The sequence below is a fragment of the Thermomonospora sp. CIF 1 genome, assembly GCF_001896795.1.
GTDB classification, from domain to species: domain Bacteria; phylum Actinomycetota; class Actinomycetes; order Streptosporangiales; family Streptosporangiaceae; genus Thermomonospora; species Thermomonospora curvata.
On the sequence record NZ_MOYN02000022.1, the window covers coordinates 426441 to 534022 of the forward strand.

Below are 107582 nucleotides of genomic sequence, written 5' to 3' on the forward strand. Positions count from 1 at the left end.
CCGTCGGCGGAGGGGATCGCCCAGCCGTTCTGGCCGTCGTACCACTCGTCCCACCAGCCGTCCCGGATGGACAAATTGAGCCCGCCGTTGAGGGCGGCCTTCATCCCGGAGGTGCCGCAGGCCTCCAGCGGGCGCAGCGGGTTGTTCATCCACACGTCGCAACCGGCCACCATGACCTGGGCCAGCGCCATGTCGTAGTCGGGCAGGAAGACGATGCGGTGCCGCACGTCCTCGGAGTCGGCGAAGCGGACGATGTCCTGAATCAGCCGTTTGCCGCCCTCGTCGGCCGGGTGCGCCTTGCCGGCGATGACGATCTGCACCGGGCGTTCGGGGTCCAGCAGCAGCGCGCGCAGCCGGTCGGGGTCGCGCAGCATCAGCGTCAGGCGCTTGTAGGAGGGCACCCGGCGGGCGAACCCGATGGTCAGCACGTCCGGGTCGAGGGCCTCGTCGATCCAGGCCAGCTCGGCCTCGGAGGCGCCGCGCTGCTTCCAGGAGGCGCGCAGCCGGCGGCGGGCGTCCAGCACCAGCCGCTCGCGCAGGATGCGGCGCACCCGCCAGATCTCGCTTTCGGGGACGTCCAGTACACCGTTCCAACCGTGGCCCTCCATGATCGAGGGCACTTCGCGGGCGGCCAGGTCCATGATCTCGCGGGCCACCCAGGTCTCGGCGTGCACCCCGTTGGTGATCGAGCCGATGGGCACCTCGTCGGTGTCGAAGCCGCCCCACAGGCCGCCGAACATCTCCCGGCTGACCTCGCCGTGCAGCCGGGAGACGCCGTTGACCCGCTGGCCCAGCCGCATGCCCATGACGGCCATGTTGAACACGGTGCGGTCGCCGTCGGGGTAGGTCTCCTCGCCCAGGCTCAGCACCCGGTCCACCGGCACCTCGCCGAGCGCGGCCGACCCGCCGAAGTACTTGCCGATCAGCTCCCGGGGGAAACGGTCGATGCCGGCCGGGACGGGGGTGTGGGTGGTGAACACGGTCCCGGCGCGGACCGCCTCCAGCGCCTCGTCGAACGACAGGCCGTGGTCGGCGATCATCTCGCGGATGCGTTCCAGGCCCAGGAACCCGGCGTGGCCCTCGTTGGTGTGGAACACCTCCGGGGCCGGGTGCCCGCTGATGCGGCAGTAGGCGCGGATGGCCCGCACCCCGCCGATGCCCAGCAGCATCTCCTGCAGCAGCCGGTGTTCGGTGCCGCCGCCGTACAGCCGGTCGGTGACGTCGCGGGCGGCCGGGTCGTTGTCCTCCACGTCGGAGTCCAGCAGCAGCAGCGGCACCCGCCCGACCCGGGCCAGCCAGACCTGGGCGTTGAGGACGCGGCCCTCGGGCAGGGCGATGGAGACCCGCACCGGGGCGCCGTCGTCCTCGCGCACCAGCGTCAGCGGCAGCCCGTTGGGGTCGATGGCCGGGTAGTGCTCCAGCTGCCAGCCGTCCGGGGACAGCGACTGGGAGAAGTAGCCGTGCCGGTACAGCAGGCCCACCCCGATGATGGGCACGCCCAGGTCGCTGGCGGTCTTGAGGTGGTCGCCGGCCAGGATGCCCAGCCCGCCGGAGTACTGCGGCAGCGCCGCGGTGATGCCGTACTCGGGCGAGAAGTAGGCGATGGCGGCGGGTCCGTCCGCGCCGGCGCTCTGGTACCAGCGCGGCGAGGTCAGATAGTCGTGCAGATCGTCCAGGGCGGCGTCCAGCCGGCGCAGGAAGCGGCGGTCCTCGGCCAGCGCCGCCAGGCGGGCCGGGTCCACCTCGCCGAGCAGCCGGACCGGGTCCTGCTGGACGGACTCCCACAGTCCGGGGTCCACCGAACGGAACAGGTCCAGCGTCTCGTGGTGCCATGACCAGCGCAGGTTGAGGACGAGTTCCTCCAGGCCGCGCAGCGGTTCCGGCAGGACGGTGCGGACGGTGAGTCGTCGGATTGCCTTCACGTCTGCTCACGCTATGCGTTGGAGGGCTCACCTGGCGACCCCCACCCGGCCGGTTCCGGGCAAGGGTTACCGAATACTGCCGTTGTCGATCGTTCCCGGGCCGTCCGGCCCCATGGGACGGGAAGATCGGCCGTCCTGCGCCCGCCCGCGCGGGCCGCGGGCTTCACCGCCGCGATACCGGCCCCTGACGTGCCCGCCCGCCGGGCAAAGGGGACTGAGCGCAAGACGTTGCCGAAAGTTAACGTGAGCGGCTGCGCGATCCGGCCTCGAGGGCGGGCATGTCATCTCTGGATGACCGATGGCCGGGCGATTGTTCCCGTTTTGGCGGCAAGGATCAGGCAAGGGGTGAGGTATGCGGGTTGACCAGGAGATCGAAAGGGATCAGAATTTGCCCAAAAACCGCCCCTCACGGAAAGCGACGGTGTCTGCCAAAACTGTGATCGGACGGATCCCGATCCTGGACGTGCAGCCGGTGGTCAACTGCGGCCGCTGGCCCGCCAAGGCGGTGGTCGGCGAGACCTTCGAGGTCAGCGCCACGGTGTTCCGCGAAGGACACGAGAAGCTGGGCGCCGGGGTGGTGCTGCGCGACCCGGCGGGCGTGATCTCCCCGCCGCTGCCCATGCGCGAGATCGCCCCGGGGCTGGACCGGCTGGCCACCGAGGTCACCCCGACCGAGCCGGGCATGTGGCATTTCCGGGTGGAGGCCTGGGGCGACCCGATCGCGCACTGGCGGCACGACGCGCAGATCAAGATCCCGCGCGGCCAGGACGTGGAGCTGATGTTCATCGAGGGCGCCCGGCTGTTCGAGCGGGCCGCCGAGCAGATGCCCGCGCACGAGCGCCCGCCCGTCTCCCGCCTGGCCCGCGACCTGGCCGACCCGACCATCCCCCGCCGCGAACGCCTGGAGGCGGCGCTCGCCCCCGACATCAGCGACCTGCTGCTGCGCTACCCGCTGCGCGAACTGGTCACCACCACCGAGTGGTTCCCGCTGGCGGTGCACCGCGAGCGGGCGCTGTACGGCTCCTGGTATGAGTTCTTCCCCCGCTCGGAAGGGGCCTCCTTCGACCCGATGGGACGCCGCGGCCCCATGTCGGGAACGTTCCGAACAGCGATGAAACGGCTGCCGGCCATCGCCGCCATGGGCTTTGACGTGGTGTACCTGCCGCCGATCCACCCCATCGGGCGGACCTTCCGCAAAGGCCCCAACAACAGCCTCACCGCCGGCCCCTACGACCCCGGCTCCCCGTGGGCGATCGGCTCGCCCGAGGGCGGGCACGACGCCGTCCACCCCGACCTGGGCACCATCGAGGACTTCGACGCGTTCGTCGCCTACGCCGGCGAGCTGGGATTGGAGGTGGCGCTGGACCTGGCGCTGCAGTGCTCCCCCGACCACCCCTGGGTCACCGAGCACCCCGAATGGTTCACCCGCCGCGCCGACGGCACCATCGCCTACGCCGAGAACCCGCCCAAGAAGTACCAGGACATCTACCCGCTGAACTTCGACAACGACCCGGAGGGCATCTACCAGGAGGTCAAGCGGATCGTCCGGTTCTGGATGTCCCACGGGGTGCGGATCTTCCGGGTGGACAACCCGCACACCAAACCGGTGCACTTTTGGGAGCGGCTGCTGGCCGACATCGCCTCCACCGACCCGGACGTGCTGTTCCTGGCCGAGGCGTTCACCCGGCCGGCCATGATGCACACCCTGGCCAAGATCGGCTTCCACCAGTCCTACACCTACTTCACCTGGAAGAACTCCCGCCAGGAGCTGGAGGAGTACTTCCGGGAGCTGGCGGGGGACGCGGCGGTCTACATGCGGCCGAACGTGTTCGTCAACACCCCCGACATCCTCAACGAGTACCTGGTGCACGGCGGGCGGCCGGCCTTTGAGATCCGCGCCATCCTGGCCGCCACGCTCTCACCCACCTGGGGCATGTACGCCGGGTACGAGCTGATCGAGAACACCCCGCTGCGTCCCGGCAGCGAGGAGTACCGGGACTCGGAGAAGTACCAGTACCGGCCCCGGGACTGGGAGGCGGCCGAACGCGAGGGCCGCACCATCACCCCGCTGATCACCAAGCTCAACGCCTTCCGGCGTGAGCACCCCGCACTGCACAGGCTGCGGAACCTGCGTTTCCACCACGTCGACCAGCCGGAGCTGATCTGCTACTCCAAGCGCCTGGAGGGCGATGTGGTGCTGGTCGTCGTCAACCTCAACCCCCACCAGGTCCGCGAGGCCACCGTCCACCTGGACATGCCCGCGCTCGGGCTGGACTGGCCGGACCGGTTCGCGGTGACCGACGAGCTGTCCGGCGAGACCTACGAGTGGGGCCAGTCCAACTATGTGCGGCTCGACCCGCACGTTCACCCTGCCCACATCCTCACGCTTCGGAGCAGCAAGAGTTGACCGAGACGCCGTCCGGCCTGATGCCGGAGGAACACAGCGGCCCCGACCTGCGAGGCCACACCCACGCCGAGCACGTGGCCGAGTCGTTCGGCGACGTGCCCTCCGACGCGGTGCAGATGACCGGGGACCCCATCCCCGACACCTTCACCCACGAAAAGCCGCGCGACCCCTACTGGTACAAGCACGCGGTCTTCTACGAGGTGCTGGTGCGCGGGTTCAGCGACTCCAACGACGACGGCACCGGAGACCTGCGCGGCCTCATCAACCGGCTGGACTATCTGCAGTGGCTGGGCATCGACTGCATCTGGCTGCTGCCGATCTACCAGTCGCCGCTGCGGGACGGCGGCTACGACATCAGCGACTACACCAAGATCCTGCCGGAGTTCGGCGATCTGGGCGACTTCGTGGAGCTGGTCGATGAGGCGCACCGGCGGGGCATCCGCGTCATCGCCGACCTGGTGATGAACCACACCAGCGACCAGCACCCCTGGTTCCAGGCGTCCCGCACGGACCCCGACGGGCCGTACGGCGACTTCTACATGTGGTCCGACACCGACGACAAGTACCCGGACGCGCGGATCATCTTCGTCGACACCGAGGTGTCCAACTGGACCTACGACCCGGTGCGCGGCCAGTACTACTGGCACCGCTTCTTCTCCCACCAGCCGGACCTCAACTACGACAACCCGGCGGTGCAAGAGGCGATGCTGGAGGTGCTGCGGTTCTGGCTGGACCTGGGCATCGACGGGTTCCGGTTGGACGCGGTGCCCTACCTGTACGCCCGCGAGGGCACCAACTGCGAGAACCTGCCGGAGACCCACGCCTATCTGAAGCGGGTGCGCGCCGAAGTGGACCGGCTGTACCCGGACCGGGTGCTGCTGGCCGAGGCCAACCAGTGGCCGGCCGACGTGGTGGAGTACTTCGGCGACCCGGCCACCGGCGGGGACGAGTGCCACATGGCCTTCCACTTCCCGGTGATGCCGCGGATCTTCATGGCGGTGCGGCGCGAGCAGCGCTACCCCATCTCCGAGATCATGGCGCAGACCCCCAAGATCCCCGAGAACTGCCAGTGGGGCATCTTCCTGCGCAACCACGATGAGCTGACGCTGGAGATGGTCACCGACGAAGAGCGGGACTACATGTACGCCGAGTACGCCAAGGACCCGCGGATGAAGGCCAACATCGGGATCCGGCGCCGGCTGGCCCCGCTGCTGGACAACGACCGCAACCAGCTGGAGCTGTTCACCGCGCTGCTGCTGTCGCTGCCGGGATCGCCGGTGCTGTACTACGGCGACGAGATCGGCATGGGCGACAACATCTGGCTGGGCGACCGCGACAGCGTGCGCACCCCGATGCAGTGGACGCCCGACCGCAACGCCGGCTTCTCCCGCTGCGACCCGGCCCGGCTCTACCTGCCGGTGATCATGGACCCGATCTACGGGTACCAGGCGGTCAACGTGGAGGCCCAGCAGCGCAACCCCGGCTCGCTGCTGAACTGGACCCGCAAGATGATCGAGATCCGCAAGCGGCACCCGGTGTTCGGGCTGGGCTCGTATGTGGAGCTGCCGGCCTCCAACCCCAGCGTGCTGGCCTTCGTGCGCGAGTACGGCGACGACCGGGTGCTGTGCGTCAACAACCTCTCGCGCTTCCCGCAGCCGGTGGAGCTGGACCTGCGCCGCTTCGAAGGCTGCACCCCGGTGGAGTGCATGGGCGGGGTGCAGTTCCCGGCGATCGGCGAGCTGCCCTACCTGCTCACCCTGCCCGGTCACGGCTTCTACTGGTTCGTGCTGCCGCCGCCGCCCGGCGGCTGGCCCGACGGCTCCGGCGCCGCCGAGCAGTCACTGCGGGAACAGTCCGACCGGGGTGCGGACTTCCCCGCGGATCCCTCGCAGGAGACCCGGCAGACGGCGAAGTGAGGTGATCTGTGCGGCCGCCCGACCGCTCGATCGAACAGGCCCTGATCGGCTGGCTTCCGCGGCAGCGCTGGTTCGCGGGAAAGGGCAGGCCGATCACCGGGGTCCGGATCGTCACCGGCACGGAACTGACCGCACCGGCCGCCGGGTCCGCCGCCGGCGGCCCCGGGCTGCGGCACACCCTCGTCGAGGTGAGTCAGGACGGCGACCGCGACATCTACCAGCTGCTGCTGGGTTTCCGCGACCACCTGCCGGACCGACTGCGCTATGCCGAGATCCTGGCATCGGACGGGACGCACGTCTATGACGCCGTGCACGACCCGGAGCTGACCGCCGTCCTGCTGCGCAACATCGCCGCGCAGGCCGAGGTGCACCCGCTGAGCTTCCACCGGGTGCCGGGCGCGACGATCGAGACCGAGCTGACCTCGCTGGTCTCCTCCGCCGAGCAGAGCAACACCTCACTGGTGTTCGGCGAGACCTATATCTACAAGATGTTCCGCCGGATCACCCCCGGCGTGAACCCGGACCTGGAGCTGAACCTGGCGCTGACGCGGGCCGGCTCCGTGCACATCCCCCGGCTGCACGGCTGGGCGGAGATGCGCCTGGGCGATGACGTCGCCACGGTCGGCATGCTGTCGGAGTTCCTGCGCACCGCCACCGACGGCTGGCAGCTGGCCACCACCAGCGTGCGCGACCTGTACGCCAGCGACCCGCTGGTGCCCGCCGAGCAGGCCGGCGGCGACTTCGCCGGCGAGGCCGAGCGGCTGGGCACCGCCACCGCGCAGGTGCACCGGGATCTGGCCGAGGCGTTCGGAGTGCGCCGGGTGCCGCCGCAGGCGCTGCGGGAGACCGCCGCCCGCATGGTCGAGCATCTGGACGCCGCCTGCGCGGACGTGCCGGAGCTGGCGGAGTACGCCGAGGCGATCAAAGCGGCCTACCGGGAGCTGGCGGAGCTGCAGCGGCCGGTCTCGGTGCAGCGGATCCACGGGGACTACCACCTGGGGCAGGTGCTGCGCACCGAGCGGGGCTGGGTGCTGCTGGACTTCGAGGGGGAGCCGGCGCGGACCCCGGCCGAGCGTCAGGCCCCCGCCCACCCGCTGCGGGATGTGGCGGGGATGCTGCGTTCCTTCGAATACGCGGCGCGGTTCCTGCTCGCCGGCCACCGGGAGCCGGTGTCCGGCCCGCGTGAGGACTCCGGGCAGGCCATGCTGCTGGAGGGCCGGGCCCGCGAGTGGGCCGACCGCAACCGCACCGCCTTCTGCCGGGGGTATGCGCTGGGCGGCGGCCCCGACCCGGACGCCCACCGGGTGCTGCTGCGCGCCTTCGAGCTGGACAAGGCGGTCTACGAGGTGCGTTATGAGGCCCGCAACCGGCCGTCGTGGCTGCACGTCCCGCTGGGGACGCTGCCGCATCTGACCCGCTGACCTCCGCGGCCGGACCGCCGACCGCAAAGGCCGGTATGGCCGCCGTCGGGCGAAATGCGGCGGAAAATGCGGCGGTAATGCGCGCAGACCACCGCCGAGCGTCGCAGCCCGCCGACCGGCATAGCCGGTTCAACCGGAAAGATCACGGGCATTCCCAGCCGACTGGGCAATGGCCGATATCAGCGACCTTGCCCGGAAATATCACCTCGATTTTTTTCAGAGTCCTCTGAACCCTCCTTTGCAGTGCCCAGCCCCCATTCGGTGGAAGTGATGCAGGTAGGCACTAGTCCTGCGTCACCTCAGGGAGTGTTCCGTGCGAATCGCCAGAACTTCAGAAATCGCCCCTCCTTCCGCTGGGACTGCGCACCGACCGGCTCCGGGGAATGCCGTGCACTCCCGAAGTCCCGCAATGGTGGAAACGGCCGACGGCCCGCATAGAGTTCCCGTATTGCACCCGCGCAGACGGCCGGAGCCGGGCGGCCGCCGGGTTCAGTGGCCCACGGTCACCGCGGTGATCCCGACCCTCAACGAGGCCGACAACCTGCGCTGGCTCATGCCGCGGCTGACCGCGGTGGACGAGGTCATCATCGTCGACGGCCAGTCCACCGACGGCACCGTCGAGGTGGCGCTGGCCATCCGCCCCGACGCCAAGATCATCGTGGAGCCGCCGGCCGGCAAGGGCGCGGCGATGCGCACCGGGATGGCCGCGGCCACCGGCGACCTGCTGATCATGCTGGACGCCGACGGCAGCATGGACCCGGCCGAGTTCGACTCCTTCCTGGCCCTGCTGTGCCGGGGCTTCGACTTCGTCAAGGGCACCCGCTACGGCTGCGGCGGCGGCTCCGACGACCTGACCGGGCTGCGCAGCCTCGGCAACCGGATGCTCACCCGCCTGGCCAACCTGCTGTACGGCCAGAACTGGTCGGACCTGTGCTACGGCTATGTGGCCCTGCGCCGCTCGGCGGTGGAGAGGCTGTGCCTGGAGTCCACCGGTTTCGAGATCGAGACCGAGATGTGCGTCAACGCCGTCCGCGCCGGGCTGAAGATCGCCGAAGTGCCCAGCCATGAGACCGAGCGCCGGCACGGGCAGTCCAACCTCAACACCTTCCGGGACGGCTGGCGGGTGCTCAAGACCATGATCCGGCTGCGTTTCAAGGGGCCGCTGCGGCAGGAGCCGCAGGTCGCCGAGCCCGAGCCGCTGCCCTCGCTGAGCGCCGCCGCGGAGTGAGGACCGGCACATGAAGATCACCGTGCTCCGTCCCGGTGAGCTCGGCGAGGCCGAGCTGACCCGATGGCGCGAACTGCAGCAGACCGATCCCGAGCTGGGCAATCCGTTCCTGGCCCCGGAGTTCACCTTGGGCGTGGCGCGGCTGCGGCCTCGGGTGCGGGTCGCGGTCGTCGAGGACGGCGACAAGGTGGTCGCCTTCTTCCCCTTCGAACGGGGCCGGGCGGGCATCGGGCACCCGGTGGGGTTCGGGCTGACCGACCTGCAGGCCCTCATCGCCCCGCCCGAGCTGTGCCTGGACGCCCGGCGGCTGCTCAAGGCCTGCGGACTGGGGGTGTGGGACTTCGACCACCTGCTGGCCCACCAGCCCACCTTCGCGCCGTACCACACCGTGCGCCGCCTGGAGCCGGTCATGGACCTGTCCGAAGGCTTCGAGGCGTTCGCCGAGCAGGTCCGCCGGGCGGCGCCCAAGACCCACCGCACCATCCGCTACAAGGAGCGCAAGCTCGGCCGCGAGGTCGGAGAGGTGCGTTACGTCTTCGACTGCCGAGAGGAGGCCGAACTGACCCGGCTGATGGCCTGGAAGTCCGACCAGTACAACCGCACCGGCCGCACCGACCGGTTCGCCCGGCCGTGGATCGTGGCGCTGCTGCGGCACTTCCACCGCACCGGCTTCGGCGTGCTCAGCGTCCTGTACGCCGGGGACCAGCCGGTGTCGGCGCACTTCGGGCTGCGCTGCGGGCAGGTGATGGCCGGATGGTTCCCCGCCTACGACCCCCGTTTCGCCAAGTACTCGCCCGGCATGATCGGCCACCTGCACCTGGCGCGCAGCTGCGCCGCGGCCGGCATCACCGAGATCGCCATGGGACGCGGCGGCAAGGAGTTCAAGGAAGGGTTCACCAGCCGGCAGATCCCCATCGCCGAAGGACGCATCGCCCGCCCGCTGTCGCGCCACTGCGGGGGCGTGGCGCTGCACTGGGCGCGCACCGCGCCGCTGAACAAGGCGCGCGACATCGTGCTGCGCGACCGGAGGATGTACCAGCGCGCAGACCGCGTGCTGAAGGCCTATGCCCGGCTTCGTTCGGCCACGGTGAGGCGCAAGTGAACATCTCGGTGGTCATCTGCGTCTACACCGAGCGGCGCTGGAACGACATCCACGCCGCGGTGGCATCGGTCCGGGCCCAGCGGCACCAGCCGCACGAGATCATCTGCGTGGTCGACCACAACCCGGTCCTGCACGCCCGGCTGAAGCGGTCGCTGCCCGATGTGACCGTGGTGGCCAACGCCCAGCAGCGCGGGCTGTCGGGCGGCAAGAACACCGGCGTGTCGGTGGCGCGCGGGGACGTGGTGGCGTTCCTGGACGACGATGCGGTGGCCGCGCCGGACTGGCTGGCGGCCTTCGCCAAGCACTACGACGACCCGGACGTGGCCGGGGTCGGCGGGCGCACCCTGGCGCTGTGGCCGGGTTCGCCGTCCGCCGCCGAGCTGCGCCGCCGGGCCGGCCGGGGCCTGCTGGAGGGCGAGCACGTCGAGGCCGGGCGGCGGCCGGGCTGGTTCCCCGCCGAGTTCGACTGGACGGTCGGCTGCACCTACCGGGGCATGCGCCCGGGCCCCATCCGCAACCTGATGGGCGGCAACGCCTCCTTCCGCAAGGAGGCGTTCGAGGTGGCCGGCGGGTTCGCCGGCGGCATCGGCCGCAGCCACCACAAAAGGCCGCTGGGCTGCGAGGAGACCGAGTTCTGCATCAGGCTGCGGCAGCGCCGGCCGGACTGGGAGCTGGTGTATGAGGACGCGGCGGTGATCTGGCACCGGGTCCCGCCGGAGCGGGCGCGTTTTTCCTATTTCCGGCAGCGCTGCTATGCCGAGGGGCTGTCGAAGGCGCTGGTCACCCGCAGCGTCGGCACCCGGGACGGGCTGGCCAGCGAACGCGCCCACGCGCTGCGGACCCTGCCGCGCGGGGCCGCCGCCGGGCTGGGCGCGGCGCTGCGCGGCGATGCGGCCGGGCTCGGCCGGGCCGGCGCCATCGCGGTCGGGCTGGTCTGGACCGCCTGGGGGTATGCGGTCGGGACGGCCGGTGCGCTCCGCCCGCGGCGTGCGAGGGAGGCGGGCCGGTGAACCGTCCCCCGGTGCCGGTGCTGATGTACCACTCGGTCAGCGCGCGCCCGGCGCGGGCCACCCGGCGGCTGTCGGTGGACCCGGGCGCGTTCGCCGAGCAGATGGCGCTGCTGGTCGAGCGCGGTTTTGTCGCCGTGCCCGTCTCGGCGCTGGCCGGCGATCCGGCCCGCCTGCCCGCCAAAGCGGTGGCGATCACCTTTGACGACGGGTACGCCGACTTCCACGAGCAGGCGCTGCCGGTGCTGCAGCGCCTGGGGCTGACCGCGACCGTCTTCGTCACCACCGGCTGGCTGGCCGACGCCGGCGCGGAGGCGGCCGGCCGGCCGCTGGACCGGACGCTGTCGTGGTCGCAGGTCCGGGAGGCGGCCGAGTGCGGGATCGAGATCGGCGGGCACAGCCACAGCCACCCCCAGCTCGACCAGCTCCCGGACGCGGCGTTGGCCCACGAGCTGACCTGCAGCAAGGCTCTGCTGGAGGACCGGCTGGGCCGCCCGGTCACCACGATGGCCTACCCCTACGGCTACTCCAGCGCCCGGGTGCGGCGCGCGGTGGCCCGGGCCGGTTACGCCTCCGCCTGCGCGGTCGCCAACCGGCTGCCCCGCAGGGAGGACGTGTTCGCCACACCCCGGCTCACCGTGAGCCGCGGCATGGGCATCGACGCCTTCGCCAAGGTGGTCGAAGGCGGCGCCCTGCTGCGCACATACGCCTTCGACCGCATGCTGACCAAGGGTTATGCGGTCGTCCGCAGGCTGCGGTACGCGGCCCGGCAAGTGGGGGCGGCACGGGCATGACGCGCACCAGGACACGGCTCGAGCCGCCCGCCGCAGCGCCGGGGAGGATCGGGCGCAACCCGGTCCGGACGGTGATCAGCGGGCTCCGCGGCGACATGGCCAACCCGCTGTTCCGCAACGCCTATGCGCTGGTGGCCAACGGGGCGTTCACCGGGCTGTTAGGCCTGGTCTACTGGGCGCTGGCGGCGCTGCTGTACGACCACGATCCCGGGGTGGTGGGCCGCAACTGGGCGGTCATCCAGGCGATCATGTTCGTCGGCGGCGCGACCATGCTCAACTTCCTGCTGATCAGGTTCGTCCCGCAAAGCGCCCACCACACCGGAAAGCTGGTGCTCGGCTGCTACGGGGCCGGGGCGGCGGCGGCGCTGGCGCTGGCGCTGGGCTTTTTGCTGGTGGTGCCGCCGCGGGCGCCGGTGTACGCGCACCTGGACGGCTGGCTGCCGGGGGCGTGGTTCCTGCTGCTGGCGGTGTCGTGGAACCTGTTCAACCAGCAGGAGGCGGTGTTCACCGGGCTGCGGCACGCCACCTGGGTCCCGGTGATCAACTTAGTGTTCGGGGTGGCCAAGCTGGCGTTGCTGGCGGTGCTGGCGCTGACGCTGCACCCCGGCGACGGCATCGTGCTGTCGTGGTTCGTGCCGGTGCTGGTGGCGCTGGTGCCGGTCAACGCCGTCATCTTCGGCCGGCTGATCCCCCGGCACGTCCAGCAGACCCGCGCCCGCGCCGTCCCGCCCACCCGGGCGGAGATCCTGCGCTACTTCGGCGGCGGCTACCTCGGCGGCATCTTCCAGTACGCCTCCATCAGCCTGATCCCGGTGGTGGTGACCGCCCACCTGCACAACGCGGAGGTCAACGCCTACTTTCAGATGGCTTGGGCGCTGGGGATGATGCTGGAGTTGCTGGCGCTGACGCTGTCACTGTCGCTGACCGTGGAGGGCTCTTTCGACGCGTCGGTGCTGGCCGCCTCCACCCGGGCGGCGCTGCGGCGCACGTTCATGCTGATGACGCCCACGGTGGCGGTGGTGGTGGCGCTGTGCCCGGTGGCGCTGGAGCTGTTCGGGCACGGGTACGCCGCGCAGGGCGCGCCGCTGCTGCAGCTGCTGGCGCTGGCCGTGCTGCCCAAAGCGGTGATCGAACTCTATGTGGGCGTGCTGCGGGTGCGCTCGCGGACTCAGGCGATCGCGGCACTGCAGGGCGCCCGTTTCCTCGGGGTGCTGGCGCTGGTGCCGCTGCTGTTCGACGGAACTCATCTGGCGACGATCGGGATGGTCGTGCTCGGTATCAACGTGGTGATCGCAGCCGCGGTCCTGCCGTCGCTGCGGCGGGCCTGCTCGGCCACGGCGCCCGCGGCGGGGGGCGGTGCGTGATGGTGCTCTTGCACACCGGGAAGACGGCCGACGACACCCAGGTGCTGTCGGCCGCCGCGCCGCCGAAGCGGCGGCCGCCCTCCGGGAACCGGGCCGTCCTCGCCTTGACCGCCTGCTTCGTGGCCGGCCTGGCCCTGTACTGGGTGCCGCTGCGCTGGGTGCGCCTGGATGCCATGAACGGCTACGGGCTGATCTCGGTGCTGCCGGTGGCCACCCTGATCGGCGCGGCCGTCTTGGTGCTGACCTTCTTCGGGACGCTGGCGCTGAACAGGCAGCGGCCGCTGCTGCTGGGCGTCCAGCTGGTGGCGCTGGTGGTGGCGCTGCACGGGCTGGCCCCGGCGCTGGAGGAGCTGGCCCGTCCGCCCACGGCCTGGCAGCACCTGGGCTTCGTGGAGTACATCACCCGCACCGGCGAACCCCACGTCACGCTGGACGCCCGCTACAGCTGGCCGGCCTTCTTCGCCCTGATCGGGTTCATCACCCGGGCCGCCGGGATCGAGAACATCGAGCCGCTCATGCACTGGGCGCCGGTGGGGCTGGAACTGCTCTACCTGGCCGGCTACTACCTGATCCTGCGGGCGATGTGGGCCAACTGGCGGGCCAAGTGGACGGCCGCCTGGCTGCTGGTGACCACCAACTGGGTGGGCCAGGACTACTTCGCCCCGCAGGGTTTCGCGTACGCGCTGTACCTGCTGCTGCTGGGGCTGCTGCTCAACTGGTTCCTGCCCGACCCGCGGCGCAGGCCCGGCGGTTTCCGCCGGGGCCGGCTGCCGCGGTGGCCGGTGCGTCCGCTGACGCCGGGCGAGCGGCCGGTGGGACGGCCCGGCGCGGGTGAGCGCACGGCGGTGTTCGCCATCGCGCTGGGCCTGGTGCTGGTCACGGTGGCGGCCCACCAGCTCACCCCGTTCCTGATGCTGTTCGCCGTGACCGCGCTGGTGCTGGCGGGGCGCTGCACGCTGCGCGGGCTGCCGATCCTCATCGGCGTCATAGCCGCCGCCTGGGTCAGTTACATGACCAGGGCGTACTGGGAGGGGCAAAAGGACAGCCTGTTCTCCGGCATCGGCAACCTGCTCGCCACGCTGCGCGAAAGCGTCAGCGGGCGGATCGCCGAAAGCGGCACCGAGCTGGCGAAAGTCCAGCAGACCCGCATCCTGATCGCCGTGGCGGTGGTCCTGCTGGCCCTGGCGGGCCTGTACCGCAGGCGGCGCTGGCGGTTCGACGACCGGGTGGCGATGGCGCTGCTGGCGACGCCGTTCCTGGCCATCGCGCTGCAGAACTACGGCGGCGAGATCACCTTGCGGGTGTACTTCTTCATCCTGCCGGGCGCCTGCCTGCTGATTGCCTACCTGTTCTTCCCGACCGCCTTCACCGTCGCCCGCCCGATCCGGGCGGTGAGCGCGGCGGCGGTGTGCGGGCTGCTGATCGCCGCGTCGTTCCTGTTCGTCCGGTTCGGCAACGAGAATTTCGAACGGATCCGTCCCGGCGAGGTGCAGGCCTTCCACGCGATGCTGCGCCATGCCCCGTCCGGCCGCATCAACGTGGTCTGGCAGACCGGGCGCAAGGGGCCGATGGGCGCCTTCCCGCAGGCGCCCTGGGGGCTGACCGCCCAGGAGCGCTGGGACTACACCGAACTGCAGGCCCCGCCCAAGCCCGAGGACATCAGCGCGATCGTGGCCGCCCTCAAAAAGCAGCCGGGCAGTTTCTTCCTCACCACGCGCAGCAACGAGGCCTACAACCGCTACTCCTTCGGCCAGTCCCCCGACTACGGGGCGCGCCTGGTCAAGGCGCTGGCCTCCTCACCGGAGCTGAAGCCGATCCTGCGGCACCGGGACGCCGACGTGTTCGCCCTGCGCACCCCGCCGGCCGGCTCACCGCCGCCGGTGCCCAAACCGGTCCCGTTCGATATCGGCACGACGACCTGGACGCGGGTGGGCCTGCTGTCCACCCTCCTGCTGGTGCTGCTGCTGTCCGTCCGCGAGATCGCCCGGATACACGGCCGCCTGCCCAAGTACGGCCAAAACCCGGTGCTGCGGGGTTTCGGCTATGCGACCTGGCCGCTGCTCGCCTTGAGCATCTTCGTCATCTTCGAGCGCTTCCACACCCTGGGGTCGTAGATGCCCGTCGTCCGCATCGCCCTGACCGCCCTGACGATCGCCGGCCTGACCGGCGCCGCCCTCACCACCGTGGGCGTCTCCGCGCCCTACGCCGGCTGGCTGACGCTGCTGTTCCTGCTCACCGCCCCGGCGCTGGCGGCCTGGCCGCTGCTGCCCAGCCTGGCCGCGCCGACCCGGGCGATCGTCTCCCTGTCGATGACGTTCATCGTCAACACCACCGTCGCCCAGCTCATGCTGTCCCTGGGCCTGTGGTCACCCCGCCGCGGCGTCACCGCGGTCCTGATCATCTGCCTGCTGGTGGCCTCGATCGGCCTCCTCTTCGCCCGCCGCACCGCCCGCAGGGCCGCTCCCGCCCGCAGTGCCGCTCCCGCCCGCTCAGACAGGGAGGACTGGCTATTTGAACGCTGACCGCAGATCCCTCTGAGGAACGAACGCTCTCGCGCGGCTCGCAGGAACAGGGCAATGGACGATGCTCGGCAGTCCTTCAGCACAAGGCCTCTACCGCATCGGCGTCATCGTCCAAGCCTCTCCGCTCCTCAATAGCATTCGGCTGCGGCTCTCCTTGAGAAAACCTCATGGAACCACGCCGTTTCCGCAGGTCAGAGCGGGCATGTCGCAGTCAAGGGCGACGCTGTGACCTGCAATGGCACGAAACCGGTCCGCAGCAGGCCCTGTCTCCCCATGCCTGAGACCACATGCGCCTTGGCGACGGCATTGCCCTTGCCGCTGGAAGTGCCGCCCTTCCCACTGTCGCCGTCGGCGCCCTTGAGCTTGGAAGCGAGGCGCGGTGCCGCCCGCTGAATCAAGGGTGCGGCCATTCTGCCGGCCAGGCCCATGAGGCCGTGGGTCACGAGGCCTTCTATAGCGCCCACGGCACCCTCTCTGAGGAACCCGGCGCCCGTCCATTGGTCACGCGGAGAGGACATGCCTTGGTGAACGGTGCCGAAGACCCAGCCCGCCCCGCCGGCGCAGACGTTCACTGGCCTGTCCGGCGCCGCCCTCACCTCCGCAGGCGTCACCGCACCCTACGTCGCCTGGCTGACCCTGCTGTTCCTGCTCACCGGCCCGGCCTCGGCCACCTGGCCGCCGCTGCCCAGCCTGGCCCCACCCACCCGAGCGATCGTCTGCAGCGCAACGACGTCCATCGTCAACACCGCCGTCGCCCAGCTCATGTTCTCCCTGGACCGCTGGTCCCCCCGCCACGGCGTCACCGCGGTCTTACCGACCTCCCTGACACTGGCCCTGATCAGCCTGCTGTTCGCCTACCGCACCACCCGCCGCACTACCTCCATCCGCACAGAGGAGCACTCCGAACGACCCCGGAGGAGGACTGGCTGTTCGAGCACTGACCCTTCCCGCATCTTCACCACCGCCGTCTCGGATCACCGCCGGCGCACCGATGACACCGCGCTCCAGCTCACAGCGGTGCCACCGCCCGCCAACCCTGGCTTTCAACACCGGTCAGCAGTCGCCGAACCATTCCGGGACGGTCACCCCTTGAGAGGTCAGCTCGATCCCGTATTCGATGGTCTCAGGGAAGGATGAGACGTCGATCCCCTTCGCAAAATCACAGGACAGCAGCACGCCCAGCGACCGGCCGATTTCGACTCCGCCGACGTCCACCAGCTCCTCATCCTGGGCCGCCCGCCACAGCACGTCCAGTGTCCGCGGCTCCCGCCAGTTCGCGAGATCAACGATGACCCCACACCGACGCTCCAGGTCCTCCGTCTCATCCAGCAGCACCTCAGACAACCGCTCCGCACGCCAGTCCCACTCCAGCGGACCGGCCTTCCGCAGGCGTTCCAGAAAATCCTCAGGCGGCCGATACCCGTGCTCTTCAACGTAATGAAGAATCATCATCGGAGCGGAATAGGTGCTCCCGTCTTGGAAGTAATAGTGATACTCACCGTTCCCTTCGAACCCCTCCTCCCCGTCGCAAAACTCACAGTCGTGCCAGCCGAGCGTGAGGGTGGAAGGAATCCAGGACGCGGACTTGAGCCGGCTCAGGTCCGCGCTCCCCAACGAAGCCATGCCGGCTCCCGGTATCCCATGCTCACGCCCCAACCAGCCGATGGATCGCATGGGAATCAGAAATTCCCGGTACACATAGAGAGAAAGATCAGTGCATTCCATGCAGTCCCTGAGATCGACACACGAAAACACACCGCAGTGCCCCACGACACTACGCACAATAGCGAGATTCTCTCAGCACAATGAAGCAGGAGAGTGCATCACACCGCCCTTCACCAGGGCGTAGACACGCCCAGCCGCCGCTGCGGACGCTCCTCGTCCGCAGCGGCGGCGGTGCGGACTTTCACAGATCGCCGCTATCCCACCCTTCCCCGCCTGCACCGGCGCTTGTCCACCGACCTTCGGGTTGATTCACCCCTCGGCGACGCCAGTCGCCAAAAACCTCCCTGGGACTGGCCTGCCTCATCCGCCCCGGTCATGGGTCAAGGTTGGGGAATCGCAATGGGCAAGTCACGGAAATACTCACCGTAGGATCGAATGAATCCCCATGACTGGGTTGACATAGGCGGCACCTGATCCCGCGCCTCGGCGGCATATTCCTCAAAAGCCGCCGCAGCATCGTCATAAAGCCCGTGCAAGGCACAGGCTATGGCCAGCTTCCCGGACATCTCCTGCCCTCTCGGGATCCGCTTCAAGTAACGGATGATGTCCTCCAGCGTGCCCAGGGACTGCAGGAAGGGAAGGCCGTAAAGTTCAAAATCCTCCACCACCCTCCCGATCACCTGCTCGACATCGTCTCGAGAGCGAATCACCCACCTGTCGTCCAGCGTCCGCCCTTCTCGCCACCACAGGTCCAGCAGGCCGCGCCCCACCGTACCGACCAAAGGGCCAGGCGTTGGCGGCAGCCCCAAAAATCTCTCCTCCAGCCTGCTGGTCTCACAGTGCGTGACCCCCACGACCGGGAGCAGAAACAGCGGACCGGACTCGGAATCATCGGGGGCGTTCATGGAGAAATAGAACTCAATCTCCGCGCTCTTCTGCTTGAAATACATGCCAAACCGATGCTCTACCTCGGACCAGCCGAGCTCCTGCATGCGCGAAGACAGACAGTCCTTCGCAAGAACCGCTAGTTGCATAGTGGACACTCCCACATCTGAATCACCACACCCATCCTCACATAGGCTCCTTTCTTGAACCCTAGACTATCCAGTCTATTCGTGCCCAACTCGACACCAGTTTGCCGCAATTCAAGATACCCAGTTCACTGAGCACCACTAATCTCTGAACCAGGCCCCGTCTTGGCGTCAAATGCAAACCATTTCCCGTTAGAACCTTTGGCCACAAAGTCCACACGGAGGATCCCCTCCGACCCGTTCACAAATTGAACTTCTTTACAAAGATCTGTATATCCCGATTTCTTCAGCCACTCATAGGTTTCCGCCTCCCCTAGTCTGCCATGGGAAATCCCTGTTGCAGGACATTTATCATTGCGCACCAGAACCGGCACCGAACCCGCCGACGCCCAGTACGTTGCGGGGCCATCGATGGTGAGGTTGTGGACCCGCTGGCAGGCGGTCCAGGTCTTGATCGCGGTGACCTGGACGTGGGTGCCGGCGCCAGTGCGCAGCCACATTCCGGGCTTGAGCTCGGCGGCCAGAGTCCACTGCCCGGTGACGGGAGTTCTGAACTGCGGAAATGACATGCCGGAAAGGGTCCGGCGCACAGTGGTCCCCGACGGCGGGACGGGACGAGGCCGTCACAGGTCGATGGCGTAGTCGAGGATGACGCGGTCGGCGGGGATGACGATGTCGCGGCAGACCTCGCAGGGGCGGCCGCCGGACAGCATGCGGCGGGTGACGGCGAGGACGGGGACGCCGGCGGCCATGCGCAGCGTCTCCACCTCCTCGGGGGTGGGCATGCGGGCCCGCACGGACTCCTCCACGCGGGTGACGGGGCGGCCCAGGTAGGCCAGCTGGGCGGGGGTGCCGCCGGGCCAGGGCTCGCGGGCGGGGTCGGCGACCGGGGTGCCCCTGACCAGTGACCAGGGCAGGTAGCTGACCGACAGCTGCTGGGGCTCGTCGCGGGCGTAGAACACGAAGCGGCGGCGCAGCAGCCAGGTGCCGGCGGCGACCTCCAGCAGCGAGGCCAGGTGGGGGTCGGCGCGCACCCGGGCGAAGGCCCTGTCGAGGCGGTAGGCGTCCCAGCCGATGCGCTGATCGCGGGTGAAGGAGGTGGCCGGAGCGGTCGCCGCGGGATCGTTGCGGTAGCGGGACATGGCGATGCGGCGGGCGGCCGGGCGGGCCCGCACCACCGTGCCGCCGCCGCGGCGGGTCTCCACCAGTCCCTCGCCGCGCAGCAGGGCGATGGCCTGGCGGGCCACGATCTCCGAGACGCCGTGCATGCGGCACAGCCGGGCCAGCGTGGGCAGCCGCGAACCGGGCGGGTAGTCGCCCCGGGTGATCTGCTCGCGCAGCTCCGCGGCGATCCGGAGGTATGCCGGGCGTTCCTGCACCGGGCTCCACCTCCGATCCGGCGCTATCCGACGGGGCACGGTCCTCTTACGGACGTCTTGACGACTGTATGCCCGCCCCTCACATTTGTATACAGAAATGCTTCTCCATGAAAGGAAACCCTGAATGGGGGACTTCGACACCCTCAAGGCTGCGATTGAGGAGGAGTTCCCCGGATGGAAGGTGTGGCGCAGCGACGCCGGCCGCTGGTATGCGACCCGCAGCGGTGACCTCACCGACGCCCAGCTCCAGGCCGGCTGCGCGACGACGGTGGCGGCCGACGACTCGGCCGGGCTGCGGGCGCTGCTGGCCGAGCAGACCCGGCAGGGGCGGGAGGAGAGCTGACCGCCCGCCCCCTGCGGCCGCGGCGGCGGGGCCGCGCGGCCGGCGGCGGAGCCCGTCCGGCCCGGTCCGCGCGCGGGGGCGGACCGGGCCGCAGGCACCGGCCATGACATAACGGACCGAACCCACGACGTTCCGGCGTTTCCCTCTTTTTCAGGAAGCCGCTTCTCACCCCTTTCCCGGAACCGTCCCGCGCGGTCCCAATACACCGTCCGGCAAGGTATTTCCAACGCCGCGGTCACGGCATTCAAAACAGACCGAACCTCGTTTCCATGGGTGGGTTCCAACTGGTATAGCCGGACGTGGATGACTCGTGAGCGGGAAGAACGCAGGTTAGCGTGGCCGGCAGGCCCAGATTGCATCCCGTAACCTGCGACCGACTGGAGAAGACGTGGTCCAGAACCCCGCCATCGCCGATATCGACCTGGTGAGCATGGATTTCTGGGACCGCCCAGAAAAAGAACGACTGGCCGATTTCGCCCGGCTCCGGGAAGTGGGAGCCCCGGTGTTCTTCCCCGAACCCCGCATCCCGTTCGTCCGCCGCGGTCAGGGCTTCTACGCGCTGGTCCGGCACGCCGACGTGGTGGCCGCCAGCCGGGACGCCAAGACCTTCAGCAGCGAACCGGCCGCCACCTCGCCCGAGCCGCCGGCCTGGCTGTCGATGCTGCTGGGCACCCCGATGGTCAACATGGACGACCCGCGGCACGCCCGGCTGCGCCGGATCGTCTCCCGGGCCTTCAGCCCGAAGATGCTCAGCAAGATCGAATCCGACATCCAGGCCACCGCCACCCGCATCGTCGACGACGTGATCGCCGAGGGGCCGCGCGACTTCGTCGAGCAGGTGGCCGCGCGGCTGCCCATCAACGTCATCTGCTCGATGATGGGCATCCCCGAGCGCATCCGCCCCTATGTGCTCAAGCGGATCGACGTCATGACCGAATACTCGGGGGTGCGCGGTGCGCTGACCAGCCGCCGGGCGCTGCGGCTGCTGGGCGGCAACCTGCGGGCGATCATGGACCTGCACCGGCTGCTGGCCCGCCTGGCCCGGGAGCGGCGCGAGCGGCCCACCGACGACCTGGTGTCGGCGCTGGTGAACGCCAACGTCGACGGGGAGCGCCTGACCACCCGGGAGCTGGGGTCCTTCTTCGACCTGCTGCTGGTGGCCGGCAACGAGACCACCCGCAACGCCCTGGCGCACGGGCTGCGGCTGCTGACGGAGAACCCCGCCCAGCGGGAGCTGCTGCTGGAGGACTTCGAGGGCCGCATCGGCGGGGCGATCGAGGAGATCGTCCGCTACTCCTCACCGATCATCCAGTTCCGCCGCACGGTGACCCGGGACTGCGAGCTGAACGGCCACCCGCTGCGGGCCGGCGACAAGGTGGTGCTGTTCTACCTGGCGGCCAACCACGACCCGGAGGTCTTCCCCGACCCCGAGTCCTTCGACATCACCCGCAAGCCGAACCCGCACGTGGGGTTCGGCGGGCCGGGGCCCCACCTGTGCCTGGGCGCCAACCTGGCCCGGATGGAGCTGCGGATCATGTTCCGGGAGCTGTTCTCCCGGCTGCCCGAGCTGCGCACCGTCGGTGAGCCCGTGCCGCTGCTGTCCAGTTTCGACAACGGCGTCAAGAGCCAGCCCTTCACCTTCTCGCGCCCGAGCTGAGGACCCTCATGGAACTCACCGAGCAGGACACCCACGCCCAGTCCCCGCCGCCCGGGCCGCCGCGGCGCCGCAGATGGCCGACCGCGGTCGCGGTCATCGCACCGGTCGTGCTCATCGCCGCCGCGGCGTTCTTCGTGCTGCGCGACGACGCGCGCCACGACGATAGCTCGGCGCCCACCCAGGCCGGGCAGCTCGGCAGAATCGGCGTCCCCTATGACTCGTCCTGGCCGGTGTGGGGCTTCACCCATACCCAAAGCAGCGCCGACGTCGGCCCGGCCAGCGAGGTGGCGGCCGCGGCGCTGGACGACCAGCCGCTGATCCAGAACCAGCACATCATGGGCTGGGGGGCCGACAATCCCGAGCCCAGCCCGGGCCAGTACAACTTCGCCGCCCTGGACCGCCGGATGAACTACATCCGCAAGACCGGCGGCATCCCGGTGATCACGCTGTGCTGCGCGCCGGACTGGATGAAGGGCGGCCGGGAGGGTGACACCGACTGGAGCAAGCTGGAGTTCGCCCCGGAACCGGAGTACTACGACGACTTCGCCCGTCTGGCCGCCACCGTGGCGCGCCGCTACCCGTACGTGCGGCATTTCATGGTCTGGAACGAGCTCAAGGGCTTTTTCGACGAAAGGCTCGGGCGCTGGGACCACGAGGGCTACACCCGGCTGTACAACCAGGTCTACGACGCCATCAAGGCGGTCGATCCCGACATCAAGGTCGGCGGTCCCTACGTCCCCATGTACAGCCACGCGCACGACCGGGGGTCCCATGTGCGCGGCCCCTGGGGCAGCGTGGACCGGATCGCGCTGGAGGCGGTGGAGTACTGGCTGGCCCACAAGCGCGGCGCGGACTTCCTCGTCATCGACGGCCCGACCGCCAGCGACGACAAGGACGTCCACCCCGACGAGGTCACCGCGCTGGACAAGTTCGTGGCGATCAACCAGTGGCTGCGGTCCAAGACCGACCTGCCGATCTGGTGGAGCGAGTACTACATCGAGCCCAGCACCGACCCCTGGAGCGAGGACAAGCGGGTCGCCATGCACGTGGCCACGCTGATCGACCAGGCCAAGACGGGCGCGGCCACGGTGCTGTACTGGAACCGCATCCCGGTCCGGGAGGGCGACCGCGAGTGCAAGGGCTGCCTGTGGATCACCACGTCGGTGCCGGACGGCGGCACCCCGGGCCGGATGCTGGGCGTGCTGCAGTCGTTCGCGCGGTGGTTCCCGGCCGGGACGCCCATGGTGGACGTCCCGTCCTCCTCCGGCAAGGTCCGGGTGCTGGCCCAGCCGCGCAAGATCGTGGCGGTCAACCTCTCCACCGAGCGGGTCGAGGCCCGCATCGACGGCAAGAAGTTCACCTTCGCTCCGTATCAGGTCCGCTGGCTGGACCGTGACTCCCGCTGAGGGCAGTTAGGCGATATCCATGCGTATAACCGTCATCCGTCCCCGCGAGCTGGGAAGCGCCGAGCTGGCGGCCTGGCGTGCGATGCAGGCGGCCGGCCCGCGGCTGGCCAACCCGTTCATGTCCCCCGAGTACGCCCAGGCGGTGGACCGGGTGCTGAAGGGACGAGCCCGGGTCGCGGTCTTAGAGGACGGCCCCGACCTGGTGGGCTTCTTCCCCTTCGAGCTGAACGGCCCGGGGGTCGGCTCCGCCATCGGCGGCTGGCTGTCGCTGTGCCAGGGGCTGATCCACGTTCCCGGCCTGATGCGGCTGGACGCCCGGGAGCTGCTGCGCGGCTGCGGGCTGGGGGTGTGGGAGTACGGGACGCTGGCGGCCGGGCAGCCGTGGTTCGAGCCCTACACCACCAAGACCCTCGGCTCGGTGATCATGGATCTGAGCGGCGGGTTCGAGGGCTACCTCAAAGGGCTGCGGGAGAGGGGCTCGAAGGTCGTCAAGCAGACCCGCTACAAGGAGCGCCGGATGGGGCGCGAGGTCGGCGAGGTGCGCTTTGAGTTCGACGTGCGCGACGCCGGCGCGCTGCGCCTGGTGCGGCAGTGGAAGTCCGCCCAATACCGGGCGATGGGCCGCGTCGACCGTTTCTCCCGCCGCTGGGTGGTGGAGCTGGTCGAGCTGCTGCACGGGATGCACGGGGAGGACTTCGCCGGGTCGCTGTCCATGCTGTACGCCGGCGACCGCCCGGTGGCCGGGCACTTCGGGCTGCGCAGCAGGCACACGCTGATCACCTGGTTCCCGGTCTACGACCCGGCCTATGCCAAGTACTCCCCCGGCCTGGCGCTGCACCTGCACATGGCCGAGGAGGCGGCCAAGCTGGGCATCCGGGAGATGGATCTGGGGCCGGGCGTCGGCTGGCGCTACAAGGAGGAGCTGAAAAGCCACGAGACCCCGGTCGGCGAAGGGGTGGTGCGCCGCCCCTGCCTGAGCGCCGCCGCCCACTGGGTCCGGCGCGCGCCGCTGGCCCGGGCGCGCCGGATGATCCTGGACAACGAGCGCCTGTACGGCATGGCCGACCGCGCCATGCGCCGGTACGGGGCGTGGCGCACCCGGTCCCGGTGACCGCCGGACGGGCCGGGCGAAAAAGGGCCGGCGACCAGCGTTCCCGGCCGGCTCTCCGGGGAGGTTTCCCAGATCATTGAGCCTTTTTCAACCCGCCGTTTCCGCCGCCGGCGCCCGGGAGCGCGCTCGTCCGAAACAATGCCGGGACCGGGGACGGCACGGGGCCGCACGCCACGCCGGCCTCCGCCCCGAAGCCGCCGAAAGCACCGGCCGGAACCGGCCGAAGAAATCGGCTGAAAAGGTTCATCGCCTCCGGGGTGAAACACCGCCGTCACCGGGCAGGCATAGGTTCTGGAGCAGGCCAGGCGGACCACAGGGAGGCCCAGATCGCCATGACAGGGGTGACGCGCGAGGACCTCGACCGGCTCGTCGGCGGGCACCACCACGATCCGCACTCGATCCTGGGAGCCCATCCCGGTCCCGACGGGGTCGTCATCCGGGCGCTGCGGCCGCTGGCCGAGCAGGTGGAGGCGATCTTGCCGGACGGCACCCGTCACCGGCTGCACCACGTCCACGAAGGGGTGTTCGAGGTCGTCCTCGAGGCGCACCGGGCCGTTCCCGACTACCGGCTGGCGGTGCGTTATGCCGGCGGGCCCGAGCTGATCCAGGACGACCCTTACCGGCACCTGCCCACCGTGGGGGAACTGGACCTGCACCTGTTCGGCGAGGGGCGCCATGAGGAGCTGTGGCGGGCGCTGGGCGCCCGGGTGCGTTCCTTCCCCTCGCAGTTCGGCGAGACCCGCGGGGTGTCCTTCACGGTGTGGGCGCCCAACGCCCGCGGGGTGCGGGTGATCGGCGATTTCAACCACTGGGACGGGCGGGCCCACCCGATGCGGTCGCTGGGCGCCAGCGGCGTGTGGGAGCTGTTCGTTCCCGGCCTGGGCAACGGCACCACCTATAAGTTCGAGGTGCTCGGCGCGGACGGCCAATGGCGCGGCAAGGCCGACCCGATGGCCCGGTGGACCGAGCAGCCGCCGGCCACCGCGTCCCGGGTGTTCGAGTCCTCCTATGAGTGGGGCGACGGCGCGTGGATGGAGCAGCGCGCCTCCCGCGACTGGCTGCACGAGCCGATGAGCATCTACGAAGTCCACCTGGGGTCCTGGCGCAAAGGGCTCGGCTACCGGGAGCTGGCCGAGGAGCTCACCGCCTACGTGCAGGAGATGGGCTTCACCCACGTGGAGTTCCTGCCGGTCGCCGAGCACCCCTACGGCCCGTCCTGGGGCTACCAGGTGACCTCCTACTACGCTCCCACGTCCCGGTTCGGCACCCCCGACGACTTCCGTCACCTGGTCGACCGGCTGCACCAGGCCGGCATCGGCGTGCTGATCGACTGGGTGCCCGCGCACTTCCCCAGGGACGAGTGGGCGCTGGCCCGCTTCGACGGCACCGCCCTGTACGAGCACGACGACCCGCGCAAGGGCGAGCATCCCGACTGGGGCACGCTGGTGTTCAACTACGGCCGCGCCGAGGTGCGCAACTTCCTGGTCGCCAACGCCTGCTACTGGCTGGAGGAGTTCCACATCGACGGGCTGCGCGTGGACGCCGTCGCCTCCATGCTGTACCTGGACTACTCCCGCAAGGACGGGGAGTGGACCCCCAACGTCTACGGCGGCCGGGAGAACCTGGAGGCCATCTCCTTCCTGCAGGAGACCAACGCCACCGTCTACCGGCGCTACCCGGGCATCATCACCGTCGCCGAGGAGTCCACCGCCTGGCCCGGAGTCACCCGCCCCACCCATCTGGGCGGGCTGGGCTTCGGCTTCAAGTGGAACATGGGCTGGATGCACGACACCCTGACCTACCTGCAGCACGACCCGGTGTTCCGGCACTACCACCACAACGAGATCACCTTCTCGCTGATCTACGCCTTCTCCGAGAACTACGTGCTGCCGCTGTCCCACGATGAGGTCGTGCACCTGAAGGGCTCGCTGCTGGCCAAGATGCCCGGCGACACCTGGAAGAAGTTCGCCGGCCTGCGCGCCTTGTTCGCCTACATGTGGGCGCACCCGGGCAAGCAGCTGCTGTTCATGGGCGGGGAGTTCGCCCAGGGCGGCGAGTGGGCCGAAGAACGCCCCCTGGACTGGTGGCTGCTGGACAACGCCGCCGAGGGCGCCGCGCACCTGGGCGTCCAAAAGCTCGTGCGCGACCTCAACCGCGTCTACCGCTCCTGCCCGGCCCTGTACACCATCGACAACGAGCCCGGCGGCTTCCACTGGATCGACGCCGGCGACGCCGGCCGCAACACCCTGTCGTTCCTGCGCTACGGCTCCGACGGCTCGGTGCTGGCCTGCGTGGTCAACTTCTCCGGCAGCCCCCATGAGAACTACCGCATCGGCCTGCCCCAGGCCGGCGGCTGGCGCGAGATCGTCAACACCGACGCCTACGAGTACGGCGGCAGCGGCGTGGGCAACATGGGCCATGTGACCGCCGTCGACGAGCCCTCCCACGCCCAGCCGGCCTCCGCCGTCATCCGCGTCCCCCCGCTGGGCGCCCTCTGGCTCGTCCCCGAAGAGTCCGCCCGCCCCCGCCCGACCGCGCGCTAGCCCGCCGCCGTCCGGGGGAGCTTGGACAGCAGCCAGGTGGGGCCGGTGCAGTGGGCGCCGGCGGCGGTGACGCGGTCCCGCAGGGCGCGGTCGGCGGTGACGACCAGGTAGGTGGCGTCGGGGGCGGGGGCGGTGACGATGTCGACGATGGCGTCGTCGCCGCTGCCGGGGGCGGCCACCACCCGCACGCCGGGGACCTGGGTGTCGGCCACGACGCGGGCGGCGCCCTCCACCACCAGGACGATCTCCGGGAACGAGGTGTCGTGGCCCAGCACCCCGTCGGGCAGGCCGCTGACGCCGGTGGCGGCCAGCACGGCCAGCTCGTCGCGGAGCCGGGCGGTGGCCCCGGCACGGTCGTGCCACCAGCCGTCGGCGCGCGAGCCGACCACGTTGGCGGCGTCCACCACCAGCACCAGCCTGGACATCATGGTGGCGAGCCTAGGCCACGACAGCGCGAACGGCTCGAACAGGCGCAGCGCGGAGACCTTCTCCAGCGGCACCCACATGGCCCGGCGGGTCTCGGCGGAGGCCGGGTGCACGGGGGGCATCCGGTCGGCGGAGGCGATCACCGCGGTGTAGCTCCAGCCGCCGTGGTCGTCGGCGCTGGTACCGTGCAGGCGCAGCGTGCCGGTGTCGAGCGTGCACTCTTCGGCGGTCTCGCGCAGCGCGGCGCTGATGGCGTCCTCGCCGGCCTTCCGGCCGCCGCCGAACAGGCACCAGGTCAGCGCGCCGTTGCACCACCAGGACCGCTGCTGGAGCAGCACGTGGGGGCCCCGCTCGGGGTGGTGGTGGAAGATCAGCATTCCGGCGGCGCCGTGCCGGCCCCAGTGCTGGTGTCCCCGGGCGCAGCGCGCCCAGCCGTCGCCGTCTGCCATGAAGGAGACCTTAAACGCTCGGGCCGATCGATACCGTAGGCGAATCGGGCGCAAAGCTCACGATCGTCCCTTGGAGGAGGGAGCCCATGCCGAGCCTGCCGCTGGAGGCCGACGACCCGCCCCGCATCGGCCGGTACCGGCTGACCGGCCGGCTGGGCGAGGGCGGGCAGGGCGTGGTCTACCTGGCCGAGGCGCCCGATGGCCGCAAGGTCGCGATCAAGGTGCTCAAGACCGTCTCGCAGGCGGCGCTCAAACGGTTCGCCCGGGAGATGGAGGCGGCCAAGCGCGTGGCCCCGTTCTGCACGGCGGCGGTGCTGGAGTCGTCCACGCAGGGCCGCCACCCCTATGTGGTCAGCGAGTACGTCGAGGGGCCGTCCCTGCAGCAGCGGGTGCGCGAGCGGGGGCCGCTGAGCGGGGGCGAGCTGGACCGGCTGATGATCAACACCGCCAGCGCGCTGACCGCCATCCACGGCGCCGGGGTCGTGCACCGCGACCTCAAGCCCTCCAACGTGCTGCTGGGCCCGGACGGCCCCCGGGTGGTGGACTTCGGCATCGCCCGCGCGGTGGACGCCGAGACCCACACCCAGATGGTCGGCACACCCGCCTATTTCGCCCCCGAGTGGCTGCGCGGCGAGCCGCCCACCCCCGCCTCGGACGTGTTCGCCTGGGCCGGGACGATGGTGTTCGCCGCCACCGGCCGCCCTCCCTTCGGCGCGGGCGGCGACCTGCCCGCCCTGCTGTACCGGATCGCCAACGAGCCGCCGGACCTGTCGGGGGTGCCCGAGCGGGTGCGGGGCCTGCTGGCCGAGTGCCTGGACAAGGACCCGGCGCGGCGCCCGACGGCGCGGAACCTGCTGATCCGGCTGGCCGACCCGTCGGCGGACGCCGAGTCCGCGGACGGCCGCCCGCAGGTTCCCCAGCCGCCGCCGGTCCCGCAATTCACGCAGCCCGACGGGGGCGCCGCGGCGGGACGGTCCGGCAAGGGCGCGGGACGGACCCTGGCGCTGGCCGGCGGCGCCGTGGCCGTGCTCGCGGTGCTCGTGCCGGCCGTCGCGTTCTCGCTGCTCAAGGGGGATCCGCCCGGCCCGGACCCCACGCCCACCGCCTCCGTCACCTCCGCCGGCACCACCGCGCCCACCGCTCCCGCCTCCGACGGGGGGACCTCCACGGCGACGTCTCCGGCCGGGCAGGGCGGCGTCACGATCCCGGCGGCCTTCGCCGGCACCTGGAAGGGGCGGGTCTCCCAGCCCTCGGTGCTGGGCGGCGAGCTCGCCTCGGACGTGACGATCGTGCTGCGGGAGGGCGCTTCGGAAGGGGACGCCGACTACCCGGGCTGGGGTTGCACCAATCGGCTCCACCTGTCCCGCAGTGACGGCTCGGTGCTGGAGTTCGACGAGACCGTGATCCGCAACACGGGCGGCTGCCGGGGCGGCGTGGTCAGGCTCACCCTGCAAGGCGACCGGCTCGATTATGAGTCCCCCGGCGACGGGCTCTTCAGCCAGACCTCGCGCGGGACACTGCGCAGGGGCTAGCAGTACGGTGAGAAAAGTCGTCATCGAGGGCGGCCATCGGCGGTTTTTCACCGTCAAAGGCTGTGACGGCACTGGACCCCGCCGATGCGGCCGGGCATCGGCCGGGGGTCGCTGACCGACGTGCGAGGAGATCGCCATGCCCACGCCCCTTGACGCAGGCCGAGACCCCCTCCAGATCGGCCCCTATCTGCTGCTGGAGCGGCTCGGCGAGGGCGGGCAGGGCGTGGTCTACCTGGCCGAGGCGGCAGACGGCCGCAAGGTCGCGGTCAAGACCCTCAAGCTCGAGGGCCTGTCGCCGGCCGACGACCGGGCGGCCCGCCGCCGGCTGGCCCGGGAGGTGGAGGCGGCCATGCGGGTCGACCCGTTCTGCACCGCCCAAGTGCTGGACTTCTCGGTGGAAGGGCCGCTCCCGTACGTGGTCAGCGAGTACGTCCCGGGGCCGTCGTTGCAGCAGCGGGTGGAGGAGGAGGGGCCGCTGAGCGAGGGCGGGCTCGTCCGGCTGATCATCCAGAGCGTGACCGGGCTGACCGCCATCCACAACGCCGGGATCGTGCACCGCGACCTCAAGCCGTCCAATCTGCTGCTGGGGCCGGACGGGGCGCGCGTGGTGGACTTCGGCATCGCCCGGCCGGCCGAGTCGCACACCCACACCAGGCGGCTGATCGGCACTCCCTCCTATTTCTCCCCCGAGCAGCTGCAGGGCCGTCCCGCCACCATGGCCTCGGACGTGTTCGCCTGGGCCGGGACGATGGTGTTCGCGGCGACCGGGCGGGCGCCGTTCGGGCACGCCGACTATGAGAGCCGGCTGCCGGCGCTGTTCCGGCGGATCGTGGAGGAGGAGCCCGATCTGCGCGGCGTGCCGGAGCGGGTGCTGCCGCTGCTGCGGCTGTGCCTGGACAAAGACCCCGAGCGGCGCCCGGCGGCCTGGAGCATTCTGGGGTGGCTGCTGGGTCGCAGCCCGGCCGGTTCCGACGCCCGGCCGCCGGATACGGCCCCGGCCGACAAGTTCACCCAGGAGGCCGCCAAGATTCTCGGCCGGGCGCCGCAGGATGAGCGGCCGCTGCAGCTCCCCCCGCCCGGCCCGCCGCCGGCCGGGCTGCAGGCGCCCCCGCAGGCCGAGCCCTTCCCGTTCCCCTTCGCCGGGCACGCGCAGGCTTCGCCGGAATACCGGCCCGTCCCGGCGAGCGGACACCGGGCCTCTTCGCCCCGCCGGCGGCGAGGGCGCCGCTCCCGGGGGCGGGCAGAGCCCGCCGGCCGGACACGAGCCCGCACCCGACCGCGAACCGGCGTCATCGGCCGAACGCAAGCCCGCCTCCACCACGCGCATGCCGACCCCGCAGGCCGAACGCCAGCCTGCGTCCGGCGGTGAACCGGTGTCATCCGCCGAACGCGAGCCCGCCTCGCCCACCGGGAGCAACGGCGCTCCCACCGCGCGCAAGCAGACCCCGCAGGCGGGAGGCGAGCCCGCCCCGTCCGGGGGCGGGAAGGCCTCATCGCGCGCTCAGGGCTCCGGCCCGTCCGGCACGCGCGGGTCCGCCTCGCCTGCGGGGGAAGAGACGGTCCCGCCCGCCGATGAGCGGACGATCCCGCCCGATGAGGATCCCGTTCCATCTCCCGAACGCCGGGAGGCGCCCAAGCCGCGGCGCAGGACGCTCGCGCTGCCGGCGGTGGCGCTCGCCGTGGCCGTGGTGGCGGGGGGCGGCTGGCTGGTGCTGCGTCCGGGAGGGGATTCCACGCCGCGCATTCCCGATCGGCTCGCCGGGACCTGGCGGGGGCCGGTCTCTGAGGGCGACGGTTTCACCAGCGCCACGAACGAGGTGACGCTGTCGCTGCCGGCCGGGCAGGAGACCGGGACGCTGAGCGGCAGCCGCTGCTCGGGGATGCTGCGGGTGGACCGGGTCGACGGGGACCGGCTGTTTTTGAAGTTCACCAGCGGTCCCTGCGAGCACGGGGAGGTGCGGGTGTACCCGAGCGGCGGCGGGCTGTATTACATGCTGCACGGCGGCGGGCACGACACCGGCGACGGCACGCTCCACAGATCAGGGCCCTGAGCTGCGCTTTCATCCGCAGGCCACGGAGCGCGCGTGACCAACGACACGATGCAGCGAAATTGAATGTCGTTCTAGTATTCGGCTCGGGTTTCCGTGTGGTGGGGGTGCTCGATGAGCGTGGAGTCGGAGCTGGAGCTGTGGAACACCCTGTCGGGGGCCGAGCTGATCAAAGCGATAGGCGAGGGCAGGTTCCCGCAGCTCACTCCGATCAACGACCACATCGGGCAGCGGGTCGTCGACGCCGAGCACGGCCGGGTGGAGCTGGCCTGGAGCCCGGAGGAGAAGCTGTGCAACCCCGGCGGCACCGTGCACGGCGGCTACATCGCGATGATCCTCGACAACGCCGTCTGCCTGGCCGCCTCCAGCACCTGCGAGTACTTCCTGCCGATGCTCACGCTCAGCCTGAGCGTGGACTACGTCCGTCCGGTCCAGGCCGGGCGGACCTACCGCGTCGAGGGCCGGTGCGTGCACCCGGGCCGCACCCGGATGCTGTCCACCGCCGCCGTCACCGACGCCGACGGCAAGCTGCTGGCCCAGGCCACCGCGAGCGTCGTCCCCAACCAGGCGTTCGTCCGCTGAGGTCCCGGCCGCTGCCGGCCGGAGGAGACTGCGGCCCCGGCGGGGAGAACGCATAGGCTGGGCCCATGGTGGAACCCGGCAAAATCGTCAGCATCGTCAAGCAGGCGCGCGACCGGCGCACGGCCCCGCTGGTCCTGGAGCTCGATCTGGCCGACGGGATCGTGGAGGCCGCCCCGGCCGACCCGCTGTCGGCCCTGCTGTCGATGCGCCGCACCCACCTGCGGGACGTGCTGGACGGGCTGCGCAAGGCCCGCGGCGACGCCCGGGTCCGCGCCCTGATCGTCAGGGTCGGCGGGACGATCGGGCTGGCCATGGCCCAGGAGCTGCGCGATGCGGTGACCGCGCTGCGGCAGGCCGGCAAGCTCACCGTGGCCTGGAGCGAGACCTTCGGCGAGGGCCGCCAGGGCAACGTCCCCTACTACCTGGCGTCCGCCTTCGACCGGGTCTACCTGCAGCCGACCGGCGAGGTCGGGCTGACCGGCGTGGCGCTGGAGGAGCCGTTCCTGCGGGGCGCCCTGGAGAAGGCCGGCATCGAGCCGCGCTTCGCCGCCCGCCACGAATACAAGACCGTGGCCAACATGTTCATGGAACGGGCCTACACCCCCGAGCACCGGGAATCCTCCCAGCGCCTGGTGGACTCGGCGGGCCGGCAGCTGGCCGAGGGCATCGCCCAAGGACGCGGGCTGACCGTGGAGCGGGTCCGGGAGCTGATCGACCGCGGGCCGCTGCTGGCCGCCGAGGCCCTGGAGGCCGGGCTGGTGGACCGGCTGGCCTACCGCGACGAGGTGTACGCCGAGGTGCGCGAGAAGGTCGGCGGCCCGGACGGCCGGGTGCAGCTGCGCTACGTCTCCCGCTACAACCGCACCCACGGGCTGGCCGAGCACCTGCCCCAGCCGGGCCGCCAGGACGCGGTCGCGCTGATCAACGGGCTGGGCCCGATCCGGCTGGGCCGCAGCGGCCGGGGCGGGCCGCTGCCGTCGCAGGGCCCGGCGATGGGCTCGGACACCATCGGGGCGGCCTTCCGCGCCGCGGTCCGCGACGAGCGGATCAAGGCCATCGTGTTCCGCGTCAACAGCCCCGGCGGCTCGGCGGTGGCCTCCGACGCCATCTGGCGGGAGGTCGTGCTGGCCCGGCGGGCGGGCAAGCCGGTGATCGTGTCGATGGGCGACGTGGCCGCCTCCGGCGGCTACTACGTGGCGATGGCGGCCGATGTGATCGTGGCCCAGCCCGGCACCATCACCGGCTCGATCGGCGTGGTGACCGGCAAGGCGGTCCTCAGCGGGCTGCTGGAGCGCATCGGCGTGGGCATGGGCAGCGTGACCGACGGGGAGCACGCCCTGATGTACAGCGCCATCAAGGACTTCAGCCCGTCCGAATGGGAGCGGATCAACGCCTCCCTGGATCACATCTACGAGAACTTCACCGCCAAGGTCGCCGAGGGCCGCGGCCTGAGCCGCCGGCGGGTGGAGGAGCTGGCCCGGGGCCGGGTGTGGACCGGCGCCGACGCCAAGGAGCACGGCCTGGTCGACGAGCTGGGCGGCCTGGAGCTGGCGCTGGAGCTGGCCCGCAAGAAGGCCGGGCTGCCCGCCGACGCCCCGGTCCGCACCTTCCCGCACCTCGGCCCGCTGGAGCGGCTGCGCCCGGCCGAATCCAGCGAGGACCGCGCCGCGGCGAGCGCGCGCTTTGACGGCTGGGGCTCGCTGGCCTCGCTGGCCGCGCGGCTGGGCCTGCCGGCCGCCGGGCCGCTGACCCTGCCGGGCAACTGGGAGATCCGCTGACCGGGCAGGCCCCTCCCGGGCCGGCGCCCGGGGAGTTCACCGACGCGCTCGCCGGGTTCGCCACCGGCGTGGCGGTGCTGACCGTCCGCGACGGACGCGACGACCTGGGCGCCACCATCACCTCGTTCATGTCGGTGTCGCTGGAGCCGCCGCTGGTGGCGGCGAGCGTGATGGCGAGCTCTTACCTGGCCGAGGTGCTCGGTCGGCGGGACCGGTGGGCCGTCACCGTGCTCAGCGCCGGGCAGCGGGCGCTGGCCGGGCGTTTCGCGGCGGCGGGCCGCCCCAGCGCCCGGCTGCTGCTGGCCGGCGAAGCGCACCACCGCGGCCCGCTGAGCGGCGCCCTGATCGCCGAGGAGGGGATGGCCGCGCTGGAGTGCCGGACCGTCGAGCGCGTCCCGGCCGGCGACCACCTGCTGGTGGTGGCCGAGGTGCCGGCGGTCGACTACGTGCGCTCCGATCTTTCCCCGCTGATCAGGGTCCGCCGCCGCTATCTGTGACCGGTTTTCTGCACGCTGCGTGACGCCGGCCGCCATGAAAGATCACGACATATCACGCCAAGACGCCGCCGGCCGCCCGTAAAAATCACCGAGCGCGAACTCCTCTCACAGGCCGGCCATTAATCATTCACAGCATATTCGTTACATCGGGTACTAGCAGGCGACCGCCCGATCTGCCAATCTCTTTCACGGAACACCTCAGCCCCCCGAAAGAGGATTCACGGTGGATCAGCGGTACGAACTCTTTTGCCTCGCGGATCGTTTTTTCTATGACGCTCCGAAGGTCACCGAGGCGGCCGAGTTCGACATCGCCCGCCGGCCTCTCCCCGAGGGCTGGACCCAGCTCCGCGACGGGGAATGGACGAACTACGAGCCGCCGGTGAACCGGATTCCCCTGCAGGGCTGGAAAATCCACGTCTCCGGCTGCACGGAAAGCGCCGAGACCATCCTGGACCGGGTCTGGGATTACTGCGTGCCGCGCGGAATTCCGTTCAAGCACCTGCGCGGCCCGGCCACTTTGCACCTGCGGAACGCCAAATACGCGCCGCGGGGCTCCAGCGGCAAGCTGGTCACCGTCTACCCGGCCGATGAAGAGGAGCTGGAGCAGATCCTCAGCGAGCTGGGCCCGCGGCTGGCCGGGCTGCCCGGCCCCTACATCCTCAGCGACCTGCGCATCGGCGACGGGCCCCTGTATGTGCGCTACGGCGGCTTCGCCCGCCGCCAGTGCGTGGACGAACGCGGCGAGCTGGTGCCGGCGATGGAGAACGACAAGGGCGAGCTGGTGCCCGACCGGCGCGGCCCGGTCTTCACCGTCCCCGACTGGGTGACCGTGCCCGCCTGCCTGCGGCCGCACCTGGCCGCCCGGGCCGCCACGACCACCGCCGGCCTGCCCTACCGGATCGAGGCGGCGCTGCACTTCTCCAACGGCGGAGGCGTGTACGCGGGCATCGACACCCGCACCGGCGCGCAAGTCGTCCTCAAGGAGGCCCGCCCGCATGCGGGGCTGGCCGCCGACGGCGCCGACGCGGTGACCCGGCTCCGGCACGAGCGGGACATGCTGCAGCGGCTGGCCGGCATCGACGGCGTGCCCGCCGTGCTGGACCACTTCACCCTCGGCGAGCACCACTTCCTGGTGCTGGAGCGCATCGAAGGACGCGCCCTCAACACCTTCTTCGCCGAGCGCCACCCGCTGCTGGACCCCGAACCCGACCCCGGCAAGATCGCCGACTACACCGCCTGGGCGCTGCGCGTCCACGCCGGCGTCGAGCGGCTGATCGACGCCATCCACGCCCGCGGCATCGTCTACAACGACCTGCACATGTTCAACATCATGGTGCGGCCGGACGAGACGGTGGCGCTGATCGACTTCGAGGCGGCCGCGCCGCTGGCCGAACGTTCCCGGCAGACCCTGGCCAACCCCGCCTTCCAGGCCCCGCCGGGCCGCTACGGCGCCGACGTGGACCGCTACAGCCTGGCCTGCCTGCGCCTTGCCCTGTTCCTGCCGCTGACCACGCTGCTGGTGCAGGACCGGCACAAGGCCTGGGAGCTGGCCGAGGCGATCGCCGAGCACTTCCCGGTGCCGCGCGGTTTCCTGCGCGAGGCCGCCCGGGAGATCACCCGGGACCTGCCGCCCCGTCCCGCCTCCGCCGCGCCGCGCTTCACCCCCGACGAGCCCGGCTGGCTGCAGGCCCGCGCCGCGCTGGGCCGCGCCATCTGCGCCGCCGCCACGCCCGAGCGCGACGACCGGCTCTTCCCCGGCGACATCGCCCAGTTCTCCGGGGCCGCGCTGGGCATGGCGCACGGCGCCGCCGGCGTGCTGTACGCGCTGGAGGCGACCGGGCTCGGCTGCGACCCCCGCCATGTGCAGTGGCTGGCCGACCACGCCGCCGACCCGCCCCGGGGCAGCGGGCTGGGCTTTTACGACGGACTGCTGGGCGCCGCCTACATGCTGGCCCGGCTCGGCCGCACCGACGCCGCCCTGCAGGCGGCCTCGCGCAGCCTGGGAGAACGGTGGGAACGCCTCGGTCTGGACCTGTACGGCGGGCTGCCGGGGTATGCGCTGGTGCTGCGCCACCTGGCGGACGTCACCGGCGAAGAGGCGCTGCGCCGGGCCGCATGGCGGGCCGCCGAGCTGGTGATGTCGCGGATGGAGGAGCTGAAGCGCAACAGGCCGGGGCTGCTGTACGGCGGCGCCGGGGTGGCGCTGATGTTCCTGCGGCTGCACGAGTGCACCGGCGAGAGCGAGCTGCTGGCGCACGCCGCCGCCGCGCTCCGCCACGACCTGTCGGCCTGCCGCACCACCCGCAACGGCTCCCTGCAGCTCGATGACGGCTCCCGGCTGCTGCCCTACCTCGACCACGGCAGCGTCGGCATCGGCCTGGTCATCGACGAGTACCTGGCCGTCAGCCCCGACGATGCGGCCGCCGCCGAGTTCGCCAAGGCGCGCGAGGGCATCCGCCTGGCGGCCAAGTCCCGCTACTACGCCCAGCCGAGCCTGCTGCGGGGCCGCGCCGGGATGCTGCTCTACCTCAGCCGGCAGGACCCCGCCGACCCGGCGGTGGCCCACCACGTCCGCAGCCTCGCCTGGCACGCCATCCCGTACGCCGACGGGCTGGCCTTCCCCGGCGAGCAGCTCTACCGGCTGTCTTGCGACCTGTCCACCGGCACCGCCGGCGTCCTGCTGGCGCTCGGCGCCGCACTGGCCGACACCCCGGTGGACCTGCCGTTCCTGCGGGCCCGCACGCACCGCCCGGCGGGAGCGGCCGACAGACCCCCCGTGCGAACCCCCACGGGGTCCACTTCGACCCGGTCTGAAAGGAGGTGACGGAGACAATGGCGATGCTCGACCTTCAGGGAATGACCCCCGAGTACGGCGGCGGTGACCTCAGCAGCGCGAGCCTGCTGCTGTGCGACAAGTTCAGCGCCTTCAGCACCCTGCTGTGCCTCTGATCGCTGATATTGCGGTGGCCGCGGGAGCCTTGCCCTCGCCTGTGGGCGGTGGCCGGCCCCGCGGCCATCGCGCCTTTTAAGCCCGGTGAGCGGGCCGACGCGCATCCCGCCCGTTCCGGGAAGCGCGGCCGGTCCCCGTGAACCACCGCCCCGCTTCACCCAGGCGGCGGGATGAAGCCGCCATCCCTGGAGGAGTCCATGTCCCCGATCGACGCCGCAGCCGACCGGCTGCTGCTGCGCACCGCCCGGCGCGGCGGCGGCTGGACCGCGGTGCTGGCGTCGGCCGCGCTGGCGGACGCGGCCGGCGCCGTGCTGCTGCCCGCCGCGCTCGGCCGGGCCGTGGACGAGGTGCTGGCCCCGGGACCGTCCGGCGGCGCCGTCTGGGCGTGCACCGCGCTGATCGCGCTCTCGGCCGTCGCCGCAGTGGCGGCGGAACCGGCCCGGGGCGGCGCCACCGCGCGTGCGACGGCCTGGCTGCGGCATGCGCTCGTGCGCCGCGTGCTGGCGGTGGGCCCCGCCGGCCGGTTCGACCCCGGGGACCTGACCAGCCGGATCGTGGGGGGCGCCGCCGAGGCCGGGACCGCCCCGGCGGCCGCGGTGCAGGCCGTGGCGGCGGCGCTGCCGCCGGTGGGGGCGGTGGTGGCGCTGACGCTGATCGACTGGCGGATCGCGGCGGCGCTGGCGCTGGCGATGCCGCTGCCGGTGCTGGTGCTGCGCGCGTTCATGCGGGACGTCAGCGGCGGCGTGCGGCGGTATCTGGACGTCCAGGGCGTGATAGCGGCCCGGCTGGCGGAGGCGCTGCGGGGGTTCCGCACGATCGCCGCCGCGGGCACCGCCGACCGGGAGCTGCACCGCATCCTGCAGCCGCTGGGCCGGCTGCGGCGCGAGGGAGAGACGATCTGGCGGGTGCACGGCCTGATCGGGGCGCGCGGGCTGCTGTCGGTGCTGCTGCTGCAGCTGGCGGTGCTGACGGCGGCCGGGCTGGAGCTGGCCGCGGGCCGGATCAGCGTGGGCGAGCTGGTGGCCGCCGCGCAGTACGCCACGCTGGCCGGCGGGCTGGGCCCGCTCACCGCGCAGGTGGGGCGGATCGCCCGGGCGCGGGGGGCCGCCGCGCGGGCCGCCGAGATCATGGCGCGTCCCGCCGTCGGCTACGGCGAGCGGGAGCTGCCGCCGGGGCCGGGCACCTTGGAGCTGCGCGGGGTGAGCGCGGCCGGGGTGCTCAAGGAGATCGACCTGGTGGTGCCGGGCGGGACGGCGGTGGCGGTGGTCGGACGGTCCGGGTCGGGCAAGTCGCTGCTGGCGGCGCTGGCCGGGCGGCTGACCGACCCCGATAGCGGCCAGGTGCTGCTGGACGGCGTCCCGCTGCCGGAGCTGAGCCGCACGGCGCTGCGCGACGCGGTCGCCTACGCCTTCGCCCGCCCCCACCTGTTCGGCGAAACGGTGCTGGAGGCGGTGGGCTTCGGGCTGCGCCGGCCCCATGCGGCGGCCCTGCAGCGGGCGGCGGTCACCGCCTGCGCCGACCCGTTCATCCGGCGCCTGCCGTCCGGATACGCCACTCCCCTGGCCGACACCCCCCTGTCGGGCGGCCAGGCCCAGCGGCTGGGGCTGGCCCGCGCGTTCGCCCGCGGCGGGCGGCTGCTGATCCTCGACGACGCCACCTCCAGCCTGGACACCGTCACCGAGCAGCAGATCGGCCGCGCCCTGTTCGGCGCGGCGGCCGGGTGCACCCGCCTGATCACCGCCCATCGCGCCGCCACCGCGGCCCGCGCCGACTCGGTGGTGTGGCTGGAGGGCGGCGCCATCCGCGCCCAGGGCTCCCATGCCGAGCTGTGGCGCGACCCCGACTACCGGGCCGTCTTCGGAGAACGCGCATGAACGCAGCCGACCGCAGGACCCGGCGGATGTCGCGGGTCCTGACGCGCACCCTCGTCTCCATCCTCCGGCGGCGGCCCCGGGCGGTGCTGCGCCTGGCGGCCTGGTCGCTGGCCGAGGTGGCGCCCACTCTGCTGATGGGGCTGGCCGTCGCCCACGCGGTGGACGCCTTTCAGGCCGGCCGCACCGGGCGGGCGCTGGCCTGGCTGGGGACGCTGGCGCTGGCCGGGCCGCTGGGGGCGTTCGGCTGTCACCGGCTGTATGCGGCGCTGGCGGCGCTCGTCGAGCCGCTGCGGGACGAGCTGGTGCGCACCGTGGTGGCGGGGGCGCTGCGCGCACCGGACGGGCGGCACGGCACGGGCGCGGTGGCCCGGCTGACCCACCAGGTGGAGATCGTCCGGGACACCTTCGCCGGGCTGCTGATGGTGGTGCGCGGGTTCGTCTTCAGCGTGGTGGCGGCGTCGGCGGGGCTGCTGGCCCTGGCCCCGGTCATGCTGGCGCTGGTGGTGCCGCCGCTGCTGGCCGGCCTGGCGTTGTTCTGCCTGGCCGTGCCGGCGGCGGCGGCGCGGCAGCGGGAGCTGATCGTCGGCGAGGAGCGCCTGGCGGAGGCGACCGCCGCGCTGGCCGAGGGCCTGCGCGATGTGACGGCCTGCGGCGCCGAGGAGCAGATCGCCGCCCGGGCCGGCGAGCGGATCGACGCCCAGGCGGCGGCGACGCGGGCGCTGGCCCGCCTGGCCGGGGTGCGCGAGGCCGCGCTGGCGCTGGGCGGCTGGCTGCCGGTGCTGCTGATCTTGGCTTTCGCTCCCTGGCTGAGCCGGCAGGGCGTCACCGCGGGCGCGATCGCCGGGGCGGTCACTTATGTGCTGCAAGGGCTGCGGCCGGCGTTGAGCGGCCTGATCTCGGGGGTGGGCGGCGGCGGTCTGCGCCTGGCGGTCACCTTGACCCGCATTCTGGAGGCCGCCGCGTCTGAGGACCGGCCGGGGATCATGCCCGCCCTTCCCGCGAAGACCGCCGCGGCCGTCCCGGCAGAGGGCGTCCGGCCGGTGCGGAAGGCGCCGGTCGGTGCGGTCGCGGCCCTGGGCGAGGGGACGGCGGGCGGCTTTCGCCCGGAAACCGCCTCGCCGACGCTCGCGGGCGCCGGCGAGGCGGCGGGCGGGGTCGAGGTGCGGCTGGCGGGGGTCCGCTTCGCCTACGGCGAGCACGCCGAACCGGTGATCGACGGGCTGGACCTGGTGGTGCCCGCGGGGGGGCACCTGGCGGTGGTGGGGCCCAGCGGCATCGGCAAGTCGACGCTGGCGGCGCTCATCGCCGGGCTGCTGGAGCCGGTGGCGGGGACGGTCCTGGTGGGCGGCCGGCCGCCGGGGGATGCGCGGCTGCGGACGCTGATCCCGCAGGAGGCGTACGTGTTCCACGGGACGCTGCATGAGAACCTGACCTATCTGGCGCCCTGGGCCGACGATGAGGCGGTGCGGCACGCGGTGGACGTCATCGGGCTGTCGCCGCTGGTCCAGCGGCTGGGCGGGTACGGCGCCCAGGTCGATCCGGCGGCGCTGTCGGCGGGGGAACGCCAGCTCATCGCGCTGGGCCGGGCCTACCTGGCCCGGGCGCCGCTGACCGTGCTGGATGAGGCGACCTGCCATCTGGATCCGGCCGCCGAGGCGCGGGCGGAGCTGGCCTTCGCCCGCGGCCCCGGCACCCTGATCGTGATCGCGCACCGGATGACCTCGGCGCGGCGGGCCCGCCGCATCCTGCTGCTGGACGGCACCGGCGTCTGGCAGGGCGGGCATGAGGAGCTGCTGCGCACGTCCGCGCCTTACCGGAGCCTGCTAGGGCGCTGAGTCTTCGGCGGGGCTCCCTTGAGTTGCCCGCCCGGGGAACCGTCCGTTCGTCCCTTGCCGCGGCTTTGATCCGTGGGAGCGTCCGCCGGGTCACAGCCAGCCGGCGGATTCAGCGATCCGGATGGCGTGCACCCGGTTGCGGGCGCCGATCTTGCGGTTGATCCGGGACAGGTGGTTGCGGACGGTGCCGATGGTCAGCACCAGCGTGTCGGCGATCTGGGCGACCGAGGCCCCTTCTCCGGCCAGTCTCAGCACCTCCAGTTCCCGGGGGGTCAGCGGGCTGTCGGCGGCGGCCAGTTCGGCGAACGCCAGGTCGGCGTCGATGACGCGCTCGCCGGCCGCCACCCGCCGCAGCGATCCGGCCAGCGTGTCCGGCGAGGTGCCCTTGAGCAGGAACCCGGCGGCGCCCACCGCGGCGGCCCGGCGCAGGTCGCCGGGGCGGGCCCGGTCGGCCATCAGCACCGCGGCGCAGTCGGGCACCTCCTGGCGCAGCATCCCGGTCAGGGCGAAGGTGTGGCTGTGGGCGCCTTCCATCCCTAGCAGCGCTATGTCGGGGGCGGCCTTTCTGGCCATCGGGACAAGCTGCTCGGCGTTATCAACGGCACCGACCACCATAAAGTCGGTCTGACCATCCAAAAGTGCGACAATTCCCCCACGCAGCAGCGACAGTTCCTCCATGACCAAGACCCGGATCACGGTCGCCTCCCCTGATCAGAACTGAGCGGCAGAAGTGAGCATGGCGCGGCAAAGGGGGTGCCCACTTGAAAGACGATGCGGTCATAGCCTGTGCGGTTGGCTCAATGGCGGGTGTACGCCGGTGAGGGGCGCGGCAACGCGACATGGGCCGACGGCATCCTTCACCCCCCGATCGTCACCCGGACCGCGCTTGCTGACAGCGCCGGCGACCAACCAACACATAGCGTGAGTGAATAGTATCCACGCGTCAAGCGGGGTGTAGGCAATATTTCACTATCTGCTCATGCGAAACCCGCTATCCAGCCGATGGCATGGCGCCAAGCTCGGCCATCGTCCATTCATCGACCCTGATTCGGGTCGGCCGTAAATCCGTGCGCACCACCGGTGCGCCCTTCGCCGGGCCGGTGCGCAGGCCCGGGCGGCAGGGGGCCGCCACGGAAAGCGGGGAGCCGCCAGGGCGTGTCAGGCGCGGCCGGAACGCCGGCTCGGGGCACCTATTCGGTAACCGAGCGTGTATAAGCCCTCGATGGCCGAACCCCTGCCGCAAACCCGTTCCACTCCTGCCGGAGCGGCGCCATATACCGAGGTCATCGCCGCCTTCGAGGATTCGCCGCCCGGCTTGCCCACTGCTTTGGCACCGACCGGGAACTACGCCATTTAGTCACTCTGTGTAGCAAGAGAAATCAGCGGGACGTCCCTGCGTCAGAGTTCGAGGCGTTCCCCGTCTTTCCAGACGGCCATGACCAGCGGGACACCCGGCCGGTAGGCCAGATGAAGGTGCGAGGGGGCGTCCAGCACCACCGCGTCCGCCCGCGCCCCCACGCCGAGCCGGCCCACATCGTCGCGGCGCAGCGCCCGCGCCCCGCCCGCGGTGGCCGACCACACCGCCTCGGCGGGGGTCATCCGCATCTCCCGCACCGCCAGCGCGATGCAGAACGGCATGCTGGAGGTGTAGCAGGAGCCGGGGTTGCAGTCGGTGGCCAGCGCCACCGTGACCCCCGCGTCGATCAGCCGCCGCGCGTCCGGGTAGGGCTGCCGGGTGGCGAACTCCACCCCCGGCAGCAGCGTCGCCACCGTCTGCGAGCCCGCCAGCGCCGCCACGTCCGCATCGGTCAGGAACGTGCAGTGGTCGGCCGAGGCCGCCCCGTACTCCACCGCCAGCGCCACCCCGGGTCCGTGCCCGAGCTGGTTGGCGTGCAGCCGGGGGATGAGCCCGGCCCTGATCCCCGCCTCCAGCACCGTGCGCGTCTGATCCGCATCGAACGCCCCGTCCTCGCAGAACACGTCGATCCACCGGGCGTGCGGGGCGCAGGCCGCCAGCATCTGCGACGCCACCAGGCGCACGTACCCGTCGGGGTCGCCGGCGTACTCCGGCGGCACCACGTGCGCCCCCAGGAAGGTGACCTCGTCGGTCACCTCGGCGGCCAGCCGGACCGAGCGTTCCTCGTCGGCGACGGTCAGCCCGTACCCCGACTTGCACTCCACCGTGGTGGTCCCCTGCCGGGCCATCTCGGCGACCAGCCGCCGCAGCCCGGCCCGCAGCTGCGCGTCGGTGGCCCGCCGCGTGTCGGCCACGGTCCGCCGGATCCCGCCCGCCGTATAGGGCCGCCCGCTCATCCGCGCCGCGAATTCCTCGGCCCGCTCCCCGGCGAACACCAGGTGCGCGTGCGAGTCCACGAACCCCGGCAGCACCGCCCGCCCCGCCGCGTCGTACCGCTCGTCGGCCGCGGGCGCCCGCCCGGCGGCCCCCACCCAGGCCACCCGGCCCGCCTCCAGCACCAGCGCCGCGTCCCGGACGATCCCCAGCGGCCCCTCCCCCATCCCGGGCTCGTTGGTGACCAGCTCACCGATGTCGTCGATCACCGTGCTCACCGAATCTGTCCTCTCCGCGGTCGGGACGGCTGCTTGGGGTCGCGGGCCGAACGGGGTCACGTTCTGCTGTCCGGGGCGGTCAGGTCGGTGATGGCGGCCTGCAGGGCCGCGGGGGCGTCGGGGATCAGCAGGTGGCGGCCGTCGGAGACGACGGTGCGGCCGGAGATGACCACGTGGCGGATGTCGGCGGCGGTGGCGGCGAAGACGGCCGTTTCGGCGGCGTGGCCGGGGGTGCAGCCGGCGGTGCGGACGGTGTCCAGGGCGATGGTGACCAGGTCGGCGTAGGCGCCGGGTTCCAGGCGGCCGGCCTCGGGCCAGCCCAGGGCGGCATGCCCGTTCCAGGTGGCGGCGGCCAGCAGCGCCCCGGCCGACCAGTGGCCGCGGCGGCGGGTGCGCAGCCGCTCGTGCAGTTCCAGGGCGCGGGCCTCTTCCAGCAGGTCGATGACGGCGTGCTGGTCGGAGCCCAGGCACAGTTCGGCGCCGGCGTCGGCCAGGGCGCGGGCCGGGCCGATGCCGTCGGCCAGGTCCCGTTCGGTGGTGGGGCACAGGCACACCCCGGTCATGGTGGCGCCGAGCAGGGCGATGTCGGTCTCGTCCAGGTGGGTGGCGTGGACGGCGACGGTCAGCGGGCCCAGCGCGCCGCTTTCGGCCAGCAGCCGGGTGGGGCTCATGCCGTAGGCCTCCCGGCAGGCCCGGTTCTCGGCGGGCTGCTCCGACAGGTGGACGTGCAGCGGCAACCGGTGCTCGGCGGCCCAGGCGGCGACCGCCTGGATCTGCTCGCGCGGCACCGCCCGCACCGAGTGGACGGCGGCGCCGAGCCGGGCGTGCGGATGGGCGTCCTTGCCGAGGGTTTCGCGCAGCGCCTCGACGCGGCGCTGCCAGTTGCCCGCCGTCCCGTCGCCGAACCGCAGCTGGGTGCCCTGCAGGGGGCGGCGGATGCCGCCGGTCAGGTAGCAGGCGTCCAGCAGCGTGATGCGGATGCCGGCGTCGGCGGCGGCGTCGATCAGCGCCCGGCCCATGGCGTTGGGGTCGTCGTAGGGGGCGCCGCCGGGCCGGTGGTGCAGGTAGTGGAACTCGCCGACGACGCTGATGCCGGCCAGCGCCATCTCCGCGTAGACGGCCCGGGCCAGTCGCCGGTAGGAGGCGGGGTCCAGGCGGTCGGCGACGGCGTACATCTGCTCGCGCCAGGTCCAAAAGTCGCCGCGTCCGGCGTGCGAGCGGCCCCGCAGCACCCGGTGGAAGGCGTGGGAGTGGGCGTTGGCCAGCCCGGGCAGGGTGAGGCCGGGCAGGCGCTCGGCGTCCGGCGGCGCCGCGACCCCGGGGACGACGGCGGTGAACCGTTCCCCCTCGGCTTCGATGAGCACGTCGGCGGCCACTCCGTCTCCGAGCCAGGCGAGCTCGGCATGCCAGCGCATGTCAGTCCTTTACCCGTCGGCGAGATTTTTGAGCACCGCCGTCAGCGCCGCCACGCCCGCCAGGCAGTCGTCCATCGCGGCGTGCTCGGCGGGGGCGTGGGACACCCCGGTCGGATTGCGCACGAACAGCATCGCGGTGGGGAGGCAGGCGGCCAGCACGCCCGCGTCGTGCCCGGCGCCGGTGGGCAGGACGGGGACGCGTCCGGGGCGGGCCGCGGCCTTGGGAGCGCCCGGCGCCGAGGCGGATTCTGAGGGTTCTGCGGGGTTGCCCGGTGCGGGACCGCACCCTGAAACGGTGAGCTCCTCCCCCGTGCCCGGTTCTCGGGAGACGCCCGGGACCTGTTCCAGGACGCCGGCGATGCGGTCGCGCAGGGCGTGGTCGAACTCCACGAGCGGGGTGCAGGACTCCCGGGTGAGCTCGACGATCACGCCGTGTTCGGCCGCCGCGCGGCGGGCGGTCTCGGCGGTCTGGGCGACGATGCGCTCGACGGCCTCGGCGGTGGGTCCCCGGGCGTCCAGCCAGGCGGTGACCGCCGAAGGGATGGCGTTGACGCCGCCGGGGACGACGGTGACCTTGCCGACCGTGGCGACGCCGCCGGCCGCGGCGGCGCCGCGCCGGGCGGCCAGGACGGCGTGGGCGAAGGGCAGCATCGGGTCGCGCCGGTCGCGCAGCCGGGTGGTGCCGGCGTGGTTCCCCTGGCCGGTGAAGTCCAGCCGCCAGCGGCCGTGCGGGATGATCGCGCTCGCCACGCCCACCGGGGCCTGCAGCGCCCGGCCCTGTTCGATGTGCAGTTCCACGAAGCAGCCGATCCGGGCGAGCAGCCCCTCGTCCGGTCCAATGGCGGCGGGGTCGAGGTCGTGGGCGGCGATGACCTCGGCGAACGCGCGGCCGTCGGCGTCGCGCAGGCCGCGGGCGTCCGCGGGGTCGATGGCGCCGGTCAGCAGACGCGACCCCAGGCAGGCGACGCCGAAGCGGGAGCCTTCCTCCTCGGCGAAGACCGCCACGCCGATCGGCCGCCGGGGCGCAAAGCCCTCGGCGCGCAGCCGGTCGATGGCGGCCAGCGCCGACACCACTCCCAGCGGCCCGTCGAACGCACCGCCGCCGGGCACCGAGTCCAGGTGCGAGCCGGTCAGCACCGCCGGCCCGCGGCCGGCCCGCCACCAGGCGAACAGGTTGCCGTTGGCGTCGGCCTCGACCGTCAGGCCGCGCCGCCGGGCCTGGTCGGTGAACCAGGCCCGGCATTCCAGTTCCGGCGCCGTCCAGGCGATCCGCCGGTAACCGCCGGTGGTCTCGTCCCGGCCGATGGGCAGCAGCTCCGCCCACATCTCCGTGAAGCTCATCGCTCCGCCATGGGGATGCGGACGCCGCGTTCGGCGGCGACCTGAGCGGCGCGGGGGTATCCGGCGTCGGCGTGGCGCATCACGCCGGTGCCGGGGTCGTTGGTCAGGACGCGGGCCAGTTTCTCGGCGGCCAGCGGGGTGCCGTCGGCCACGCACACCTGGCCGGCGTGCACCGAGCGGCCGATGCCGACGCCGCCGCCGTGGTGGATCGACACCCAGGACGCGCCGGAGGCGGTGTTGAGGAGGGCGTTGAGCAGCGGCCAGTCGGCGATGGCGTCGGAGCCGTCGGCCATCGCTTCGGTCTCCCGGTAGGGACTGGCCACGCTGCCGGCGTCCAGGTGGTCGCGGCCCAGCACGATGGGCGCGCTGATCTCGCCGCGGGCCACCAGGTCGTTGAAGACCGCCCCGGCCTTGTCGCGTTCTCCGTAGCCGAGCCAGCAGATCCGCGCGGGCAGCCCTTGGAAGCGCACCTTCTCCCCGGCCGTGCGGATCCAGCGGACCAGCGGCTCGTTGTCGGGGAACAGCTCGCAGATCGCCCGGTCGGTGCGGGCGATGTCGGCGGGGTCGCCCGACAGCGCCGCCCAGCGGAACGGGCCTTTGCCCTCGCAGAACAGCGGGCGGATGTAGGCGGGCACGAAGCCGGGGAAGTCGAAGGCCCGCTCGCAGCCGCCCAGCTTGGCCTCGCCGCGAAGGGAGTTGCCGTAGTCGAAGACCTCGGCTCCGGCGTCGTGGAAGCCGACCATGGCGTCCACGTGGACGGCCATGGACTCGCGGGCGCGGCGGATGAAGCCGGCCGGGTCCTTGTCGCGTTCGGCGGCCATGTCTTCGAAGGCGATGCCGAGCGGCAGGTAGGTCAGCGGGTCGTGGGCGGAGGTCTGGTCGGTGACGATGTCGACGGGGGCGCCTTGGCGCAGCAGCCTCGGCACCACGTCGGCGGCGTTGCCGAGCACCCCGATCGACAGCGGCCGCCGCCTCTCCTTGGCCTGTTCGGCCAGGCGCAGCGCCTCGTCCAGGTCGTCGACGCGCACATCGCAGTAGCCGTGCGCGACGCGGCGGTCGATGCGGGACGGGTCGCACTCCACGCACAGGGCCACCCCGCCGTTCATGGTGACGGCCAGCGGCTGGGCGCCGCCCATGCCGCCCAGCCCGGCGGTCAGGGTGAGGGTCCCGGCCAGCGACCCGCCGAACCGTTTGGCGGCCACGGCGGCGAACGTCTCGTAGGTGCCCTGCAGGATGCCCTGGGTGCCGATGTAGATCCACGACCCGGCGGTCATCTGCCCGTACATGGTCAGCCCGGCCGCCTCCAGCCGGCGGAACTCCTCCCAGGTGGCCCACTGCGGCACCAGGTTGGAGTTGGCGATCAGCACGCGCGGCGCCCACTCGTGGGTGCGGAAGATCCCCACGGGTTTGCCGGACTGCACCAGCAGCGTCTCGTCCCCTTCCAGGTCCCGCAGGGAGCGCACGAGCGCGTCGAAGGCGTCCCAGTTGCGGGCGGCGCGGCCGGTGCCGCCGTAGACGACCAGCTCCTCGGGGTGCTCGGCCACGTCGGGGTCGAGGTTGTTCATCAGCATCCGCAGCGCGGCCTCCTGCGGCCACCCCTTGGCGGTCAGCGACGTGCCGCGCGGGGCGCGGACGGTACGAGGACCGGACATCGTCTTCTCCTTAAGGGATCAGTCGGCTCGGGCATCCGCCGCTTGAGGGCCGTTCCTTGGCACGGGCCTGATCCGGTCGGCCTGCGACGGCCAAGGTGATCCGCTCCGGCGGAACGCACCTGCCGGGATCGACCCCGGCACCGTGCGGGACGGCCGCAGGGCCGCACCCGGCGGCGAGTGGTGCGAGGCCGGCTCCGGCATGGGCGTCCTCCTTGCGTCAGGCGAGCGGGCCGGTGACGCGTTCGGCGGCGGCGCGCAGGGTGCCGTCGCGGACCAGACGGACGGCGTGGTCGATCTCGGGGGCCAGGTGGCGGTCGGGGCCGGGCGGGCCGACGTGCTCGCGCAGCGCGGCGACCACGGCGGCGGTGGCGGGGGCGGGACGCAGCGGGGCGCGCAGGTCCAGGGCGCGGGCGGCGGTGAGGATCTCGATGGCCAGCACCCGGGTCAATCCGTCGAGGGCGCGGCGCAGCTTGCGGGCGGCGCTCCAGCCCATCGACACGTGGTCTTCCTGCATGGCCGAGCTGGGCAGGGAGTCCACCGAGGCGGGCACGGCCAGCCGTTTGAGCTCGGAGACGATGGCGGCCTGGGTGTACTGGGCGATCATGTGGCCGGAGTCCACGCCGGGGTCGTCGGCCAGGAACGCCGGCAGGCCGTGGGAGCGGGCCCGGTCCAGCATCCGGTCGGTGCGCCGCTCGGACATGGATGCCACGTCGGCCACCGGGATGGCCAGGAAGTCCAGCACGTAGGCCAGGGGGGCGCCGTGGAAGTTGCCGTTGGACTCCACCCGTCCGTCCGGCAGCACCACGGGGTTGTCGATGGCGGAGGCCAGTTCCCGGGAGGCCACCTGTTCGGCGTGCGCCAAGGTGTCCCGGGCGGCCCCGTTGACCTGGGGGGAGCAGCGCAGCGAGTAGGCGTCCTGGACGCGGGTGCAGTCCGGCCCGCGGTGCGACTCCATGATCGCCGACCCGGCCAGCAGGGCCCGCAGGTTGGCGGCGGAGGCGGCCTGGCCGGGGTGGGGGCGCAGTTGCTGCAGCTCGGCGGCGAACACCCGGTCGGTGCCCAGCAGCGCCTCCACGCTCATCGCCGCGGCGATGTCCGCGCAGACCAGCAGCCGCCGCAGGTCGCAGGCGGCCAGCACCAGCATGCCGAGCATCCCGTCGGTGCCGTTGATCAGCGCCAGCCCTTCCTTGGCGCCCAGCGTCACCGGTGGGATGTCCGCTTCGGCCAGGGCCTGGGCGGCGGGTTTGCGCCTCCCGGCGGCGTCCCGGACCTCGCCTTCGCCGATGAGCGCCAGCGCCACGTGCGACAGCGGGGCCAGGTCGCCGGAGCAGCCCAGGCTGCCGTACTCGTGGACGATGGGGGTGATGCCCGCGTTCAGCAGGGCGGCCAGGGTCTGCGCGGTGACCGGCTGGACGCCGGAGTGCCCGCTGGCCAGGGTGCGCAGCCGCAGCAGCATCATGGCCCGCACCACCTCCCGCTCCACCTCCGGGCCGGACCCGGCGGCGTGCGAGCGGACGATGTTGAGCTGCAGTTGCCTGCGCAACTCGGGCGGGATGTGCCGGGTGGCCAGCGCCCCGAACCCGGTGGAGACGCCGTAGACGGGGGTGGGCCGGGCGCTCAGCTCTTCGACGTGCGCGCGGGCCGCGGCGATGCGCTCCAGGGCCCGCTCGGTGAGGGTGACCGGCGCGTCCTCCCGCGCCACCGCCACCACCTGGTCGAACGTCAACGGCTCGGGCCCGACCTGGACGCCCTTGTCCCCCATGAGGCTGCTCATACCCCTATTGGAGCGGCCGACCGGCCCGTCCCGAAGAGCCCCCGAGGCCGATGTGTCTCGGATACGAGACAACTGGCGGCCGCCCAGGCCCCGATGAATCTCACCTTTGCCGATTCACGGGACGCATCCCTTGCCCTCCTTATAACGTCCGTGTTATGGCCTGGGGAGAGGTTGAGCTGGAACCCGAGGTGGACGAGTAGTTCGACACGCTTGATCAGGCCGACCAGGAGACGGCCGCCTTCTACATCGATCTGCTGGCCGAGCGCGGAGTGCTGCCAGGCGAGCCGTACACTCGGCGGCTGCGCGGCAAGTTAAGGGAACTCAGGTTCCACCTGAACTGTCAATCGGCGCGGATAACCTGCTGGATTGCGCCGGGTAGGCGGATCATCTTGCTGACAGTGTTCCGCAAGCAGCGGATGCGCGAAGTCGCCGAGGTCGAGCGGGCGTGGCGGGCCATGCAGCGGTGTATCGCCGAGGAGCACACGGCGGACGAGGAGCGAGCGACATGGGCGAGCGCAGGGCATGGGCCGACAAGCGGGCCGAGATCATGAGCCGTCCGGGCGCCGGGGCCGCCCACGAGGCCGCGCGGATCAGGTTCCAGCTGGGGGAGGCCGTGCGGCTGCGTCGCGAAGAGCTCGGCTTGACTCAGGCGCAGCTCGCCGAGCGGGCGGGGCTCAAGCAGCCGGCTGTGGCCCGGTTCGAGGCGGGCGGCACGATGCCCACGATTCCGATGCTGGAGCGTCTCGCCGAGGCGTTGGAGATGCGGTTGAGCATCCGGTTCCAGCCGCTGCGCAAGGCGAGCTGATCGTCCGGGCACAGGTGATCCGACCCGCGGGCCGGCGGTGGCGAACCCGGCGCCAAAGCGCCTCGGATACCGGACACTGGGCAGATGGGGCAGGTTCCGGCGGCGCGGCGGGCGTTGGCGGTGCTGCGGTTGCTGGCGTCGGCGGCCGGGCCCATGCCGGCCTCGGCGGTGGCGCGGGAGCTGGGGATACCGCGGTCGTCGGCCTACCACCTGCTGAACGAGATGGCCGCCGAGGGTTTTGTGACCCATCTGCCGGAGGAGCGGCTGTGGGGGTTGGGCGTGGCGGCCTTCGAGATCGGCTCGGCCTATTTGCGGCAGGGGCCGCTGGAGCGGCTGGCCCGGCTGCCGCTGCGCCGCCTGGTGGACCGGACGGGTGAGATCGCCCAGTTGGGCGTGCTGCACGGGGCCGAGACCCTGTACCTGCTCAAGGAGCAGCCGCCCCGGCATCACACCCTGGTGACGGACGTGGGCGTGCGCATGCCCGCCCACCTGACCGCCAGCGGCCGTTCGATGCTGGCCCGCCTGCCCGCCGCCCAGGTCCGCGCCCTGTTCTCCGGCCCGCTGGTCACCCGCACCGGCCGCGGCCCCACCACCTTGCGCGAGCTGCGCCGCGTGCTGGCCGAGGACGCCCGCCGCGGCTGGTCGGTGGAGGACGGCCTGATCACCGAGGGTTTCGCCAGCATCGCCGCCTGCGTGGTGGACCACACCGCCCACCCGGCCGCCGCCGTCACCCTCACCTTCCGCCGCGCAGACCGTCCCGAGGAGACCTGGCCGGACCTGGCCGCCCGCGTCCAGGCCACCGCCGCCGAGATCACCCGCCGCCTCGGCGGCCGGAACGCCCGCCCTTGAACGCACGGCCTGTGTCCTGTGCGGTGGACGAGCCGCACGGCACCAGGCCATGGGGAACGGACCGTCCCGGGAGGGCCGCAGTCCCTTGGGGCGCCGAGCCGACCCGCCGCCGGGTGAGCGTGAATTCCGTGTTCATCAAGTGGGCCGGCATGCCGCCCGGTCCGAAGAGCGGTCGGGGGCACCGGCCACGTGGTTCGCCGGAGGCCTCTCGGCGTTCAATGGGCTCCGCCGGACAGCAGAGCCTCGGAGAACCCGCAGTCCCCGAAGCGGCGGGAGCACTGGTCGGCGTCTTGGGAGAGATCCTCGTCCATGTCGGCGAACCGGATCGGCGACCAGGTGACAACGCCGCCTTCGGCATCGCGGCAGCCCGCTTTCCCTTCCCGGCCGCGCCGCTGCGCCTTCACCCGTGCCTCCTCCTCAGAGCCGCGTGGAGCAGGACGACCCCCGGCAAAGGCCCACCCGCTCCGGGTGCCTGATGCGCCAGAACGGCGCGGCAGGGGCGAAGCTCTTCACTTCGGCATGGCCGCCGCGTCGCCCGTCTCTCAGACCCTCCGCCGTGCAACGGCTCCCACGGCGCCTCGGATTTCCCCGGTCCCCTGCGTCAGCGCCGGCGGCGTCCGGCGTAGAACATCGCCGCGGCGGTCAGGACGAACAAGCCGGCGGTGATCGACATCTCGACGTCGGTGCCCGTCTGGCCGGGGCCGTCCGGCAGGCGCGGCTTCAGCAGGCCCAGCGGGTCCTTGCGGAGGGTGACCTGCCGGCCCTCGGGGAATTGGCCGAAGCAGTTCTGCTGCTGGGAGAGCTCGTGCACGGTGCGGTCGCCGGTGGTCTCGGCCACCGTGCAGAACAGGTTGTCGCTGCCCGGCCCCGACCCGGCGGGCTCCTGCTCGCCGTCGCGGACTTTCAGGACGACCGCGGGGGCCGGTTCGCCCAGTTGCTCCATGTAGAGGTCGTACAGGCCGGGACCGGCGAAAAGCGTCAGCGCCAGGCCGCTGCAGCAGACCAGCAGGGCGGCCCCGCCGCGTCTCCAGACGTGCCCGGCCCGCACCGCGGCGACCGCGAGCGTCCCCAGCGCCAGCGCGACGCCCACGAAGATGAAACCGGACGGGTACTGGGCCACCCAACCCGCCAGCGTGAACATCAAGGGGACGGCCAGTGCCCACAGCAGGGAGCCGAGCGTCCGCCGAGGCGGGGTCTCCTGGCCGGGGGGTGAGTGCTCTCCTGACGACATCACGGCGGTTTTCCACTCGTCTGTTTGCTCCCGGCCCGTCCTGGACGCGCCGGGAAGGTCAGCCTATCCCCGGGCCGGTCGCCCGTCCGCAGCCACCACCGGGTGACGGCGGTGGCTGCGGACGCCCGCGTCGGCGGGGTCAGCGCCCTTTTTCAACACACGGCCCAGGGCACCGGGGACGAGGGCCCCGGCAATGCCCGCTGCCGTGACGTTCCAGGTCACGGCAGCGTTCCCGGCTGCGACGCCGCAGTCTCGACCAGAGGGGACGGCGTGCGGAAAAGGGTCAGTTCACCCGCTTCAGGCTGTCGATCATGCCGCCCCACGCCGGGCCCTCCCAGGTGATGACGAGGGAGGTGCCGTCAGAGTCGAGCTCCAGGGTTCCGCGCTTGCGACGGGCGTCCGGCTCGGCGCAGTCCAGGGTGAGGAGCGGCTTGGGGGAGCCGACGCCGGCGATGGTGCCGGGGCAGGCCAGCTGCCCGGTCGTCTCGGCGGTCGTGCCGGTGATCGTGAGGGTGGCGATCGGGCTGTCGTTGATCGGCTTCCACGTCCCGTCCAGGCCGCCGGACCGCTGCTGCGTCGCCGGAGCGGTCGTGGCGGGAGCGGCCGCGGCCGGCGAGGACGCCTGGGCCTGCTGCTCTCCGCCGTCACCGCCGCAGCCGGACAACAGTCCGGCGGCCAGCCCGAGGACTACGACACCCAGTGGTGCGCGCATGAACGCGCCTTCCTTTCCTGATCGCCTTTCTTGTTCGCCGTTGAGCCTTCTCGGCGAAAGCCAACGAGCACACCAGGGTAAAGCGCGCGCCGGGGAACGTTCCGGGAAACGGGGCGAAGAGGCGCGCGGGCGGACGCGTCGGCATGTGCCTTCGGAGACCGCACCGTCCAAGGGGCCGGCGGTGCGTATGAGACCGTCACACCCGAGCAGGCTTGGAGGTCAGGGCACGCGGGTAGCGGGTGGCCGGGAGGTCACATGCCCGGGCGGGCAAGAAGATCCACCGGACCAAGCGGCGGCGGACAGCACCCGACCAAACCTCCCAAGACGGCGAGCGCTTGCTGAACACCCACGACCCAAGGCCGAGGCAAGAGCCTGGACGCCCCGAAGATGAGCGACAGCCAGGACTCAAAGGTCAAGGCACGCAGGGCACAACAGCGGGGGTTCACATGCCTGGACGAGCGGGGTGTTGCAGATCTGCGCGGCCGGGTGCCGGCAGACTGCGCTGACCAGGCCCATTGAGAAGACGGCGGGGCCCGGTGCACGCCCACACCGGACCTCACGTCCCTGAAGCAATGCAAGACCTGGACGTCCGAGGAGGAGCGACGGTCGGGCACCAGAGGTCAGGGCGTGCAGGTCGCGTGTGGGTGGGCAAGGGACTTGGAGGTCGGCCTGGCCGGCGGACGGGCCGGTCAAGCCTCCCGGGGCGGCAAGGGGCTGCTGGATGCCTGCGATCCAGGAGCGGGACAAATGGAGCCGTTTCCCGTGCCGAGGCGCAGCCGGTGAAGCGAGACCATGAAACCGGCCCGGCCGGCAGAGGGGACAGGTCATCAGACGGCCGGTGAACCGCCCGGCAGCGGCCGGTCGGGCTCATCCAGCCAGACGTACTGGCCGGCCGGTGTGACGGTGAGGCCGAACCGGTCCCGGCCGGGACGTCCCCAGCCGACCCAGCGGAAGTAGGCGTCGGTGACTTCCTGCCACAGCCGCCGCGGCCCCGCCTGGTAGACCAGATGCTCACGCCGTCCGGGGCGGTGCTCGACGCGGGCCCAGCTCGTTGCGGCGGCATCGGCGAGCAGGAGGCAGAACCTGCCGTCGCCGGTGGTCGAGTCGGCGCCGAGCACATCGGGCAGCAGTCCGGCGATCGCGATGTCGGCGCCGCAGGAGTCCTGGGCGACGGCGCGGGGGTCGACCGGCGTCGTCTCCTCCCAGATCGCCGAGCTCGCCGGTTCGGCGAGGCCGCCGCTGCGCTGGGAGCGCAGCATCATGTAGGAGGCCGGGCCGCCGAGGCGGCCGATGGCGCGGCCGTCCCCGGTGACGGTCAGGCGGGCCTTGTAGCCGCCGAGGTATTCGGGCATCCACGGCAGGACGATCGTCCCGCCGGGACGGGTCTGCTCCACCCACGCATACGGGACCGTGGTGACACCGCAGGTGACGTGCACCTGATCGTAAGGGGCGCCCTCGGCCCAGCCGGCGGCGCCGTCGGCGACGACCAGGCGGGGACGTGCTCCCGCGGCCTCCAGGTTGACCTTCGCCTGTTCGGCCACCTGCTCGTCCACCTCGATGGACACGACCCGGCCGTCGCCGAGCCGGGCCGACAGCAGAGCGGCGGTCCAGCCGGGCCCGGTGCCGACGTCGAGGACGCGTTCGTGGTCACGCGGCGCCAGCAGCTCCAGGAACGCGATGACCGCGCCGGGCGCCGACAGGGAGGAGGTCCAGGCCCCTTCCCCGGTGCCCGGATCACCATGACCGTCGTTGACCTGGGTGACGATCGCCGCGTCCGCATAGGCGGCCCGCAGCCACTGGTCAGGGTCGCGGGTGCGGTCGATGCCGTAGGGAGCACCCGGGCCGTCCGGGACGCACCAGGCCCGGTCGGGGACGAACAGATGCCGGGGCACCTGCAGCAGCAGGTGCCGCCACTCGGGGCGGGTGAGGTCACCGCAGGCGGCCAAGCGGTCGGCGAGCGCCGCCGCCAGCTCGGCCGCCTGCCGGTGGGTGGGCAGGAGGCGCGGCGCGGCGGTCACTTGGCACCGCCGCCGCTGCCGCCGCTGCCGCGGCTGCCTTTGCCGCCGGTGTTGTCACTGTCGTCTCGTTCCGGCGGGATCGGGCGATCGGGGCGGTGCCGGTCTCCGGTGTTGTCGTGCTTGCCCACGGGGTTTCTCCTTCCGCGCGCCCTCCATGGTGGTGACCGCCCTCACCCGCGTCAACACTCACAGTGACAATCTGATGGCGGTATGACCTGATGTGGTCAACACAAAGCGATCGCCTCATCGGCCAAGCCGGTCACGACGTGGTCGGGGCACCCGGACCACCGGGCCTGGTCGGCCTCGTAACCGCGTACCCACACTGACAGGTCTCGGTCGCCTGAGGCATCCGCGGCACGGCGCGCGGCGGCCCAGGTGACACGTGCCGCCCGCCGATCACCGATGTCGTCCAGCTCAGCGGCCAGGCGACCGGAGAGCTCGGCGCTCACCCGCAGCAGCCTGGTGTGGACGGACGGCGGGTTCTTGCGTTCCAGCAGCCGCCCCAGGGCGACGAGGTCGGCGGTGAGGTCCGGGATCAAAGCTCCCGTCCACCGCATAAGAGACACATGCCGGTATTCGTGGACAGTTTGCTCCCACCTGTCCACATCCACCTGATCGACGAAGCCCGGAGCAGCACCGGAGAGAACCATTTCCAGAGCGCCTGGAGGGATGGCGGCTCCCGCGCTGAGGGCGGCCAGCATCTGAAGGGCGGCTCGACGTCTCATGTCCGTCTCGTCCGTTCCTGCGGCTTCCGTGTCTTCCACGGTAACCCGCTCACGGGCGCGTAGCTCTTCCAATTCGGTGACAGCGGCGTACAGGGCGGCGATCTGCCGTCCGGCCTGCAGTGCCTCGTCCAGGTCGGCGACGCGGTGGGCGGGCACGGGGATCTCTCCGCGCTCCCATTTGGAGACCTGGGAGACGTCGATGTAGATCATTTTCGCCAGCTCGGTCAGGCTGATCTTGCGCACCTCCTGGCGCCAATGCCGGATGGTGGCGCCGATCAGGTGGTGCAGGCTCTCCTCGGGATCGACGGGCTGCGGGGGTCGGGGCATGGCGGCTCCTGTTCTAGGCGTTTTTGGGGACGCCGGTCTTCCAAATCAAATGGCTCCCGCGCAGTTGCGCGCTCGGGCTCAATAGAACACCACGGCGGTGCGTCAGGCCAGCCGATCGCACAATTTCGATGACGGAAAGTGACAGGGCCTGTCGAGGGCGCGGGAATGCGAAAGCGACCGGACGCCCCGGGGCCTGCTTTCGACCGGAAAGGAGCCGGACCTGTGAACTACCTCCCGAATACCGTTCCGCCCGGAAGAAAGGCGGGGCGGCGGCGGACCGAGACGGCCGTGGCGGTGGCGCGGGTGCGGCTGCTGGCGGATCTGGCGCTGGCGCTGGTGGAGCGGGGACGGTCCTCGCGGATGCTGGTGGAGGCCGGCGGCGAGGCCGTTTTGACCGTCCCCACCGGCGGGGAGCCGATCGGGGTCGTGGTGATCCGCGACCAGGCGGGATGGGCGTACCTGTGGGGCGGGACGCAGCGCTACCCGGCCGGGGTCGGGCTGCCGGGGCTGCGGCGCGCGGCGGCGGCGCTGACGGGATGCGGCCGGTGACGCGGGCGCGCACACCGGCGCCGCGCACCGGGCCGCCCGCTTTGAAAACGGCCTGTTTCCCGCCGGAGAACTCCCCGCCGGACGCGAAGGTGAACGTCCGTGAAATCCGGGCGCACCTGCGGCGGGAATTGGCCGGAACGGGAGTGGACCCGGCCGATGCGGACCTGATGGCCGCCGAGATCGCCACCAACGCGATACTGCACACCGCCAGCGGGCGTCCGGGCGGGCGGGTGTGGCTGACGGTGATCGTCTCCCCCGAACGGGCACGCATCGAGATCACCGACCAGGGCGGAACCCCCAAAGAGCCGCAAATCCCCCACTCGGCTTCGCTGAACGGCCGCGGCCTGCTGATCGTTCAGGAATTAGCGGACCGCTGGGGATGGACCCGGGACGCCTCGGGCCGCACCACCGTGTGGTTCGAACTTCCCCGCACCGGCGAGACGCCCCCGTGAAGCAGCCGGACGAGCATATGAAATCCTCACGCCGGCAATCATTACCAGGAGCCGTATTCGTCACCGTTTTCAGAAGAGCGGCCGCCGATCCGGATCTTTCGAATCGGCTCCGCATCCGCACCGGCGGCCGTGTCCGCACCGTCCGGTTCAGCACACCCACCGGGTCGATCGAGCGGGTGCATCCGCGGCAATGGAGGGGTACGCCTGCTCCTCGTCGCACGGATTTCGGCGGCGGGGACAGTGCCTTCCCGGGCCGGGCCTGGCGGGAGGCGGTGCCGAGGCCGCCTCCCGCCCTCCCGGGAGCCGGGTCAGCGCAGGCCCTGCTTTTGCAGCCACTGCTCGGCGACGTCCTCAGGGTCGAGTTTCTGGTCGGACATCTGGCCGTTCATGGCGATCAGGTCGGCGGTGGTGAGCTTGGCCGACACCGCGTTGAGGGCGTCGCGGGCGGTCTGGTCCACCTTGGGCCTGTAGATCAGGGGGACGACGTTCTGGGCGCCGAAGACGTTCTCGGGGTCCTCCAGGACCACGAAGCCGTTCTTGGTGATCGCCGGGTCGGTGGTGAACAGGTTGGCGACCTGGACCTGGCCGCCGGCCAGGTTGGAGACGGTGATGGGACCGCCGGTGTCCAGCGACTTGAACTGCTTGAACTTCAGGCCGTAGACCTCCTCCAGGCCGACCAGGCCCTGCCGGCGGGTCTTGAACTCCGGCGGGCCGCCGATGATCATCTCGCCGGCCACGTCTTTCAGGTCGGCGATGGTCTTCAGGCCGTGCTCGCGGGCGGTGGCGGCGGTCACCACCAGGGAGTCCTTGTTCTCGGCCCGTGAGGTGGTGAGGATCTCCAGTTCGGCCGGGAGCTTGGCCTTCAGGGCGGCGTCCACCTCCTGGGTGGTGGCGGCCGGGTCGTTCTTGTCCACCCTGGCCAGCAGCGCCCCGTTGTACTCGGGGAACACGTGGATGGCGCCGGAGGCGACCTGGCCGTAGTAGACCTCGCGGGCGCCGATTTTGAACTTGCGCTCGACCTTGACGCCCTTGGCCTCCAGGGCCTGGGCGTAGATCTCGCCGAGCAGCTCGCTTTCGGGGAAGTCGGCCGAGCCGACGACCAGAGTCTGCGCCGCGCCGCCCCGGTCGCCGTCCAGCGGGTTGTCGTCACCGCCGCCGCAGGCGGTGAGGGCGAGGGCGGCGGCCAGGGCCACCAGCGCGCCCCGTGCTCTTCGGATCATGGTTGTTTCCTTCCTGCGGACTGTTCGGGGGGATCTGCGGGCGGTCACGGGCGGCCCCGGACGCCGGGTGAGACGACCAGGCGGGACACCCCCGCGAACACGAACTGGACGGCCACCGCCAGCGCGATCACCAAGATCGCGCCGCCGGCCATGGAGGCGTACTCCTGCCGGGCGTAGCCGTCGACGATGTAGCGGCCCAGCCCGCCGAGCCCGACGTAGGCCGCGATGGTGGCGGTGGAGACGATCTGGATCATGGCGGTGCGCATGCCCAGCAGGATCAGCGGCAGCGCCACCGGAAGCTCCACCTGCAGCAGCACCTGCCGGCCGCGCATGCCCATGCCCTCGGCGGCGTCCCGCAGCCGCGGCTCGACCTGCCGCACCCCGGTGTAGGCGTTGACCAGGACGGGCGGGACGGCCAGCGCCACCAGCGGGACCAAGATGGGCACCAGGTCGCCGCCGGAGGTGAGGATCACCGCCAGGACCAGCAGGCCCAGCGTGGGCAGCGCACGGGCGGCGTTGGCCGAGGCGGTCACCAGCAGCCCGACCAGCGCGGCCGCCCGGCCCCGCCGCACATGGCCCAGCACCAGCCCGGCGGGCAGCGCGATCAGCACGGTGATGGCGAAGCCCAGCAGGGAGTACCACAGGTGCTCCAGCACGCGGGTGGGGATGCCGTCGGGGCCGCTCCACTGCTCGGGCTGGGTGAACCACTCCCGCACACCGAGGATGGCGTTCACCGCTCACCCCCGCCGGTGACGAGCGGCCGCCGCGGCTCCTTGGGGGCGGCGGCCCGGCCTCCGGTGCGTTCCCAGGGGGTCAGCAGGCGCTGAAGCAGCAGCAACAGCAGGTCCGCCGCCAGCGCCAAAGCGATGGTCAGCGCGATGCCCACGATGATCGGGGTGGGGAAGTCGCGTTTGAGGCCGGTGACGAACAGCTCCCCCAGCCCGCCGATGCCGATCAGCGAGCCCACGCTGACCAGGCTGATGTTGGAGACGGCGGCCACCCGCAGCCCGGCCATCACCACCGGCACCGCCAGCGGCAGCTCCACCTGCACCAGGCGGCGCACCGGGCCGAACCCCATGGCCTCGGCCGCCTGCCGGACGTGGTCGGGCACCGAGCGCAGCCCGTCCACCACCCCCGGCACCAGCACCGACAGGGTGTAGGCGGCCAGCGGGATGATCACGGTGGCGTAGGTCAGCCCGGTGAAGGCGACCAGCACCACGAACAACGCGATGGCCGGCACCGCGTACAGCACGCTGGTGGCGGCCAGCACCGGCGGGTAGAGCCGGCGCCACCGGGCGCAGGCGATCCCCAGCGGCAGCGCGACCGCCAGCCCGATCGCCACCGGCACCAGCGACAAGATCAGATGCTCGGTGAGCGCCTCGGCGATGTCATCGTCCCAGTTCCGCCCGATCCACTCCCAGCGGATCAGCGGCTCTCCCGCTGCGAGCACCGGCGCCATCGACGCTCTCACCGCTTCGCCGCCATCTCACCGCCGGCTCCCCCGCTTTCCCCGGACGCCCCAGGCCGCTCTGCGCCGCCGGCCGCACCCGGCCCGCGTGCGGCGGCCTCCTCGGCGTCCAGTTCGTGGAAGAAGCGCAGGCGGCGGATGCCGCGGGGGCCGCCGAGGAAGTCGGCCACGAAGTCGTCGGCGGGGCTCGCCAGGAGTTCTTCGGGGGTGCAGTACTGGGCCAGGCGGCCGCCTTCGGCGAAGACCGCGATGCGGTGGCCGAGACGGACGGCCTCGTCGATGTCGTGGGTGACGAAGACGATGGTCTTGTGCAGCTCGGACTGCAGGCGCAGCAGCTCCTGCTGCAGCCCGGCCCGCACGATCGGGTCGACGGCGCTGAACGGCTCGTCCATCAGCATGATCGGCGGGTCGGCGGCCAGGGCGCGGGCCACCCCCACCCGCTGCTGCTGCCCGCCGGACAGCTGGGCGGGGTAGCGGTCGGCCAGGGCGCGGTCCAGCCCCACCCGGTCCATCAGCTCGCGGGCCCGGCGGCGGGCCTGTCTCTTGTCGTGGCCCAGCAGGAACGGCACGGTGGCGATGTTGTCGACGACGGTGCGGTGCGGGAACAGGCCGCCCTGCTGGATCACATAGCCGATGCCGCGCCGCAGGGCCGGCGGGTCGATGCCGCGCACGTCCCGGCCGTCGATGGCGACGGTGCCGCAGGTGGGCTCCACCATCCGGTTGATCATGCGCAGGGTGGTGGTCTTGCCGCAGCCGGACGGGCCGACCAGCACGGTGATCCGGCCGGTGGGGATCTGCAGGTCCAGCGAGTCGACGGCCACGGTGCCGTCGGGGTACCGCTTGGTGACTCCCTCGAAGGTGATCAAACGCGCTCACGTCCTTGCGGCCACCGGCAACGCCGGTCGTCGGTCCGGTCCTTGCGATCGGTCGGGCGGATACGGGGGGTGGCCGTGTGCCGCCGGACGCGCTCGACTCTCACCATAATGATCACTTTTGTTTCCCAATGGACGGATTTCAGTCGCCCCCGCGCGCCCTCATGCCGGGGCCGGGCCGGTGGAGCGGCGGACGCGCAGGGTGGGGGCGCGGACGATGCGGCGGTGCGGCGGGTCGCCGTCGATGGCCTCCACCATCACCTGCACGGCCGCGCGGACGATGCCGTCGATGTCCCAGTCCACGCTGGTCAGCGGCGGGGTGAGCAGCACCGACATCGGGTGGTCGTCATAGCCGCAGACCGACACCTCCTCGGGCACGGCCAAGCGCAGCTCGCGGGCGGCGGCGTAGACGCCGTAGGCGATGGAGTCGGTGAAGCAGAACAGCGCGGTCGGACGGGCGGGGGCGCTGAGCACCTCCAGCGCCACCCGGCGGGCGGCGTGCCAGGACTGCGGCGCGGTGACCACGGTGACCTGCAGGCCCAGCCGGTCGGCCTCGGCGTTGACGTGCAGGTCGGCCGGGCGGTCGGGGGTGGTGGCGCGGGTGGGGGTCAGCACGGCGATCCGGCGGTGGCCCAGGCCGTGCAGGTGCTCCAGGGCCATGGTGACGCCGGAGCGGTTGTCGAAGACCACCTCCGCCCGGGAGCGCCCGCCGTGCAGGGCGTCGCCGATCGACACCACCGGCAGCGTCTCGCCCAGCTCGGCCCACAGCGGGGCCGAGGGGTCCAGCGGCTGCACCAGCAGCCCGTCCACCCGCTGGTCGCGCAGCCGCCGGGCCAGCGCCAGCTCCCGGGCCGGGTCGCCGGCGGCGTCCAGGATCAGCGCATAGCGGTCGCAGCCCACCAGGGCCCGGCCGATGCCGACCGCCAGCGACTGCTGCCAGTAGTCCTCCAGCGAGCCGCACAATAGCCCGACCATGCCGGTGCGGCCGCTGGCCAGCGCCCGGGCGATCGGGTGCGCCTCATAGCCCAGGGCCGCGGCGGCGGCCCGCACCCGCTGCTGGGTCTGCGGGGAGGTCTGGATGCCGCGCAGCGCGTAGGAGACGGCCGCAGGCGACAGCCCGGTCGCCTGCGCCACTTCGCGGATCGTGGCCCGTTTGCGGTTGTGCGGCACGGCCCGACCCTACGTTTCCCCACCGACATTTCCGCGATCTGCGCCCCGGCGCCTCAGGCGGGGCGGGCCAGCGACAGGGAGAAATCGCCGTGCTCGTCGGTCCACAGTGCCTCCAGGGCGAGACCGGCCGCGTTCAGTTCGGCCTCCAGACGTTCGGGACGGAATTTGGCGGAGATCTCGGTGCGCATCTGCTCGCCCGCGGCGAACTCCACGGTCAGCTCCAGGCCGCCGATCCGGACGGTCTGGGCGTCGCGGGCGCGCAACCGCATCTCGATCCACTCGTTGCGGGGGTCCCACAAGGCGATGTGGTCGAACGCCTCGGGGACGAAGTCGGCCTCCAGCCGCCGGTTGATGACGTGCAGCACGTTGCGGTTGAACTCGGCGGTGACGCCGCGGGCGTCGGCGTAGGCGCGCACCAGCCGGCCGGTGTCCTTGACCAGGTCGGCGCCGAGCAGCAGGGCGTCGCGGTCGTCCATGGTGGCGCGCAGGGCCGACAGGAAGGACGAGCGTTCGGCCGGGGGGAAGTTGCCGATCGTGCCGCCCAGGAAGACCAGCAGGCGGGGCGGCCCGGTCGGCAGCAGGTGCAGGTGCTGCTCGTAGTCGGCCACCACCGGGCGCACCGTCAGGTGGGGGTGGTCGCGGGCGATCCGGCCGGCCGCGGCGGCCAGGAAGTCGCCGCTGACGTCCACCGGGACGTAGTCGCGCAGCGTGCCCTCCGCCGAGAGGGCCGCCAGCAGCAGCCGGGTCTTCTCCCCCGACCCGGCGCCCAGTTCCAGCAGGGTGCGGGCGCCGGTGGCGGCGGCGATCTCCCGGGCGTGCTCGAGCAGGATCTGCCGTTCCCGGCGGGTGGGGTAGTACTCGTCCAGTTCGGTGATCTCTTCGAAGAGCGCGCTGCCGCGTTCGTCGTAGAACCATTTGGGCGGCAGGGTCTTGGGGTGGGCCGTCAGCCCCTCCCAGACGTCCTGGCGCAGCGCCTTGTCCAGGTCGTCGGCGGTCAGGAAGCGTTCCATCCGTTCCTCCTCGTCTCTGTCGCGGGGGCAAGGTCACAACGGTGTGATCTGAACGCCGGCGCGGTCGGCGACGACCAGGGACCGGTCGGGGACCGGCGTCCAGGCGGCGTCGTCGTCGAGGGGTTCGGAGGAGATCAGCACCCGGCCGGGGGCGGCGTGCACGAACAGCGAATCCCCCCAGGTGGTGGCGGCCAGCGCGGTCCCGTCGGCGGCCAGCAGGTTGTAGCGGCCGGGGGCCAGGGCGGTCACGGCGGCCACCGTGGCGGCCAGCCCGTCGGCCAGCGCGGCGCCTTCGGCCCAGTGCCGGGCGGCCACCGCCAGCAGCAGCGCCGAGTCCACCGGGGCCCGGGCGTCCGGCACGGCCGCCAGGTCCCCGGCCAGTTCCCGCAGCTTGGGCTCCACCTGGTCGAAGTCCTCGACCCTGCCGTTGTGGCTGAACAGGTGCGCACCGGTGCGGAAGGGCTGGGCGCAGGACTCCTCCACCGGGAAGGCGGTGGTGGCCGAGCGGACGGCGGCCACCGCGCAGGAGGCGGTCACCGCGCCGGAGATCTCGCGGAAGGACCGGTCGGTCCAGATCGGCTGGGCCCGCCGGAACCGCACCGGCCGGCCGCGGTGGAACCAGCCGACGCCGAACCCGTCGGCGTTCAGCAGGTTGCCCCGGGTCATCCGCGGCGCGTACGACTGGACCTCCAGCGAGTGCGGACCTTCGAAGATCAGCGACTCCAGCGTCCGGGGCGGGCCCAGGTAGCCCAGGTGGCGGCACATCAGCGGGCGGCGTCGCGGGCGCAGCGGAAACCGGTGAAGATCTGCCGGCGGATCGGAAAGTCCCAGTTGCGGAACGTCCCCCGCACGGCCAGCGGGTGGGTGGCCCAGGAGCCGCCGCGCAGCACCTTGTACTCCGGCCCGAAGAAGACCTGGGAGTACTCCTTATAAGGAAAGGCGCGAAAGCCCGGGTAGCCGGTGAAATCGGAGGAGGTCCACTCCCACACGTCCCCGAGCATTTGCTGCACCCCGTAGGCGGAGGCGCCCTGCGGATAGGAGCCGACCGGGGCGGGACGCAGCCGCCGCTGTCCCAGATTGGCCCGGCCCTCCTCGTAGACGTCGCCCCAGGGGAAGCGGCGGGAGCGCTGGGCGGCGGGGTCCCAGCGGGCGGCCTTCTCCCATTCGGCCTCACTGGGCAGGCGTTTGCCGGCCCAGCGGGCATAGGCGTCGGCCTCGTACCAGCTGACGTGCTGCACCGGCTCGTCCATCGGGACGGGTTCGATGCGGCCGAAGCGGCGGCGCAGCCACTGGCCGCCTTCGCGCCGCCAAAAGCCCGGCGCGGTGCGGTTGTGCCGCGAGCGCCACCGCCAGCCTTCCGGGTGCCACCAGCGCGGGTCCTCGTAGCCGCCGGCCTCCATGAAGGCCAGGTAGGCGCGGTTGGTGACCGGATAGGTGTCGATGTAGTAGGCGGGCAGGTCCACGATGTGGGCGGGGCGTTCGTTGTCGTAGGCCCACGGTTCGTCGCTGGTGCCCATCTCGAACGGCCCGGCCTCGATGAGCACCTCCGGTTCCGCCGCCGCGCCGCCGGGAGCCGGTGGGGGCTCGCCCGCGTCGAGCAGGGCGGGGGCGCCCTTGCGGAGCTGGTGGGTGGCCAGCATGGTCTCGTCGTGCTGGTGCTCGTGCTGGACGACCATGCCGTAGACGAACCCGCCGGCGGTCAGCGGGTCGTCCTCGCGCAGCGGCACCTTCGCCAGCGAGTCCAGCACCTTGGCGCGCACCGTGGCGATGTAGGCGCGGGCCTCGGCGGGGGGCAGCAGCGGCAGCGACGGGCGCTCGGCGCGCGGGTGCTCGAAGGCGTTGTAGAGGTGGTCGATCTCCGGGCGCATCGGCTCGGCGCCCGCCGCCGCCCGCAGCAGCCACAGCTCCTCGTAGTTGCCGACATGGGCCAGGTCCCACACCAGCGGGGACATCAGCGGGGAGACCTGGGCGGTCAGCTCACCGGGCGGCAGCGCCTCGGTGGTCAGCCCCAGGCTGCGGCGGCGCACGGCCTCCAGCTCGGCGGCGATCAGTTCCTTCAGGTCGTGTTCGTCAACGGTCGTCAAGGCGGCCACGGCGGCTCCTTTCAGACGGCGGGATCGGCCGGGTCGTCGGCCGGGCAGCGGCCCCGCTCGACGTAGCGGCGGGCGTAGTCGGCCACCAGCGGCACCAGTTCGGCGGCGCCCAGCCGGGGCAGCGCCTGCAGCGCGGCGGCGAAGCAGCGGCGGGCGGCCAGGGCCAGCGCCGGGTCGGTCAGCGCGTGGCGGGCGGCCGCGCCCCAGCGTCCGGCCACCGGGCGGGCGGCGTCCTCGGCGATGCGGCCGGCCTGCGGGTCGTCCAGCAGCGCGGTGGCGACGGCGACCGGGACCGGCCAGTACCGCAGCGGCAGCGCGTCGATCATGCGCAGTTCCAGCCAGCCGCGCGGGCGCACCGGCGGGAACAGCGTGGACAGGTGGTAGGCGAAGTCGTCCAGGCAGGGTTCGCCTTTGTCCATCCACTCGCCGAAGGTCATGCCGGGGGCGCCGGTCCAGCCGTCGGAGGTTCCCGGGCGGGGGCGGGTCAGCATGACGGGGGCGTCGATGGCGTAGCGGGTCCAGGCCCGGCAGGGGTCGGCCGGGCCGGTGCCCGCCTCCAGGACGGGGCGGGTGCGGCAGGGGTCGAGCGCGGCCCAGATGGCCTGCCGGGTGGAGCGCAATCCGGTGCGGCGCCCGGCGCGCAGCGGGGAGTTGGCGAACGCGGCCACCAGCACCGGGCCGAGGGCGTGCGCCAGGCGCCAGCGGCGCAGCGCGTCGGCGGGGTCGGCGCCGATGTCCAGGCAGACCTGGACGGAGGCGGTGCTGCACATCATGGTCGCCCCGGTCTCCCGGTAGCCGCCGCCGGCGAAGTAGTCGTACATGCAGCGGTAGCGGGGGTGGGCGGCCTGCAGGCGGGGGCGGCGCAGCGGGTCCACGCCCCGGCCGACCAGGTCCAGTCCGTCGGCGGCGAGCCGGGCGCGCACGCTCGCCAGGTCTTGGGACAGCGCCTCATGCAGGTCCGCCAGCCCGTCGCACACCCGGGAGCTGAGTTCCAGCTGGCCGCCCGGCTCGTAGGTGATGACGCTGCGGCCCGGCAGCGGGCCGCCGGCCTCTGCGGCCGCGCGCACCCGTTCCAGGGGGACGTGCGCGGCCGGATCGGCGGGGTCGATCACCAGCCACTCGGTCTCGGCGCCGACTTTCCCGGGCGGGCCGGTTTTGAAGCAGACCCCGCGGGTGTGCTCATAAAGATCTTGGACGGTCAGCCGGCTCATCTCGCGTCCCCTCTTTCGGGTGAACGGTCACGAGACTTCCCAGCTGAACCGCATCAATAATCCACGTATCGCCGGAAATCCCCGTAAATAGGGTGTCCAGGTGCATGGTTGCGCCACACGACTATGCAGATGCCACCAGGTGCGCTATGGTCCGGACTCCACCGGTATGACCAGTAATTTCCTTCCGTCGCGTCCTGCGCCGGTCTCCCAACGGGAGCGAGGTCACATGTCGGGGACTCCGGAGGCCCTCTACGACGCACACGCCGCACGCATCTACGCCTACTGCTGGGCGCTGGTAGGGGACGGTGCCGATGCGGCGACGCGCGACACGTTCGTGGCGGCGATGCAGCACCCGCCGCACGGGGACGCCGTGCTGTGGATGTACGCGCTCGCCCGGTCGGTCTGCCTGGAGCACGGCGCGCTGAGCGGGGCCTTCTCCCCAGGCGGCGCCGCAAGGCGGGCCGGGCGGTTCCCCGACCCGCTGCTGCGCGCCGCGGCGCGGCTGCGGGCCGACCACCGGGAGGTGCTGCTGCTGTCGGCCGGCCAGTGGCTGGACGAACCCGACATCGCCGTGGTGCTGGGCGTGGCCCCCGACACGGTCCGCCAGCTGCTGCACACCGCCCGCGTCCGGCTGGAGCGCGCGGTGGTGGACCTGCTGATGCGCGAGCCCGGCTCCCCCTACGACCAGGAGATCATCACCGCCTTCGAACGCGGCATGCTGCCCCGCCTGCTGGCCCGCCGGGCGCCGGAGCGGCCGCCGGCGGCGCTGCGCGAGCAGGTGCTGCGGGCCTGCGCCGCCGAGCTGGAGCGGCCGCTGTCGACCATGGCGGCGCCCTCTCCGCTGGTGACGATCGGCCCGGTCACCACCCGGCGGCACACCCTGGCCCGGCAGGCCAAGGGCGCGGGCGCCATCGCCGCCCTGGCCGCCTCGGCCGCCGCCGCGGTCGGGCTGCTGGCCTCGTGGACGGGCAGCGGCGGCGGGGACGGCCTGTCGGCTCTGGCGCCGCCTCTGGGTCAGGGCGGCGGGCCGTCGTCGACCGGTTCGCCCTCCCCGGACTCCCCGGGCTCCGCCAAGGGCTCCGGCGGGGGCGGCCGCAGTCCGCAGACCTCGAGGACGGACCCCTACTACGTGACGCAGCCGCCGAGCCGTCCGGCGCCGCCCCCGGGCATCCCCGGCCTGCCCGGCAGCCCGACCCCGGCCCCGAGCCCGGACCCGGCGCCCGACGGGGAGTCCCCCGCGCCGAGGGACCCGGGCTCCCCCAAGCCCACGCCGGACCCGTCGGCCCCCTCGCCGAATCCACGGCCCTCCGATCCGCCGAGCCCGCAGCCCAGCGACCCGCCGGCCCCCGACCCCACCGACCCGCCGAGCCCGCAGCCCAGCGACCCGCCGGAGCCGGCGCCGACCGACCCGGCCGATCCCACCGACCCGCCGGAGCCGGCGCCGACCGCTCCCACCGACCCGAGCGACGCGCCGTCCCCCGACACGTCGCCGTCACCGGCCCCGTCCCAGGACTCCTGACCGATCCGGTGCCGCTCAGCAGGGCGGCACCGGGCACGGGGGCCGTTCCGCCGCACGGCAGGCCGCGCCATGCTCCGGCGCAGCCCGCCCGGGTGAGCGGGCCGTGGAGGTACCGCGCCATCTCATGGCAGGCCGCATCACAGGCGGCGCACCCCCTCGCAGGGGACGGCCGTGCGGAGGGGCGCGATGGGCTCCGTCGTTCGCGCGATGAGCGGCGTCAGCCGCAAGACGGCCGGTGACCCCTGCTGCGGCGCCGGGAGATCACCGGCCCGTGATGGATCTTGGGACCGGCCCCGGGGCAGGGCGTCCGGCGGCGTCGCCCACCCCGGGGCCGGGGAAAAGGGGAGGTCAGCGGGGGGCCCGGGGCAGGCCCAGGCCGAGCATGGCGATGATCTCCCGCTGGATCTCGTTGACGCCGCCGCCGAAGGTGAGCACCAGCGCGCCCTTGACCGCGCGGTCGACCTTGGCGATGAGGTCGGCGGTGGCCGGATCGCCGGGGTCGCCGTGGCGGGCCAGCGTCTCACCGATGATGCGGCCCACCTCCATCATCTGCTCCGAGCCGTAGATCTTGGTGGCCGAGGCGCCGGGGGCGCTCAGCCAGCCCAGATCCGCCTCGGCCGCCACCTGCCAGTTGAGCAGCTCGTTGACGCGCAGGCGGGCGTGCACCCGGGCCAGGGCGCGGCGCACCTCGGGACGCTCGATCAACGGGCGGCCGTCGGCGCCGGCGGTGGTGCGGGCCCAGTGGACGAACCGGTCGCGCAGGCGGCCGATGTTGCCGGCCGGGCCGAGCGTCACCCGTTCGTGGTTGAGCTGGTTGACGATCAGGTCCCAGCCTTTGTTCTCCTCGCCGATCAGCATGTCGGCCGGCACCTTGACGTCCTGGTAGTAGGTGGCGTTGGTGTGGTGCTGGCCGTCCATGGTGATGATCGGCGTCCAGGAGAAGCCGGGGTCGCGGCAGTCGACGATCAGGATGGAGATGCCGCGGTGCCGCTCGGCCTGCGGGTCGGTGCGGGCGGCCAGCCAGATGTAGTCGGCGGTCTGCGCCCCCGAGGTGAAGATCTTCTGCCCGTTGACCACGTAGTGGTCGCCGTCGCGGACCGCGGTGGTGCGCAGCGCGGCCAGGTCGGTGCCGGCGCCCGGCTCGCTGTAGCCGATGGCGAAGTGGCACTCCCCCCGGACGATCTTCGGCAGGAAGAACTCCTTTTGCTCCTCGGTGCCGTACTGCAGGATCGTCGGCGCCACCGTGTTGAGCGTGATCAGCGGGTAGGGCACCTCGGCCCGGGTGATCTCGTTGACGAAGATCTGCTGTTCGAGCGGGCCGAAGCCGCGCCCGCCGTACTCCTTGGGCAGCCCGACGCCGAGCATCCCGGCGGCGCCGAGCCGCTTGCAGTGCTCGATGTAGGCGGGCCCGAACGGGTCGGCGGCGATGGCGGCGCGCTGCTCGTCGGTCAGGCAGGTGCGAAAGTACTCGCGCAGCTCGGCGCGCAGCCGCTGCTGCTGGTCGGTCAGGTCGATGAACACCCGGCGGCTCCTAGCTGCTTGCGGCGACGGCGTCGCCGATGGCGTCCAGTTGGGCCTCGGCCCCACCGAGGAGGTGGGCGTAGTGCTTGCCCCAGGCGAAGTACCGGTGCAGCGGGTAGGTGATGTCCAGCCCGATGCCGCCGTGCAGGTGCTGGCAGGTGTAGAGCGCCTTGAGCACCGGGTCGCAGGCGTTGTAGGCGGCCACGGACAGGATCTCTGCAGCGTCGGGAAGGCCGGCGGCCAGCCGCCACACGCCCGCCCACATCGCCACATCCAGCGCCCGCGCGGCGATGTAGACGTCGGCGACCTGCATGGTGACCGCCTGGAACTGGGCCAGCGCGCGGCCGAACTGCTCGCGGGTCTTGACGTAGTCGGTGGTGATCTTCAACGCGCCGGCGATGACCCCGGAGACGGTCGCCACGGCCCCGGCGATCGCCGAGCTTTGCAGCGTCCGCCAGGCCGCGCCGTCGGCCGTCCCGCCGAGCAGGGCGTCGGAGCCCACCCGCACCCCGCCCAGCGCCAGGCGCGACATCGGCTCGCCGGTGGCCGCCGGGTGCCTGCTGAGCTCGACGGCGCCCGGCTCGACCAGGAACACCCCGACGTCGGCGCCGTCCACCCGGGCGGGCACCAGGATGCAGGCGGCCTGCTCGGCATAGGGGACGAAGGTCTTGACGCCCTCCAGCACGTAGCCGTCGCCGTCGCGGCGGGCGGTCGCGGTGACCTGCCCGATGGGGCCCGCCTCGCGCCAGGCGCCGGTGAGCACGGTCTCGGCGTCGGCCAGGCGGGACAGCAGCGCGCGCTGGTCAGGCGTGCCGTGCGCGGCAATGGGGACGGCGGCCAGCGCCAGCGAGGCGTAGGCGGGGACGGGCGCGACGTGGGCGCCGACCTCCCGCAGGATCACCGCCATCTCGACCGGTCCCTGCCCGGCCCCGCCCGTCTCCTCCGGCAGGCAGGCCCCCAGCAGCCCGGCCTGGCCCATCGCCTTCCAGATCCCCGCCTCAAACGGGGCGTCCCCGGCGTCGTGGGCGTCCAGCCGCGCGGTGGACGCCTCGCGCCCCAGCAGGTCGGCGGCCAGGTCCCGCAGTTCCCGCTGGGTGGGGTCGAGATTGAAATCCACTCCGGTGCTCCCCTCCGCCGTCAGCGGCCCTCGGAGCGGCAAACTAGAACAGATTCTAGTCTGTGTCCAGAGGCACACCCATCGTCCCTTCCCTGCTGTTTTTCACCGGTGCCGGGGACTGTTCGCGCTTCCGCCGGGCGGCCGAAGCGGGCCTGGGGGAAGAGACGTAGATAACACGTTCTCGCGAGCCTGTAGGCTTGTCCCGAAGCGACAGCAGTTCCTCCCATCCCCCACCCCACCCCCTCGCGGAGGACGACCACGCAGAAGGAGCCCTCAGTGACGGCAGAGCCGATGACGGCGACCGGCGGGCGGCAGCCGGTGCGGACCCGCAGCCAGGCCGAGCGCCGCAGGAAGATCGTCAAAACGGCGGCCGCGCTGGCCTCCCGGGGCGGGGTCGAGGCGATGCAGATGCGCACGGTGGCCGAGCGCGCCGGAGTCGCCCTCGGCACCCTGTACCGCTACTTCCCGTCCAAGATGGACCTGGTCGTCGCGGTGGTGGACGAGGAGCTGGACCTGCTGCAAAACAGCATCAGCCGCCGCCCGCCGCACGGGGCGACCCCCGCCGAGCGGGCGATGGAGGTGCTGACCCGGGCCACCCGGGGGCTGATGCGCGAGCCGGAACTGACCGAGGCGCTGATCCGCGCGCTGATGCTCACCGAGATCCCGGTCGGCTTCGGCGACCGGATGACCCGGATGCTGCTGCACGCGGCCACCGGCGAGGAGGAGATCTCGGTCCAGGACCCGCGCTGGGCGCTGGGCCGCGCGCTGGCCAGCGCCTGGGTCATGGAGATGATCGAGCTGCTGCGCGGCCGCTCCAACCCCGAGGAGATCCACAACCGGCTGGAGACCGCCGCCGCCCGCCTGATCGACTTCTAAGGCCCGCTTCGGCATCTCATCCGGCGCGAAGAACTCGCGCGAAAACCAGACACTGGGTGTCAGGTTTCGGTGGAAGCGTCGTGTCCATGAAGGACACGCTGAACGGAAAGCTGAACGGAAAGGTCGCGCTGGTCGCCGGGGCGACGCGGGGCGCGGGCCGGGGCATCGCCGTGCAGCTGGGCGCCGCCGGGGCCACCGTCTATGCGACCGGGCGGAGCACCCGCGAGCGCCGCTCGGAGATCGGCCGTCCGGAGACCATCGAAGAGACCGCCGAGCTGGTCACCGCCGCCGGCGGGCAGGGCATCGCGGTGCCGTGCGACCACCTGGACCCCGCGCAGGTGCGCGCCCTCATCGACCGCATCGAGCGCGAGCAGGGCCGGCTGGACGTGCTGGTCAACGACATCTTCGGCGGCGACCACCTGACCGAGTGGGACACCCCGGTCTGGGAGCACTCCCTGGAGAACGGGCTGCGGGTGCTGCGGCTGGCCATCGACACCCACATCATCACCAGCCACTTCGCCCTGCCGCTGCTGCTGCGCCGCCCCGGCGGGCTGGTGGTGGAGATCGGCGACGGCACCACCGAGTACAACGACACCCACTACCGGGTCTCGCTGTTTTACGACCTGTCCAAGGTCGCGGTGAACCGCATGGCGTTCGCGCTGGCCAAGGAGATCGGCCCGCGCGGGGCGACGGCGGTGGCGCTGACCCCCGGGTGGCTGCGCTCGGAGCTCATGCTCGACTCCTACGGCGTCACCGAGGACAACTGGCGGGACGCGCTGGTCAAGGAGCCCCACTTCGCGATCTCCGAGACCCCCGCCTTCGTGGGGCGGGCGGTGGTCGCGCTGGCGGCCGATCCCGAGGTGGCGCGCTGGAACGGCCAGTCGCTGTCCAGCGGGCAGCTCGCCCGCATCTACGGGTTCACCGACGTGGACGGCAGCCGCCCGGACGCCTGGCGTTACGCCAAGGAGGTCCAGGACGCCGGCAAGCCCGCCGACGTCACCGGCTACCGGTAGAGCGCGGCGTGCCGGCGGGCGGCCTCGGCCATGCGTTCGCGCAGCTCGGGAGGGTCGAGCACCTCCACCTCGGGGCCGAGCCGCAGCAGCTGGGTGTAGGCCACGTCCAGGGACTCGACGGGCAGCCGGGTGGTGATCCGCCCCTGCCCGTCGGGTTCACCGGCCGCCTCCAGCGCCCGCCGGGCGGCCGGGGCCTCGACCGCGTGCCGCAGCGCCCGCGCCCCCTCCCGGCTCAGCCTGATGGTGACGGTGCCGGTCAGCAGCGTCTCCACGAACTGCGCGGCCCGCTCGGCCCAGAAGGCCTTCAGGTCGAACGTCTCGTCCCGGACGAACGACTCCCCGGTGGGCTCCACGGCGGTCACCCGGCCCACCCGGTAGGTGCGCAGGTCCTCCCCGACCCGGGCCACCAGGTACCACACGCCGCCTTTGAGGACCAGGCCGTAAGGGTCGGCCCGGCGCGTCACCTCCCGGTCGCGCCGGTAGCGCAGCACCACCGTCTCGTCCCGCCAGACCGCCCTGGCCAGCGCCGCCAGCATGGGCGGCGGCCCGGCGTCGTCGAACCACCCGGCCACATCCAGGTGGAAGCGCTGCCCGGTGCGGGCCGGGGCGTCCTGCAGCGAGGGCGGCAGCGCCGCCAGCACCTTCAGCCGCGCGGCGGCCACCGCCTCGGCCAGCCCCATGTCCTCGGCCGGCCCGGGCAGCCCGGCCAGAAACAGCGCCTCGGCCTCGGTGCGGCTCAGCCCGGTCAGCCGCGTCCGGTACCCGTCCACCAGCCGGTAGCCGCCGCGCCGGCCCTGCTCGGCGTACACCGGGACGCCCGCCTCCGACAGCGCCAGCACGTCCCGGTAGACGGTCCGCTCGGAGACCTCCAGCTCCCGCGCCAGCTCCCGGGCCGTCATCGTCCCCCGCGCCTGCAGCAACAGCACCAACGACACCAGCCTGGACGCCCGCACCCGCCCATTCTCCCCCGATTCGACACCGGGACGCGGCCGGCAAAGCACCCTCACCCCTGAGCGAGGAGCCTTAAACCATAAACCACCGAAATTTCCATATTTCATGATTTGACATATCAAAACTTCCGCCCCAATCCGCGAAATCACTCAGTGAATTCACCGTTCCCGGTACGCTTGCGGCAGATGTTCCCTACGATGATCCGGAGCAGATCGTGAGGGAGAGGTCGCCCAAAGTGAGCATCGCCACCGTCAGCGAACACCAAGTCGTGCTGCCCGACACGGCCTACGCCATGTGGCAGCGCGGCGAGCTTCGTGACTTTCTGAGCCTCCCCCATGATCACACCAGGCTTGAAATCATCGGAGGAAAGATCGTCGTGTCGCCAGCCCCCCGCGCCGGGCACGGCCGAATCGTCAGAGGGATCTATAACGCGTTCAGGGACGCCCAAGTGGCCGACCGGCAGTTTCCGTGGGACTGCGCCCCGCTTCTCGACCTCAATATGACCGAGACCAGCGAAGGCTACTGTCCCGATCTCATGGTCATGCGGGCGGAGGTCCTCGCCGCTCTCGAAGACGCCGACGACAGGCACGCCCATCCCGACCACGTGGAAATGGTCGTGGAGGTCACCTCGCCCTCCAATGCGGGCAATGACCGGGAACCGGCAGAGCGCGACGCGGTCTCCAAGTGGAACGGTTACGCCCGGGCGGAGATCCCCTACTACCTGCTGATCGACCGGGACCCGAAGGCCCCGCTGATCACCCTGTACTCGATTCCGGACCCGGCCGTCGGCGCCTACCTGCACAAGGAGACCTGGGAGTTCGGCCAGACCATCGTCCTGGAGCACTTCGGCGTCGAGATCGACACCCGCGACTGGCGTCCCTGGAACGACTGACCTCCCACGGCCGCGACGTCCCCGCCGGGCGGCGCCCTCCCCGCCAGATCCCCGTCATATCCGCTCATCCGCACACCTTGCGGGTAGATTCGAACCCAGACGGCCTCCCGCGCATCCAACTCATGAAGGCCGTTGGCCTGGCAGAGCCGGGGCCATCTCCGGGGATCGACGACGGGTGAGGGAAGCCCATGTCCGAATCGTCACAGCAGCCGTACCCGCCGCGCGACTCGTCCACCCCGCCGCCTCCTCCCCCACCGCCGGACCCTCCGGTGATCAACCTCCAGGTGCCGGTGAACGTGCACCATCACCACCACCTCACGCCCCCGCCGAACCCGCCGGCCGTGGTGCGCGACCCCACCTCCGTTCACCTGTTCCACTTCGCCGTGACGCTGCTGACCTGCGGGATGTGGCTGCCGGTGTGGGTCGTCCACGCGATCGTCATGGCCCTGCAGAAGTCGCAGCAGACGCTTCCCCCCGTGGGGCAGCCGCTGTCCCCCGAGCAGGCCAACCGGGCCGCCGTCGAGGAGGCCAAAGCGCGGGCGCGGCGCCGCCAGGAGGCGCGGGCGCTGGCCGCGCAGAACCCGATGATGGCGAGGGAGCTGCTCATCGGACGGCCCGACATCCCCGGCCGGCAGTACGACGACGGCGGGCTGATCGACGTCAACTCCGTCCCGGCCACGGAGCTGGCCCGGCTCGGCATCGACCCGCAGACCGCCCAGCGGATCGTCCAGCTGCGCGCGCAGACCGGCGGCTTCACCTCCGCCGAGGAGCTGGCCATGCTGGCCGACCTGCCGCCGCACCTGCTCCCCAACCTTCTGGAGTACGGCCTGTACCTGCGCTGAGCGCCGCTCACCAGGCGGCGGCGCCCGCCAGGCCGGTGGGGGCCGGGTCGTAGCCGAGGACCGTGCGGGCGGCGGTGATGTCGAGGGTGCGCTCCACCGCCAGGTGGCTGAGGGCGTAACGGGTCAGGCGGGGCGGGCGGCGGCTTCCGGCGGCCAGGAAGGCGCCCTCGACGGCGCAGGCCAGCGGCCATGCGGCCGGCAGCGGCAGGTAGACCGGGCGGGCGCGGATGCCCCGCTCGGCCAGGATCTGCCGCAGGGCCTCATCGAGCACCACCGGTTCGGCGTCGGTGACGTTGAAGATCCCAGTGGTGACCGGGCCGGTGGCCGCCAGCAGGCAGGCCTGCACCAGGTTGCCGATCGAGGTGAGGCTGATGAGCTGCCGCCCGTCCCCGACGGCGGGCAGCACCGGGCCGCGCACCGCCGACAGGACGCGGGGCAGCAGGGTGGTGTCGCCGGGCCCGTAGACGGCGTGCGGGCGCAGGATGATCGCCGGGCGTTCGCGCATGGCGGCCAGCACCACGCGTTCGGCGGCGGCCTTGGAGGCGCCGTAACCGTTGAGGTAGCGGGTGACCGGCGCCTGCGATTCGCGCGCCCGCACGGTGGGACGGTGCGGGTCGTAGACGCTGGCGGTGCTGACGTGGACGAACCGCGCCCCGGGAAAGGACGCCAGGACGTTCTTGGTGCCGATCCAGTTGACGCGGAAGAAATCGCCGATCGGCCCCCAGTCGGTGACGCTGCCGGCGCAGTGGATGACCGCGTCCACCCGCGGCGCGTCCGGGAGCGGGCCGGTGGTGATGTCCCAGGATCGGTAGCGGGCGCCGCCGATGTGCTCGGGCGGGGTGTGGGCGCGGCGGCCGTAGGCGAACGTCTGGACGCCGCGTTCGGCCAGGGCGCGGCAGACGGCGCCCCCGACGAAGCCCGAGGCCCCGGTCACTGCGATCTTCACGCCTGAGCCTTCCGGATGACGAAGGTGCGGTAGGTCGGGATGAGCACGCCGCGCGCCGCCCTGCGGCGGACGATGGTGATCGGCGCGGCCCGCAGCACGGTCCGGGCGACCGCGCGGGCCTCGGCCATGGCGAGCGGGTAGCCGATGCAAAAGTGCGGGCCGGCGCCGAACCACAGCCGGTTCAGCTCCGGGGGGTGGGGCCGGTCCAGGTCGAAGGGGCCGTGGGCGCGGCAGCAGTTGTGGGTGACGATCAGCACCCGGTCGCCGGGGCGCACCTTCACGCCGCCCACCGTCGCGGGGGCGTGGACGCTGCGCAGCATCACCGGGGTCGGGGTGGTCACCCGCAACGTCTCCTCCAGCGCCGTATCCAGCAGGGACGGGTCGGCGGCCACCCGCTCCAGCTCGCCGCAGTCGTGCAGCAGGGCGATCAGCCGCGGCACCAGCGTGGCCACCGTCTCGGTGCCGGTCAGGAAGAACGCCCCGGCGGCGCCGCGGGCCTCCTGCGGTGACAGGCCCAGCGCGCGCATCCGTCCCATGACGGTCTCCTCGTCGCCTGCGGCATAGGCCTTGGCGGCGATGTCGCCGAGCGGGTCGAGCACCCGCCGGGCGCGGGCCACCTGGGACGGCGACAGGCGGCGGGTGCGCAAAGTCACCATCGACACGACCCGCTCGCCCTGTTCGAACAGGTGCCGGTATTCGTCCTCGTCCCGGGTCTCCAGCCCGATGACGTGGCTGATCACCGCGCCGGCCAGCACCCGCATGGCGTCCACCAGGTCGACCGGGCGGCCCTGGTGGAGCCGTTCGGACAGCCGCGCCAGGGGCTCGGCCAGGACCTGCTCGCACAATCGCTCGGTGTAGGCGGGGGTGAACAGGTCCGCCAGTTTGCGGCGCAGCCTGCGGTGCGCCTCGCCCTCCATGTTGAGCAGCACGGACGGGCCGAGCACGGGGGTCCACAGGTCGCCGGGCGAGCCGGGGCCGTCCTTGCGGAAGGTGCGCCCGTCCAGCAGCACCCGGCGGGCCAGGGCGGCGTCGTTGATCACCACGCCCACTCCGGGCACCCGCACCGCCGGGCCGCACCGGGCCAGGACGCGCAGCAGCGGGTAGGCCAGGGGGTGGGCGGCCAGGTACAGCCGCCGCTCCCAGCGCCGTTCCGGTGCCGTGCTCATCGGACGTCCACGATCTGCGGGGTGTGGCGGTGGTCGGCGTACCAGGCGATGGTGCCGAGCAGCCCGTAGGCGCGCAACCGCCGCACCGAGCCGTAGACGACCACGTCTTTGCGCCTGCCGTAGGCGGTGGTGAGCCGGCGGACGCGGTTGTGCAGGGCGCGGTCTTCGTGGACGTCCTCGATGCGGGTGCGGGGGAATCCGCCCGCCTCCTGGTAGAGGGCGGCGGTGATGGCCACGTTGCAGCCCGGCATCATCAGGTACGGCCCCAGGTAGGCGGGGTCCCGGTTGCCGCTCCGGTACCGTCCGGCCAGCGCCCCCAGGTTCAGCACGGCCGGCAGCAGATGCCGCTCCCACCATTTGAGCGGGAACTCGTCGGTGCGGGGGCGCAGCGGGCCGCTGACCATCTGCAGCCCGTCGGCGAAGGCCCGTTTGATCGCCGCGATCCAGCCGGGGTGCGGCAGGCAGTCGGCGTCGGTGCGGGCCAGGTGCGTGGCCCCCTGGGCGATGGCGTACCGGAAGCCGGTGTCGGCGGCGGCCCCGGTGCCCTTGCGGGGCTCGCCGATCAGCCGCAGGTCCATCTCGGGGTGCTCGGCGGCGAATCTCTCCACGATCCCGGCGGTGGCGTCGGTGCTGCCGTTGTCGACCACGACCAGGCGGAAGTCCCGGTCGGTCTGCCCGGTCAGCCGTCGCAGCGTCGCCGCGATGGAGCGCTCTTCGTTATAGGCCGGCACGGCCACCCATAGATCCACCCGCGAAAATGTACAGATCACACCAAAACCACACATGGGTTGTGACACTTGGGACCGGCTCCGGTCAGCCGGGCCCCCTGCCGCACCGTACCCGGCTGATGGCAGGCCCACGGGGGTGTCCCACGGCAGGGAGGTCGGATGAGGGGCGGGACGAAGACCGGGGCGAAGATCGCGGCGCGGCATGAGGCGCGGCTGCTGTGGGCGGGGAACCCGGGGCTGTACGCCCTGCTGCAGGCGGCCCGGCACACCGCGCCCATCCAGCGCTTCCCCCGGCTGGGCTGGGTGGTGACCGACCCGCTGCTGGCCCGGCGGGTGCTCAACGACGCCGCGCATTTCGGCATGACCGGGGAGGGCGGCGTGGGGCATCTGTGGTCCCAGCTGTTCGGGGAGGAGATGGCGCAGTTCTTCGGCGGTCCCAGGCACGCCGAGGTGCGCGCCCGCGCCCGCGACCTGTTCACCGAGGACGGCGCCGCGGCCCTGGTGGAGCGCTCGCAGGGGGCGCACTACCGGGCGCTGGCCGAGCGGCTGGCGCGCGGCGAGGTGGTGGACGTGGCCGACTCCACCCGGGTGCTGGCCGGGCGGATGGTCGCCGACCTGCTGGGGTTGCGCCTGGAGGAAGGGGCCGGGGACGAGGCCTACCGGGAGCTGTTCTCCGCCGGGGAGCGGCTGGCCGCCCTGGCGATGGGCACCACCGCCTCGACCGTGCTGCCGGCCGGGGTGCTGCACCGGGCCCGCGCCATCGTGGCCGACATCACCCGGGGCGTGGCGGAGGGCTACCGGACCGCCGGCGCGGACACCATCTTGGGCCGCTGCCGCCAGATGGGGCTGGGCCTGCCGATGACCCGGGCGCTGGCGACGCTGCTGGCCATCGCGGGCACCGAGACCGGCGCCTCGGGGACCTCCCGCACGGTGGCGCTGCTGCACGACACCGGCCAGCAGGCGGCGCTGCTGGCCGACCCGTCGCTGCTGCCCAACGCGGTGCGCGAGGGGCTGCGGGTGGCCACCCCGGCCCCGGTCATCGGGCGCAGCGTGCGGCGGGACGCCACGGTCGCCGGGCGGCTGCTGCGGGCGGGCGAGCGGGTGCTGGTGCTGACCTATCTGGCCGACAACGGCGCGGGGCCGTTCGACATTCACCGCCCTTATGTGCCGGAGACCCGCCAGTTGTGGTTCGGGGCCGGCCGGCACCTGTGCCTGGGCGCGGCGGTGGCCCGCACCCAGGTCGCCCGGATGCTGCAGACCCTGACGGCGTCCGGCCCCTACCGGATCGTCGCCCGCCGTCCCGCCCGCCGCGTCCTGGTGCCGACCTACGCGAGCCTGCTGGTGCAGGCGGCCTGAGGCGGCCCGGTTCCGTTCAGCCGACCCCGGGCTTTCCCGCCGCAGGCGAACCGGTTACCTTCCTTAAGGAATGAATTTCGTTCTAGTGGGAGGGGCCGTATGGCAGAGCCGGTGATCGTGGAGGCCGTCCGGACGCCGATCGGCAAGCGGGGCGGGTGGCTGGCCGGGCTCAAGCCGGCGGCGGTGCTGGCCCACGCCCTCAAGGCGGTGATCGAGCGCGCCGGCATCGACCCGATCGAGGTCGAGCAGGTCTTCGCCGGCTGCGTCACCCAGGCCGGTGAGCAGGGCGGCCACATCGGCCGGCAGGCCTGGCTGTACGCCGGCCTGCCCTGGCAGACCGGGGTCACCACGCTGGACGCCCAGTGCGGCTCCAGCCAGCAGAGCGTGCACCTGGCCGCCGCGATGATCGCCGCGGGCGTGGTGGACGTGGCGATCGGCTGCGGCGTGGAGGTGATGAGCCGGGTCCCGCTGGGCACCAACGTGCAGGTCGGCGGCACCCCGCGGCCGGACGACTGGTCGCTCGACATGCCCAACCAGTTCGAGGCCGCCGAGCGCATCGCCGCCCGGCGCTCGCTGACCCGCCAGGAGCTGGACGCCTTCGGGGTGCGCTCCCAGCAGCTGGCCGCCAAGGCCTGGGCCGACGGCCGGTTCGACCGGGAGATCGCCCCGATCGAGGCGCCGGTGCTGGATTCCGACGGCAACCCCACCGGCGAGACCCGCACCGTCACCCGCGACCAGGGTCTGCGGGAGACCACCGCAGAAGGCCTGGCCAGGCTCAAGCCGGTGATGGGCGAGGGCGGGCTGCACACCGCCGGCACCTCCTCGCAGATCTCCGACGGGGCCGCCGCGGTGCTGCTGATGTCGGCCGAGAAGGCCAAGGCGCTCCGGCTGCGCCCGCGCGCCCGGCTGCGCGCCCAGGTGCTGGTCGGCGGGGAGCCCTACTACCACCTCGACGGGCCGGTCCAGGCGACCGAGCGGGTGCTGCAGCGGGCCGGCATGACCATCGCCGACCCGGACATCTTCGAGATCAACGAGGCGTTCGCCTCGATCGTGCTGTCGTGGGCCAAGGTGCACGGCCCCGACATGGACAAGGTCAACGTCAACGGCGGCGCCATCGCGCTGGGCCACCCGGTGGGGGCCACCGGGGCCCGGCTGATCACCACCGCGCTGCACGAGCTGGAGCGCCGGGACGGCGCCACCGCTCTGGTCACCATGTGCGCCGGCGGTGCGCTGGCCACCGGCACCATCCTCGAACGCTGCTAGTCCCCGGCAAGAGAAGAGCTATCGCGTGGCCGTCACACCTGAACCGGAGAACCTGGGCGGAGGCGTTTGGAGCGTTCCCGTCCCCATCCCCGACAACCCCCTGGCGTACACGCTGGTGTACGCGCTGGAAAGCCGGCGCGGGCCGGTGCTCGTGGACGCGGGCTGGAACCACCCGGACGCCTGGACGGCGCTGCGCGACGGGCTCGCCTCGCTGGGGATGTCCATCGAGGAGGTCTACGGGGTGGTGGTGACCCACCACCACCCCGACCACTCCGGGCTGGCCGGGCGGGTGCGGGAGTCCTCCGGCGCCTGGATCGCCATGCACCACAACGACGCCGAGGTCATCCGGGAGTTCCGCCGCAAGGTGGCCGCCGACGCCGGCCGCACCTGGGAGTCGGACGCGCTGCGCCGGGCCGGGGCGGACGCGCAGGAGGTGGCCGCGCACCGCACCGGCAGGCCGCCGGTGGACCCGCCCGCCGTGCCGGACCGCGAGCTGGCCGACGGCGATCTGGTGGATCTGCCGGGTCGCAAGCTGCGCGCCATCTGGACGCCGGGGCACTCCCCCGGCCACATCTGCCTGCACCTGGAGGACGGCGACCGGATCTTCACCGGTGACCACGTCCTGCCGCGCATCACCCCGCACATCGGGCTCTTCCCCCTTGATGAGCCCCACCAGGACCCGCTGGGCGACTTTTTGAGCTCCCTGGAGCGGGTGGCGGAGATGCCGGCCGGGGAGGTGCTGCCGGCCCACCAGTACCGCTTCACCGGGCTGGCCGAGCGGGCCCGCCAGATCATCGAGCACCACGAAGAGCGCATCGGTGAGGTGCTCGCCCTGCTGTCGGATGAGCCGGTCACGCTGTGGGAGGTGGCGTCGAAGATGCGCTGGCGCTACCCGTGGGAGCACATGCCGCCGCACGGCCGCTACATGGCCGCCGGCGAGGCCGCCGCTCATCTGCGCGCCCTGGAGCGCCGCGGCAAGGTCCGCCGCCACGATGCGGAGCTGCTGACCTTCACCCTCGCCTGACGCCCGCACTGTTGTCGCAAGGCTCGGCCCTGATGGGCCGGGCCTTTTTCTATACCCCGCCCGCTGGCGTGTAACACCGGTCTGGACTGAAGTCTCGAAGTGAGATGAAACACTCGTGAATACATCGAACTAGACCCTTGTTGAGACTGGAGTCTCATGTTAGAACCTGTTTCAGCCCTGGTCTGCCGAGCAAGCGCTCGGCCGCTTCGATCCCAACCCCACCCCGGCACTGCACGGAAGGATCGCCATGCGCACCGTGACCGCCACGCGCCCAGAGATCGATCTCATCAGCCCGGAGGTCTACGAACGCGGCGGCGTCCCGCATGAGCAGCTGAAATGGCTGCGCGAGAACGACCCGGTGCACTGGCACCCCGACCCCAACGAGGGCGTGCCGGGCTTTTGGGCCATCACCCGCTATGAGGACCTGAAGTTCGTCTCACGGCACCCGGAGCTGTTCTCCAGCCACCTGCGCACCTCGCTGTTCGAGGAGTTCAGCGACGACGACATCGCGCTGTACGGCATGATGATGCTCTTCCAGGACCCTCCCGAGCACACCCGCAACCGGCTGAAGGTCAGCCGGGGCTTCACCCCGCGGATGGTCAAGCAGCTGGAGGGGCACATCCGCGACATCTGCAACGAGCTCATCGACGAGGTGGCGCCGCGGGGCCACGCCGAGTTCGTGGAGGAGATCGCCACCCCGCTGCCGGCGTACGTGATCTGCGAGCTGCTGGGCGCCCCGCAGTCGGACCGCAAGATGATCTGCGACTGGTCCAACCAGATCATCGGGTTCAACGACCCGGAGCTGGCGGGCGCCACCGAGGAGGCCGCCCGGCTGACCGGGGAGCTGATGGCCTACGCCGCCGAGCTGGCGGAGATGCGCCGCAACGATCCCCAAGACGACATCGCCACCAAGCTGCTGCAGCCCGACGCGGAGGGCAACGTCCTCAGCGACGAGGAGTTCCAGCTCTTCGTGCTGATGCTGGTGATCGCCGGGCACGAGACCACCCGCACCAGCTCGGCCACCGCCATCCAGACCTTCTTCGAACACCCCGAGCAGTGGGAGCGGCTCAGGGCCGACCGCAGCCTGCTGCGCACCGCCGCCGACGAGATCGTCCGCTGGGCCAGCCCGCTCAACCTGTTCCGCCGCACCGCCACGCGCGATGTGGAGCTGCGCGGCAAGAAGATCAAAGAGGGCGACAAGGTGGTGATGTTCTACCCGTCGGCCAACCGGGACGAGGAGATCTTCACCGACCCCTTCACCTTCGACATCACCCGCGACCCCAACCCGCACGTGGGCTTCGGCGGCGGCGGCCCGCACTACTGCCTGGGCGCCCACCTGGCGCGGCTGGAGCTGATGGTGCTGTTCGACACCATCCTGGACCGCATGCCCGACATCCGCCCGGCCGGCCCGATGCGCCGGCTGCGCTCCAACTTCGTCAACGGCGTCAAGGAGCTCCCGGTGGAGTTCACCCCGTCGGAGCCGCTGTCCCGCTCCTCCGCCTGAGCCCGTCCCGGCTCCAGAGGCGGCCCGTGGAGCCGGCGGGCCCTGTGACGCGTCACCGAACCGCGGGGACGTCCCGTCCCCGCGGTTCCCGCCTGCGCCCGCCCGGCCGCCCCTCTCGCCCGGCTTGAGTGGGGTATGCCGTTTCGAACACTTTTGGACGCAATGCCTAACATAGGACTCGCCGGTAACATCCGCAGGCTAAGGTCGTACTTCGTCAACGGCGTCAAGGAGCTGCCGGTCAGGGGCCTTTGCCCGTCCTGAGCAGGCGCCTTGCGGCCCACTGGGCCAAGGACAGATAGGGGTGGTGCGTGAGCGGGGACATGGACGAGCCGTTGCGCGTGGCCCTGCTCTCGTACCGGAGCAAGCCGCACTGCGGTGGCCAGGGCGTCTACCTGCGTCACCTGAGCCGGGAACTGGTCGCCCTGGGTCACCGGGTGGAGATCCTGTCCGGCCAGCCCTACCCGGAGCTTGACTCCGACGAGATCGTGCTGACCAAGATCCCCAGCCTGGATCTGTACCGCGAGCCGGATCCGTTCCGGACCCCGGCGCTGAGCGAGTACCGGGACTGGATCGACGTGCTGGAGTTCGCCCACATGCGCACGGGCGGATTCCCCGAGCCGCTCACCTTCAGCCTCCGCGCGCTGCGCGAGCTGCGCCGCCGCCGCCACGACTTCGACGTGGTGCACGACAACCAGGTGCTGGGGCTGGGCAACCTGGGCATCCCCCGGCTGGGGCTGCCGCTGGTGACCAGCATCCACCACCCCATCAGCGTGGACCGCAGAATCGAGCTGCAGGCCGCCAAGAACAAGTGGGAGCGGTTCGGCAAGCGCCGCTGGTACGGGTTCGTGACCATGCAGGCGCAGGTGGCGCGGCGGGTCGGGACGATCCTGACGGTCTCGGAGTCCTCCAAGATCGACATCGTCAAGGACTTCAAGGTCGACCCCAGCGACATCGAGATCCTGCCGCTGGGCGTCGACACCCGCATCTTCCACCCCCGCGGGGAGCGCGTCCCCGGCCGGATCGTGGCGATGGCCAGCGCCGACTCCCCGCTCAAGGGCGTGGACGTGCTGCTGCGCGCGGTCGCCAAGCTGGCCACCGAGCGGGACGTGCACCTGGTGGTGGTGAGCAAGCTGCAAAAGGACGGCCCCACCGAGAAGCTGGTGCGCGAGCTGGCGCTGGGCGACCGGGTGCGCTTTGTGTCCGGGATCTCCGACCAGGAGCTGGGCGAGCTGCTGGCCTCCGCCGAGATCGCGGTGGTGCCCTCCCGCTATGAGGGCTTTTCGCTGCCGGCCGTGGAGCACATGGCCTCCGGCACCCCGCTGGTGGCCAGCCGCGCCGGGGCGCTGCCGGAGGTGGTCGGGGACGCCGCCGTGCTGGTGCGGCCCGGGGACGCCGAGGAGCTGGCCGCCACGCTGCGCACGCTGCACGACTCGCCCGCCGAGCGGGCCCGTCTCAGCCAGGCCGGGCTGGCCCGCGTCCAGGAGCGGTACGCCTGGCCCGCGGTGGCGCGGGCCACGGTCGAGCACTACCGGGCGGCCATCGCCCGCCAGAACTACCTGCGGCTCGCCGCGGGAGGGGCCCGGGCAGGCGCGGACCTCCGCTCGCCCAAGGCCGTGAAAGCCACCGGAGGCGCCCTGCGACGCCTCGCACGGAAGGAGCAGCGCCCTGCTGACCGTTGACTTCGAGCGCTTTCCCATCACCCCCGGAGACCATGTCCTGGACATGGGCTGCGGAGCCGGACGGCACGCCTTTGAGCTGTACCGGAGGGGAGCGCACGTCGTGGCGTTCGACCTGGACGCCGACGAGCTGGCCGGTGTGGAGAAGATGTTCCGGGCCATGCGGGCCGCGGGCGAGGTGCCCAAGGAGGCCACCGCCCGGACCGTGCGGGGCGACGCCCGCCGGCTGCCGTTCCCCGACGACAGCTTCGACAAGATCGTCGCCTCCGAGGTGCTGGAGCACATCCCCGACGACATGACCGCCATGAGCGAGCTGCTGCGGGTGCTCAAGCCCGGCGGCCGCCTGGCGGTCACGGTGCCCAGCTGGCTGCCGGAACGGATCTGCTGGGCGCTGTCGGAGGACTACCACACCGCCCCCGGCGGGCATGTGCGCATCTACACCCGTGCCGAGCTGGAGGCCAAGCTCAAGTCGCTGGGGCTGCGGGTGGACGGCCACCACCACGCCCACGGGCTGCACAGCCCGTACTGGTGGATCAAGTGCGCGGTGGGGGTGAACAACGACGACCACCCGCTGGCCAAGGCCTACCACCAGCTCCTGGTGTGGGACATCATGAAGCGCCCGCTGGTGACCCGCCTGGCCGAGCGGGTGCTCAACCCGCTGATCGGCAAGAGCGTGGTGGTCTACTTCACCAAGCCCTCCAGGCCCGGCCGTCCCGGCGTGGACGCCTCCGGGAAGGAGAAGGTGGATGCGGTCTGAGGCCGCCCACCGGCCTCCGTCCGTGCCGGGGGTCGTGACCGCCGAAGAGATCGTGGCCACCGCCCGCAGCATCGTCGCCCAGCAGGAACCCTCCGGCGCCATCCCCTGGTTCGCCCCCACCAACGGAGTGCCGGGGCACGTGGACGCCTGGAACCACGTCGAGGCCGCCATGGCGCTCACCACCGCCGGGCTGCGCGAGCCGGCCCGGCGGGCCTATGAGTGGCTGCGCTCGGTGCAGCGCCCGGACGGGTCCTGGCCGGCCAAGTGGGTGCTGGGCAAGGTCACCGAGCCGGGCGGGGAGTCCAACCACGCCGCCTACATCGCGGTGGGGGTCTGGCACGAGCTGCTGATGACCGGGGATGAGGACTTCGCCCGCCGGATGTGGCCGACGGTGCGGCGGGCGGTGGACTTCGCGCTGAGCCTGCAGACCCCCCGCGGCGAGATCGCCTGGATCCGCAACCCCGACGGCAGCGTCTCCGGCGAGGCCCTGCTGACCGGCTGCTCGTCGATTTACCAGTCGCTGCGCTGCGCGGTGGCGCTGGCCGAGCGGCTGGGCGAGCCGCAGCCGGACTGGGAGCTGGCCGCCGACCAGCTCGGCCATGTGGTGGCCTGCCACCCGGAGGCGTTCACCGACAAGAGCCGCTGGTCGATGGACTGGTACTACCCGGTGCTGGCCGGGCCGATCCGCGGCGCCCAGGCCGAGCGGCGCCTGGCCGAGGGCTGGGACACCTTCGTGGTCGAAGGGCTGGGCTGCCGCTGCGTCAGCGACCAGCCGTGGGTGACGGCCGCCGAAAGCTGCGAGCTGGTGCTGGCATTGGACGCCTGCGGCGACCGGGAGCGCGCCCTGGAGCTGTTCGCCACCATCCAGCACCTGCGGCACGAGGACGGCTCGTACTGGACCGGCTGGCAGTTCGAGAACCAGCGCCACTTTCCCGGGGACCGTTCCACCTACACCGCCGCCGCGGTGATCCTGGCGGCCGACGCCCTGTGCGGCCAGTCCCCGGCCTCCACGCTGTTCAAGGAGATCGCCGGACGCCCCCTGGGGCCGTCCGACCCGGCCGACCCCACCGCCTGCGGGTGCGTGCCGGCCACGCAGACCTCCCTGGCCAACCCGGTGCGGACCAGGATCTGACGGCGCCGGTCCGGGAGACCGCCCAGCGGTCCCGGACCGGCGGACGCTTCATTGCACCGCCGGCTCAGCGCGGGGCCGACAGCGGGTCGCGGTCGTTGACGCGCTCCAGGACGCGCAGCGAGCCCTCGACGCGGCGCTCTTCGAAGGCGCCGCTGGCCAGCGCCCGCAGATAGACGTGGTAGGGGGCCTGCCCGCCGTCGGCGGGGTCGGGGAAGACGTCGTGGATGACCAGCGCCCCGCCGACCATCACCCAGCGGGCCCAGCCCTCATAGTCGGCCTGGGCCAGTTCCTCGGCGTGGCCGCCGTCGATGAACAGCAGCGACAGCGGGGTGCGCCACAGCCGGCTGACCGCCTGTGAGGTGCCGACGATCGCGATCACCTCGTTCTCCAGCCCGGCGGCGGCGATGGTCTTACGGAAGGTCGGCAGCGTGTCCATCAGGCCGGTGAGCGGGTCCACCAGGGTCGGGTCGTGGTATTCCCAGCCGGCCTGGTTCTCCTCCGAGCCGCGGTGGTGGTCCACGGTCACCAGCACCGTGCCGACCCGGCGGGCGGCGGCGCCGAAGTAGATCGCCGATTTGCCGCAGTAGGTGCCGATCTCCAGCATCGGCCCGCGGCCGCCGTAGGTCAGCGCGGTCTCATACAGGGCCTTGCCCTCCGCGGGCGGCATGAAGCCCTTGGCGGCCAGGGCCGCGCGCTCCAACTCCGCGGGCATCGGAGGGTGCTCCGCCGAGGCGCCGGCGGCCGTCGCTGTCTCAGTCATGGTCTCCTCCGCCGGGCACTTTAGCCCGGCCCGTCCGCATGTTCCGCATCCGCCCCGGCCCTGCCGCCCAGCGGGGTGTCAGATAGATCACATCGCTGGGGGGAACACCGCACTGGACATTAGTGAAACATGTTCTATTTTCGTGGTGAGTCCGTGCGTCCGAGATCACAGAATGCCGGATTCCGGGCCGCCGGATGAATCCCGAATGGGATTCGGTATCCTGGGCGCCAGGTCGTCCGGCAGGCAACGGGGCCCGGTGGCGATTTTGTGGCCGAGCCCTCGTCGAGGCCGCACGGCCAAGCGGTACACCCAGTCGGTCGCGCCGTTTCGGGTGGAAGTCCGGGACGGCCGGGAGCAGACGAGGAGCAAGCCCCCCATGGAAGTACGAGTCGACCCTCTGGTCTGCGAAGCCAACGGAGTGTGCGTCGGACTGGCCCCGGAGGTCTTCGACCTGGACGACGAGGATCAGCTGCACATTCTGCAACCGGTTCCACCCGCCGACCTGATCGACAAGGTCCGGCACGCGGTGCGCTCCTGCCCCAAGGCCGCGCTCTCCCTGGAGGAGTGAACCCCTTCCAACACGCCGTCTCCGCAGACCGAGACGGGCACCTCGCGGTCAGGGGCGCTGCCGCGACCTGGAACGTCCCAGCACCGCACATCATCGAGGCTCCGTCCCGGCGCCTTGAGGCCAGGTGTTGAAAAGGTCCGGCAATCCGCCGGTTCACTTCCCGCAGGGCGCATGACGGCGTCTCATCCTCTGCATCTTCCGGCGACGGAAAACCACGCCGCCGCAGGCGGCCGGCAATACGAGGGGGCTGCCGGCCGCCGGGCGCCGGCATCGCCGGCGATCGGTACCATCCAGCACCTCGGACATGTCACCATTCTTCGTGGCAAGCGGCTTGTAATCTCGGTCCTGGGGTGTCGGTGACGTTCCTACGTGTCCTGGCGGGGACGAAAACGGCCGTCGCGGTGGCCCTCGGACTCGCGGTGATGAGCGCGACGACGGCGCAGGCCGCACCGCGACCGGCCCGGCAGATCCATGACATCCAGGGGCGGGGGCACATCTCCCCCTTCCTGGGCAAGAAGGTCACCCGGATTCCGGGAGTGGTGACCGCCACCGCCGAGAACGGCTTTTGGATGCAAGGGACCTCACCCGATGAGGACCCCGGCACCTCCGAGGGCATCTTCGTGTTCACCCGCACCCGTCCCCGGGTCACCGTGGGGGACGAGGTCCAGGTGAGCGGCACGGTCAACGAGTTCCGCCCCGGCGGGCCGAAGTCGGCCAACCTCTCCCGGACCGAGATCGACTCCTCTTCGATCACCGTGCGGCGGCACGGGGCCCCGCTGCCGGCCCCGACGGTCCTGGGGCCGGGCGGGCGCCGGCCCCCCGGCGAGGTCATCGACGACGACGTGCGGGGAGACGTCGAAAAGTCCGGCAAGTACCAGCCCGGCCGGGACGGGCTGGACTTCTATGAATCGCTGGAGGGCATGCTCGTCGCCGTCGACGACGCGGTGGCGGTCGGCCCCCGCTCGGAGTTCGGCGAGATCCCCGTCCTGCCCGCCGGCGGCCAGGGCGCCGGGATGCGCAGCGCACGCGGGGGCATCGTGGCCCGCGCCAAGGACGCCAACCCCGAACGGATCATCCTCGACGACGCCCTGCAGCCGCTGCCGCCGATGAACGTGGCCGACCGGCTGCCGGGCCGCACGCTCGGCGTGCTCGACTACAGCTACGGCGACTACAAGCTGCTGGTGCTGTCGGTCCCCGCCGTCCGCGGCGGCGGCCTGACGCGCACCCGCACCCGCCCGCAGCGGCCCGACGAGCTGGCGGTGGCCACGGTCGCGCTGGACGGTCTGGACCCCGGCGACCCGCCGCAGCGCTTCGCGGCGATCGCCGACCAGATCGTCACCGCCCTGGCCGCCCCCGACCTGGTGACGGTGACCGGCCTGCAGGACAACAGCGGCTCCGACGACGACGGGACGGTGGCCGCCGACCAGACCGTCGCGCAACTGCTGGCGGCGATCTCGGCGGCGGGCGGCCCCGGCTACGACTGGCGTTCGATCGACCCGCTCGACGGCGCGGACGGCGGCGAGAGCGGCGGCAACATCCGGACCGGCTTCCTGTTCCGCACCGACCGGGGGCTGCGCTTTGTGGACCGTCCCGGCGGCACCGCCACCGCCCCGGTCGAGGCGGTCCCCGACGGCGCCCGCGAGGCGGCGCTGTCGATCAGCCCCGGCCGCGTCGCGCCGCAGCACCCGGCCTGGCGGCAGGCGCGCAAGCCGCTGGCCGGCGAGTTCCGGTGGCGGGGACGGCGGCTGATCGCCATCGCCAACCACTGGACGGCCCGCGGCGCCGACGACTCCCTGTATGCGCGCTTCCAGCCGCCGCGCAGGCCCAGCGAGGCCTCCCACGCCGAGCAGGCGAAGGTGCTGGCCGGTTTCGTCCGCAAACTGCGCCGGGCGGGCCCCGGCACCGGCGTCATCGTGACCGGCGGGCTGAACTCCTACGGCCACTCCCGCGCCCTGCGCACGCTGACCGACCGCACCGGGCTGCGCGACCTGGTGGCGGAGCTGCCCCGCAAAGAGCGCTACACCGTGATCTCCGCCGGCAACGGCCATGACCCCGACCACATCCTGGTGAACCGGGCGCTGGCCGAGCTGCCCCATGAGATCGAGGCCGTCCGCCTCAACGCCGAGTTCGCCGACCGGGTCAGCGAGCACGACCCGCTGGTGCTGCGGCTCCGCACCGGCTGAGCCCGCCGCACCCCGTTCCCTGACCACGGACGCACCGCAGAAGTAACCATCGAGTCAGGGACAACTCCCGGCGAGGTCATAGGCAGCCCGGGCGCCGGTGCATACGGTCCATGGGAGCGATCACGGAAAGGGGTCACACCATGTGGATCGGCACTCCCGACTGCCCCGACAAGTGCGGCTGCTACGGCGGGGTCGGCCTCCTGACCGCCCTGCGCGCCGTTGTGAGCGTCGTACGGGACGTTCTGCGCGCCCCGTGAGGGTTTTCCCCGGGCCGCCCTTGAGCGGGCGGCCCGGAGCCGCAGCAAGGCCCGCCGGCCGTCAGGGCAGCGCGGTCCGCCAGAAGGTGACGGTGTCGCCCCGGTGGTCGCCGGTCACACCGGTCGCCACCAGCTCGCCGCCGACGACCGCCAGAGTCGTCAGGCGCTGATCGCCGGGGCCGTCCAGGCCGGTGCCGTGGACGGACCGCCGCTTCCAGGCCTTGCCGTCCGCAGAGGTCCACAAGACGACGTCCCTGCTGCCGGGGGCGCCGGTCGTCCCGGCGATGACCAGGCCGCGCGGGGTGGCGGTCACCGCGGTGACCGTGCCGCCCGCGGTGCCGCCCGGCAGGGTCTGGGTCTGCCAGGTCTTGCCGCGGTCGGTGGAGACGGCGATGAACGGATACGGCTGCTCGGGAGCGCCGGTGCGGCCGGAGCCGAGCGCCACCACCACATCCCCGCCCACGGCGACCTGGGTGAGCGCCCCGGAGGCGATCCCGGCCGGCGGCCCGCCCGGCTGCACCCGCGTCCACTTCTTGCCGTCGGCGGAGGTCCAGACGGCGGGCCGGTCGCCCTTGGGACCGGGCCGGGAGCCCACCGCGACATACCCCCCGGGCACCGCCGCCACATCGCGCATCCGGCCCTCGCCGGTGCCGCCGGCGCGCCTCCACTTCTTGCGGTCGGCGGAGTACCAGGCGACGGCCCGCCGCCCGTCCCGGCCCACGGCGACATAGCCGCCCGCCGCGGCGGCGACCGCCTCCGCATACCCCCCGCCCGGCGGCTTGGAGCCCTTCTTCCAGGTCAGGGCGTCGGAGGAGGTGAACAGCAGCGGATCGGCATCGTGCCGGCCGACCGCCACCCAGCCGTTCTCGCCGCGCACCGCGTCGGTCAGCCAGCGCCGCCGCTGCGGGTCGGGATCATCGCCGAGCCCGCTCGCCCGCCGCCAGGCGTCGCCGCCCGGACTCACCCACGCGGCCGGCTCGCCGTTGCTGCTGCCGACCGCCACCAGGCGGGCGCCGTCGGGCACCAGGGCGCTGATCGCCCGCTCGGTGCGGACGGCGCCGGGCACCGACGCCAGCTTCACCTCGCCGCCGGGCACCGACAGGTAGGCGTCCGGCCCCCGCCGTCCGGCCAGCACCGGCCCGCCGGCCAGCACCGCCACCGCGCCGACCTCGACGCCGGAGACCTCCCCGGCCCGCTGCCAGTTCTTGCCGTCGGTGCCGCGCAGCACCGCCTGCTTGCCGTCGCCGATGTCCACCAGCGCGCTCAGCCCGCTCGGCGAGCCCGCCAGGTGCTCCAGCCCCGCATAGCCGGGGATCCGCAGCCACCCGGCCCCGGTCCACTCGGCGCCGTCCGGCGAGGTCCACACCGCCGCCTGCCGGACGTTCTTGCGGCGCTTGCCCGAGCCGCTGGGCCGCTTGGCCTCCCGGGCGACGAAGAAGCCGCCGGGACCGGCGACCGGTCCCAGGTAGGCCCCGTAGGCGCCCTTGGCGTTGGGCATGTCGATCCGCTTCCAGGTGCGGCCGCCGTCCGGCGAGCGCCAGTACGCCTGCTCGGTGACGGTGCGAGTGACCTTGCGCCGCTTGCCGCGCACCCGTTCGGTCTTGGTGACCTTCTCCACGGCGGTGCCGCCCACCAGCACGGTGCCGCCGGAGGAGACGACGTGCTCCAAAGCGCGGGTCTCACCGAGCGAGGACAGGTCGGCGCGCTGCCAGGAGATCCCGTCGGCGGAGCTCCACAGCGCCCCCTGGGCCTTGTCGCCGGTGCCGCTGACGCCCACCGCCCAGAACCCGGCCGAGGTGCGGGCCAGGGCCTGCACCTTATCCTGCGGGCCGAAGACCGCCGGGGTCTCCTGCCGGGTCCAGGTCAGCGCATCGGTGCTGGTCCACACGACGGTCTGGGCGGCGCCGGCGGACGGTGCGACCGGGCCGCCCAGCGCGACCCAACGGCCGCTGCCCCCGGCCACCTGGCGGGCGACCTCACCCGGCGGCGGCTCGCCGCCGGCGGCCGAGCGCACCGCGGCGCTCTGCCAGCTGCGTCCGGCGTCGGTGGAGACCAGGAAGCGGGCCCGGTCCGGCCCGCCGGTCTCCCCGCCGACCGCCACCAGCGTGGAGCCGTCCCCGGCCACCGCCGACAGCTCCTGGAAGAGGCCGTCGGCGCGGACGGCCGGGTCGGCGGCGAACCACCGGTCGGCCAGGGCGGCACCGGACGGGCTCGGCGCCGGCCCGTCCCCTTCCGTGCCGTCGCTGAGCGCCACATACCCGCTCGTCCCGGCGATCAGCACGATGGCCACTCCCCCGGCCAGCAGCGCCAGCCGCCGGGCGCCGTATTTGTCGGCGGCACGCGAGCGCGGGGCGGCCTGGGCCGACGGGTCGGCGACGACCGGGGACGGCTCCGCGGCAGCGGCCGGGGCCTCCGGCTCCTTTGGGGGCTGCCGTTCCGCCGCCGCCTCCGGGGTCTGCCGCTGCTCTGCCTCCCGCTCTTCCTGCTGCGGCTCCTCCTGTGCCTGCCGCTGTTCCTGCGGCGGGGCGGCGGAATCATCGGCCTGCGGGGCCGCGGAGCCTTCGACCGCCGGCTCGGCGGGACTGTCGACCTGCGGGGCGGCGGAGCCTTCGGCCGCCGGCTCGGCGGGACCCTCGGCGGGCGGGGCGGCGGGGCCGCCGGCCTGCTGGGGAGAAGGGCTTTCGGCCGTCGGGATGGTGACGGCGGTGTGCACCCAGTCCACGCCCGCCTGGTGCCAGACGGCGTGCGAGCGCTGCCAGGGCGAGGAGTTGGGCATCTCACCCGCCCGGCTGCGCGCGGCCCGCCCCCGGCCCCGCGTCTTCGGGGCGCCCGCCTCCTCGCCGCGGCGGGCGGCGGCCGGCTCCGCGACGGCGGAGGACTTTCCCGAGGCGGCCGAGATCCGCTGGAACGGCTCCGTCGGCCGTTCCTCGGGGACGGAGGTGACACGCTCGGCGCTGTCGTGTCCGGGAGTCGTCGCCGTCACCTTTGCTCCCTCCATGCGGAAAACCCGCCCCCTGCGTGAGAATCGCGAGGCAATCGCCGTCGCTGGGACATCTGTGCGCTCAACAACCAATCGTGTCGCAGTGGCGCCCGGGGCGCCATAAGACCTGAGAAAGACGATCTTTATCGGCTTTATCAGCTGTTCATGCGCTGTGACCGAAGTCGGGTTCACTCGCCGCGGCCCGGGATCGCCCAAGCACCGGACCCGCCGCCCCTTTTTCCGCGGGCGGCCGGTACCGCGGGGCTCGACGGACGGCGATGGCCCTCGGGCGGACGGCCCGGCGTCACCGGGATCTGCCGCCTCCCGCCGCCCGGCGGGGAGTCGATGCGGCACCCGGTGCGCTCCGATGAGATGCCGCTCCGCCACTGCGGCGGCTCGCTGGTGCTGGAACTCGGCGGTACCGACGAGCGGCCCGCCCCGGCCGGGCGGACCGTGCCCGGCCGACGGCATCTGGCGGGGCGCCCGGCCGGACGGTGTGCACGGGGCCCTTGCCGGCCGCGCGCTCTCCCCCGGATCCGGCTTTGCGGACTTTCGCTCCCGACCGGTGGGCCCGCCGGATGCGGGCCAGTGCGGCCGGGCGGCCATGGTCGTCCCCGCCGGGAGGCGACCATGGCCGCCCGGCCGGGTCAGCCTCGGCGCGCGGTGGCCATCAGCACGTGCTCGACCAGGGTGATCAGCACCTGCTTGGCCGCCTCCCGGCTGCGCACGTCGGTGGTGATCACCGGGATGTCCGCATCCAGGTCCAGCGCGGCGCGGATCTGATCGGGGGAGTACTGCTTGGCGCCCTCGAAGTGGTTCACCGCCACGATGAACGGCAGCCCGCGCCGTTCGAAGTAGTCCACCGAGGCGAAGCAGTCGGCCAGGCGGCGGGTGTCCACCAGCACCACCGCGCCCAGCGCGCCTTGGGCCAGCTCATCCCACATGAACCAGAAGCGGTCCTGGCCGGGGGTGCCGAACAGGTACAGCACCAGGCCGGTGGGCAGCGTGATGCGGCCGAAGTCCATCGCCACCGTGGTGGTGGTCTTGCCGGACACCAGCGCCGTGTCGTCGACGCCGATGCTCTTTTCGGTCAGCATCGCCTCGGTGCGCAGCGGCCGGATCTCGCTGACCGCGCCCACCAGCGTCGTCTTCCCGACGCCAAAGCCCCCGGCGACCAGGATCTTGACCGCCAGGGACGACTCACGCGGATCGTCCGCCATTCCCCGGGAGGAGGGGTAGGCGGGGTCAGAGCGCATGGAGTCCATCGATCACTTCCTTGAGTACGCGCTCGTTGGGGAACTGAGCGACCGGAGCCGGGCGGCGCACGCGGATCAGTCCGTGGTCGAGCAGATCGCCGAGCAGGACCCGCACCACGCCCAGTGGCAGGTCCAGCTCGGAGGCCACCTCGGCCACCGACAGCGGGGACCGGCACAACTCCAGGATGGTCTGGTGTTCGGGCGCGCCGAGGGCGCGCTCGATGCCGACGGTGGCGGGACCGCCGGCGTCGCCGCCGGTTCCGGCGACGGTCTCTATGATCGCGATCAAGTCGAACTCGTCGCGAACCGGCTTGGTGCGTCCGCCGGTCAGCGCATAGGGCCGGACCACCGGCCCGGCCTCTTCGTCGGCCCACTCCGCATGCCCGCCGGCGCGGCCGCGCCGGCGGAACGGATCCCTGCCGTCAGGCATTGTGCTCGGCGAGCGCCACCCGCGGGTTGGCCGACAGGTGCCGGCCGACCCGGACCACCAGCATGGCCATCTCGTAGGCGATGGCGCCGACGTCGGCCTCGGCGTCGGCCAGCACCGCCAGCGCGGCGCCCTCGCCGGCGGCCGTCACGAACAGGAAGGCCGACTCCATCTCCACGATGGTCTGCCGGGGCCGGCCGCCGCCGAACTCCTGGCCGGCGCCCCGCGACAGGCTCTGGAAACTGGCGGCCACCGCGGCCAGCCGCTCGGCCTCCTCCCGCTTGAGCCCGCGCGAGGAGGCGATGCGCAGCCCATCGTTGGACAGCACCACCGCGTTACGGACATGGGCGACGTTGTCCACCAGATTGTCCAGCAGCCAGTTGAGCTCTCCGCCGGAGTTCGCAACGTCCGTCATCGACCATCCTCCTGTGTCCCCTGGTCATCATGGGCCTCGGCCCTGCCACGCTGCCACCCGCGCTGCATGGCGGCCATCCTGTCGCGCACGACCTCGAACTGCTGCCCGTCGGAGCCGGCCGGCCCGGCGGGCGGCGTCGGCTGCGCGCCCGCGGCCTCGGCGGACTCCTGCCGAAGCGACTCGGCCTCGGCCAGCCCGGGCGGCAGGTGCTGCTGGCGGCGCCGGCGGGGCAGGCCGTCGGCGGTGTACTCCAGCGGCGCCGCCTTGCCGTTCACGGCGCCGTTCAGCGCGCCGCCGGAGGCGGTGCCGGCGCTCCCCTCGCCGGCGGGCCGCGGCGATGCGGCCGAGGCGTCCGCCTCACCCGGCTCGGCGCCGGTGACCACCGCGATCGGGCCCGTGGACCTCTCGGTGGTGCGGCGCCGGCGCGGCAGCTCGGCGGGGACCTGGTCGTCGTCCGCCGCGACGGCCTGCGGCCCGGTCCGTTCCTGCAACGACACGGATGCCACCTCCTGCACTGGGCGGGCCGGATCCGATGCGGCCCGCACGGCGGGCGCCGTCTGCTCCAGCTGCGGCATGCTCCGGCCCGGGGTGCTCCCCGGCAGCTGGGCGCGCAGCTCGGCCGGGGGCAGCGCCCCCGACGGCGACTCCACGATCAAGTCGGCCGGGACGAGCACCACGGCGGTGGTCCCGCCGTAGGGCGAGGCGCGCAGCGACACCTTGATGCGGTGCCGTTCGGCGAGCCGGGCGACCACGAACAGACCGAGCCGGCCCAGGTCCGACAGGTCGAACTCGGGAGGCTCGGCCAGCCTGCGGTTGAGCTCCTCCAGCGTCTCCGGTTTGAGGCCCAGGCCGCGGTCTTCGATCTCCACCGCGAAACCGTTGGGCACCAGCTGGCCGGTGACCTGCACCGGCGAGGTCGGCGGGGAGAACAGCGTGGCGTTCTCGATCAGCTCGGCCAGCAGGTGGATGGTGTCGGCCACCGCGCTGCCGACCAGCGCGGCGGCCGGCATCGACAGCACGTTGACCCGGGTGTAGTCCTCCACCTCGGCGACCGCGCCGCGCACCACGTCCACCAGCGGCACCGGGTTGCGCCAGGTGCGGCCGGCGGTGCGGCCGGCCAGGATGATCAGGTTCTCGGCGTGCCGGCGCATGCGGGTGGCCAGGTGGTCCAGCCGGAACAGGTCGTCCAGCTCGTCGGGGTCCTCGGCGCGCCGCTCCATGGTGTCCAGCAGGGTCAGCTGGCGGTGCACCAGGGCCTGGTTGCGGCGGGCCAGCGTCACGAAGACCTCGTTGATGGCGCGCCGGGTCTCGATCTCCCGGGCGGCGGCCTCCAGCACGGCGCGGCCGGCCTGGGTGAAGGCGTGGCTGATGCGCGCGATCTCGGTGGTCCGCAGGTCCTGCTCGGGCAGCGCGGCCTGCGGGTCGATGCGCTCGTTCCCGCCCTCGCGCACCATGTCGCGCAGCGCCGGCAGCTGCCGGGTGGTGAAGTCGCTCATCGCCCGCGACACCCGGCGGCTCTCCCGGATCAGGCGGTTACCGATCCGCCAGCCCACCACGGTCGACAGCACCAGCGCCAGCAGTCCCAGGCCGCCGACCCCCGCCAGCTGCCGGTAGGTGCGCGAGCGCACCTCGCCGGTGCGCCGGCTGGTGGCGGCGGCCGCCTGGCTTTCCAGCTCGCTCATCCGGGTGAGGGCGATCTCGCTGATGGTGAGCCAGGAGCCCTGTTCCAGGGGCAGGCGCCGGCTGTTCTCCTCGGTCTCCAGCAGCCGCTCCTCCAGGCGCTGGAAACGCGTGTAGTCCGCGCCGGACAAAAACCCCTCATAGGCGGCGCGCTCCTCGGCGGGCAGGCCGGAGACGGCCTCGGTGATGGCCTGGTTCTTGGCCCCCACCAGGTAGTGGAATTCCTCCATCTCCGCCGCGCTCCACCGGCCCGCCGCCAGCACGCCGGTGACCAGCGCGTCCTCCCGGGCCACCAGTTCGCGGGCCCGGCTGAGCAGGGCGAGGTTCTGCAGGTCCCGGGCGATGCGTCCGTCGTGGACGGTCACCGCCCGGAAGGCGCCCAGCAGCCCGTCGATCACCGCGCCGTAGTCGGCCATGACCTGTTCGCGCCGCAGCTCGTGGCGGTCGATCAGGCGGCGCGTGGCCTCCAGCTCCGACAGGCGGGTGGTGACCTGGTCGATGCGCCGCAGCACCTCGGGCTGGAGGCGGGCGCGCACGTCCTCCTCGGCGACCGAGTCCGAAAAGGCGCGGCGGAACTGGTCGGTCTTGGCCCGCTGGGCCTCGAGCCCGGCCCGGTCCCTGGTGCGGTCGCCCACGTAGGCCACCGACATGCGGCGCTCGTGCTGCAGCGAGTTCATCAGCATGATCGCGGGCCGGACCAGTTGCTCGTTCAGGCGGTCGCTGTCGCGCAGCCCCCGCGCGTCCTCGATGGCCGCCGCCGTGAAAAGCACCCACAGACCCGCCAGCGACGCCAGGGGGATCGCCAGCAGGATGATGATCTTGGTCCTGATCGACTGTGTCCGGGAGGAACGGCTGGTGGTCGGTGGCCTGCGGGAGGTCATCGCGCTACTTCGCCCATCATGACGGGGAACCATCCCGATTGGTGTCGGTACGGGGGTTCCGGGAGCTTACTACGTCCATGACCGCGCAAGCTGATCATCCCTGTCTTGGCGTGGGGGGATATTGCCGCGGCAGCATCTCGGTCACCCTCCGTAAGGTGCCTGGACTGTCTCACGAAGATCACAAAAACGGAATATTTGTCCCATAACTCCCACATGCAGGGAATAGGGCACGCAGGCCCAGTTACGATGCCCGCCGTGACCCCTGACAGCGAAGCGCCTCCCGACAACACGATCCCCGAAGGGCTCCCCACTCGGCGGCGCCGCTCGCGCCGCGGTGGCCGGCACCGCGGTGCCGAGTCCTTCGTGCTGCCTCCGGGCGCGCCCCCGCTCATCCTCGCGGTTCCCGGCTCGCTGGAGGCGGCCTCCCCGGTCGCCGCCCCAGAGCTGCCGTCCGACTCGGTGACCGGCATCGTGCCGCCGGTCGGGCCGGGCGTGGTGACCGGAGAGGCGGGCGCGCTGGCCCTGCTGACCGAGCACGTGCACACCGGCCAGCCGGTCACGATCGGTTACCTGGAGGGATCTGCGGCCTCCCTCGGTCAGGCGCTGGCCTATGCCGCCACGGTCGAGCGGGCCCCGGAGATGCCGCCGGCGGTGGTGGTGCCCATGGTGACCGCCCCCGACCCCCGGATCGACCGGACGCTGCGGGAGACGGTCCAGGCCTCCGGGATGGCGGCCGTGATCGCCGAACCGCTGGGCCCGCACCCGCTGATCGCCCAGGCGCTGCACGAGCGGCTGGCCGAGGCCGGGCTGGCCCGGGCCGACCGGATCAGGCTCATGACCACGGTCACCGTGGCCGGCGGGGTGGTGATCGTCGTGCCCGGCGGGCCGGCCGCGGTGCAGGACGCCGAGGTCGGCGCGGTGCTGCTGGCCTCCCGCCTGGCGGTGCCGGTCGCCGCGGCCTCGCTGGAGGACGGGCCGGGCTCCATCAGCCCCGCCGAGGCCGCCGCCCGCCTGCGCGCCTCCGGCGCCACGCACGTGGCGTTCGCGCCGCAGGTGATCGGGCCGGAGGTCGACCCGGCGCAGATGGCGGCGCTGTCCAAGCTGGCCGCCGACACCGGCGCGGGACTGGCGGCACCGCTGGGCGCCCACCCGGTCCTGGCCCACCTCATCGCCCTGCGCTACGTGGAGGCCCTGGAGCGGGTGCTCCGCGAAGCCGAGGGCCAGTGAACCGCAAAGCGCCGCTCCCGCGGGCCTGAGAGAGCCCGCAGGGCGGCTCCTCGCCGCACGCCCGGCCAAGAAGGCTCGGGAAGCGGCGGATGAAAAGCCTCGAGCGTTCAGGGGGCCGCAGACGGTGCGGGACGGGCGGGCCACCCGCACCCTCGGCACACCCAAGATCATTCAGGTGCGCGGGCGGTGACGCCCGGCCCCGTCGCGGGGCCGGGCGCCCGCATCATCGGTTCTTGAACGTCGGCCGCCGTTTGGCCAGCGTGGCGCTCAACCCCTCCACCAGGTCCTCGGTGAAGAAGGCCACCGTCTGGATCCCGGTCTCGGCGATCAGCTGCTGGCGCAGCCCCGGGGCGTCCAGGGAGGCGTTCAGCAGCTCCTTGGTGCGCCGCAGGCCATACGGGGAGCGCTGCAGCAGCTCCTCGGCCAGCGCCAGCGCCGCCTCCAGGTCCTTGCCCTCCTCGGCCCGCTCGGTGATCAGGCCGAGTGCGTCGGCCTCCTCCACCGACAGCCGCTTGGCCCGGTAGAGGATGTCGGCGGCCCTGCCCGGCCCCACCAGGCGGGGCAGCAGCCACGACAGCCCGCAGTCCCCGCCGGAGAGGCCCAAATCGGTGAAGGGCACCACGAAGCGCGTGGTGGGGTCGGCGACCCGCAGGTCGCAGGCCAGCGCCCAGGAGACGCCCATCCCCGCCACCGGCCCGTGCAGCGCGGCGATCACCGGCTGGGGGATCTCCCGCAGCCGGGCGGTCACCTCGCCGCCGACCGCGATGCCCCCGTACAGCCGCTGGGCCCTGCCCTCCTGCTGAGCCGCGTCGCCGGGGCCGTCGCCGCCCTGGATGTCCATGCCGGAGCAGAACCCGCGGCCGGCTCCGGTGAGCACCACGACGTGCGTGCGCCGGTCGAGCATCAGCTCGTTGAGCACCGCCAGCATCTCCTCGCTGACGGCCGCATCGACCGCGTTCAGCCGGTCCGGCCGGTTCAGGGTGATCACCAGCACCCCGTCCCGGCGGTCCAGCAGCAGGGATCCGCGCTCGCTCATCGCCCCGCGCCTACTGCAGCACCTGCATCAGCGGCGCCATCTGCTCGCCGACGTTGCGGGGGACGATGAACGGCTCCTGGGCGTTGATCTGCTCCCAGTTGGCCGCCACGTCCTCCACGGTCAGGCCGTCCTTCTTGGCCCAGCCCGGCCCCTCGGCGACGAAGATCTTGGCGATCCGGCCGCCGCCGACGGTGTAGACCTCGCCGCTGGCCTGGTTGTCCTCGTGCGCCAGGTAGGCCACCAGCGGGGTGACCTTGTCCACGCCGAGGGCCTCGGCGAAGTCGGCCGGCAGCAGGTCCTCGGTCATGCGGGTCCAGGCCACCGGGGCGATGGCGTTGGCCTTGATGTTGTACTTGGCGCCCTCGTGGGCCAGCGTCTTGGTGAAGCCCACCAGGCCCATCTTGGCGGTGGAGTAGTTGGCCTGGCCGAAGTTGCCGAACAGGCCCGCCGGCGAGGAGGTGTTGACGATCCGGCCGTAGCCCTGGTCGCGCAGGTGCGGCCAGGCCGCGCTGGTGACCAGGAAGGCGCCGCGCAGGTGCACGGCGATGACGGCGTCCCACTCCTCGACCGTCATGTTCTTGAACGACTTGTCGCGCAGGATGCCCGCGTTGTTGATGACGATGTCGATCTTGCCGAAGTTGTCCAGCGCGGCCTGCACGATCGCCTGGGCGCCCTCGGGGGTGGCGACGTTGTCGGGGTTCGCCACGGCCTCCCCGCCGTTCTTGACGATCTCCTCGACGACCTGCTGGGCCGGGCCGGCCGAGGCGCCGGCGCCGGAGCGGTCCCCGCCCAGGTCGTTGACCACGACCTTGGCGCCGCGCGCGGCCAGCTCCAGCGCGTGCTGCCGCCCGAGGCCGTGCCCGGCGCCGGTGACGATCGCCACTCGCCCGTCGAAACGCAGTTCCGACATCCTGTCTCCTCACTTCACGCCGACTGTGCTGTTCGCCCGGGATCACCCGGCCCGCAGTGGAGGCGGACGCTCCTGCCCCGCTGCGGTCGCCTGTCTTAGGTAATCACTCAGGGATTACTCTGTGGTATCACCCAACCGAATCCCGCTCGGACTCAACCCCACCCCAAACCCTTCTTCCCCACCCTCCCTTCCCGCCCGAAGACGGGGCGAGCAGGCCGCGTTCATGCAGAAAAGGGGTCATATCCGGCATGTCCGCGAGTCAGGGAGGGGTATGTATATGTCAATTCGACGATTTCTCCCGTGTACGGCAGGTAGTCTCCTACCTCCTGGTCCTTCTCCGTCCCACCCCTGTCACGGAGGTCGTATGGGGCCCTACCGCGTCGTGCAGTGGGCGACCGGCGCACTCGGCCGCAGCGCCATCCGGGCGGTCCTGGAGCGCCCCGACATGCAGCTGGTGGGCGCACGGGTGTACGACCCCGCCAAGGCCGGCGTCGACGTGGCCGAGCTGGCCGGACGGCCGCCCATCGGCGTGCCCGCCACCGCCGACCCCGAGCAGATCCTGGCGCTGGACGCCGACTGCGTGATCTTCGCGCCCTCGGGCGGGGTGCTCACCCGCCGGCGCAGCGGCGGGCTGAACATCGTCTGCGAGCTGCTGGCCTCGGGCAAGAACGTGATCTGCCTGTCGGGCCTGGTCTACCCGCAGGCGCACGGCCCGGAGCTGGTCGACGAGCTGGAGCGGGCGTGCCGGGCCGGGAACTCCTCGGTGCACGGCACGGGGGTCAACCCCGGCTTCATGGCCGACCTGATGCCGCTGGCGCTGTCGCGGCTGTCCCGGCAGATCAGCCACGTCTACGCGCGGGAGTGCTCGGACTTCTCCGGCCATCCCTCCTGGCGGCTGGTGCACGACATGGTGGGATTCGGCAAGACCGAAGAGGAGTACGTGGCCGACCTGCGCAAGGCGCGGGCCTACATGCGCTCGGTGTTCACCGAGAGCATGTACCTGGTCGCCGCCGCGCTCGGCGTCGCGCTGGACGAGGTCGACTGCGACGTCGCCTACCGGCTGGCCTCGGAGGACTTCGACGTCTCCGCCGGGCACATCGCCAAGGGCACGGTCGCCGCCGCCCGCTGGACCCTCAACGGGCTGGTGAAGGGCAACCCCTTCATCATGGCCGAGGCCATCTACAAGGCCGACGCCTCCCGCGTCTTCGACTGGGGCGACCCCGGCTACGCGGTGCGCGTGCACGGCCGTCCCTCGATCACGCTGACCACCGGCGAGGACTGGGTGTCCAACGGCATCGCCGCCGCGGCCGCGCACGCCGTCAACGCCGTCCCGGCGGTCTGCGAGGCCGAGCCCGGCATCCGGACCCTGCTGGACCTGCCGCTGATCACCGGCCGGGCCGCGGCGCCGTACCGCTCCACCTGACCGCCGCGGACGCGCCGGGACCGACCGGGAACGCCGTTATGCTGACGGCTCGTATCCGCAAAGTCCGTGACGTGTGATCCCCGCTCCCGGTGCTGAAGGCGTCTCTTCCGCCGTCAGGCGCGGCGAGGCCATGAGCACGCACGCGGGCCGCCCTCCGGCGCGGCCATGAGCCAGAGAGACCCAGACGATGCGCAGCCCGTTCTTCGGCAACATGGAGCAGGCACAGCTCCCCGGGCATTTCGCCCTGCAGAACTCCAAGATGCTCCGCGTCCACCTCAACGGGGAGGTGCTGGCCCGCCAGGGGTCGATGGTGGCCTTCCAGGGGCAGATGGACTTCGACTACCAGGGCTCCGGCAGCGTCGGGCGCTTCCTGAAGAAGGCGCTGACCGGCGAGGGCGTGCCCACCATGCGGGTGCGGGGGCAGGGCCTGCTGTTCCTGGCGCACAACGCCGACGACATCCACCTGTTCTACCTGGAGAACGAGACGCTGACGGTCAACGGCGCCAACGTCCTGGCCTGGGACGCGCACCTGCACTCCGACATCCAGCGGGTGCAGGGCGCCGGCATCGTGGCCGGCGGGCTGTTCAACACCACCTTGTCGGGCACCGGCTGGGTGGCGGTCACCGCGCACGGCACCCCGGTCATGCTGGACCCCGGGCGCGCCCCGACGTTCGTGGACGCCCAGTCGGCGGTCTGCTGGAGCGCCGGGCTGCAGGTGGGCGTCAACCGCACCTTCAAGGCGGGCGCGCTGATCGGGCGCGGCAGCGGTGAGGCGATGCAGCTGGCCTTCCACGGGCAGGGCTTCGTGCTGGTGCAGGCCAGCGAGGGCCCGGTCGTCCCGCCGCACAGCCACTGACCTCGCCGTCCGGTCCCCGCCAATGGCGGTGACGGCCTCGACGCACCCGCTGCGGCCCGCAAAGACGCCGCACCGGGAAGGGCCGCCGAGCGCTGCGCGGCGCGCAACCTGGGCGGCCGGGGATCTGCAGCCCCCGCAAGGGGCGGCCCGCCGCCCGGCATGGCCGGTTACGGCCACGCATCATCCCAGGTCAGGGTTTTATCTCCGGCAAGAGCGCCCGCCGGGACGGGCCGGCCGGAGTAACGGCCGAGCGGGCGGGTAGGGCAAGGCGACGGAATGCCCGGCCTTTCCCGGATGTTGACGATCTTGCCGAAACCCTCCGGCCCCCGTGGGCGACGTGGCCATAATCAGGGGTCACCGGCCGAAGGCGGTCCTGCGGCTACCGTCGTCCGGGTCCGAGGCGAGTAGCCTTGTCTCGATTCAGATTTAACTTGCGAGCTGCGGAAGAGGGGCGATCCCCGCCGTGTCGACAGAGTCGTCGCGTACCAGTGCCGACCCGAGAACCACAGACTTTGGCGCCAACGAGTGGCTGGTCGACGAGCTGTACCAGAAGTACCTCGAAGACCCGAACTCCGTTGACCAGGCCTGGTGGAACTTCTTCGCGGACTACCAGCCGGACTCCCGGCCGTCCGCGCAGGGGGCCACAGCGACCGCGCCGGGTGGGGCACCGAGCGCCAACGGTGCCCCGGCGGCCGCCGCGCCGCCCGTCAAAGCGCCCGGCGGCGACGGCAGGGCCGCGCCCCCGCCTGCCAAGGCCAAGCCGGAAAAGGCCGCTCCGGCCGCGGTGCCGGCCGGCGCCGAGGAGGTCCGGCTGAAGGGGGTGGCCGCCCGGACGGTCGCCAACATGGAGGCCAGCCTCCAGGTGCCGACCGCCACCAGCGTCCGCGCGGTGCCGGCCAAGCTGCTCATCGACAACCGCATCGTCATCAACAACCATCTGCGCCGCGGCCGCGGCGGCAAGGTGTCCTTCACGCACCTGCTGGGCTTCGCCGTGGTGCGGGCGCTGAAGACGATGCCGGAGATGAATTACAGCTACGCCGAGGTCGACGGCAAGCCGGTGCTGGTCAAGCCCGAGCACGTCAATTTGGGCCTGGCCATCGACCTTAAGAAGGAGGACGGCCAGCGGCAGCTGGTGGTGCCCTCCATCAAGGCCGCCGAGACCCTCGACTTCCGCCAGTTCTGGGCGGCCTATGAGGAGCTGGTCCGCAAGGCCCGCGCCGGCAAGCTGACCCTGGAGGACTTCCAGGGCACCACGATCAGCCTGACCAACCCGGGCACCATCGGCACCGTGCACTCGGTGCCGCGCCTGATGCCGGGCCAGGGCACGATCATCGGCGCCGGCGCCATGGAGTACCCGGCCGAGTTCGCCGGGGCCTCCGACGAGACGCTGGCGCGGATGGGGATCAGCAAGGTCATGACGCTGACCTCCACCTACGACCACCGCATCATCCAGGGCGCCCAGTCCGGGGAGTTCCTGCGCCGCATCCACCAGCTGCTGCTGGGCGAGGACGGCTTCTACGACGAGATCTTCGAGGCGCTGCGCATCCCGTATGAGCCGGTGCGCTGGGTGCAGGACATCTCCGCCAGCCACGAGGACGACGTCGACAAGGTCGCCCGCGTCCACGAGCTGATCCACGCCTACCGGGTCCGCGGCCACCTGATGGCCGACACCGACCCGCTGGAGTACAAGCAGCGCCGCCACCCCGACCTGGACATCCTGCAGCACGGGCTGACCCTGTGGGACCTGGAGCGGGAGTTCGCCACCGGCGGTTTCGGCGGCAAGCCGAAGATGAAGCTGCGCGAGATCCTGGGCGTGCTGCGCGACTCCTACTGCCGCACCGTCGGCATCGAGTACATGCACATCCAGGACCCCGAGGAACGCGCCTGGATCCAGGAGCGCGTCGAGGTCCCCTTCGACCCGCCCAGCCGCGAGGAGCAGCTGCACATCCTGCGGCGGCTCAACTCCGCCGAGGCGTTCGAGACCTTCCTGCAGACCAAGTTCGTCGGCCAGAAGCGCTTCTCCCTCGAGGGCGGCGAGTCGCTGATCCCGCTGCTGTCTCCCTCGAGGGCGGCGAGTCGCTGATCCCGCTGCTGGACGCGGTGATCTCCGCGGCGGCCAAGGCGAACCTGGAAGAGGCCGTCATCGGCATGGCCCACCGCGGCCGCCTCAACGTGCTGGCCAACATCGTCGGCAAGTCCTACTCGCAGATCTTCGGCGAGTTCGAGGGCAACCTCGACCCGCGCTCGGCGCAGGGCTCCGGCGACGTGAAGTACCACCTGGGCGCCGAGGGCGAGTTCCACTCCTGGGACGGGCACACCATCCAGACCTCGCTGGTGGCCAACCCCTCCCACCTGGAGGCGGTCAACCCCGTCCTGGAGGGCGTCGTGCGCGCCAAGCAGGACGTCATCGACACCGGCGAGGCCGGCTTCTCGGTGCTGCCGATCCTCATCCACGGCGACGCGGCGTTCGCCGGGCAGGGCGTGGTCGCCGAGACCCTCAACCTGTCCCAGCTGCGCGGCTACCGCACCGGCGGCACCGTGCACATCGTGGTCAACAACCAGGTCGGCTTCACCACCGCGCCCGAGTACTCCCGCTCCTCGGTGTACTCCACCGACGTGGCGCGGATGATCCAGGCGCCGATCTTCCATGTCAACGGCGACGACCCCGAGGCCTGCGCCCGGGTCGCCAGGCTGGCCTTCGAGTACCGGCAGGCGTTCAAGAAGGACGTCGTCATCGACATGATCTGCTACCGGCGCCGGGGCCACAACGAGTCGGACAACCCCTCGTTCACCCAGCCGCTGATGTACGACCTGATCGACGCCAAGCGCTCGGTGCGCAAGCTCTACACCGAGGCGCTCATCGGCCGCGGCGACATCACCGTCGAGGAGGCCGAGCAGGCGCTGCAGGACTACCAGCAGCAGCTGGAACGCGCCTTCGCCGAGGTGCGGGAGGCGGCCGGCCAGCCCAATGTGCCGGGCTCGGTGGTGCGCCCGCCGGACGAGGACCGCATCCCGATCGACCACGGGGCGGTGCCCTCCGCGATCCCGCTCGAGACGATCAAGGAGATCATCAACACCCAGGTGGACCTGCCCGAGGGCTTCACCGTGCACCCGCGGCTCCAGCCGATCCTGGACCGCCGGGTCAAGATGATCGACGACGACGCCGTCGACTGGGCGACCGGCGAGCTGCTGGCCTTCGGCTCCCTGCTGATCGACGGCCACCCGGTGCGCCTGGTGGGCCAGGACGTCCAGCGCGGCACCTTCGGCCAGCGCCACGCGGTGCTGGTCGACCGCAAGACCGGCGAGACCTACACGCCGCTGTCGAGGTTCTTCAAGGGCACCACGAAGTTCTACGTGCACGACTCGCTGCTCAGCGAGTTCGCGGCGATGGGCTTCGAGTACGGCTACTCGCTGCAGCGGCCGGACGCCCTGGTGATGTGGGAGGCCCAGTTCGGCGACTTCGCCAACGGCGCCCAGTCGATCGTGGACGAGTTCATCTCCTCCGGCGAGCAGAAGTGGGGCCAGCGCTCCTCGGTCACGCTGCTGCTGCCGCACGGGTACGAGGGCCAGGGCCCGGACCACAGCTCCGCCCGCATCGAGCGGTACCTGCAGCTGTGCGCCCAGGACAACATGACGGTCGTCTACCCGACCACGTCGGCGAACTACTTCCACCTGCTGCGCTGGCACACCCTGTCGGGCCGCCAGAAGCCGCTGATCGTCTTCACGCCCAAGTCGCTGCTGCGCTCCAAGCCCGCGTCCTCGCCGGTCTCGGAGTTCACCAGCGGGTCGTTCCAGCCGGTCATCGGCGACCCCAAGATCGATCCCGCCAGGACGAAGCGGGTGATCTTCACCACCGGCAAGATCTACTACGACGTGGTGGCCACCCGTGACAAGAAGGGCATCGACGACACCGCGGTGATCCGGATCGAGCGGCTCTACCCGTCGCCGATCGACGAGATCAAGGCCGAGCTGGCCAGGTACCCGCAGGACGTGGAGATCACCTACGTGCAGGACGAGCCGAAGAACATGGGCGCCTGGCCGTTCTTCGCGCTGGTGCTGTGGAACTACCTGGACGGCCGGAAGCTGAACCTCGTCTCCCGCCCCGCCTCCTCCTCCCCGGCGGTGGGCTCGGCGAAGAGGCACCAGGCCGAGCAGGAGGCGATCCTCGCCCGGGTGTTCCCCGACTGAG

The 107582-nt window shown here is 72.2% G+C and carries 87 protein-coding genes and 3 pseudogenes (1 of these 90 only partly in view); 48 read left to right on the forward strand and 42 right to left on the reverse strand.

The features are described from left to right. Positions 1-1922, reverse strand: partial view of an alpha-glucan family phosphorylase gene (glgP, locus tag BUE48_RS17815; protein WP_012853901.1) — the 5' portion only. Its footprint begins 670 nt before the window's first position; only the first 1922 of its 2592 coding nucleotides appear in the window; it begins with the start codon at positions 1920-1922; the stop codon falls past the left edge of the window. 436 nt (positions 1923-2358) lie between these two features. Here glgP and BUE48_RS17820 point away from each other — a divergent pair, with 436 nt between their 5' ends. The 10 genes from BUE48_RS17820 (at position 2359) to BUE48_RS17865 (ending at position 15683) form a co-directional block, all read left to right on the forward strand. Then, positions 2359-4329 (forward strand): alpha-1,4-glucan--maltose-1-phosphate maltosyltransferase, encoded by a 1971-nt coding sequence (locus BUE48_RS17820; protein WP_286990625.1) that lies wholly within the window; start codon positions 2359-2361, stop codon positions 4327-4329. 116 nt (positions 4330-4445) lie between these two features. Continuing rightward, complete coding sequence (gene treS / locus BUE48_RS17825) at positions 4446-6245, forward strand: maltose alpha-D-glucosyltransferase (RefSeq protein WP_052305695.1); 1800 nt, start codon at positions 4446-4448, stop codon at positions 6243-6245. 8 nt (positions 6246-6253) lie between these two features. Beyond that, positions 6254-7666: a maltokinase N-terminal cap-like domain-containing protein gene (locus tag BUE48_RS17830; RefSeq protein WP_012853904.1), complete on the forward strand. Its 1413-nt coding sequence runs from the start codon at positions 6254-6256 to the stop codon at positions 7664-7666. Between the two features lie 511 nt (positions 7667-8177). Further along, positions 8178-8894, forward strand: a complete 717-nt coding sequence (locus tag BUE48_RS17835; RefSeq protein ID WP_286990588.1) for a glycosyltransferase family 2 protein — start codon at positions 8178-8180, stop codon at positions 8892-8894. A 10-nt stretch (positions 8895-8904) separates the two neighbouring features. Further along, positions 8905-9996, forward strand: a complete 1092-nt coding sequence (locus BUE48_RS17840; protein WP_012853906.1) for a GNAT family N-acetyltransferase — start codon at positions 8905-8907, stop codon at positions 9994-9996. Next, complete coding sequence (locus BUE48_RS17845; RefSeq protein ID WP_286990589.1) at positions 9993-11006, forward strand: glycosyltransferase family 2 protein; 1014 nt, start codon at positions 9993-9995, stop codon at positions 11004-11006. Before BUE48_RS17840 ends, BUE48_RS17845 begins: the two co-directional genes overlap by 4 nt. After that, positions 11003-11797: a polysaccharide deacetylase family protein gene (locus tag BUE48_RS17850; protein ID WP_286990590.1), complete on the forward strand. Its 795-nt coding sequence runs from the start codon at positions 11003-11005 to the stop codon at positions 11795-11797. The genes BUE48_RS17845 and BUE48_RS17850 overlap by 4 nt, the downstream gene beginning before the upstream one ends. Before the next feature lie 71 nt (positions 11798-11868). Then, complete coding sequence (locus tag BUE48_RS17855) at positions 11869-13161, forward strand: hypothetical protein (RefSeq protein WP_052305536.1); 1293 nt, start codon at positions 11869-11871, stop codon at positions 13159-13161. Next, the gene (locus tag BUE48_RS17860) at positions 13161-15275 is read left to right on the forward strand and encodes a hypothetical protein (RefSeq protein WP_286990591.1); all 2115 of its coding nucleotides are present in this window, start codon (positions 13161-13163) and stop codon (positions 15273-15275) included. Before BUE48_RS17855 ends, BUE48_RS17860 begins: the two co-directional genes overlap by 1 nt. Further along, positions 15276-15683, forward strand: coding sequence for a hypothetical protein (locus BUE48_RS17865; protein ID WP_286990592.1), 408 nt, complete (start codon positions 15276-15278; stop codon positions 15681-15683). Positions 15684-15874: 191 nt separating this feature from the next. On the opposite strand, the gene BUE48_RS17870 is transcribed toward BUE48_RS17865, so the two are convergent. The 5 genes from BUE48_RS17870 to BUE48_RS17890 all read right to left on the reverse strand — a co-directional run bounded on the left by BUE48_RS17870 (position 15875) and on the right by BUE48_RS17890 (position 19758). Then, a complete protein-coding gene (locus BUE48_RS17870; protein ID WP_286990593.1) occupies positions 15875-16126 on the reverse strand; it encodes a hypothetical protein in 252 nt (83 codons plus the stop codon). A gap of 610 nt (positions 16127-16736) precedes the next feature. Further along, complete coding sequence (locus BUE48_RS17875; RefSeq protein ID WP_286990594.1) at positions 16737-17408, reverse strand: DUF7919 family protein; 672 nt, start codon at positions 17406-17408, stop codon at positions 16737-16739. 320 nt (positions 17409-17728) lie between these two features. Further along, entirely contained in the window at positions 17729-18382 is a 654-nt protein-coding gene (locus tag BUE48_RS17880) for a hypothetical protein (RefSeq protein WP_286990595.1), read from the reverse strand. Between the two features lie 125 nt (positions 18383-18507). After that, complete coding sequence (locus tag BUE48_RS17885) at positions 18508-18948, reverse strand: hypothetical protein (RefSeq protein ID WP_286990596.1); 441 nt, start codon at positions 18946-18948, stop codon at positions 18508-18510. 54 nt (positions 18949-19002) lie between these two features. Continuing rightward, positions 19003-19758 carry a GntR family transcriptional regulator gene (locus BUE48_RS17890; protein ID WP_012853916.1) on the reverse strand — a complete coding sequence of 252 codons (756 nt, stop codon included), beginning with the start codon at positions 19756-19758 and terminating at the stop codon, positions 19003-19005. 124 nt (positions 19759-19882) lie between these two features. Here BUE48_RS17890 and BUE48_RS17895 point away from each other — a divergent pair, with 124 nt between their 5' ends. The 5 genes from BUE48_RS17895 (at position 19883) to glgB (ending at position 26818) form a co-directional block, all read left to right on the forward strand. After that, a complete protein-coding gene (locus BUE48_RS17895) occupies positions 19883-20101 on the forward strand; it encodes a hypothetical protein (RefSeq protein WP_286990597.1) in 219 nt (72 codons plus the stop codon). Positions 20102-20489: 388 nt separating this feature from the next. After that, complete coding sequence (locus tag BUE48_RS17900) at positions 20490-21758, forward strand: cytochrome P450 (protein WP_012853918.1); 1269 nt, start codon at positions 20490-20492, stop codon at positions 21756-21758. A gap of 8 nt (positions 21759-21766) precedes the next feature. Next, positions 21767-23164, forward strand: a complete 1398-nt coding sequence (locus BUE48_RS17905; RefSeq protein ID WP_286990598.1) for a GH39 family glycosyl hydrolase — start codon at positions 21767-21769, stop codon at positions 23162-23164. A gap of 19 nt (positions 23165-23183) precedes the next feature. Then, positions 23184-24275 (forward strand): GNAT family N-acetyltransferase, encoded by a 1092-nt coding sequence (locus BUE48_RS17910; protein ID WP_012853920.1) that lies wholly within the window; start codon positions 23184-23186, stop codon positions 24273-24275. A gap of 332 nt (positions 24276-24607) precedes the next feature. Next, entirely contained in the window at positions 24608-26818 is a 2211-nt protein-coding gene (gene glgB, locus BUE48_RS17915; RefSeq protein ID WP_286990599.1) for a 1,4-alpha-glucan branching protein GlgB, read from the forward strand. Here glgB and BUE48_RS17920 read toward each other — a convergent pair. Further along, a complete protein-coding gene (locus tag BUE48_RS17920; protein WP_286990600.1) occupies positions 26815-27693 on the reverse strand; it encodes an NUDIX hydrolase in 879 nt (292 codons plus the stop codon). The genes glgB and BUE48_RS17920 overlap by 4 nt on opposite strands. An 86-nt stretch (positions 27694-27779) precedes the next feature. Between BUE48_RS17920 and BUE48_RS17925 the strand changes: the two genes are divergently transcribed. The 10 genes from BUE48_RS17925 (at position 27780) to BUE48_RS17970 (ending at position 40789) form a co-directional block, all read left to right on the forward strand. After that, positions 27780-29225 carry a serine/threonine-protein kinase gene (locus BUE48_RS17925; RefSeq protein ID WP_012853923.1) on the forward strand — a complete coding sequence of 482 codons (1446 nt, stop codon included), beginning with the start codon at positions 27780-27782 and terminating at the stop codon, positions 29223-29225. A gap of 136 nt (positions 29226-29361) precedes the next feature. Further along, entirely contained in the window at positions 29362-30594 is a 1233-nt protein-coding gene (locus tag BUE48_RS17930; protein WP_286990601.1) for a serine/threonine-protein kinase, read from the forward strand. A 4-nt stretch (positions 30595-30598) separates the two neighbouring features. Continuing rightward, the gene (locus BUE48_RS17935; protein ID WP_286990602.1) at positions 30599-31276 is read left to right on the forward strand and encodes a hypothetical protein; all 678 of its coding nucleotides are present in this window, start codon (positions 30599-30601) and stop codon (positions 31274-31276) included. A gap of 111 nt (positions 31277-31387) precedes the next feature. After that, positions 31388-31855 (forward strand): PaaI family thioesterase, encoded by a 468-nt coding sequence (locus BUE48_RS17940; RefSeq protein ID WP_012853925.1) that lies wholly within the window; start codon positions 31388-31390, stop codon positions 31853-31855. Positions 31856-31920: 65 nt separating this feature from the next. Next, the gene (sppA, locus tag BUE48_RS17945; protein ID WP_286990603.1) at positions 31921-33633 is read left to right on the forward strand and encodes a signal peptide peptidase SppA; all 1713 of its coding nucleotides are present in this window, start codon (positions 31921-31923) and stop codon (positions 33631-33633) included. Next, on the forward strand, positions 33618-34130 hold the full coding sequence (locus BUE48_RS17950; RefSeq protein WP_425358360.1) for a flavin reductase family protein: 513 nt from the start codon (positions 33618-33620) through the stop codon (positions 34128-34130). The genes sppA and BUE48_RS17950 overlap by 16 nt, the downstream gene beginning before the upstream one ends. Before the next feature lie 223 nt (positions 34131-34353). Next, entirely contained in the window at positions 34354-36954 is a 2601-nt protein-coding gene (lanKC, locus tag BUE48_RS17955; protein WP_286990604.1) for a class III lanthionine synthetase LanKC, read from the forward strand. Continuing rightward, entirely contained in the window at positions 36951-37079 is a 129-nt protein-coding gene (locus BUE48_RS17960) for a SapB/AmfS family lanthipeptide (RefSeq protein ID WP_217265424.1), read from the forward strand. Before lanKC ends, BUE48_RS17960 begins: the two co-directional genes overlap by 4 nt. A 198-nt stretch (positions 37080-37277) precedes the next feature. Next, the gene (locus tag BUE48_RS17965) at positions 37278-38954 is read left to right on the forward strand and encodes an ABC transporter ATP-binding protein (protein ID WP_286990605.1); all 1677 of its coding nucleotides are present in this window, start codon (positions 37278-37280) and stop codon (positions 38952-38954) included. Further along, entirely contained in the window at positions 38951-40789 is a 1839-nt protein-coding gene (locus tag BUE48_RS17970) for an ATP-binding cassette domain-containing protein (protein WP_286990606.1), read from the forward strand. The genes BUE48_RS17965 and BUE48_RS17970 overlap by 4 nt, the downstream gene beginning before the upstream one ends. Before the next feature lie 90 nt (positions 40790-40879). Here BUE48_RS17970 and BUE48_RS17975 read toward each other — a convergent pair whose 3' ends face one another. The 6 genes from BUE48_RS17975 to hutH form a co-directional block, all read right to left on the reverse strand. After that, positions 40880-41467 carry a response regulator transcription factor gene (locus tag BUE48_RS17975; protein ID WP_052305697.1) on the reverse strand — a complete coding sequence of 196 codons (588 nt, stop codon included), beginning with the start codon at positions 41465-41467 and terminating at the stop codon, positions 40880-40882. Between the two features lie 720 nt (positions 41468-42187). Further along, positions 42188-43306, reverse strand: coding sequence for an imidazolonepropionase (gene hutI / locus BUE48_RS17980; RefSeq protein WP_052305698.1), 1119 nt, complete (start codon positions 43304-43306; stop codon positions 42188-42190). A gap of 107 nt (positions 43307-43413) precedes the next feature. Then, positions 43414-44772 (reverse strand): formimidoylglutamate deiminase, encoded by a 1359-nt coding sequence (locus BUE48_RS17985; RefSeq protein WP_286990607.1) that lies wholly within the window; start codon positions 44770-44772, stop codon positions 43414-43416. Positions 44773-44781: 9 nt separating this feature from the next. After that, positions 44782-46113, reverse strand: a complete 1332-nt coding sequence (locus BUE48_RS17990) for an allantoate amidohydrolase (RefSeq protein WP_286990608.1) — start codon at positions 46111-46113, stop codon at positions 44782-44784. Beyond that, positions 46110-47765 carry a urocanate hydratase gene (hutU, locus tag BUE48_RS17995; RefSeq protein WP_286990609.1) on the reverse strand — a complete coding sequence of 552 codons (1656 nt, stop codon included), beginning with the start codon at positions 47763-47765 and terminating at the stop codon, positions 46110-46112. Before hutU ends, BUE48_RS17990 begins: the two co-directional genes overlap by 4 nt. Positions 47766-47982: 217 nt before the next feature. Further along, the gene (hutH, locus tag BUE48_RS18000; protein WP_012853937.1) at positions 47983-49527 is read right to left on the reverse strand and encodes a histidine ammonia-lyase; all 1545 of its coding nucleotides are present in this window, start codon (positions 49525-49527) and stop codon (positions 47983-47985) included. Positions 49528-49751: 224 nt separating this feature from the next. Here hutH and BUE48_RS18005 point away from each other — a divergent pair. The 3 genes and pseudogenes from BUE48_RS18005 to BUE48_RS18015 all read left to right on the forward strand — a co-directional run. Then, positions 49752-50090, forward strand: a pseudogene (locus tag BUE48_RS18005) (type II toxin-antitoxin system RelE/ParE family toxin); the annotation flags it as partial. Next, positions 50045-50344: a helix-turn-helix domain-containing protein gene (locus BUE48_RS18010; RefSeq protein WP_012853938.1), complete on the forward strand. Its 300-nt coding sequence runs from the start codon at positions 50045-50047 to the stop codon at positions 50342-50344. The pseudogene BUE48_RS18005 and the gene BUE48_RS18010, both read left to right, overlap by 46 nt. An 84-nt stretch (positions 50345-50428) precedes the next feature. Beyond that, the gene (locus tag BUE48_RS18015; protein WP_012853939.1) at positions 50429-51193 is read left to right on the forward strand and encodes an IclR family transcriptional regulator; all 765 of its coding nucleotides are present in this window, start codon (positions 50429-50431) and stop codon (positions 51191-51193) included. A gap of 215 nt (positions 51194-51408) precedes the next feature. Here BUE48_RS18015 and BUE48_RS18020 read toward each other — a convergent pair whose 3' ends face one another. From BUE48_RS18020 to BUE48_RS18045, 6 genes are all read right to left on the reverse strand, one after another. Further along, a complete protein-coding gene (locus tag BUE48_RS18020; RefSeq protein WP_286990610.1) occupies positions 51409-51597 on the reverse strand; it encodes a hypothetical protein in 189 nt (62 codons plus the stop codon). A gap of 197 nt (positions 51598-51794) precedes the next feature. After that, on the reverse strand, positions 51795-52427 hold the full coding sequence (locus BUE48_RS18025) for a hypothetical protein (RefSeq protein ID WP_148233052.1): 633 nt from the start codon (positions 52425-52427) through the stop codon (positions 51795-51797). 280 nt (positions 52428-52707) lie between these two features. Further along, entirely contained in the window at positions 52708-53136 is a 429-nt protein-coding gene (locus BUE48_RS18030) for a hypothetical protein (RefSeq protein WP_012853942.1), read from the reverse strand. An 827-nt stretch (positions 53137-53963) separates the two neighbouring features. After that, positions 53964-55154 carry a methyltransferase domain-containing protein gene (locus tag BUE48_RS18035; protein ID WP_012853943.1) on the reverse strand — a complete coding sequence of 397 codons (1191 nt, stop codon included), beginning with the start codon at positions 55152-55154 and terminating at the stop codon, positions 53964-53966. Next, entirely contained in the window at positions 55151-55282 is a 132-nt protein-coding gene (locus tag BUE48_RS18040; RefSeq protein WP_012853944.1) for a hypothetical protein, read from the reverse strand. Before BUE48_RS18040 ends, BUE48_RS18035 begins: the two co-directional genes overlap by 4 nt. A 96-nt stretch (positions 55283-55378) precedes the next feature. Continuing rightward, positions 55379-56206 (reverse strand): helix-turn-helix domain-containing protein, encoded by an 828-nt coding sequence (locus BUE48_RS18045; protein WP_286990611.1) that lies wholly within the window; start codon positions 56204-56206, stop codon positions 55379-55381. Positions 56207-56428: 222 nt separating this feature from the next. Between BUE48_RS18045 and BUE48_RS18050 the strand changes: the two genes are divergently transcribed. Continuing rightward, on the forward strand, positions 56429-56755 hold the full coding sequence (locus BUE48_RS18050; protein ID WP_012853949.1) for a hypothetical protein: 327 nt from the start codon (positions 56429-56431) through the stop codon (positions 56753-56755). An 89-nt stretch (positions 56756-56844) separates the two neighbouring features. Further along, complete coding sequence (locus BUE48_RS18055) at positions 56845-57207, forward strand: ATP-binding protein (RefSeq protein WP_286990612.1); 363 nt, start codon at positions 56845-56847, stop codon at positions 57205-57207. A 308-nt stretch (positions 57208-57515) separates the two neighbouring features. Here BUE48_RS18055 and BUE48_RS18060 read toward each other — a convergent pair whose 3' ends face one another. The 9 genes and pseudogenes from BUE48_RS18060 to egtA all read right to left on the reverse strand — a co-directional run bounded on the left by BUE48_RS18060 (position 57516) and on the right by egtA (position 66251). Then, positions 57516-58427 carry an ABC transporter substrate-binding protein gene (locus BUE48_RS18060; protein ID WP_012853951.1) on the reverse strand — a complete coding sequence of 304 codons (912 nt, stop codon included), beginning with the start codon at positions 58425-58427 and terminating at the stop codon, positions 57516-57518. 44 nt (positions 58428-58471) lie between these two features. Next, the gene (locus BUE48_RS18065) at positions 58472-59161 is read right to left on the reverse strand and encodes an ABC transporter permease (protein ID WP_012853952.1); all 690 of its coding nucleotides are present in this window, start codon (positions 59159-59161) and stop codon (positions 58472-58474) included. Beyond that, positions 59158-59886, reverse strand: coding sequence for an ABC transporter permease (locus tag BUE48_RS18070; protein ID WP_012853953.1), 729 nt, complete (start codon positions 59884-59886; stop codon positions 59158-59160). Before BUE48_RS18070 ends, BUE48_RS18065 begins: the two co-directional genes overlap by 4 nt. 128 nt (positions 59887-60014) lie before the next feature. After that, a pseudogene (locus BUE48_RS18075) lies at positions 60015-60761 on the reverse strand (ABC transporter ATP-binding protein); the annotation flags it as partial. Between the two features lie 168 nt (positions 60762-60929). Continuing rightward, entirely contained in the window at positions 60930-61937 is a 1008-nt protein-coding gene (locus tag BUE48_RS18080; RefSeq protein WP_286990613.1) for a LacI family DNA-binding transcriptional regulator, read from the reverse strand. Positions 61938-61990: 53 nt separating this feature from the next. Then, positions 61991-62947, reverse strand: coding sequence for an L-histidine N(alpha)-methyltransferase (gene egtD / locus BUE48_RS18085; protein WP_012853956.1), 957 nt, complete (start codon positions 62945-62947; stop codon positions 61991-61993). A 33-nt stretch (positions 62948-62980) separates the two neighbouring features. After that, positions 62981-63712: an ergothioneine biosynthesis protein EgtC gene (gene egtC / locus BUE48_RS18090; RefSeq protein WP_012853957.1), complete on the reverse strand. Its 732-nt coding sequence runs from the start codon at positions 63710-63712 to the stop codon at positions 62981-62983. Next, a complete protein-coding gene (egtB, locus tag BUE48_RS18095; protein WP_286990614.1) occupies positions 63712-65040 on the reverse strand; it encodes an ergothioneine biosynthesis protein EgtB in 1329 nt (442 codons plus the stop codon). The genes egtC and egtB overlap by 1 nt, the downstream gene beginning before the upstream one ends. An 11-nt stretch (positions 65041-65051) precedes the next feature. Continuing rightward, positions 65052-66251 carry an ergothioneine biosynthesis glutamate--cysteine ligase EgtA gene (gene egtA, locus BUE48_RS18100; RefSeq protein ID WP_012853959.1) on the reverse strand — a complete coding sequence of 400 codons (1200 nt, stop codon included), beginning with the start codon at positions 66249-66251 and terminating at the stop codon, positions 65052-65054. 226 nt (positions 66252-66477) lie between these two features. On the opposite strand from egtA, the gene BUE48_RS18105 reads away from it, so the two are divergent. Next, the gene (locus tag BUE48_RS18105) at positions 66478-67770 is read left to right on the forward strand and encodes a sigma factor-like helix-turn-helix DNA-binding protein (protein ID WP_286990615.1); all 1293 of its coding nucleotides are present in this window, start codon (positions 66478-66480) and stop codon (positions 67768-67770) included. Positions 67771-68118: 348 nt separating this feature from the next. Here BUE48_RS18105 and BUE48_RS18110 read toward each other — a convergent pair whose 3' ends face one another. Together BUE48_RS18110 and BUE48_RS18115 are read right to left on the reverse strand one after the other, a co-directional pair. Continuing rightward, positions 68119-69291 (reverse strand): acyl-CoA dehydrogenase family protein, encoded by a 1173-nt coding sequence (locus BUE48_RS18110; protein WP_012853961.1) that lies wholly within the window; start codon positions 69289-69291, stop codon positions 68119-68121. A gap of 10 nt (positions 69292-69301) precedes the next feature. Further along, on the reverse strand, positions 69302-70408 hold the full coding sequence (locus BUE48_RS18115; protein ID WP_286990616.1) for an acyl-CoA dehydrogenase family protein: 1107 nt from the start codon (positions 70406-70408) through the stop codon (positions 69302-69304). 276 nt (positions 70409-70684) lie between these two features. Between BUE48_RS18115 and BUE48_RS18120 the strand changes: the two genes are divergently transcribed. Beyond that, positions 70685-71284 carry a TetR family transcriptional regulator gene (locus tag BUE48_RS18120; RefSeq protein WP_012853963.1) on the forward strand — a complete coding sequence of 200 codons (600 nt, stop codon included), beginning with the start codon at positions 70685-70687 and terminating at the stop codon, positions 71282-71284. An 86-nt stretch (positions 71285-71370) separates the two neighbouring features. Continuing rightward, the gene (locus tag BUE48_RS18125) at positions 71371-72297 is read left to right on the forward strand and encodes an SDR family oxidoreductase (protein ID WP_286990617.1); all 927 of its coding nucleotides are present in this window, start codon (positions 71371-71373) and stop codon (positions 72295-72297) included. Here the strand turns inward: BUE48_RS18125 and BUE48_RS18130 are convergent. Next, complete coding sequence (locus tag BUE48_RS18130; RefSeq protein ID WP_012853965.1) at positions 72288-73250, reverse strand: helix-turn-helix transcriptional regulator; 963 nt, start codon at positions 73248-73250, stop codon at positions 72288-72290. The genes BUE48_RS18125 and BUE48_RS18130 overlap by 10 nt on opposite strands. A 233-nt stretch (positions 73251-73483) precedes the next feature. On the opposite strand from BUE48_RS18130, the gene BUE48_RS18135 reads away from it, so the two are divergent. Next, entirely contained in the window at positions 73484-74140 is a 657-nt protein-coding gene (locus BUE48_RS18135; RefSeq protein ID WP_012853966.1) for a Uma2 family endonuclease, read from the forward strand. A gap of 188 nt (positions 74141-74328) precedes the next feature. After that, a complete protein-coding gene (locus BUE48_RS18140; protein WP_012853967.1) occupies positions 74329-74982 on the forward strand; it encodes a ComEA family DNA-binding protein in 654 nt (217 codons plus the stop codon). A gap of 7 nt (positions 74983-74989) precedes the next feature. Here BUE48_RS18140 and BUE48_RS18145 read toward each other — a convergent pair whose 3' ends face one another. The 3 genes from BUE48_RS18145 to BUE48_RS18155 are packed head-to-tail and all read right to left on the reverse strand — an operon-like array spanning position 74990 to position 77843. Continuing rightward, the gene (locus tag BUE48_RS18145; protein WP_012853968.1) at positions 74990-75928 is read right to left on the reverse strand and encodes an NAD-dependent epimerase/dehydratase family protein; all 939 of its coding nucleotides are present in this window, start codon (positions 75926-75928) and stop codon (positions 74990-74992) included. Beyond that, positions 75925-77094 carry a cytochrome P450 gene (locus BUE48_RS18150; RefSeq protein WP_012853969.1) on the reverse strand — a complete coding sequence of 390 codons (1170 nt, stop codon included), beginning with the start codon at positions 77092-77094 and terminating at the stop codon, positions 75925-75927. The genes BUE48_RS18145 and BUE48_RS18150 overlap by 4 nt, the downstream gene beginning before the upstream one ends. After that, entirely contained in the window at positions 77091-77843 is a 753-nt protein-coding gene (locus tag BUE48_RS18155; RefSeq protein ID WP_286990618.1) for a glycosyltransferase family 2 protein, read from the reverse strand. The genes BUE48_RS18150 and BUE48_RS18155 overlap by 4 nt, the downstream gene beginning before the upstream one ends. A 138-nt stretch (positions 77844-77981) precedes the next feature. Here BUE48_RS18155 and BUE48_RS18160 point away from each other — a divergent pair, with 138 nt between their 5' ends. The 7 genes from BUE48_RS18160 (at position 77982) to BUE48_RS18190 (ending at position 86534) form a co-directional block, all read left to right on the forward strand. Then, a complete protein-coding gene (locus BUE48_RS18160; protein WP_012853971.1) occupies positions 77982-79178 on the forward strand; it encodes a cytochrome P450 in 1197 nt (398 codons plus the stop codon). A 99-nt stretch (positions 79179-79277) separates the two neighbouring features. After that, a complete protein-coding gene (locus BUE48_RS18165; RefSeq protein WP_286990619.1) occupies positions 79278-80441 on the forward strand; it encodes a steroid 3-ketoacyl-CoA thiolase in 1164 nt (387 codons plus the stop codon). A 25-nt stretch (positions 80442-80466) separates the two neighbouring features. Beyond that, positions 80467-81465: an MBL fold metallo-hydrolase gene (locus BUE48_RS18170; protein WP_012853973.1), complete on the forward strand. Its 999-nt coding sequence runs from the start codon at positions 80467-80469 to the stop codon at positions 81463-81465. Positions 81466-81712: 247 nt separating this feature from the next. Then, positions 81713-82969 (forward strand): cytochrome P450, encoded by a 1257-nt coding sequence (locus BUE48_RS18175; RefSeq protein ID WP_286990620.1) that lies wholly within the window; start codon positions 81713-81715, stop codon positions 82967-82969. Positions 82970-83289: 320 nt separating this feature from the next. Then, positions 83290-84648: a glycosyltransferase family 4 protein gene (locus tag BUE48_RS18180; RefSeq protein ID WP_286990626.1), complete on the forward strand. Its 1359-nt coding sequence runs from the start codon at positions 83290-83292 to the stop codon at positions 84646-84648. Next, positions 84635-85402, forward strand: a complete 768-nt coding sequence (locus BUE48_RS18185) for a class I SAM-dependent methyltransferase (RefSeq protein ID WP_012853976.1) — start codon at positions 84635-84637, stop codon at positions 85400-85402. Before BUE48_RS18180 ends, BUE48_RS18185 begins: the two co-directional genes overlap by 14 nt. Further along, positions 85392-86534 carry a prenyltransferase/squalene oxidase repeat-containing protein gene (locus BUE48_RS18190; protein WP_286990621.1) on the forward strand — a complete coding sequence of 381 codons (1143 nt, stop codon included), beginning with the start codon at positions 85392-85394 and terminating at the stop codon, positions 86532-86534. The genes BUE48_RS18185 and BUE48_RS18190 overlap by 11 nt, the downstream gene beginning before the upstream one ends. Positions 86535-86598: 64 nt before the next feature. On the opposite strand, the gene BUE48_RS18195 is transcribed toward BUE48_RS18190, so the two are convergent. Then, the gene (locus BUE48_RS18195; RefSeq protein ID WP_012853978.1) at positions 86599-87294 is read right to left on the reverse strand and encodes a class I SAM-dependent methyltransferase; all 696 of its coding nucleotides are present in this window, start codon (positions 87292-87294) and stop codon (positions 86599-86601) included. Positions 87295-87670: 376 nt separating this feature from the next. Here BUE48_RS18195 and BUE48_RS18200 point away from each other — a divergent pair, with 376 nt between their 5' ends. Then, positions 87671-87862, forward strand: coding sequence for a ferredoxin (locus tag BUE48_RS18200; RefSeq protein WP_012853979.1), 192 nt, complete (start codon positions 87671-87673; stop codon positions 87860-87862). A 422-nt stretch (positions 87863-88284) separates the two neighbouring features. Continuing rightward, on the forward strand, positions 88285-90045 hold the full coding sequence (locus BUE48_RS18205; protein WP_012853980.1) for a DUF8508 domain-containing protein: 1761 nt from the start codon (positions 88285-88287) through the stop codon (positions 90043-90045). A gap of 318 nt (positions 90046-90363) precedes the next feature. On the opposite strand, the gene BUE48_RS18210 is transcribed toward BUE48_RS18205, so the two are convergent. The 5 genes from BUE48_RS18210 to BUE48_RS18230 all read right to left on the reverse strand — a co-directional run bounded on the left by BUE48_RS18210 (position 90364) and on the right by BUE48_RS18230 (position 97941). Continuing rightward, positions 90364-93285, reverse strand: a complete 2922-nt coding sequence (locus tag BUE48_RS18210) for a hypothetical protein (protein WP_012853982.1) — start codon at positions 93283-93285, stop codon at positions 90364-90366. Between the two features lie 644 nt (positions 93286-93929). Continuing rightward, complete coding sequence (locus tag BUE48_RS18215; protein WP_012853983.1) at positions 93930-94547, reverse strand: GTP-binding protein; 618 nt, start codon at positions 94545-94547, stop codon at positions 93930-93932. Continuing rightward, on the reverse strand, positions 94528-94968 hold the full coding sequence (locus BUE48_RS18220) for a DUF742 domain-containing protein (RefSeq protein ID WP_012853984.1): 441 nt from the start codon (positions 94966-94968) through the stop codon (positions 94528-94530). Before BUE48_RS18220 ends, BUE48_RS18215 begins: the two co-directional genes overlap by 20 nt. Next, the gene (locus BUE48_RS18225; RefSeq protein WP_012853985.1) at positions 94961-95380 is read right to left on the reverse strand and encodes a roadblock/LC7 domain-containing protein; all 420 of its coding nucleotides are present in this window, start codon (positions 95378-95380) and stop codon (positions 94961-94963) included. The genes BUE48_RS18220 and BUE48_RS18225 overlap by 8 nt, the downstream gene beginning before the upstream one ends. Further along, positions 95377-97941 carry a nitrate- and nitrite sensing domain-containing protein gene (locus BUE48_RS18230; RefSeq protein ID WP_012853986.1) on the reverse strand — a complete coding sequence of 855 codons (2565 nt, stop codon included), beginning with the start codon at positions 97939-97941 and terminating at the stop codon, positions 95377-95379. The genes BUE48_RS18225 and BUE48_RS18230 overlap by 4 nt, the downstream gene beginning before the upstream one ends. A gap of 255 nt (positions 97942-98196) precedes the next feature. Here BUE48_RS18230 and BUE48_RS18235 point away from each other — a divergent pair, with 255 nt between their 5' ends. Further along, positions 98197-99168 (forward strand): sirohydrochlorin chelatase, encoded by a 972-nt coding sequence (locus BUE48_RS18235; protein ID WP_245536891.1) that lies wholly within the window; start codon positions 98197-98199, stop codon positions 99166-99168. Positions 99169-99391: 223 nt separating this feature from the next. Here BUE48_RS18235 and BUE48_RS18240 read toward each other — a convergent pair whose 3' ends face one another. After that, positions 99392-100204, reverse strand: coding sequence for an enoyl-CoA hydratase/isomerase family protein (locus BUE48_RS18240; protein ID WP_012853988.1), 813 nt, complete (start codon positions 100202-100204; stop codon positions 99392-99394). A 10-nt stretch (positions 100205-100214) separates the two neighbouring features. Continuing rightward, entirely contained in the window at positions 100215-101114 is a 900-nt protein-coding gene (locus tag BUE48_RS18245) for an SDR family oxidoreductase (RefSeq protein WP_012853989.1), read from the reverse strand. Positions 101115-101478: 364 nt separating this feature from the next. Between BUE48_RS18245 and BUE48_RS18250 the strand changes: the two genes are divergently transcribed. From BUE48_RS18250 to BUE48_RS18260, 3 genes and pseudogenes are all read left to right on the forward strand, one after another. Further along, on the forward strand, positions 101479-102537 hold the full coding sequence (locus BUE48_RS18250; protein WP_012853990.1) for an NAD(P)H-dependent amine dehydrogenase family protein: 1059 nt from the start codon (positions 101479-101481) through the stop codon (positions 102535-102537). 187 nt (positions 102538-102724) lie between these two features. Continuing rightward, positions 102725-103393, forward strand: a complete 669-nt coding sequence (locus BUE48_RS18255; protein ID WP_012853991.1) for an AIM24 family protein — start codon at positions 102725-102727, stop codon at positions 103391-103393. 463 nt (positions 103394-103856) lie between these two features. Next, positions 103857-107581 (forward strand): annotated as a pseudogene (locus tag BUE48_RS18260) (multifunctional oxoglutarate decarboxylase/oxoglutarate dehydrogenase thiamine pyrophosphate-binding subunit/dihydrolipoyllysine-residue succinyltransferase subunit). Position 107582 lies beyond the last annotated feature (1 nt).

Bases quoted from the DNA above. Each gene is read 5' to 3' on its own strand.
- BUE48_RS18125 (WP_286990617.1), top strand. From the start codon at position 71,371: ATGAAGGACACGCTGAACGGAAAGCTGAACGGAAAGGTCGCGCTGGTC.
- BUE48_RS17840 (WP_012853906.1), top strand. From the start codon at position 8,905: ATGAAGATCACCGTGCTCCGTCCCGGTGAGCTCGGCGAGGCCGAGCTG.
- BUE48_RS18175 (WP_286990620.1), top strand. From the start codon at position 81,713: ATGCGCACCGTGACCGCCACGCGCCCAGAGATCGATCTCATCAGCCCG.
- BUE48_RS18215 (WP_012853983.1), bottom strand. From the start codon at position 94,547: ATGGACTCCATGCGCTCTGACCCCGCCTACCCCTCCTCCCGGGGAATG.
- BUE48_RS18160 (WP_012853971.1), top strand. From the start codon at position 77,982: ATGAGGGGCGGGACGAAGACCGGGGCGAAGATCGCGGCGCGGCATGAG.
- hutU (WP_286990609.1), bottom strand. From the start codon at position 47,765: ATGTCCGGTCCTCGTACCGTCCGCGCCCCGCGCGGCACGTCGCTGACC.
- BUE48_RS17885 (WP_286990596.1), bottom strand. From the start codon at position 18,948: ATGTCATTTCCGCAGTTCAGAACTCCCGTCACCGGGCAGTGGACTCTG.
- BUE48_RS17910 (WP_012853920.1), top strand. From the start codon at position 23,184: ATGCGTATAACCGTCATCCGTCCCCGCGAGCTGGGAAGCGCCGAGCTG.
- egtC (WP_012853957.1), bottom strand. From the start codon at position 63,712: ATGTGCCGCCACCTGGGCTACCTGGGCCCGCCCCGGACGCTGGAGTCG.
- BUE48_RS18140 (WP_012853967.1), top strand. From the start codon at position 74,329: ATGTCCGAATCGTCACAGCAGCCGTACCCGCCGCGCGACTCGTCCACC.
- treS (WP_052305695.1), top strand. From the start codon at position 4,446: ATGACCGGGGACCCCATCCCCGACACCTTCACCCACGAAAAGCCGCGC.
- BUE48_RS18030 (WP_012853942.1), bottom strand. From the start codon at position 53,136: ATGCGCGCACCACTGGGTGTCGTAGTCCTCGGGCTGGCCGCCGGACTG.
- BUE48_RS17970 (WP_286990606.1), top strand. From the start codon at position 38,951: ATGAACGCAGCCGACCGCAGGACCCGGCGGATGTCGCGGGTCCTGACG.
- BUE48_RS17925 (WP_012853923.1), top strand. From the start codon at position 27,780: ATGCCGAGCCTGCCGCTGGAGGCCGACGACCCGCCCCGCATCGGCCGG.
- BUE48_RS18230 (WP_012853986.1), bottom strand. From the start codon at position 97,941: ATGACCTCCCGCAGGCCACCGACCACCAGCCGTTCCTCCCGGACACAG.
- egtD (WP_012853956.1), bottom strand. From the start codon at position 62,947: ATGGAACGCTTCCTGACCGCCGACGACCTGGACAAGGCGCTGCGCCAG.
- hutI (WP_052305698.1), bottom strand. From the start codon at position 43,306: ATGGGGGAGGGGCCGCTGGGGATCGTCCGGGACGCGGCGCTGGTGCTG.
- BUE48_RS18045 (WP_286990611.1), bottom strand. From the start codon at position 56,206: ATGCCCCGACCCCCGCAGCCCGTCGATCCCGAGGAGAGCCTGCACCAC.
- BUE48_RS17940 (WP_012853925.1), top strand. From the start codon at position 31,388: ATGAGCGTGGAGTCGGAGCTGGAGCTGTGGAACACCCTGTCGGGGGCC.
- BUE48_RS18165 (WP_286990619.1), top strand. From the start codon at position 79,278: ATGGCAGAGCCGGTGATCGTGGAGGCCGTCCGGACGCCGATCGGCAAG.
- BUE48_RS17965 (WP_286990605.1), top strand. From the start codon at position 37,278: ATGTCCCCGATCGACGCCGCAGCCGACCGGCTGCTGCTGCGCACCGCC.
- BUE48_RS18015 (WP_012853939.1), top strand. From the start codon at position 50,429: ATGGGGCAGGTTCCGGCGGCGCGGCGGGCGTTGGCGGTGCTGCGGTTG.
- BUE48_RS17985 (WP_286990607.1), bottom strand. From the start codon at position 44,772: ATGCGCTGGCATGCCGAGCTCGCCTGGCTCGGAGACGGAGTGGCCGCC.
- BUE48_RS17860 (WP_286990591.1), top strand. From the start codon at position 13,161: ATGGTGCTCTTGCACACCGGGAAGACGGCCGACGACACCCAGGTGCTG.
- BUE48_RS18190 (WP_286990621.1), top strand. From the start codon at position 85,392: ATGCGGTCTGAGGCCGCCCACCGGCCTCCGTCCGTGCCGGGGGTCGTG.
- sppA (WP_286990603.1), top strand. From the start codon at position 31,921: ATGGTGGAACCCGGCAAAATCGTCAGCATCGTCAAGCAGGCGCGCGAC.
- BUE48_RS17930 (WP_286990601.1), top strand. From the start codon at position 29,362: ATGCCCACGCCCCTTGACGCAGGCCGAGACCCCCTCCAGATCGGCCCC.
- egtA (WP_012853959.1), bottom strand. From the start codon at position 66,251: ATGAGCCGGCTGACCGTCCAAGATCTTTATGAGCACACCCGCGGGGTC.
- BUE48_RS17880 (WP_286990595.1), bottom strand. From the start codon at position 18,382: ATGCAACTAGCGGTTCTTGCGAAGGACTGTCTGTCTTCGCGCATGCAG.
- BUE48_RS18180 (WP_286990626.1), top strand. From the start codon at position 83,290: ATGGACGAGCCGTTGCGCGTGGCCCTGCTCTCGTACCGGAGCAAGCCG.
- BUE48_RS18255 (WP_012853991.1), top strand. From the start codon at position 102,725: ATGCGCAGCCCGTTCTTCGGCAACATGGAGCAGGCACAGCTCCCCGGG.
- BUE48_RS17895 (WP_286990597.1), top strand. From the start codon at position 19,883: ATGGGGGACTTCGACACCCTCAAGGCTGCGATTGAGGAGGAGTTCCCC.
- BUE48_RS18070 (WP_012853953.1), bottom strand. From the start codon at position 59,886: ATGGCGCCGGTGCTCGCAGCGGGAGAGCCGCTGATCCGCTGGGAGTGG.
- BUE48_RS18060 (WP_012853951.1), bottom strand. From the start codon at position 58,427: ATGATCCGAAGAGCACGGGGCGCGCTGGTGGCCCTGGCCGCCGCCCTC.
- BUE48_RS18200 (WP_012853979.1), top strand. From the start codon at position 87,671: ATGGAAGTACGAGTCGACCCTCTGGTCTGCGAAGCCAACGGAGTGTGC.
- BUE48_RS17875 (WP_286990594.1), bottom strand. From the start codon at position 17,408: ATGGAATGCACTGATCTTTCTCTCTATGTGTACCGGGAATTTCTGATT.
- BUE48_RS17905 (WP_286990598.1), top strand. From the start codon at position 21,767: ATGGAACTCACCGAGCAGGACACCCACGCCCAGTCCCCGCCGCCCGGG.
- BUE48_RS17920 (WP_286990600.1), bottom strand. From the start codon at position 27,693: ATGGCAGACGGCGACGGCTGGGCGCGCTGCGCCCGGGGACACCAGCAC.
- BUE48_RS18250 (WP_012853990.1), top strand. From the start codon at position 101,479: ATGGGGCCCTACCGCGTCGTGCAGTGGGCGACCGGCGCACTCGGCCGC.
- BUE48_RS17990 (WP_286990608.1), bottom strand. From the start codon at position 46,113: ATGAGCTTCACGGAGATGTGGGCGGAGCTGCTGCCCATCGGCCGGGAC.
- BUE48_RS18010 (WP_012853938.1), top strand. From the start codon at position 50,045: ATGGGCGAGCGCAGGGCATGGGCCGACAAGCGGGCCGAGATCATGAGC.
- BUE48_RS18205 (WP_012853980.1), top strand. From the start codon at position 88,285: ATGAGCGCGACGACGGCGCAGGCCGCACCGCGACCGGCCCGGCAGATC.
- hutH (WP_012853937.1), bottom strand. From the start codon at position 49,527: ATGGGGGACAAGGGCGTCCAGGTCGGGCCCGAGCCGTTGACGTTCGAC.
- BUE48_RS18225 (WP_012853985.1), bottom strand. From the start codon at position 95,380: ATGACGGACGTTGCGAACTCCGGCGGAGAGCTCAACTGGCTGCTGGAC.
- BUE48_RS18220 (WP_012853984.1), bottom strand. From the start codon at position 94,968: ATGCCTGACGGCAGGGATCCGTTCCGCCGGCGCGGCCGCGCCGGCGGG.
- BUE48_RS18195 (WP_012853978.1), bottom strand. From the start codon at position 87,294: ATGACTGAGACAGCGACGGCCGCCGGCGCCTCGGCGGAGCACCCTCCG.
- BUE48_RS17865 (WP_286990592.1), top strand. From the start codon at position 15,276: ATGCCCGTCGTCCGCATCGCCCTGACCGCCCTGACGATCGCCGGCCTG.
- BUE48_RS17975 (WP_052305697.1), bottom strand. From the start codon at position 41,467: ATGGAGGAACTGTCGCTGCTGCGTGGGGGAATTGTCGCACTTTTGGAT.
- BUE48_RS18245 (WP_012853989.1), bottom strand. From the start codon at position 101,114: ATGTCGGAACTGCGTTTCGACGGGCGAGTGGCGATCGTCACCGGCGCC.
- BUE48_RS18105 (WP_286990615.1), top strand. From the start codon at position 66,478: ATGTCGGGGACTCCGGAGGCCCTCTACGACGCACACGCCGCACGCATC.
- BUE48_RS18150 (WP_012853969.1), bottom strand. From the start codon at position 77,094: ATGAGCACGGCACCGGAACGGCGCTGGGAGCGGCGGCTGTACCTGGCC.
- glgB (WP_286990599.1), top strand. From the start codon at position 24,608: ATGACAGGGGTGACGCGCGAGGACCTCGACCGGCTCGTCGGCGGGCAC.
- BUE48_RS18240 (WP_012853988.1), bottom strand. From the start codon at position 100,204: ATGAGCGAGCGCGGATCCCTGCTGCTGGACCGCCGGGACGGGGTGCTG.